Source organism: Olsenella sp. SW781, assembly GCF_012027725.1.
Taxonomy (GTDB): Bacteria; Actinomycetota; Coriobacteriia; order Coriobacteriales; family Atopobiaceae; genus Thermophilibacter.
In genome coordinates, this window is sequence record NZ_SJOU01000007.1 from 57,287 (window position 1) to 142,983 (window position 85,697).

Here is an 85,697-nt window from a genome sequence, read left to right on the forward strand (position 1 = left end):
GACGCCAGAGGCCGCGCACGCCCGCCGAGACGACGTCGAAGAAGTTGAGCGAGCGCACGACCTTCTCGTTGCCCACGTGGTCGCGGATGGCGCGCAGCGTGGCGTGGTTGTTGCGCGTGGAGAACGCGTAGTGGCCGTTCTGCTTGGTGAAGATCGCGAAGCGCGGGATGAGCCGGCCGCCGAACATCACCGAGGCGGCCACGTGGTCGATCTGGTCCCAGGGGATCTGGATGTAGTCCTCGACGTTCTTCTCGTTGTAGTACTCGAACGCGCGGTCCCCCACCATGACGTTGCCATAGGAGGAGAGACCCGAGAAGGACGACGCGGGCGTCGTGAGCTCGACCTTGGTGTTCTGAGACTGGGCCATCGTGGAAGCTCCTCTCGGTGGTACAAGAGCGGGGCCGCGCCCCGGAAGGTCATTGTGACACTTCCTGCGGGACGCGGCCCCGAGAAGTCGGGCCTGGGCCTGAGGCTTAGAGCAGGCCGATGAGGTGACCCACGATGCCGATGGCGAACATGCCGATGATGATGGCGATCGGGGAGACCTTCTTCTTGAGGAGCCAGCAGCACAGCAGCGTCACGCCCACGGCGGCGAGGCCGGGGATGAGGCTGTCGAGGTTGGCCTGGAGCGTGGTGACCTTCTCGACCTCGAGGCCGGTGGCGCCGAGCGAGCTGAAGCTGCTCAGGGCGTCGTGAATGGCCTGGGCAACGCCCGAGGAGTCGGCCGTGGCCTGGATGGCCGTCCAGTCGATGTAGGCGCCCTCGGACTGCGTGACGGTGGAGACCGTCGGCGCGAAGGAGATGGACACCCAGCGCTGGACGAGGCCGCCGATGACGAACATGCCGAGGATGGAGGCGCCCTCGGTGATCTTGCCCATCAGGCCGCCGGAGAGGTCCTTGGTGATGGAGGTGCCGAGCTGGTAGCCGAACTCCTGGGTGTACCACATGAACGCCAGGCGCATGATGTTCCACACCACGAAGAAGAGGATCGGGCCGAGGATGGAGCCGCCCATCGCGAGCGAGGCGCCGAGGGCGCCGAGCAGCGGGCGGGCGGTAAACCAGAAGACGGGGTCGCCGACGCCGGCGAGCGGGCCCATCATGCCGACCTTCACGCCCTGGATGGCGGTGTCGTCGACGGGCGCGCCGTTGGCGCGGTCCTCCTCGAGGGCGAGCGTGACGCCGATGACGGGGGACGACACGTACGGGTGCGTGTTGTAGAACTCCATGTGGCGCTTGAGCGCCGCGACCTGGTCATCCTTGTTGGTGTAGAGCTTCTTGATGGCCGGGATCATGGAGTAGCACCAGCCGCCGTTCTGCATGCGCTCGTAGTTCCAGGAGCCCTGGAGGAACTGGTGGCGCCACCAGACGGAGATGCGGTCCTTCTGGGACAGCTTGATCTTGTTCTCTGCCATGTGTACTCTCCTCCCTTCCTACTCGTAGTCGTCCAGGATGTCGCCGAGCGGGTCGCCCGAGCCGACGGCGCCGGCACCGGACTTGGCGACGTCCTTGAGGCCCAGGTAGATGAGGGCCAGGGAGACGCCGATGACGCCGAGGGCGATGAGGGTGAGCTGGGAGATGGCGGCGAGGCAGAAGCCGAGCGCGAAGAACGGCCAGACCTCGTTGGTCGCCATCATGTTGATGACCATGGCGTAGCCGACCGCGGCGACCATGCCGCCGCCGATCGTCATGCCCTCGTTGAGCCAGGCGGGCATCATGTTGAGGGCGCCCATGACGGCGTCTGAGGGGATGAAGCAGAGGGCCGCGGCCGGGATGGCGATGCGGACGCCCTGCATGCAGATGGCGATGATCTGCCAGATCTCGATGGCGGCGAAGTTGCCCTGCGCGGCGGCGCCGTCCTGGATGTGGACGACGGGGATGGCGAGGGTACGGACGATCATCGTCAGGAACAGGCCGGCCACGGACAGCGGCACGGCGACGGCGATGGCCGTGGAGATGGCCGTGGCCTGGTCGGAGCCGCCGTTGATGGCGATGACCATGAGGATGGCGGAGGCCACCGACGCGAGGGCCGCGTCAGGGGCGACGGCGGCGCCGACGTTGGCCCAGCCGAGGGCCATCATCTGCAGGGTGCCGCCGAGGATGATGCCAGCCTCGAGGTGGCCGCTCACCAGACCGATGAGCGTGCAGGCCACGAGCGGCTGGTGGAACTGCCACTGGTCAAGGACGCCTTCCATGCCGGCGAGGAAGGCAACGATGACAATCAGAATGATTGTGAATACCGACATGTTTCCCTCCTTCTTATGCCTGTGCGGCCAGCTCGGACTTGGCCTTGTTCATCATGCTGTCGAAGTTCTCGGGCGAGTCCGCCGGGACCTTGCGGACGTCGAACTTGATGCCCTTGGCAGCGAGCTTCTCGATGGTGTCGTAGTCGTTCTGGTCCATGGCGATGGCCTGGGTGACGACGACCTTGCCGACGGAGTGGGCCATCGAGCCGAGGTTGACCTCCTTGATGTCCACGCCTCCCTCGACGCACGCGAGAAGGTCCTGCGGGTTCTCGAAGAGCAGCATCGCCTTGGTGGCGCCGAAGCGCGGGTCCTTGGCGACCTCGATCATCTTCTTGATCGGGATGACGTGGGCCTTGACTCCCGGAGGCGCGGCCTGCTGGATCATCGTCTTGCGCAGCTCGTCGTGGGCGACGCCGTCGGAGACGACGATGATGCGGTCGGGGTTGGTCTGCTTGGTCCACGTGGTGGCAACCTGGCCGTGGAGCAGGCGGGTGTCGACGCGGCACATGACGAACTTGATGTGCCCGTCGCCGAGGACGGTGCCCTCGGGGATGGCTCCGGTCGGGGCGGACGCCGGGGCGGCAGCGGCCGCGGGCGCGGCCTCCGCGGGGGCGAGCTCCTCGGGCTTGATGCAGACGCCGGCCTTGGCCTCGGGATAGATGGCCTTGGCGACGTCCGCGGCGGTCTCGGCGCCCATGCGCTCGCCGTAGGCCGAGATGAGCATCGGCAGGTTCATCCCGCCGACGGCGACCCAGGTCGGGTGCTCCTCGAGGAGCAGGGAGACCTGGTTCCAGGGCGTGCCGCCCTGGAGGTCGACCAGGAACAGGACCTGATCCTGGTCGTCGAAGCCGGAGACAGCTTCGAGGATCTTCGCCCTGAGGTCATCTGGCCCCATGTCGGGCGTGAGCGTCACGGCGGCGACGTTCTCCTGAGGGCCGAAGATCATCTGGCCGGACATCTTGATGCCCTCGGCGAACGAGCCGTGACTGGCTAGAACAATGCTAACCACCGCTTACCTCCTTTTCCCAAACGCGGACTCTTACCGAACGGACAGTGCGTGCAGCATCGGGTTCCCCCCTGCACAGTTTCTCCCCCGTTGCTCCACGTACCGTCCATATTCTAGCAACTTGTGTGCATGCCGTGAAGATGTTTCGTTGACATTTCCTCGGCTAACGCGAGGGATGGCTCGTAGGCCGACGCCTATTGGGGGACAGGCCCCTTTTAGGCAAGTCTTTCAAAGACTTGCCTAAAAGGGGCCTGTCCCCCAATAGGCGCCCCAATAGGCGTCCCAAGGGCAGGTTCTTCTCGGCGGCTAGCCGACCACGACGAGGTCGTGGGTGGACTGGGTGAAGGGCTCGAAGCCGCCCTCGGTCACGAGGCCGAAGTCCTCGAGGCGGATGCCAAAGCGCCCGGGCAGGTAGATGCCCGGCTCGATGGTCACGACCGAGCCCGCGGGTACCGGGCGGTCCCAGAGGCGGTTGAAGTTGGGGCGCTCGTGGATCTGGAGGCCCACCCCGTGGCCGAGGCCGTGGCCGAAGAACTCGCCATAGCCCGCCTCGGAGATGACGTCGACGGCCACCTGGTGGACGTCGCGGCCGATCACGCCCGCGTGGACGGCGGCGGCGCAGGCCTCGTGGGCGCGACGCACGACGTCGTAGACGCGGCGCTGCTCGTCGGAGGGCTCCCCCACGCACACGGTGCGTGTCATGTCGGAATGGTAGTCGCAGGTGGCCGCGCCGTAGTCCATCACGATGAGGTCGCCGCGCTGGACGACGTAGGGGCCCGGCTGCGCGTGCGGGTTCGCGCCGTTTGCGCCCGCGGCGATGATCGTGCCGAAGGAGAGCGCGTCGGCGCCGTGGCTGAGCATGTAGTTCTCGAGCTCGACGCGAATCTCCTGCTCGGTCTGGCCGGCATGGATGAAGCCGCAGATGTGGTCGAAGGCGGCGTCGGTCACCCGCTGCGCGCGGCGCATGAGCTCGACCTCCTCGGCGTCCTTCACCATCCTGAGGTCGCAGATGTCGCCGTGCAGGCGCGGGGTGAGGCAGGCGACGGACGCGGCTGCGCAGGCGGCGTTGAACGCGTCGAAGAACGCGAGGTCGCAGGTGTCCTCCACGGCCACGACCCGGGCGCGGGCCTCGACGACGCGCGCGGCGGCCCAGGCGGCGGGGGCGACGGCCTTCTGGTCGATCTCCCACGCGCACCCCTCCCCGAGCCGCTCGCGGAACGTGTTGTAGTAGCGGGAGTCCGTGTGGAGCCAGAGGCGCCCTGCGGTGACGACGGCCGTGTGGGCCACCTCGTCGTCGAAGGTGCGCTCGGCCCCGGTGAGCCAGCGCAGGTCGGGGTTGTTGCGCAGGATGACCGCGTCGTAGCCGCGCTCCGCCATGAGGGAGCGGAGGCGCTCCACGCGTGCGGCGCATGCCGTGCTGTCTGCCATGTTCTTCTCCTTACGTGTTGTCGTTCGTGCCGCGCGGGGCGCGGCGGGAGGTGCCGAGAGGAGCGCGGGCGCGCCCCGGGGCCGTCAGACGGGACGCGAGGCGCACCAGGCGGCCACGTGCTCGGCGAGAAGGTCGTCGGGCACCATGGAGAGGCGCACCCGACCGAGCGAGCGGGGCAGCGCGAGCATGAAGCGGTTGGTGCGGCGGTAGCGCTCCTCGCGCATGGCGGCGAGAAGGGCGTCCGGGTCCACGGGCGCCTCGACGGTGCCGAGCCCGAGGCGCTCGAGCAGCTCGTCCTGCGTGAACATGTCGTCGATCGAGAGCTGGTCCTGCGCGGCGGAGAGGCGCGCGGCGAAGCGCATCCCGTCCGCGATCAGGGTCGAGCCGGGAACCTCGGGGCCGAGGAGGGCGCGCAGCGGGCGGGCGAGGTCCATCGCGTACGCGATGGACTGGCGGGTGGAGACCGCCGTGGACGAGACGACCCTGCCCCGGCTCTTGACCGAGTCGAGGAGCTGCGTGAGCGTTGCGGCCACATCCCCTGCGACGAGGTCGTCCGTGGCGTCCCACAGCCGCTCGAAGGCCTTGTTCGAGTCGCACGTCGCCGTCTGCGCCATGAGGGCGAAGGAGAGGCGGGCGGGCTCGCCGGCGGGGTCGAGGTCGAAGAGGCCGATGTCGACGATGGAGAAGCGCGCCGAGCCGTCCTGGGTCACCATGCGCGGGAGGCCGGGCAGGTCGAGCGCGCGGGGCGTCGCCCCGGCGACGATGGCGCTCGCGGCGTCGAGCGGGACCTCGGCGAGCGACGTGCCCCCGCACCACGACGAGCACGCGAAGGACGCCACGGAGAGCGCCTCGTAGCCGCCCACGGCGACGACAAGGTCGTCGGAGGTGATGCGCTCCTCGGCGAGAAGGGCGTCGAGCGCCTGCACGCGCGCGAGGTCGCACGCTCCGGCGGGCATCTCGAGCCGTCGCACCGAGAAGCCCTCGTCGGAGAGGTCGCGGTGGAGCCCCTCGAGGAGGGCCGCCGGCGCGCCCGGCTCGCTGACGAGCGCGCAGGAGTGGGGCTTCCCGACGACCGAGCGCAGGTCGTGCGCGACGCTCGATGAGATGCCGAGGCCCCCTCGCACGTCCATCGAGCCCCCGCGCAGCGTCACCCACTGGCGCTGACGGCGAATCTCAGGCGCCGCCTCCGCGGCCTCGGGCGCGGCTGCGGCCTCGGCCTCGGGCGTCTCCGCCGCTGCGGCCTCGGGCGTCTCCGCCGCTGCGGCCTGGTTCTCGCTCATAAGAGCCCCCTCTCCCAGAGCAGCTGCGCCGCGGCATGGGCGACCTGCTCGAAGGTCCTGTTCCTGATGTCGATGGTGACGTCCGCCGCGGCCTCGTAGAGCGGCCGGCGGTGGCGATACACCAGCTCGGCATGCTCGGCCGAGCCGAGGTCCGGACGGCGCTCGGGGCAGCGAATCTGCCTGAGCGAGTCGGCGAGGTCGCCGTCAAGGTACACGACGACCCCCATCTCGCGCATGAGCGAGCAGTTCTCCTGCCGCTCGACGATGCCTCCGCCGCAGCTCACGAGCAGCGACTTCCTGCCCGCGAGCCGACGCAGCTCGGTGGTCTCCGCGTCACGGAACGCCTCCTCGCCCTCCTGATCGAAGATTTCCGCGACCGACCTGCCGAGCCTGCGCTCGACGAGACGGTCGGTGTCGACGTACGGGCGGTGGAAGAGCGCGCCGAGGTTGCGGGCGAGGGTCGACTTGCCCGCGCCGAGAAACCCGACGAAGAAGATGTGGTCGCAACCCTCGTGAACGACGTATCCCCCACCCTGTGCCAGCACCGAACCTCCCTTGCATAACGTGCCGCCCTCGATTCTAGCAGGAGCCGCGAGACGCCCGCCAGGTTTCCTGACGAGCACGCGCACTCAGATGCGGAACTGAGTACGGTGCGGCACGCAAATCCGGAACTGAGTGCCCTCCGGCTCCGGGTCGGCGCTCAAATGCGGAACTGAGTGCGGGCCGGCGTCGTGGTTGGCACGCAGAGCGGGAACCGGGTACGGGCAAGTGCGCAAATCCGGAACTGAGTGTCGGCAGCGTGACCGGCGTCACTCCCCCTCGAAGGTGACGCCGCGCAGGGCGAGTCGCTCGAAGATGCGGAAGACGTGCGTGTACCAGAGGTCGCTGCGCGACTGCGGGCGCACAAGGACGGTGCGGACGCCGGCGAGGTTGCCGGCGGCGACGTCGGTGAACACCTGGTCGCCGATCATCACGGTCTCCTCGGGCGAGGCGCCCATGAGCCGCATCGCGCGACGCAGGGCGAAGGGCGCCGGCTTCATGGCGTGGTCGACCACCTCGACGCCGAGCTCGCGGGCCGTGCGGCCCACCTGGCTCGAGTGGAAGTTGTTGGAGACGAGGCAGAGCCCGATCCCCGCCGCGCGGGCAGCGTCGAGCCAGGCCACGACCTCGGGCGGCGCCGAGGAGGCGTCGCGCGGCACGCAGGTGTTGTCGCGGTCGAGCAGGACGAGCCGCACGTTCTTCTCGGCAAGCTCCCCCACGTCGACGAGGGGGAGCGACGCCACGTAGCGCCAGGCGCGGAACAGACCCATCGGACGCGCCCTACGAGTTGTTGGCAATGGCCTGCAGGTGCTCGTCGTAGGTCCTGCTGAAGGCGTACTCGGTCTCCCCGGCGTCATTGGTCCAGAAGAAGAAGTAGAAGTAGCCCTCGTTGATGTAGTCCATGTCGGGCGAGCAGACCGCCTGCAGCGACTCGAGGCCCGGGCTGCAGATCGGGGTCGGCGGCAGGCCCTGGTGGGCGTAGGTGCTGTAGGGGTCAGACTCGTCGTGGACCTCCTCGGCGGAGGGGTCGTGGCCCACCGAGTAGGCGGTCGTGGCGTCTGACTGCAGGAAGCCGTAGTTGGGGTCGCCCATGTTGTCCAGGCGGTTGTAGAAGACGGAGGCGACCTGGGCGCGCGTGCTCGGCGTGGACTCCTTCTCGACGATGGAGGCGAGGTTGACCATCTGCGCCACCGAGAGGCCGTCGGAGGTGGGGTAGCTCAGGTCGAGCGTGGCGAGCTCGGTCTCGAACTGGTCGAGCATCGTGCGGATGACCTCGTCGGCCGTGACCTCGGTGCTGGAGAAGCTGTAGGTCTTGGGGAAGAGGAATCCCTCGAGCGAGTCGTTCTCCACGCCCTCGAGGAACGAGTAGTCGGCGACGTAGTTCGAGGCCTTGGCCTGGGCGAGGAACTCGTCGGACGTGATGGGCAGCACCTCCTGGACCGCCGCCGCGATGCGCGCGAGCGTGTAGCCCTCGGGGATGGTGAGCGAGATCTCGGCGTTGGGGCCGGTCGTCAGCTGGTTGATGATCGAGGGGAGGTCGGAGCCGGCGGTGAAGGAGTAGCTGCCGCTCTTGATGCTCTGCTCGGCGTTCATCTGGCGCGCCTGGTTGAGGAACTCGCTCTTGTTGGAGATAAGGCCGGCGTCGTAGAGCAGGTCGGCCACGACGGAGGCGCCCGAGCCCTCGGGGACGCTCACGGAGACGACGGTGCCCTCGGCGACGGCCTGGGACTCGCCCCGGGTCTCCTGCGAGCCGAGGCTCGGCAGGATCACGAAGACCACCGCGAGCACGGCCGCCACGGCCACGAGGCCCAGAACGATGAAGGGCGCCCTGCTCCTGCGGCGGCTCCTGCCGCCGTGGTGTACGTTGTGGCTGCCGGCGCGTCGGGTGGCGGCGGCGGTGCGGCTCGAGACGCGCGTGCCCGAGAGGGCGGCGCGCGGCGCCGTCGCACCCTGGGACGGGACGCCCGCCTGGGCGCGCGGCCTGCGCTGCCGGCTCACGGGCTGCGACGCGGGAGCGGACTGGGGCACCTGCGCCCGGTTGCTCGTTCCGAAGTGAGACCCGCCATGCCGCGGGGTCGGGTTGGTGGGTGTTGCCATCGTGCCCTCTCAGTTATGTCTGGCGTCGAGCCAGGCTTGCAGAAACAGGCTCGCGGCCACCATGTCGACCTTGCCGCGCATGGCACGCTCGCTGAGCCCCTGTTCCCTCAGGATACGCTTAGCCTCGGCTGAGGACAAACGTTCGTCCTCAAACTCCAGCGGAAGACCGCACGCCGTCGCGATTCGCTCGGCCTGCTCCCGCACGCGCGCCGCCTGGGGGCCCTCCTCGCCCGCGAGCGTCATCGGCCTGCCGCAGACGAGAAGCTCGGGCTCCCAGTCCTCGAGCACGCGCCGGAAGGTGACCGCGTGCGCGAGCACCTCCTGCGCGGGAAGGACGCAGACCGGCGAGGCCACGCGGCCGGCAGGGTCGCTCACGGCGACGCCGACGCGGACCTCGCCGATGTCGAGCGCGAGGACCCTCACGGCCGCTAGATCCCGAGCGCGGCGCGCGCGGCGTCGAGCGCGGCGTCGATGCCGGAGGCGTCGGAGCCGCCGGCCTGCGCCATGTTGGGGCGCCCGCCGCCGCGGCCGCCCACGAGGCCGGCGATGTCCTTGATGATGGCGCCCGCGGCAAAGCCGGCGGAGACCGCGCCGTCCGTGCCGCCGGCGAGAAGGGCGACCTTGCCGTCGGGCGTGGCGGAGGCGATGACGCAGGCCACGGCCTCGCCGTTCGCGGCGTCGCGGATGCCGTCCCAGGCGGAGCGCATCTCCTTGCCGGTGAGGCCGTCAATGCGGGCGACCACGGCCTTGTAGCCGTCGAGCTGGACGGCGGCCTTGTAGGCGTCGGCGACCTTCGAGGCGCCGGCGCCGGTCGTCGCGGCCTCGAGGGCCTTCCTGGTCTCGCGCAGCTCGTGCTCGAGCGCGGCCACGCGCTCGGCGACGGCGTCCGGGCGGCACTTGAGCTCGCGGGCCACGTCGTCGAGGGCGAGCAGGCGCTCGTCGACGTACTCGATGGCGCCCATCGAGGTCACGGCCTCGATGCGGCGGGCGTTGGAGCCGACGGACCCCTCGGAGACGATCTTGAAGAGGCCGAGGTCGGCGGTGTTGCGCGCGTGCGTGCCGCCGCAGAGCTCGCGCGAGAAGGGCGCCTCGGACTCGCCGGTGGAGACGACGCGCACCACATCGCCGTACTTCTCGCCGAAGAGGGCGACGGCGCCGGAGGCCTTGGCCTCCTCGATGCCCATGACGCGGGTGACGATGGGCTCGGCGGCGAAGATCTGTGCGTTGACCATGCCCTCCACGCGGGCGAGCTGGTCGGCAGTCATGGCCTCGAAGTGGGTGAAGTCGAAGCGCAGGCGGTCGGGCGCAACGAGCGAGCCGGCCTGGGAGACGTGGTCGCCCAGGACCTTCTTGAGCGCCGCGTCGAGCAGGTGCGTAGCGGTGTGGTTGCGTCGGATGAGCTCGCGGCGGCCCGCGTCGATCGAGGCCGTGACCTCGTCACCCACGGAGAGCGCGCCCTCCTCGACCTCGACGGCGTGAGCGTAGAGGCCGTTCTTGACCTTGGTGTCGGTGACGCGCAGGCGCGCGCCGGCGGCCGTCGTGATGGAGCCGGTGTCGCCCACCTGGCCGCCCATCTCGGCGTAGAACGGCGTGACGTCGAGGACGACCTCGACCTCCTGGCCCGCCTCGGCGCGCTCGGCCTCGACGCCGTCCGCCACGATGGCGAGCACGCGCGCGGTGGCCTCGTTCTTGTCATAGCCGCAGAACTCGGTGTCGGCCAGGCGGTCGGAGAGCGCGGTCCAGACGTCGTTGAAGGTGCCCCAGGCGTCGCGGTTGGCGTTGGCGCGGGCGCGCTCGCGCTGCTCGGTCATGCAGGCGTCAAAGGCGTCCATGTCCACGTCATGGCCGGAGGCGGCGCAGATCTCGCGCGTGAGGTCGATGGGGAACCCGTAGGTGTCGTGCAGCTTGAAGGCCACGTCGCCGGGAAGCGTGGCGCCCTCGGCGAGGCGCTCGAGCTCGCCCGCGAGCAGCTCCTCGCCGGCGTCGAGCGTGGCGCCGAAGCGCTCCTCCTCGGCCGCGACGATACCGTCGATGAGCGAGCGGCTCTCCACGATGGCGGGGTAGTTGTCGCCCATGAGGCGGCAGATCTCCTCGACGTAGGAGCCGAGGAACGCGCCCTTGATGCCCGCGAGGCGGCCGTGGTAGACCGCGCGGCGCAGGAGGCGCCGCAGCACGTAGCTCCTGCCCTCGTTGCCCGGCAGGATGCCGTCGCCGATCATGAACGTGACGGCGCGGGCGTGGTCGGCCACGATGCGCAGGCTGCGGTCGCGCGCGGCGTCGGTGCCGTAGGCGTGCCCGGAGAGGCGCTCGCCCACGCCGATGAGCGTGCTCAGCAGGTCGCCGTCGTAGTTGGTGCCCTTGTGCTGCATGATGGCGGCGATGCGCTCGAGGCCCATGCCGGTGTCGATGTTGCGGTGCGGGAGCTCGGGGAGCGAGCCGTCCTCCTGGCGGTCGTACTGCGTGAAGACGAGGTTCCAGAACTCGAGGAAGCGGTCGCAGTCGTCGCAGCCGGGGCCGCAATCGGGGCCGCCGCAGCCGAACTCCTCGCCCTGGTCGAAGTAGATCTCCGAGCACGGGCCGCAGGGGCCGGTGGGGCCGGCGGCCCAGAAGTTGTCCTTCTCGCCGAGGCGCGAGATGTGGTCGTAGGGGACGCCCTGCTCGTGCCAGAGCTCGATGGCCTCGTCGTCGTTCTCGAAGACCGTCATGTAGAGGCGCTCGGGCGGAAGGCCCAGGTGCTCGGGGCTCGTGATGAAGTCGTAGGCCCAGGCGATGGCGTCGGCCTTGGAGTAGCCGCCGAAGGAGAAGTTGCCGAGCATCTCGAAGAACGAGAGGTGCGTGGCGTCGCCGATGTTCTCGATGTCGTTGGTGCGCAGGCACTTCTGGCAGGAGCAGGCGCCGATCTCGGGCATGGTCTTGATGCCCTGGTAGTACTCCTTGAACTGGTTCATGCCCGCGTTGGTGAGCAAGAGCGACGGGTCGTCGGGCACAAGCGACGACGAGGGATACAGCTTGCAGCCCTTGCTCTCGAAGAACCGGAGGAAGTCCTCGCGGATCTCGGCGGTGGTCATGGTCTTGTAGTCGGCGGTGCTCATATCGCTCCCCTGCGGTCGGGTCCTGGTGCGCATACAACCTTGTCAGTATAGCGCGAGCAGCCCTTCCGCGTGGTACGTCACGCAATCGCCGGGTTTTTCAGCTGGGCGCCGCGCGGCACCGGGGGGGGCGGTGAGGCGAGAAGGGCGCGAGAAGGACGGGGGCTCCCCTACTTCTCGCCCTTCTCGCCCTCGCGAAGGCGCTCGACGAGGCGCTCGACCGGGTGCTTGGGGCGCGGGGCGGCCGTGGCGGACTCGTGCTCGCGCGTCGCCGGAAGGATCTCGGACTCGGCGAAGCGCTCCTCGCCGAGGGCGTCGCTCGCGGGGACGGGGTTGCCGGAGGCGTCGTGGAAGGGCGTGCCCTTGAAGAGCGCGCCGTCGTAGGACACGATCTGCTCGCCCGTGCGCGTCTCGAAGTAGAAGACAAAGAGCCCCTTGGCGATGGCGCAGAGCGGTATGGCCACGACCATGCCGAGCGGCCCCAGGAGCGCCGAGCCGATCATGATGGCGAGCAGCGACAGCACGGGGTGAATCTGCATCGTGGACTGGTTGATGCGCGGCACGATGAGGTTGTCCGTGACGTTTTGCGCCACCATGGCCGCGATCATCGTCCAGAACGCCATGACGGGGCTGTAGAAGAGCGCCACGCCGGTGGCCACGATCGCCGAAATCGACGGGCCGACCACCGGGATGAAGTTCAGCACGCCGGAGAGCACGCCCATGAGCCCCGCATAGGGGTGGCCGGCGAGCATGAAGCCCACGCACGCGAGGCTGCCCTGGATGATGGAGTCGATGAGGGTGGAGCGCAGGTAGCCGCCCACGGAGCGCGAGACGACGGCGAGCGTGACGCGGTAGTTCTCCGAGCGGCGGGGTCCGAGCACGAGGCAAATCTCGTCGTTGATGCGCGGGTAGTCGCAGACGAGCCAGAACGCGAAGACGAGGCCGAGAAACACGGTGAAGACCGCCGACGCGATGTTGCTCACGGCGGGGACGAGCCCGTTGCTGATGGCGCCGAGCAGCGCGGAGACGAGGCCCGAGAGGATGCTCTGGAGTGAGCTGATGAGCGAGCCCGTGTCCACGTACTCGCCGATCTGCTTGAGGATGTCGTGCTGGCGCTCGAGGTCGGCGAGCCACGACCCCATCTCGGAGATGCGGGCCGGCAGGTCGCGCAGCAGGTCGGTCATCTGGGCGAAGAACAGCGGGATGATGAGCGAGAAGAGCAGCACCACCGCGAGGGCGACCACGATGACGCCCAGGATCGAGGCGACGCCGCGCGGCACGCGATGACGCGCGAGCCAGTTGACGAGCGGCGAGGCCACGTACGCGATGAGGCAGCCCGTCGCGAGGAACAGAAGCACGCTCGAGAGGCGCCCCAGCACCATGAGCACGACGGCCGCCACGAGGATCGCCCCCACGACAGTCCACACCCTGAGGCAGGCAAGGCGCACCCGCGCCGCCCTCTGATCCATGTCTCTCCTCCCGTTGCCCGTTCGGGTGCCTATTTGCCTATTTGGGGACAGGCCCCTTTTAGGCAAGTTTTCATCCCTGCAAACTTGCCTAAAAGGGGCCTGTCCCCAAATAGGCAACTAGGCAGATCAGGCCAGCCGGCCCTCCGGGTCGATCTTGTCCTGAATGCGGCGCAGCGTGCGGCGCAGGAGGCGCGAGACCTGGACCTGCGAGACGCCCAGGCGCTCCGCGATCTCCACCTGGGTGAGCCCGTCCTCGAAGCGCATCTTGACGACCTCCCGCTCGCGCGGGGAGAAGTCGGCGACGGCCTGCTCGAGCACGATGCGGTCGTCGGTGGCGGCGAGGTCGGCGTCCTCGGTCGCGTAGTGGTCGATGACCGAGGGGGCCTCCTCGTCGTCGGAGGACCCGCCGCCCTCGAGCGGCACCGAGCTGTAGGCGCTCGAGGACTCCATCGCCTCGAGCACCTCGTCGACCGAGGCGCCCAGGTAGTCGGCGATCTCGGCCACCGAGGGGCTGCGCTGCAGCTGGTTGACGAGCTCGTCGGTGGCCTGGTTGACCTTGGCGGAAAGCTCCTGCAGGCGGCGCGGGACGCGCACCGACCAGCCCTTGTCGCGGAAGTGGCGCTTGATCTCGCCCATGATCGTGGGCGTGGCGTAGGTCGTGAACTCCAGGCCGCGCTCCGGGTCGAAGCGGTCAATCGCCTTGATGAGGCCGATCGTGCCCACCTGGACGAGGTCCTCGAGGGACTCGCCGCGGTTCTTGAACTTGGACGCGAGGAAGCGGACGAGGTTGAGGTGGCTCACGATGAGCTGGTCGCGCGCCTCGGCGTCCCCCTCCTGCTTGTAGCGGCGGAAGAGCTCGCGGGTGCGGTCCTTGTCCCAGGCGGCGCGGCCCGCGCGCGACCCCGCCCGGGCGCCACGTCGCCCGGAGAGGTCCCTACTCTCCATGGGCGTCCCCCGCCCGCTTGACGAGGTGCAGGACGCGCCCGTCCTCAGAGACCGAGAACACGTCGCACACGGCGGAGAGCAGCACCTCGACGAGGTCTATCGACTCGTCGTCGGGCTCCTCCTCGCCAAGCGAGAAGTCCATGGTCACGGCGTCCGGCGCAAGCGAGAAGGACACGTCGACGGCGTCCGGGGACGTCGCGCACGCGTAGACGAAGCCCTCCTCCGCGACCATGCGCACGTCCTCCACGTCGTCGACGCTCATGTCGCAGCAGACGGCCAGGGTCGAGGCCGTCATGCGGACGGAGCGGGCAAATCCGGCCTCCGCGGGGACGCAGAGGCGCACGTTCTTCTCGGTCATCACTACTCCTGCTCGGTGTCCTCGGCGGCGGGGGCGTCGGCGGCGGACACCTCGCCGTAGTCGACGTAGCGGACGGGGGCGCGGTCCGGGCGCTCGGCGCGCTCGGACTCGGGGGCCTCTTCGAGCTGGGCGGCGTGCTCGGCGGGACCGGACCCGGTGATCCGGGACATGACGCTCGCCACCCCCGAGGCGGCGCTCTCGGCGACGCGGTTGACCGCGCCGGTGACGCTCGAGGCGGTCCCGGAGACGGCGGAGACGTCCGCCAGGATGCCGTTCAGGCGCTCCACGGAGACGTTGGCCGCGGCGATGGTGGTCTCGGCGCTCTCGGCGAGCGGGGCCATGTGCTTGGCGGCGGGCTCGAGCTCGTCGACCACGCCGTCGAGCTTGGCCACGACCGGCTGGACCTGCTCGATGAGGTCGTTGGCCGAGGTGGTGACCTTCTCGATGTCGCGGCGGGCGCTGCGCACGGTGAGGGCGATCTCGACGACGGCCCACACCCCGACGACGACCAGCACGAGCAGAGCGATTTGCAGGTAGTCCATAGCGCCCTCCTTAGAGCGTCCGTCTCGGGGAGATGATGCCCCGAACCCTCATTCTACCCAAGTGAGCCGGCGTCATGCCCGCTCTTCTCGGCGTCCGCGACATCCCTGCCGATCGCCTCCTGCCGCCAGGCCTCCCAGCCGCGCGGGCTCGCCTGGTAGAAGCACCCGCGCTCGAGCCCCTCGGGCAGGTAGCGCTGGGGGACCCAGCCGCCCGGGTAGTTGTGCGGGTAGAGGTAGGGGCCGTACTCGTCGGAGCCGGGGCGGTGCCGGTCGCGCAGGTGGCTCGGGACCTCGCGGCGGGGACCCCGGCGGACCTCCTCGAGCGCGGCGTCGATGCCCGCCTCCGCGGCGTTGGACTTGGGCGCGAGGGCGAGGTAGGTGGCCGCCTGGGCCAGGTTGATGCGGCACTCGGGCATGCCGATGACCTCGGTGGCCCGGAAGGCGGCGTGCGCCACGAGCAGGGCCTGCGGGTCGGCGTTGCCGATGTCCTCCGAGGCGCAGATCATGATGCGCCGGGCGATGAACTTGGGGTCCTCCCCCGCGTCGAGCATGCGGGCGAGCCAGTAGAGGACGGCGTCGGGGTCGCTGCCGCGCATGGACTTGATGAAGGCGGAGATGACGTCGTAGTGCATGTCGCCGGACTTGTCGTAGGGCAGGCCACGGCGGGGGTTGGCCTCGACGACGTGCTCGCGCGTGATGACGAGCGGGGCGGGGCCGCCCTTCTCGCCCGCGGCGGCGCCGTCCCCCGGGGCGTCCACCATCTGGGAGGCGAGCTCGAGCGAGGTGAGGGCCGCCCGGCCGTCGCCGCCGGCCAGCGTCACGATCTCGTCCTCCGCCTCGGGCGAGAGCTCGAAGCGCCCGGCCAGGCCCTCCGGGGCCGCCACGGCGCGGCGCACGAGCTCGCGGACCGACGCGTCGTCGAGCGCGGTGAGCTCCACGACGCGGCTGCGGCTAATCAGGGCCGAGTTGACCTCGAAGTAGGGGTTCTCCGTGGTGGCGCCCACGAGGACCACGATGCGGTCCTCGACGGCATGCAGCAGCGCGTCCTGCTGGCTGCGGTTGAAGCGGTGGATCTCGTCCACGAAGAGGATGGTGCGCCGGCCGAGCGTGAGCAACCGGGACTCGGCCGCCTCGATCTCGCGCCGGAGATCCTTCACCGTTCCCGTGATGGCGCTGACCTCGACGAACTCCGCGTGCGTGGAGTTGGCGATGATGCGCGCGAGCGTGGTCTTGCCCGTGCCGGCGGGGCCGTACAGGATGACCGAGGAGAGCGTGTCGTGCTCGATGGCGCGCCGGAGCCACGAGCCCGGGCCCACGGCCTGCGCCTGGCCGACATAGCCGTCGAGCGTGGCGGGCCGCATGCGCGCGGCGAGCGGGGCGTTGTCGTTTTTGCGCGCGGTCTCGACGCGCGTGAACAAGGTATCCATGGGAACGATTGTACGCCATCGCGCGCGGGGCCGCCGACCACGCCCGCGATATGGTGGAATTGGGTATACTTGCCGTACACGGCAAAGCCCGTCGTGTAAATGCCTCTACGGGCGGCGCTGTGATTCGGTTAAGGGGCTAGCTGCAACTAGCCCCTATCCCTCTTCTCGCGTTCCATCCGCCATCGCCTATACCGGTCGCGAATGCCGAGCGCGCGCTCGGCCACGAGGAGCGCCGTTGAGACGGCACTCAGTATGTGCTGAAGCAGCTCAAAGAACTGTTCCATGGGCAACCTCCCTTCCGGGTCTGTGGACCCATCCCGGAGCGCCACCCGCGCGCGGACTTTACCGTGAAGTCCTATACTAGCGTATTTTGTATCTTATTTATTGTTATAGTTTGTATACTAAAACCAATAATGTTACTCCAAACTGACAGGAAACTGACCGCGAGCTGCGGCCGTGGTCGTATCCACGCGTTAAAACCGCGCGGTGGACCTTTGGCAATCAGAACGCGTGAGGCGCGTCTAGGACAGGTGCTTCCTCACGAAGGCGTCAACCGTGGACCAGTAGAGCTCGGGGTCGGTGCTCGCGGAGAGGCCGTGGCCGGCGCCGGGGACGACGAGCTTCTCCTTCTGCTCGCTCGCGCATGCCTCGTAGCACTCGTCGAGCATCGAGAAGGGCACGAAGTCGTCCTCGTCGCCGTGGATGAAGAGCATGGGGACGCTCGCCTGGCGAAGGCTCTCCACCGCCGAGGCGGTCTCGAAGGTGTAGCCCGCGCGAAGCAGGCACGCCGCGTCCGCCACGTTCAGGATCGGGAAGCTCGGCAGGCCGAAGACGTTGTCGAGCTGGACCACGAACTCGTCCCACACGCTCGTGTACCCGCAGTCCTCCACGATCAGGCGCACGCTCTCGGGGAGGCCGTCCAGCCCGGAGGCGGCCATGACCTCGAAGCCGCCCATGGAGGCGCCGAAGAGCATGATGCGGGCCTCGGGGTCGGCGGCGACGATGTCCTCGATCCAGCCGATAAGGTCGTGCGCGTCCTGCCAGCCCATCTGGATGAGGCCCGTGTCGACGTTGCGCTCGTGCCCGCGCGCCGCCGGCATGAGCACGCTCATCCCCATCTGCGCGAAGTGGTAGGCGTACTTCGCCATGTCGGCGGGCTCGCCCACGTAGCCGTGGCAGACCACGGCCCAGGCGTGCCCGTCGGAGTACGCGGCTCCGTCATCGCCGTCGAGCCGCCAACCGAGAAGGACCGTGCCGTCCTCGGCCTGGTGGGAGACGCTCTCGCGCGTGGCGTCGAACCACGCCGCGGCCTGATCGGCGTAGGCGTCGTCGGCCTTCGCCTCCCGGTGCCCCTCGAGCCCGTCCACCTTGCCGGAGCCCATCGAGCGGGCCATCGAGACCTCCGCGTGCGGGTTGAGCGCGAAGTCCACGAGGAAGTTCCCCACGAAGCCCAGGCCGATAAGCGCGAGCGCGACGAGCGCACCCGCCACCGCGGCCACAATCCTCTTGGTCCTTCTCGCGAGCGCCATGCATCCTCCCCTGTCCGGCTCCGAGCGGGACATTATAACAGTCTGTATTGTTTCACTCTCGCGTTGAGGGAGGGCGCTGCGCCCGACCTGACAGAGCGCCCCGGCGACTCTGCCAGGCTACGCGCGGACGCCGGCCGAGAAGTACCCGCGCTGCGGGAAGAGCTCGGCCGCGTGGGGGAAGAGCGCCTCGCAGGTGGCGATGAAGTAGTCGTCGGTCATCGAGGAGATGAAGTCCACGACGGTCTGGTCGGGGTCGGACTCCCAGTCGTAGGTGCGGCCGTAGTGCGCGAGGCGGCGCTCGGTGGGTGCCACGTGGTGCGCGAAGACCGCCGCGGACTCGTCGCCGGCCGCAAGGGCCGCGAGCTCGTGCTCGTAGAGCGCCGAGAAGAGCTCGCGCACCTCGGCGGAGAAGTCTCCGTTGACCTCGCCCGCGCCGTAGATCTTCTCGTAGTTCTCGCGCTTGGCGCGACGCATCTCGGCAAAGCCCTCCGGGCTCATCTCGATGCGGTCGCGGCCCACGCTGTGCTCCACGACGTCGGCGACGAACGAGGAGAGCGCCCAGGCGTTGTAGGCGCCGCCGAGGCCGTCGTCGAAGGTGTCCTCCGAGCAGAGGCCGGCGCGGATGGCGTCCTGGCGGTCCTTGCCCACGTAGGCGATGATGTCGGAGACGCGCACGACGCAGCCCTCGAGCGTCATCGGGCGCAGGTGGGAGATGGTCTCGTCGCCGCACTCCCAGCAGGAGGCGACCACGCGGTCGAAGGTGTCGAACTCCGCGAGGCCGCTCGTCTCGAAGACCTGCTGCTCGAACTCGCCGTTGTGGCAGAGGGCGCCGTCGAGGGTCTGCAGGCTCACGTTGCGCCCGGCGAGCACGTCGACCACGCGGACGCTCTGGACGTTGTGGAAGAACCAGCGCCCCGTGCGGGCGTGATAGACGTCGTTCAGGAAGCGCTCGCCGGCGTGGCCGAAGGGCGTGTGCCCGAGGTCGTGCGCGAGCGCGATGGCCTCGATGAGGTCGAGGTTGAGCCCGAGCGCGCGGCCGATGTCGCGCGCCACGCGGGCCACGAGCTGCACGTGCAGGCCGCGCCGCGCGAGGTCGTCGTTCGCGCGGAACGAGAAGACCTGCGTCTTTCCCGCCATGCGGTTGTACGCCGGGAGGTGCACGACCTTCTCGGCGTCGCGCACGAAGGCGGGGCGGACGCAGGTGTCGCGGTCGCGCTCGCAGGAGTCGCGGCGGATGGCGGAGGCGTCGCGGCACGCGAAGGGCGAGAGCTCGCCGGACGCGAGCCGCTCCCTGACGGCCGTGGCCGCCTCCTCGGAGAGCCGCCCCGTGAGCCCGGGCGCGAGCCTGTTCTCGCCTTCCGCCATATCAGCCCTCCTACTCGTTGACGACGAGGCAGCCCATGTCGAGGCGGTGGCCCCACTCGCCCATGACGCCCTCGTAGGCGCAGCGGGCGTAGACGCCGCCGAACTTGCCGCGGAAGAGGAAGAGGCCGAGGAGGTTGTTGGCCTCGACGGGCTCGGCCGGGTCGGAGCCGTCCGGGCGCGGGGTGGCGCCGCCCACGATGACGGGCGTGCGGTAGGCCGGGTCGAGGCGCTCGACCGTGGCGCCCTCCTCGCACGCGGCGAGAAGGACGCGCCACCACTCGTCGCGGTCCATGCGGTCGACGCCGGCGACGGCCTCCGGGGCGCGATAGGCGCCCGCGGGGCGGACGAGCCAGTCGTCCTGCTCGGAGAGGTAGCGGTTGACGTCGCTGTCGCGCGTGAGGACGTGGGCCTCGGGGACGTGGGCGCGCACGAAGGCGAGCTCGATCGGGTCGAGGATGGACTCGACGGCCTCGGAGTGCAGGACGGCGAAGAGCGAGTTCACGGACGCCGGCCAGGTGCGGAAGCCGCCGATGACGCAGGCGAGGCCGCGGCGGGCCGCCTCGACGAGCGCGTCGACGCCCTCGCAGGGCTTCTCGATCATCTCGCCGACGAGCGCGCGGCGGTAGACGCAGGCGATGGGGCCCTGGGAGTCGACGAGGCGACGGGTGCCCGCGGCCTCCTCGATGCGCAGGTCGCGGATGTCAACGAAGCGCGCGAAGACGCCCTCGTCCGCCATGCGCTCGATGAGGTCGGCGAACTCGCCCTCCGAGGCGCTCTCGGCGTAGTCGACGATGCCCACGACGGGGCGCTCGGGGTGGTGGGTGCCAGCATCGGCGTTGGCCCAGGAGTAGTAGGTCTCGCGCAGCGCCGCGATCATGCCGTCGGAGATGTCGAAGGTCTCGATCGAGCGGTGGCGCTCGGCGAAGCGGCGATAGGACTCGGTGCGCTGGATGGCGCGGGTCACGTCGACGGCGACGGTGGTGCCCACGGCGCTGTCGGTGGACACGCCGGCGAAGGTGAAGTCGCCGGTCTCCTCGTTGAAGAGGACGTCAAGACGGGCGAAGGGGATGATCTGCTCGTAGCCCGTGGGGATGAGCGTCAGCTCCTCGGCACGGGGGTCAAGCCCGAAGAGGGCCCTCAGGTCGGGGTCGACGAGGTAGCGCTTGGTGACCTTCTCGAGGATGCGGCCCATGGTCTCGGCCGCCTCGGTCAGGATCTCGATCTCAGCGGTGCCGAGGACCTTGGGCGTGAGCGCCCACGTGGACGTGCCGTCGTGCTCGACGATCGGGTGCGAGGCCTCGAGGTAGGCGTCGCCGGCGGCGCGACCCTCCGCGTCACCGCCCAGCTCCCTCACGATGTCGCAGAACTCGTCCTCGAGCGCACGGCCCCTCAGCTTGCTCATATATGCTCCAAACGGTCAGACAGTTGCTCACGCGTGCGGGTCCCGACCCGTCACGCGGCGAGCATTGTAAGCGTTACCAGCGAAAAGCACAAATTTCACGACTTTTTTACGCGAAGAATTTATCGATTTGTGGACCCTTGGTGGAGCGGGGGCGCAAAACCTGCTACCGGCCCGTGGCGCGGCGCCTACGAGACGAACCAGAGCGCCTCGGCCGGGCGGACCTCGAACCCCATGGACCGCTCGAGCGCGAGCGAGGCCTCGTTGTCCGGCCAGACCTCCGCCCACGGGAGCTCTCCGGCGGCAAGGTGCGCGGAGACCTTTGCCGCGGCGAGAGCCGTCCCCCAGCCCTCGCGCCGGTGCCCCTCGAAGACCTCGAGCATCCCCATCGAGCCCTCCTCGTGCTCGCCCACGAAGCCCACGATCCTGCCCGCCTCGAAGCCGCCGAGGAACTTCCCCGCCTCGAGCGCGGCCTCGAGCTCGCCCGGGGCGAGGTACTCCGGGTGCGCGTAGCGCTCGCGCACCACGCCGGCATAGGCCGGGGTGAGCACGCGGATGTCGCGGGCGGGGTCGGTCGGGGGCACGCCCTCGCGCCACACCACCACGTGGCAGGCTCGCTCCCGGCCCCCGAAGGCGCGGGCCACCTCGCGAGCGAGCGCGCGCTTGCCGCAGACGCAGGTGGTCCCTCCCGCGGCGCCGAGGCAGGTGAGCGCCCGGCGCACGAGGCGGCGGCTCGGGCCGGCCACAATCCTCATGCCTCCCGAGAGGCCCACCACGACGGCGCCCTTCTCGGCGAGAAGGACCTCGCCCGCGCCCCGGCGCAGGCACTCGGCGAGGGGCAGCGCGTCGTCGCCATACCCCTCCACGATCCGGAGCGCGCGCTCGCGGCGCGCGGCGGGGTCGTCGCGCGTCGCGTCGACGACGAAGGAGAGTCGCTCCGCCATCATCTCCTGGCCGAGGGGGCCGGGGTGGTCGGAGCCGTCGGCGAGCAGCTCCGGAAGGCGGTCCGCGTCGAGCAGCGGCGCGGCCTCCACGAGGCGCATCTGCGTGTGGGCCCCCGCGGCGGCGCGGACGATCGCGTCCACCTCCGCGGCGCAGCTCCTCGGGTGCGTGGGGTAGACGTCCTCGGTGTGCGACGGGCAGGTGAGGACCCAGATCGGCGCGTCCGGGAACGCCTCGGCCAGCTCGTAGAGGTAGGTTCGCACGTCGCGCTCGACGCGCGCGGCCTGGCAGGGCTCGTAGCGGTAGTTCTCGCCGAACTCCACGACGACGCCCGCCGCGTCCACGCGCTCGGAGAGGCCGACGAGCGAGCCGGGCTGGAAGACCTGGCCGCCCAGGCCCTGGTTGACGAGGTCGAGCCCCAGGTGCTCGGCGAGAAGCGCGCACCAGGAGCGCGAGGGGTCGCGCGCGACGAAGCCCTGGGCGATGGAGTCTCCGAGCACGACGAGCTGGCGGCGCGCGGCCACGGGCTCGAGGTAGGTCCCGTCGCAGGTGACGGTGCGCACGGCGCAGGAGGTGAGGCACGGCAGCCAGACCCGGACGTGATGGGGCTCGCCCATGCCGGGGAGGTGCTGGAGGCCGGGCTCGGGGCCGGCCGCGGGGTCGTCGAGGAGCCACGTGACGAGGTTCTTCTCGTCAGGCAGGGCGAGCGGGAGGCGCCGGCCGTCGACGACGGCGGATATGCCGTCGAAGGGCGGGCGAGGGCCGTGCGGGTGGCGCTCGACGTCCGCGAGCACGGAGGCCGCGCCGCGCGGGGTGGGGTCCACGCGAGCCTCGAGCGTGAGGCGGGTGGCGTCGGTCTCCATCTCGAGGCAGACGCCCGCCGTGGCCACCGCGAGCTGGCGGTAGAGCCCGGGATGCCAGGCGCGGACGCTCCCCACGGCGCGCAGCTGCTCCGGCGCGAAGCGCGCCGGACGGACCCAGCCGTCCTTATCGGTTGTGAATCCGAGCGCGCCGTGGAGGAAACCCGACGCGCCGGCGCTCATCTCAAGGCCCATGCTCCCTCTCGAAGTTGCCTAAAAGGGGCCTGTCCCCTTTTAGGCAAGTATTGTGTCACAAGCTGGCGGCTACTCGCCCTCCAGGACCGGCTCGTAGAACTCCTCCTCGTCGTCGAGCCTGAGGACGAGCACCTGGCCCAGGCCCGCGCCCGCCGCGGCGGCGCTGTCCACGTCCCAGCGGTCCGCGCCCACGCGCACCATCCGGGCGAGCCCGTCCTCCCCCACGGCCGGGCGGTCCACCTCGTGGGCCATGCGCTCGAGATAGGGGGTCGGGGTGTGGCCCGCCACGATGACGGGGCCGCGCGCGTCCCCGCCCGAGAGCCCCTCGGCGGCCCCCCAGAAGTCCTCCCTGATCCACGTGAGGTCCTCGGGGTCCTGCGCCGAGAAGAACGTCTCCACGGCGGCATCCCCCCACGCCTCCTGCGTGACGCGGCCGAGCCGCACGCCGGCGTGCACGAAGAGGAAGAGCCGCCCCGCCACGCGCGCGCTCGACCAGCGCGGCAGGCCGGCGACCCAACCGAGCAGCTCGTTCGCCTCGTCGTCCTCGATCTCGGAGAGGCCGGCGGAGGTCATGGCTCCGCCGTTGAGCCCCCAGTTCATGGCGGCGAGGCCGTCCCCGGGGCTGTTCACGCAGTCGATCATGAGGTCCTCGTGGTTGCCCATGAGGACGGTCACGTTGGGCAGCCCCCGCACGACCCGCAGGACGCCCACCGGGTCGGGCCCGCGGTCGATCATGTCGCCCAGGCAGAAGAAGCGGTCGTCCTCGGAGGGGGACACGCGGTCGAGGGCGCGCTCGAGCGCGGCGCGGTGACCGTGCACGTCCGAGAACACGTATGTTGCCATCTCGGGCCCTCCCTGACCGAATCCTGCGCGGGGCGCATCATCCCTCCCGCTAGCCTACACCCTCGCCGTCTCGGCCGGGCCCCGCGGGCGGGCGAGCGGTCGGGGCGTAACCTAGGAGCGTCGCGTTTTGCGGCGCGAGCGGCGCATCCTGAGCACCCAGGCGGGCGCGGAGCCGACCTCTATGACGCGGGCGGGAAGATGTCCCTCCCCCGCCGCGCGCACCACCGCGACCACCTCGCGCATGGTCGACTCGAGGCGGGCGCCCTTGAGGCGGCACTCCCACACCACCACGACGGTCCAGCCCGCCTCCACGAGACGGGCGCTGTCGCGCGCGTCGCGGGCGCGGTTGCGCGCGAACTTGTCCTGCCAGAAGGCCGAGTGCGTCTTGGGGCGCGAGGGGGAGCAGTGCGGGCAGCGGTGCCAGAAGCACCCGTGCACGAAGATGGCCACGCGCCGCCCGGGGAAGCACACGTCGGGGTGGCCCGGCGCCTTCTTCCAGTGGAGCCGATAGCCCGTGAGCCCCGCCTCCCGCAGCGCGGCGCGCACCTTGAGCTCGGGCTTGGTGTCCTTGCTCCGGTTGGCCTGCATGACGTGGCGGGTTGCCTCCGAGGAGGCGGGCGGGGTGTCCGGGCGCGGGCGTGCGGCGCGCGCTACCACGTGAAGGGCGCGTCCGGCGCCGAGGGAGCCCCCTCGAAGCTGAGGTCGCCCGTGAGCTCGCGCGCGGCGTCGAGGTCGAGGTCCGGAGAGCAGAGCCCCGAGATCACCTCTCCCACCCGGCCGCGGGCCCTATCCCAGAGGTCCCAGAAGCCGTCCTCGCTGACCTCGCCCGTGAAGGGGTTCTCCCAGGCGACGTGCTCGCGGTTGTCGAAGGCGGAGCGGGCGTCGGCGCGGTCGCGGTGCGACATCGCGCAGACGAGCGAGAAGGGCGTGCGGCCGAACGCCCGCTCGAGGGTGCCGATGACCGCGCGCTTGCGGCCGCCCGGCGAGTCGAAGATGCGCTGCACGAGGCGGAACTCGATCGCGGCGGTGGAGAAGGTCCTCGGGTCGATGGCCTTTCCGTAGACCCACAGGGCCACGTAGAAGTACACCTTGTCCACGGCGGCCAGGACCTCATGGCTCGCGGCGAGCGCGTGGGCGTGCGGGCGATACGTCGAGACCGTCTGGCCGGTGAGCGAGAAGAGCACCGCCTCGTCGAGGTCGCGCTCGATCTCCGCGTGGACCTTCGAGGCGGCGCGCTCGTCGAGCCCCTCCACGCCCGCGTCGCAGATGCCGTTCTGCCAGTGGTAGACGAGGGGGTGCACGGTGGAGTCGAGAAGCCAGTGGCAGGCGAAGCCGGCCACGTAGGCCCGGGCGAGGGTGCGCTCGCGGCCCTCGAGGCCGGCGGCGGCCTCGCGCATGGCGAGCAGCAGCAGCGCCGGGCGCGCCGCGTGCATGGCGTTGCCGAGCGGGGACCACTTGCGCATGAGCGGGTCGATCACCAGGTAGAAGAGGGGGTCCGGCCCCTGGTTGCCCAGGAGGAACGCGGCGGTCTCGTCATCTGTCCTGAAGCCGAGCAGGTCCCGTACCTCGTCGAGGGACTCCCGGCCAAAGAGGTCGTGCGTGAGGATCGCGGGCATGGCGCGCCTTTCGTCGTGTGTGCTCCCCCGATTATGCCACGGCGTCGGGCTCGTGCCACCGTGCCACTGGCGTCAGGTTTGTTTGGCACGCGAGTCGCGTGCCAAACAAACCTGACGCCAGTGGCACACCGTGGCACACGCGGTCTTTTACGCACTTCTTACCGCACGCGTGCCCCGTGCTCGACTACCATGGAAACGTTGCGTCGCCACAACGGGAGGGGCCTCATGGCTAGCCAGAAGATGACCAAGGCAGAGAAGAGCTGGATCGTCTACGACGTGGGCAACTCAGCCCTCGTTCTTCTCGCCACGAGCGTGATCCCGATCTACTTCTCCTTCCTCTCCCCCGACGGCGGGGTCGTGGTGGCGTGGAGCTATGCCGAGACGGTGGCGTCACTCATCATCGCGCTGCTCATGCCCGTGCTGGGGTCGATTGCGGACATGCAGGGCATGAAGAAGAGGTTCATCGTCGGCTGCGTGGGCACGGGCGTGGTGGCCACGGTGGCGCTCGGCTTTGTGACCGCGGCCATGGCGTTTCTGATCATCTACGTCATCTCCTCGGTGGCGCTGAACTCCTCGATGGTCTTCTACGACGCGCTGCTGGTCGACACCACGACCGACGACCGCATGGACGAGATTTCCTCCCAGGGCTACGCCTGGGGCTATATCGGCAGCTGCGTCCCCTTCATCGCGTGCCTGGGCGTGGTCCTGGGCTACGAGGCGCTGGGCATCACCCTGCAGACCGCCATGCAGATTGCGTTCATCATCACCGGCGCGTGGTGGGCCGTCTTCACCGTCCCGCTGCTCAAGAACGTCCAGCAGAGGCACTTCAAGCCGCGCGAGCCGCACGCCGTCTCCCGCGCCATCCGCGGCCTCGCGGGGACGCTGCGCGAGATCTGGGCCAACCGCGCCATCCGCTACTACATGATCGCGTACTTCTTCTACATCGACGGCGTGCACACCATCATCAAGCTCTCGACGAGCTACGGAACCGAGCTGGGGATCGACTCCACGCAGCTCGTGCTCGCGCTTCTCGTCACGCAGTTCGTGGCCTTCCCGAGCGCCATCATCTACGGCCGCCTCTCGTCGAAGTACGGCACGCGCCGCATGCTGCTGATCGCCATCGCGGCCTACTTTGGCATCACCCTCTTTGCCGCGTTCTTCCTGCGCTCGGCCGCCGAGTTCTGGTTCCTGGCCATCCTCGTGGGCATGTTCCAGGGCGGCATCCAGGCGCTCAGCCGCTCCGAGTTTGGCAAGCTGGCCCCTAAGGAGCGCGCCAACGAGTACTTCGGCTTCTTCGACATCTTCGGCAAGTACGCCGCCATCCTGGGCACGTTCCTGGTGGGCACGTTCACGGCGCTCACCGGCAACTCCAGCCTCGGCGTGCTCTCGATTGCGGTGCTCTTTGTCGTGGGCTTCCTCGTGATGCTGCGCGTCCCAGAGCGCACGGCGTAGGCCTGGCCAGCAGCGGTACGGTTCCACGGGCACGCGTAGCCTCGCTTTTTCAGCAATCCCCGTTTCCGCGTTCTCCCAAGGATGCGTAAACGGGGATTTTTCGTACATCGGCATACTTTTTCGAGATTGCGCGTCAACTAGTTTGAGTTTTATCACGCGTAACCCGCGATGTGCGAAAACCGCCGTCTGCGCATCCTCATGAGGGGGGCAGCCGCATCAACGCCGCCAGCAAACGTGTAGTTCCAGAGAATCCGAAAGCCCTCGCGCAAACGCACGACACGGCCTCATTTTTTTCTTGCGGACGCCCGACCTCGCGCCAAGCAGTCCGCACGCCCCTCGCGGAAAGCCCGACGCACGCCCAGAAGAATGGAATCGTCAGCTTCGTGAAAGTCCCGTCTGCTAGCCTCCCGTCACCACGAAGAGAGGAGGCCCATGGACATCTTCCTTGCGCACGAGGACTCCCTGAAGGTACTGCGCCACGCCCGAAGAACAGGGGACCTTGCGCTGATCCCCGCAGACAGGGAGGCGATCCAGCGCGACCATGGCCGGATCGACGCCTCGAGCCTGGTCTCGGCTCTTCCCGGAGACGTCCTCGCCCCCACGCGCGCGCAGCCCGTCTCCCTGCGCTTTGCGGACGATGCGTCACGCAGCCAATGCGGTATCGTCCGGGCGGTCCCCAACCTCGCGCGCCTGCCCGACGGCTCGTACCTGGAACTCATCAGCTCGTCAGGAGGTCCGCTCCCTGCCGCGGCGGGAGAGCCCGTCCACGTGTTTGTTGAGGCGGCCGGGCTCTCGCTCCTCAGCGCGGCCCAATCCCTTGGCGAGCTGGTTCGCAGGGAGCGGCTCACGAGAAATGCCGCGCTCGTTCGCCTCAGCGGTTTTATCATGGAGCTCTGCGGCTCATACGCGCGCGACCCCCTCTCCCCCTCCGCAGGAGAGGTCGCCTATGACCTCCCCCCGGTCTCGTCAGTCGCCGAGGCAACGTCATTCCTCGAGTCGGTGAGCGGTCTTCACGGTCACACGCTCGCCAACATGGCGGCAGGCTATGCCAACGACGGCTCGGGCTCCACCATGGAGACGCTGTGGTATCACGCGTTCTGCCTTCCGCCGCGCCTCGGCGGCATGCACCTTCAAAGGCCCCTCCAGAACGCTCCTCTGGAATGGCCTGACGAGGTCAGTAATCTCGTCAGCCACCAGACCATGCGGCCCGACTTCTACTGGGCGCTCTACCACGCGGCATGCGAGCACCAGGGGAAAGACCATGCGAGCGAGGAGGCGCTCGCCGAGGACTGCGATCGGGCACGAGACTACGAGCTGTGCGGAATCGACTACTTCCCCGTGACCAAGAAGGACGCGCGCAGCGAAAAGGCCGTCCGGGCGTTTCTCGCCCAGCTCGTTGAGAAGTTTGCGCCATACGAGGGCCCGTCCTTCAAGCGAAGGATGCGGCAGCGCCTCGATGACCCTGACGTCGTTCTGGCACGAAGCGTCCTTCTCTCCCAGCTGAGGCCGGCGTCACAGCGCTGGCAGGACGAGGATGCGTAAATCCCGATTGGCGGACATTGGAGTTTCCGCGTCCTTCTCGGCACGCGCATTCTGGGATTCGTGGCCAAACGGAGCCCGCATTCCAAGTTGCGCATGGGATAGTTCAAGGTTTTGCACGCGTAAACCGAGATGTGCGGAAATCCCGGAATACGCGTGGCGAGAAGGACGGGCGGGGGCAGGCAGACTAGCGAGAAGGACGGGCGGGGCACAGGCGCCCTAGGGGACGTCCGGGCCCCGCCCGAAATGGCAGCGGCTCTAGATGGAAGCCTACGCCAGGCGCGCGATGATCTTCTCGAGGCGGTCGCAGGCGTCGTCGACCTCGGCGCGCGTGATCACGAGCGGCGGGAGGAAGCGCAGGATGGAGTCGCCGATGTGGTTGAGCACCAGGCCGTCGGCGAGGCCCTCCTCCACCACGCGGGCGGCGACCGGCGCGTCGAGCTCGGCCCCGCGCATGAGGCCGTGGCCGCGCACCTCCACCACGTGGTCCATGGCGGTGAGGCGGTGGCGCAGGTGCCGGCCGACGGACAGGACGTGCTCGCCGATGCCCAGGTTGGTGAGGGCGCTCACGCAGGCGAGGCCCGCCGCGCAGGCAAGCGGGTTGCCGCCGAACGTGGAGCCGTGGTCCCCGGGGCCCATGAGGTCGGCCACCTTGGCGCGGGCGGCGACGGCTCCCATGGGGAACCCGTCCGCGATGCCCTTGGCCATGCTCACCACGTCGGGCTCGATCTCCGAGCGCTGGTAGCAGAACGGGGAGCCGCAGCGATAGAAGCCCGTCTGCACCTCGTCGATGACGAGCAGGATGCCCTTCTCGGTGCAGAGGTCACGCACGTCGCGAAGGTAGTCGTAGTTGGCGTTCCAGACGCCGCCCTCGCCCTGCACGCACTCGAGCATGACGGCGCAGACGCCGCCGCGCTCCACGCGCTCGCGCAGTGCGTAGATGTCGTTCAGGGCCACGGTGACGAAGCCCTCGGGCAGCGGGCGGAAGCTGCGGTGGAACTTGTCCTGGCCCGTGGCGGCAAGCGTGGCGAGCGTGCGACCGTGGAAGCTCTTTCGCGCGGTCACGATGGTGCTCGCGCCGCCCAGCTTGACCTCGCCCCAGCGGCGAGCGAGCTTGATGGCGCCCTCGTTGGCCTCGGCGCCGGAGTTGGCGAAGAAGGTACGCCAGCGCGTGCCGGTGGAGCCGACCACGTGGCCGCCCTCGTCGGTGGTGGTGGAGAGCATCGTGGAGAGCGCCGCGGCCAGGCGGGTGCGCTTCTCATCGTAGAAGTAGTTGCCCGTCTGCCAGACGCGCCCGAGCTGGTCGCGGATGGCATCGGCGACGGTGGGGTTGCAGTGGCCGAGGCTCGCGCAGCCGATGCCGCCGAGCAGGTCGAGGTACTCCTTGCCCGTGGAGTCCACGAGCGTGGCGTCGTGCCCCGAGACGAACTCCACGGGGTAGCGGCCGTAGGTGTGCATGACGTAGTCGGCGTCCGCCTTCATGACCCGCTCCTCGACGGTCGAGAAGGTCGGCGCGTCGTGCTTCTCGTCAGCTGGCATGGGACATCCTTTCCCCTAGGCATTGTCCTGCGTGAACATGGTACCGCAGCCCGCGTCGGTGAAGATCTCCAATAGCAGCGAATGCGGGAAGGTTCCGTTGAGAATGACGACCTCGGAGACGCCCGCGTCGAGGGCCTCGGCGATGGAGCGGATCTTGGGCAGCATGCCGCCGTCGAGCGTTCCGGAGTCGAGCAGCTCGTGGGTCTCGGCGCGCGTGAGGCTCTGAATCAGGGAGTCCTCGTCGGAGACGTCGCCGTAGAGGCCATCGACGTCGGTGAGGTAGATGAGCTTGTCGGCGCCCATGGCCTCGGCGATCTTTCCTGCCGCCACGTCCGCGTTGATGTTGAAGAAGCCGTCCGGCGCGCACCCCACCGTGGCGACCACGGGGATGTAGCCGTCCTCGAGGATGGTCTCGATGAGGCTCGGGTCCACCTCGCGGATGCGGCCCACGCGGCCGAGCTCGGGGTCGATCTGCTCGGCCTTCAGGGTCTTGCCGTCCGCGCCGGAGATGCCCACGGCGTTGTGCCCGTACTCGTTGAGCGCCCAGACGAGGTCCTGGTTGACCTTGCCCACAAGCACCTCGCGCACGGCCTCCATCGTGGCGTCGTCGGTCACGCGCAGGCCGCCCTTGAACTGCACGGGAAGGCCCAGCGCCTTCACGTGCGCGCTGATGGCCTTGCCGCCGCCGTGGACGAGCACGATGCGGATGCCCAAGAGCTTGAGCATCTCGATGTCAGCCACCACCTGGCGGCAGAGCTCGGGGTTCTCCATGGCCGACCCGCCGTACTTGATGACGAAGGTCTTGCCTGCCATGCGATGGATCCACGGCAGGGCCTCGTTCAGGACGTCGACCTTCGAGGAGGCGCGCTCGCGCTCCTGCCTGTCGCGCTGCTTCATGGTTGCTCCTTAGATACGCTGGCGAGAAGAACGTGGGGACGGAGGGGCCGCCTCGGCCCCGTGCCCACGCTACGTGCGGTAGTCGCCGTTGATCGTGACGTAGTCGTGGGTGAGGTCGCAGGTCCAGACGCGGGTTGACGCCTCGCCCATGCCGAGATTAACGGTGATGGGGATCTCCGGCGCCTCAAAGCGGCGCAGCATGTCCTCCTCGTCCATGGGAACGGTGAGCCCCGCGCGGCAGACCGGAACGCCCAGAAAGTCGATGTCCACGGCGTACTGGTCGAAGGGCACGCCGCACTTGCCGGCGGCGGCCGCCACGCGACCCCAGTTGGCATCATGGCCGAAGATCGCGGTCTTCACGAGCGGCGAGTTGGCGATCGCGCGGGCCACGGTGTCCGCGTCCTTCTCGCTGGCGGCGCCCGTGACGGTCACGGTCACGAGCTTCGTGGAGCCCTCCCCGTCCGCGGCGATCTTGCGGGCGAGCTCCACGCACGCGGCTCGCACCGCCGCCGCCACGGCCGGGTACGCGGGGTGCGCGAGGTCGATCTTCTCGCCGCCCGCCGCGCCGGTGGCGAGCAGGATGCAGGTGTCGTTGGTGGAGGTGTCCGAGTCAACGGTCACCTTGTTGAAGCTCTGTCCCACGGCGGCGGAGAGGGCCTCGCGCGCGGCCTCGGCCGTGAGCGGGGCGTCCGTGGCGAGCACGGCGAGCATCGTGGCCATGTTGGGCTGGATCATGCCCGAGCCCTTGACGAAGCCGCCCACGTGCACGGTCACGGTGCCGCCGCCCGCCTGCGGGACCTCGCCCGCGATGGAGACCTCCTTGGGCACGGTGTCCGTGGTCATGACGGCGCAGGCGGCGTCATGCGCCCCGGTGGCGCTCGGCGCGAGCGCGGCCACGGCGGCCGGCACGCCCTCCTCGTAGGGCCCCCACGGCAGCGGCACGCCGATCACGCCCGTGGAGCACACGAGCACGTCCTCGGCGGCACAGCCCAGCTCGGCGGCCACGCGCTCGCAGGCGCGCTCGGCGCAGGCCAGGCCTGGCTCACCGGTGGCCGCGTTGGCGTTGCCGGAGTTGAGCACCACGGCACGGGCGCGGCCGTCCGCCACGTGGGCGCGACTCACCGTGACGGGCGCCGCGCAGAAGCGGTTGGTCGTGAACGTGGCCGCGGCGACGCAGGGCCCGTCCGCGACGACGAGCGCGAGGTCCAGGCGGTTGGGGTTCTTGCGAAAGCCCGCCGACACGCCGGCGGCGCTGATGCCGGAGGCGGCGCAGACGCCGCCCTCGCAGGGCGAGAAGCCGCAGGCCTCGGGCGTGTCCGGCGCCACGGGGACCGCGAGCGGTGAAAGGTCAGACATGTGTTCTTCTCCCTTGGAAGCCCGGGAGCGCCGCTCCCGGGTGCTAGATGAGGGGCGCCGGGGCAAGAAGCCCCGTGGTCTCGGGAAGCCCCAGCACGACGTTGGCGCACTGGACGGCCTGGGCGGCCGCGCCCTTCCCGAGGTTGTCGATCGCGCAGGACGCGACGATCGTGCGTCGTCGTCGGGCGTCGAGCGCCACGCCCACCTGGGCGCGCGCGGTGGCGGCGACGGACGCGGTGGCGGGCATGCTTCCCGCGGGAAGCATCGTGACCAGCGGCTCGTCCGCATAGGCGCGCTCGTAGGCGGCCTGCACGTCCTCGGCGGTGACATCGGGGGCCGCCTCGAGGTAGACCGTGGAGAGGAGGCCGCGCGTGAGCGGCGCCAGGTGCGGCGTGAAGACCACGGACATCTCGCGGCCCGCCATCTCGGAGAGCGTCTGCTCGATCTCCGGCGTGTGGCGGTGCTTGGCCACGCCGTATGCCTCGACGGACTCGTTGGCGTGGCAGAAGTGGGTGCGCGCGTTGCAGCCGCGGCCGGCGCCGGAGACGCCGGAGATGGCGTCGGCGATCACGAGGTCGCCGGTCGCGATGCCGGCGGAGAGGGCGGGCGCGGCGGCGAGCGCCGTGGCCGTGGGATAGCAGCCCGGCACGGCCACGAGCACGGCCTCCCCGGCGGCGCGGCGCTCGGCGAGCGCGGACACGCCGGCGCGGAAGAGCTCCGGCAGGCCGTAGACGGTCTGGCCGAGAAGCTCGGGGCTCGTGTGCGGGGTGGCGTACCAGGCCTCGTAGACGGCCGGGTCATGCAGGCGGTAGTCCGCGGAGAGGTCGATCACGTGCACGCCGCGGGCGAGCAGCTCCGGGGTGAGCGCGAGGCTCGCGGTGTGCGGCACGGCGAGGAACGCCACGTCGGCCGCCGCGGCGATGGCGTCGGGCTCCGGAAGCGAGAGCACCACGTCGCACGCGCCCGCGAGCGACGGGTAGACGGCGTCCAGGCGCGTGCCGGCCTCCTTGCGGTCCGTGGTCATGGCCAGCTCGAGCTCGGGGTGACCGAGGACCAGACGACAGACCTCGACGCCCGCGTATCCCGTCGCCCCCACCACGCATGCCCTGATGCCCATGACGCAATCCCCCACGTTCTTCTCGCCTGCTGCACTACGCACAAGTTATGCGGGGCGTCGCCGGGTGTCAACGACGCAGGGGCATTCGGACACCGGACGGATACACTTCCGCGGGGGTCTCCGAGTTGGGGGCCGTCCCCGACTCACAGGCCGCGCTCGCGGAGGCGCGCGTCGATCTCCTTGAGCGTGATGCGCGCGGCGAAGAGCTGCCGGTAGGTGGCCGACTTCACCCTGCCGGCCGCCGCCAGCTCGTCCATGCGGGCCTTCGTGGCCTCGAGCTCGTCGCGCACGCCGGCCGCGAACTCGTCGTAGGCGGCAAGGCGCGCCGCGTCGTTCTTCTCGCCCAAACCCTTCTCGCCCATCAGAAGTTGGCGCCGTTCCAGCCGAAGCTCGGCGTCCATCCGTAGCGGATGTAGACCCGGGCGGGGCCCACGCCCAGCTCGCGGCAGATCGCGGGCGTCGCCTCCTCGGTGAAGCGCTCCCATGCGGACGCGGGCACCTCGGAGCGCGCGAACACGCTCACGTCGACGAGGGCGCACGGTTCGGAGTCGTCCCCCGCGAAGTAGATGTGGGCGTCGTCCTCGAAGAGACACATGAGCCAGGACTCGGACTTGCCGGGGATGGCCTCGATCGCGCGGCCGTAGGCGGACTTGAGGGCCTCGCGGGCCGCGGGCGCGATGGGCGCGGAGCAGTAGGTGTGGACGACGGGCATGGCGGCTCCTCTCTGTCGGATGCACCCAGCATAGCGCAGCGTGGTCCATCCGCGAGGCTCTAGCGCGCGAGCTCGTCGAGCGTGCGACCGCCGTCGTCGCGCAGCACGCGCCAGCTGTTGGTCCCCGCGAAGTAGAGCAGGTGACCGACCTCGTTCACGCTCCTGAGCACGATGTCCTCCGTCGTGCGCGCGCCCGAGATGGCGTCCGCGTGCTCCTCGCGAAGCCGAAGCGCGAAGCGCGCGGCAAACCCGAGGCTCCCGTCGCGGTTGAGCGGCGGATCGGGACGGAGCGCCGCCCCGGCGAGGACCCTCAGGCGGTCGCGCGCCTCCCAGACCACCGTGGCCTCGCTCCCCTCGTGGCGGACGCGGAGCGGGAGCTCGGCGAGCTCGGGGCGCCACCGGTGCCGGGCCTTGCCCGCAGGGCGTCCCCTTGAGGACCCGGGGGCCTCGCCCGGAAAGATGCCCAGGGCGCGAAGGGCAAGGAGGGCGGGGCCGGGCTCGCCGGCACGCCCGGGACCGGGCTCGGAGGACGACGCGACCGCCCGGCGCAGCTCCGCCGCGGACACGCCCGCCGCGCGCACCGTCACCAGACGCCGGGCGCCGGCAGGAAGTTCCCCCTCGACCACGCGCGCCGTCCCATCGGGAAGCACGGCGAGCTGGCAGGAGCCCTCGTCCGGCACCCCCGGCGCGGGCACGACCTCGACCGTGACGGCACCGTCCGGAGTCTTCGCGCAAACGCGCTCCCCGCCCGGTGCGTCCTCGACGCTGACAAGCAGCTGCATGTTCCCTCCCTCGTAGCGGCCCCCGCGCAGACGGACGTCCGCGGGGCATGTCGTCCGGCACGATCTTGGGTATCCTACCCGCAGGGGCGAAAGGAGAATCGGATGGGCTTCCTTGGAAAGTGGTTCGTGACGGCCATCGCGTGCGCGGTGGCCATCTGGCTCGTGCCCGGGATCGTGCCGGTCGGGGGCACCTGGATGGGGCCGATCGTCTGCGCGCTCGTGCTCGCGCTGCTCAACGCCACCGTCAAGCCGGTGATGCAGGCGCTCGCCATACCCTTCACCATCGCCACGCTCGGCATCTTCTACCTTGTGGTCAACGCGTTCGTGCTCGAGCTCGCGAGCTGGCTCTCGCGCAACATCTTCCACGCCGGCATCGCCATAGACTCGCTCTTCTCGGCAATCCTCGGCTCGATCGTGATCTCGCTCGTAAGCATGTTCGTGGCCGGCGTCGTCGGGGCAGACGACTAGGGGCCAAAATTAATCCGCCCTGTGGGCGCGACGGCTTTTTCTCAACTGGGAAAACGCTCCGGAGGGACCCCACAGGGCGGATTAATTTTCCGCCTCCCCCTGAGCCCTCGGCGCGCCGACGAGTCCGGCGACCCGGCGGGCGACCCGCGTCGCCGCGTCTGCGGCGGCATCCGTGATCGCCTCTCCCGCGGCCGCCGCCCCCGCCCCCACGAGCTCCCCGAGGAGGCCGCGCATCATGTCGCGCGTGCGCGGGTCGACCTCCCTCAGCGAGGCGACGACCTTCTGGACGGCCGTCGGCGTGGCGAAGAGGTCCTCGAAGGTGGTGGCGCCGCCGGCCGAGAGCGCGTCGAAGAGCTCGTCGGTGAGCAGGCGGCGATCCTCGGGGTCGAGCCGCGCGAGCCACGCCGAGAACGAGCGAGCCACGACGAGGCACTCCGGGTCAGGCCCGTCCGCCTCCACGAACCCCGCGGGGCCCACCTGCCAGGAGAGCGGGTCGTGCTGAAGGCTGCGATCCGCGGAGCTCCTCACGATGGTGGCGGGGGCGTCGTCAGAGAAGAACCGTCCCACGACGCTGTACGCGGGGATGACGCGGGTGTAGCGCTCCCCCATCACGTCATGGCAGCTCACGGGCATCACGGAGCGGTCCATGCCGGGGCCGTCGTTGCTGTAGACGCGCTCGATCGCGCCGGAGAGAAGGACGGGCGCGCTCGCGGCGGCATAGGCGGCGAGATTCCCGCCCTTCGAGTGCCCGCCCACGCGCACGCGACGCCCCCGCGCGGCGGCACGCTCGAGCTCGCGGGCGAGGTAGTCGGCGGCGGCGCGCTGCGCCTGCGTGACGGCGAAGCTCAGGACGAAGTTCTCGCGCCAGCCCACCAGCGTGGTGTCAGTGCCTCGGAAGGCGACGTAGGTCTCGCCGTTGTCGAGGTCGGCGGTGACGGCGGAGAACTGCATCACGCGCTCGTCGTCGCGCACGTCGACGTAGTCGCGCAGGAGGGCGTCGCCGAACCGTGCCGAACCGCCGGCTGCCACCACGAAGCGCTCGTCGATCGTCGCGAGCGAGCGCACGCGCGCGGCCACGTCCCCGCCCGAGCGGGCGAGCAGCTCGCCGCATGCGTCCGTGAGGCGTGCTCCCGGCTCGCCGTGACCGCCGACGATGCCCGTGAAGTCGAGGTAGGAGAGCGTCGCCAGCACGAGGTTGTCCACGTCGTTGAACGGCCGCTCGGCGAGCGTGATGTCCCCGCGCAGCTCCAGATAGTCCCGAACGTCCGCCACAGCCCCTCCGTCCTTATTGCCACGCTGCTCTTATTCCCCGTCAAGCGGTCCCGAAACGGAGGGCGCCGCCCCTCTCGCCACGCGCGAGGCAAGGCCCTTTCCCGGCGGTAAAGGAGCCCCGAGACAACGGGGCCCGGCACCTCGCTAAGCAAACTTTCTGAGCGCAAAGCGCGAAGCACCATTCTTTCCCAGCGGTAAAGCAGCCCCGAAACGGCGGGCCCCGCCCTTCTCGCAAAGCAAGCTTCCTGAGCGCAAAGCGCGAAGCAGCTTGCTTGCGAGAAGGGCGGGGCGCCCCAGCGACGGTAAGGACGCTACGCCATCACCTTGCGGAACAGCTCCACGACGGCGGCGTGGTCGGCCTCGCGCGGGTTGCCCGGGAAGCAGGCGTCGGCGATGGCGTCGTCGGCCAGCTGGTCGAGGTCGGCCTCAACCAGGCCGTCGCACGTCGGCTTGATGTTGACGTCGGCGGAGAGCTGGCGCACGGCGGCGATGGCGGCATCGGCGGCCTCGTCGTCGGTCATGCCGGTGGTGTCGACGCCCATGGCCACGGCGACCTCGGCAAGGCGCTTGGTCACGACGGGCTTGTTGTACTCCATGGCAACCGGGAGCAGCATGGCGCAGGCAACGCCGTGCGGGGTGTCGTAGTGCGCGGAGAGCGTGTGCGCCATGGCGTGGTCGATGCCCAGGCCCACGTTGGAGAAGCCCATGCCGGCGATGTACTGGGCGAGCGCCATGCCCTCGCGGCCGGAGCCCGGCTGCCCGCTCTTGGCCTCGGCCACGGCGTCGCGCAGGTGCTGGGAGATGAGCTGGATAGCCTTGTAGTGGAACATGTCGGAGAGCTCCCAGGCGCCCTGGGTGGTGTAGCCCTCGATGGCGTGCGTGAGCGCGTCCATGCCGGTGGCGGCGGTGAGGCCGGCGGGCATGGAGGCCATCATGTCGGGGTCAACCACGGCGACGTCGGGGATGTCGTTGACATCGACGCAGACGAACTTGCGGACCTTCTCGGGGTCGGTGATCACGTAGTTGATCGTGACCTCGGCCGCGGTGCCGGCGGTGGTGGGCACGGCGATGGTGAAGACGGCGTGCTTCTTGGTGGGGGCCACGCCCTCGAGGGAGACGACGTCGGCGAACTCGGGGTTGGCGACGATGATGCCGATGCCCTTGGCGGTGTCCATCGAGGAGCCGCCGCCGATGGCGACGATGCAGTCGGCGCCCGAGGCCTGGTAGGCGGCCACGCCGTCCTGGACGTTCTTGATCGTGGGGTTGGGCTTGATCTCGGAGTAGAGCTCCCAGGCGATGCCCGCCTCGTCGAGAAGGTCGGTCACCTTGGCCACAACGCCAAACTTCACGAGGTCGGGGTCGGAGCAGACGAAGGCCTTCTTGTAGCCGCGGCGCTCAAGCTCGCCGGGAATCTCCTTGATCGCGCCGGAGCCGTGGTAGGAGATGTTGTTCAGGACGAAGCGGTTGACTGCCATGTTGTGATTCCCCCTTGGGTTGCAGCGTGCCGGAAGGCCGGCCGTCCGCAGGGTAGTATGCGCCCAAAGCGTTATGTTGGCGGAGGCCGACTCCGCAGGCGGCGCGTTCTTCTCGGCAAACCACGACAGAGGTTGACAAAGCTGACGGGGTCAACTGTCATGAGAGAATAGTGTGACAATTGACCCTGTCCACTCTGTCATGAGACGCGCCAGGAGCCATCGTGAACGAGAAGATCAAGCAGCTTGCCACCGCCTACGCCGACGAGTGCCACAAGGAGGAGCTCGAGCTGCTCCGCACGCTCGCGCAGATCCCCGCCCCCTCCGGTCACGAGGAGCGCCGCGCCGAGTTCATCCGCGACTGGCTGCTCGCGCAAGGCGCGCCCGTGGGGTCCGTGCGCATCGACGACGCGAAAAACGTGATCTTCTCGCTGCCCGCCGGCCCCCGCGCGACCGACGACGGAATCGCCGTCTTCGCCGCCCACACCGACGTCGTCTTCCCCGACACCGAGCCGCTGCCGCTCGCCGAGAGCGCGACGCGCCTGCTCGCGCCCGGCGTGGGAGACGACACCGCCAACCTCGTGGGACTGCTCCTCGCGGCCCGCTACCTCATGCGCAACCGCGTCGCCCTCGACCGGCCGCTGCTCGTCGTGGCAAACTCCTGCGAGGAGGGGCTCGGCAACCTCGCCGGCACGCGGGAGCTCTTCCGCCAGTACGCCGGCCGCGTGCGCGAGTTCACCTCGTTCGACCTCTATCTGGGCATGCACGTGGTGTCGGCCGTCGGCTCGCATCGCTGGCGGGTCATGTGCCACACGCAGGGCGGCCACTCGTGGGAGAACTTCGGGCGCGACAACGCCATCGAGGAGCTCTGCTCCATCATCGAGGACCTCTACGCGATGGAGCTCCCCACCGCCGCCAAGACCACCATCAACGTCGGTCGGTTCGAGGGCGGCACCACCGTGAACTCCATAGCCGAGGACGCGAGCGTGCTCGTCGAGTACCGCTCCGCGTCCGAGGAGTGCCTTGAGCTGATGTACGGGAAGTTCGTGGGGCTCGTGGAGGAGCACCTTCGGAAGGGCTCGCGCATCGACGTCAAGCTCATCGGCCGGCGCCCCGCGTCCGGCGAGCACGTGCCCGCGGGGCAGGGCGAGCTCATCGCCCGAACCGACGAGGTGCTGCGCGAGCTCGGCGGCGTGACGCCCACCCACCAGGAGTCCTCGACGGACGCAAACATACCGCTCTCGCTGGGAATCTGCGCCCACACCGTGGGCACCGTGGAGGGGGACCTCCTCCACACGCGCGAGGAGTGGGTCGAGAAGGACAGCCTCCGGCGCGGCCTCGCCGTCATCCTCGCGCTCATGCTCGCGCACGCGACCGACGTCGAGCGCCACTGACGCCACCCCACAGGCACGCCACTGACGTCAGGTTTATTTGGCACGTCCGGCACATCCCGACCTCGCGGCAAAAAAATGGAGCCCGCAGGCTCCGCTCGACCTCTCGTATGGGCGCTGGCGCTACGCCGCGCGGACGCACTTGACGAGCAGGTGCGAGTCAGCGTGGTTCTGCTCGTGAGCGGAGAACCACTGGTCAACGTCGTTGAACAGCATCCTAGGGCTGTCAGCCCAGAAACGACGCTCGTGGCCGTCGAAGAACGCGCGATACTCGCCGCTCATGAACCAGCCGTTGTGGCACGCCCTCAGCACCTTGCGCTGACGGGAGCCCATGTTCTTGACCTTGGTCATGTTCTTCCCTCCTTTCCTCTCTTCTCGTTACCTCGTTCGTTATACCCAATTATTCCGTCCGTCGAAAGCGTCTTGACAGAATCATAACAATTGACTACTCAAGGACGAGGGCAGCGTCAGGGTTTTGGCCGAGACGCGTCATGGGGCGGCGGGTCGGCGCGGCATTGCGGAAAGTGGGGTCGTGGCAGCTGGCCGCGGGCGCGACCTCGCGTTCTTCTCGCCCCTGTTGCGACGTCGGGGGTCATGGCAGCCGCGGGACCGCCAGAACCCCCGAAACCGCTGCGCGAATCGCCCCCCGGGCTGCCACACCCCTCGCCCTTGCAGCGCGCTCGTGGGGGCGCCGCGCGCGAGCGATACAATCTTTCTATACCGCATGGCCTCAAGGGAGGAAGCGTGAATCTCAAGCAGCTCGAGTACTTCGTCGCGATCGTCGAGGAGGGGCAGGTCACGGCCGCGGCGAGGCGCCTTCACATCTCTCAGCCGCCGCTCTCCTACGAGCTCGCGCAGCTCGAGCGAGAGCTCGGCTGCGAGCTCGTCCGCCGAGGGCCGCGCGGCGTCACCCCCACCGACGCGGGCAGGCTCCTCTACGAGCGCGCCGGGCGCATCCTCGCCATGGCCACCGCCACGGCGCGCGAGGTCTCGAGCGTGGGGAAGGGCCTCACGGGCACCGCGTGCCTCGCGGCCTGCGCGGGGGCGTCCGGGCTCGTGCCCAGCGCGCGGCTCCGGGAGCTTGCCGGCGGCGAGGGCGTGTCGTTCGAGGTCCGCGAGGGGAGCGTCCCCGCAGTGATCGAACTCGTGACGAGCGGCATCGCCGAGGTCGGCGTGGTGCGAACGCCCTTCGCCAGCGCCGGGCTGCGCTGCCGCTACGCGCCCGCCGAGCCCCTCGTCGCCGTGATGCCACCGTCGATGGAGACGGGCGGCGAGCTTGAGGTCTCGCTCGAGGAGCTCGCCTCGAGCCCGCTCGTCTGCGACCGTCGGCTCTCCGAGCGGGTGGGCCACGCCCTCGCGACGCGCCACCTCGAGCCGCGCCTTTCCTGCGTCACCGAGGACGAGCGCACCACCTGCGCGTGGGCGGCGGCGGGCATGGGCGTGGGGCTCGTCCCCCGCTCGATGCTGAGGGTGTGCGACACCGGGGACCAGTTCATCAAGACCGTGACCGAGAAGGACCTCGAGACGCGCGCGGCGGTCATCTGGAAGGCTGACCGCGCGCTCACGACGCTCGCGGAGCGCGTCGTGGCACTTCTCGGCGAGCTGGACTAGGGTCGGTCGCGCGGGCGAGAAGGACGCGCAGACTGTCGCATCTCCCCCGCACGCCCACAGCGCGGGGGCTTCGCGACGTTTCTCGGCCCAGAAGTGTCGCCTCGGCCCCGCACAGGCTCCGCGCGGGGCCGAGGCGACAGATCGTCCCGACATGAGGGCGCCCCCGGGCGGGAAGGAGGTCCCGGGGACGCAGGGTCAGCCTGAAGACGCGCTATCGGAGGTCGTCGTCCTTCTCGGCGTCCGAAGCCTCGATGGGAGAGACGGCGGGCTCGGAGGAGGGGCTCGAGTCGCCGGAGCCCTCCTCCATGCCCTCGCGCACGTTCTTGACGGTCTTCCCGATGGCCGAGCCGATCTTGGGCAGGTTCTTCGGCCCGAAGATCACGAGGACGATGACGAGAATGACGGCCAGCTCGGGCACGCCCATGCCAAGAATCATGCGGCACCTCCAATGACGCGGTTCTTCTCGTCACATCGTAGGGCTCCATGAGCCCACGGTAAAATACATAAGAGAAGGGGATGCCATACAAGCAATGTATGGCATCCCCAACCTGTCCCATAATCTCTGAGAGAAAAAACACGTCCCCCTTTTGCTACTCGATCTCATCTTGGTCGAAGACGTGGAAGCCGGCCTTCTCGATGGCCCAGCTCGCCTCCGCGGCGCTCGCGGGGTCGGCGATCTTGAGCGCCAGGACCGCAAGGTCGTCGGTCGTCGAGAAGCAGTAGAAGTACTCGATGTCCACGTCGAGGTCGTCGAGCTTCTCGAGCAGGTCCGCGGCGCCGCCCGGGTGGTGCGGCACGGCGATGGCCATGACCTTGGTCTTGATGGCGCGGTAGCCGCCGGCGTCGAGCGCGGCGATCGCGGCGTCGGTGTCGCTGCAGATGATGCGCACGATGCCGTACTCGGTGGTGTCGGCAACGGAGAGCGCTGCCATGTTGATGTTGGCGTCACCGAGGGTGCGGCACAGAGACGCGATGCGGCCGCGCTTGTTCTCGAGGAAAACCGTAATCTGATCGATCATTACTTGATCCCCTTTCGCAGGTCGACGATGCGCTTGGCCTTGCCCTCGCTGCGCGCGATGGTCTTGGGCTCGACGAGCTTGACCTTGACGCCCACGGAAAGGGCCGTCTTGAGGCGCGCAGAGATCTCCTTCTGCAGGCGCTCGACCGCGGCGACGGAGTCGAAGGCGAAGTCGGGGTTGACCTCGGCCTTGAGCGTGACCATGTCGAGCGAGCGGTGGTCGGTGTCGACCTCGATCTGGTACCAAGAGGAGACCTGGTCGAAGGTCTTCATGACGTCCTCGATCTGGCTCGGGAAGACGTTGACGCCGCGGATGATGAGCATGTCGTCGGTGCGGCCGTGGATGCGGTCGATGCGGCGGTGCGTGCAGCCGCAGGCGCACTCGCCAGGCAGGATGCGCGTGATGTCGCGCGTGCGGTAGCGCACGACCGGGGACGCCTCGCGGTCGATCGTGGTGAGCACGAGCTCGCCCCACTCGCCGTCGGGCAGGACCTCGCCGGTGTTGGGGTCGATGATCTCCGCGTAGAAGTGGTCCTCGGCCAGGTGCAGGCCGTTCTGCTCCCAGCACTCGATGGCAACGCCCGGGCCCATGGTCTCGGTGAGGCCGTAGACGTCGAGCACGTGGTAATTGAGCTTGCGCTCGAGGTCGCGGCGGAAGTTGTCCGAGAAGGGCTCGGCGCCGTGGATGCCCGCGCGCAGGTGGAAGTCGCGCGCCGGGTCGATGCCCATCTCGAGCGCGGTGTCGGCGATGTGCATGGCGTAGCTCGGCGTGCAGCAGATGATTGTGGAGCCCATCTCCTTGAGCACGCGAATCTGACGCTCGGTGTTGCCCGCGGACATGGGGATCGTAGTGGCGCCGGAGTAGAGGCCGCCGTAGTGCGCGCCGAGGCCGCCGGTGAAGAGGCCGTAGCCGTAGCAGACGTGCACGACGTCGTCCTTGCCGCCGTTTGCGTACTCGATGCCGCGCGCGAAGCACTCGCCCCAGATGTCGAGGTCGTGCTGGGTGTAGCCGCCCACCGTCGCCACGCCCGTGGTGCCGGAGGACATGTGGATCTCCTTCACCTCGGAGAGCGGGGTGGCAAACATACCGTAGGGGTAGTTGTCGCGCAGGTCCTGCTTGGTGACGAACGGCGCCTTCTGCAGGTCGTCGAGGTCCTTCACGGCGTACGGGTCAAAGCCGGCCTCGTCGAAGCTCTGCTTGTAGAACGGCACGTTCTCGTAGCACGCGATCACGGTCTTCTTGATGCCCTCGAGCTGGATCTCCTCGATCTGCTCGTGGGGCGCGTGGAGAATCTCCTGCATCTGCCCTACCCTTTCTGGAACCCAAAACCACAGATGGGGAGATTTTATGGCGAGAAGGGCGGTCGTGCCTCAGGCGTTCGCAAACTGAAACGCGTGCCGCCGGTACCAGGCCCGCGCCAATGGCGTCAGGTTCGTTTGGCACGCGGACTCACGCGTGCCAAACGAACCTGACGCCATTGGCACGCTCACCGCAGCGCCTCGAGGCGGCGGAGCACCGTCCTGGTGGCCTTGATCGCCGCCTGCACGTTCTCCTCGGCGTCATCGATGCGCTTCTGCACGTAGAGGTCGACGAAGGGGTTGTCCACGAGGATGTCGAGCGCGGAGGCGAGGCCGCCCACGTTCACGCGGAGCTCCTCGATGCCGCGCACGTCCGAGACCTCGCGCGTGAACGCGTAGAGGTCAGCGCGGGCGCACTCGAGCGCCTCCTCGGCATCGTCGAGCCGCGAGCGCTTGACCAGGCTCGAGATGATGCCGCCCGCGAGGATGTCGAAGAGGCCCCAGTTGCTCGCACTGCTGAGGGCGTCCGCCGCCGTCTCGAGCGAGGTGAGCGCGCGACGTCCCGCCGCCACGGCCTCGGCCACCTCTCGCCTCTCGTCCGGTGTCATGGTTCCTCCTCGGCTCGACGTTCTTCTCGCCATGGTAGCAGTCGTGGCAGGGGGACGGGACGGCAACGGCTCGCTCATCCCCCTGCCGCGCTGGGAACGATACCGCTCGCGGAGAATATTCCGCATCCCGCCGAGCGAGGTGCATACTTTGACTATCTGTGAGCACGAGGGGAAGGATGCACCATGCTTCGAGTCGGTCTTCTCACGAGCGGCGGCGACTGCCAGGCGCTCAACGCCACCATGCGCGGCATCGTCAAGACGCTCTACCGCCAGTCCAAGGAGCCCGTCGAGGTCTACGGCTTCGAGGACGGCTACCAGGGCCTCATCTACGAGCGCTACCACATGATGGACAATCGCGACTTCTCCGGCCTGCTCACCCGCGGCGGGACCGTCCTCGGCACGAGCCGCACCCCCTTCAAGCTGCTCGACACGCCCGAGGCCGACGGCGTCAACAAGGTCCAGGCCATGAAGGACACCTACAAGAAGCTCAAGCTGGACTGCCTGTTCATGCTCGGCGGCAACGGCTCCACCAAGACCGCCAACCGCCTCTCCCAGGAGGGCCTGAACGTCATCGCGCTGCCCAAGACCATCGACAACGACACCTACGGCACCGACATGACCTTCGGCTTCACGAGCTCCGTCGAGGTGGCCACCCGCTGCATCGACGAGATCCACACCACCGCCTCGAGCCACGGCCGCGTCTTCGTGATCGAGATCATGGGCCACAAGGTCGGCTGGATCCCGCTGTACGCGGGCGTGGCCGGCGGCGCCGACGTCATCCTCATCCCCGAGATCCCCTACGACATCGAGAACGTCATCCGCGTCATCGAGGACCGCGACAAGGCCGGCTCGCGCTTCACCATCGTCGTGGTGGCGGAGGGCGCCATCTCCAAGGAGGAGGCCGCTCTCTCGAAGAAGGAGTACAAGAAGCTCGTGGCCGAGCGCACGAGCCCGTCGGTCGCCTACGACATCGCGGCGGAGATCGACAAGCGCACCGGCCGCGAGATCCGCATCGCCATCCCCGGCCACACCCAGCGCGGCGGCACCCCCGACGCCCAGGACCGCATCTTCGCCACGCAGTGCGGCGCCGAGGCTGCGCTCGCCTGCCTCAAGGGCAAGTTCGGCGTCATGATCGCGCAGGTCAACGGCAAGATGTGCCGCGTGCCGCTCGAGGACGTGGCCGGCAAGCTCAAGTACGTCGACCCCAAGGGCGACCTCGTCAAGGAGGCCAAGGCGCTCGGCATCAGCTTCGGCGACGAGTAGGGCGCACCCAACGGCACGAAGGCGGGCGCGGGGTCCTCGACGGGCCCCGCGCCCTTTTGTGCCCCGACACGGGTGGCGAAACTCGCCTAAAAGGGGCCTGGCCCCTTTTAGGCAAGCTCCACCGAGTCGGCGCCGTCGATGCGGAGGTCGGCCTCGTAGAACGCCGTCAGCGCGGCGATGCCGAGCGCCGTGTCGCGCGCGCCCGCCGTCTCAAAGACGGAGTGCATGGCCAGCTGCGGCAGCCCCACGTCCACGGCGTGCACGCTCACCTGGGTGTTGGAGAGGTTGCCGAGCGTGGAGCCGCCGGGCACGTCGGAGCGGTTGGCGAAGGTCTGGTACGGCACGCCCGCGCGCTCGAGCACGGCGACGAGGGCGGCGCGGCTGAAGGCGTCCGTGCAGTAGCGCTGGTTGGCCGCCTCCTTGATGACGAGGCCGCCGTTGAGCCGGCAGCGGTTCGCCGCGTCGTACTTCTCGGGGTGGGCCGGATGGACGGCGTGCGCGTTGTCGCAGCTCACAAGCATGGAGCCGGCAAGCGCGCGCAGGTGCTCCTCAGGCGTGCGGCCGAGCGCAGCGCTCGTGCGGGAGAGCGTGTCGGCGAGCAGCGTCGAGAGCGCCCCCTGCTTGGTGCCCGAGCCCACCTCCTCGTTGTCAAAGCACGCGTAGACGCTCACGTCATGCGGGTTCTCCGCCGCGAGGAAGGCCTCGAGCGCCACGTAGGCGCACTGGAGGTCGTCGAGATGGCCGGCGGAGACGAACTCACCGGCGCGACCCCAGACGCGCGGCTCCTCGTGGGCAACGAGGAAGAGGTCGCGCGCGAGGACGTCCGCCGGCTCGCAGCCCGCGGCCTCGGCCACCATCTCGTCGAAGGCCCCCGCGGAAAGCTCCCCCGCCGAGAAGAGCGGGCAGAGGTCAACCGCGCGGTTGAGCTCGGGCGAGAGCCCGCTCGTGCGGTCGAGGTGGATGGCGAGGCTCGGGATGAGGCAGACGTCGTCGGCGATGTCCACGAGGCGGCTCTCCACGCGCGCGCCGTCGCGCACGAGCACGCGGCCCGCAAGTCCGAGCGGGCGGTCCAGCCACGTGTGGTCGAGCATGCCTCCGTAGGCCTCGACGTCGAGGCGGAGATACCCCTCCGGCCCCTCGAGCGCGGGCGCCGCCTTCACCTTGTAGGTGGGCGAGTCGCCGTGGGCGGCGGCCAGCTGGAAGTGGTGGCCGCCCTCGGGGAGCTCGGCCCCGACCTTCCACGCCACGACGCTCGAGTTGTTGCGGACGGTGTAGTAGCGCCCACCCGCCTCCATGGCCCACGCCCCGCCCTCGGGAAGGTAGGCGAACCCGGCGGCGTCGAGGCGCGCGCGGATGGCGGCGACGGTGTGGAACACGCTCGGGCACGCACGGACAAACTCGACGAGCCCGGCGGCGACGTCCTTCTCGCTCATAGGTCTCCTTCGGTCGGCTGTGATGCGACCGTCCAGCCTAGCACTTCTCGGCGCAGCGGGCGCCTCCGGACACACGCCCTCCCGGGTACGTACACCTCGCCTCCCGACGCACGCCCTCCCGGGTACGTACACGCCGCCTCCGGATGCGTACGCAATTTGATAATTAATTCGGTACCATGCGATTAAAACCCGCAGGTGGGAAAGGTGGCGAGAAGAACATCAATCATCGAATCGCGTACGTACCCGGAACAGGCGTGTACGTACCCGAGGAAGGCGCCCCGGGCGTCAGGCAAGCATGTTGCGGGCCGTGAACTCCGCCTGGACGGTGGCGAGCATGAGCTCCACGTCGTCGAGGCCGAGGTGGCGCTCCGACTCCCCCGCCTTGAGCGTGCCGCGGCGGCGCGCCCAGCTCTCGAGCGACGCCGGCCGCTGCTCGTGCGGCAGGATGCGCGTCTCGGGGTCCACGCGCCGGCAGATGTCGCGCGAGTCCACGACCACCACGCGACCGGCCTTGCGGGCCTCGGCGTAGCCGTCGATGTGCAGCATGAACCAGGAGTCCTCGAAGGCGGCGTTGTGCGCCATGAACGGATAGGCGGTGAGCGCGGCGAGAAGGGCCTTCTGCACCTGCTTGTCCTCGCGGAAGGGGGTCTTCCCGTCGAGGTCGGACCACTGGATCTTGTGGATGTCCGCCAGCGGCACGCCCTTCTCGGCGTACATCTCGGGCAGGCCGAAGTAGCCGGCAAAGGGGTCGTGCGGCCTGGCCTTGGGGCCGATGGTCATGAACTCGAGGCCCACGTTGATGATGTAGCCGCGCGCGGGGTCGCGGTCGGTGGTCTCGATGTCAATCCCCACGACCATGCCGGAGACCGGCGCGTCCACCCAGGCCACGTTGAGGTCGCGCGCGTCCGGGCCGGCAAGCGCCGTCACCTGCGCGTCGGTACGATGCTGGAGCACGGCGACGGCATGGATGAGGTCGGCCGCGGAGAGGCCGCGCGCGAGGCTCGAGGGAGAGAGGTCGCGCAGCTTCTCGATGCCAAAGCGGTCGCAGACGTCGCGGTTGCGGTCCGCGAGGGAGAGGATGAGGTCGTACGAGAACGGCTCGCGGCCGGCAGGCGCCTCCGCCCAGGCGGCGCGCAGGACCCCGAGCGCCTCCTCGTTCTTGGCGCGCTCCGCGGAGAGCGAGGCGTCATCCGTGAGGAACCCGGGGAACACAAAGGCGCTTGCGCACTCTATGGCTTGGCTGAGGTCCACGTTGCTCACTCCCGTCCACGAAAAAAGACGCCGAGAAGAACCCGGCGCCTTCCTAGGCTAACAGAACGCGCGGCCGCCTCGGCCTACTCCGCGTAAAACACGCGACCGTCTCTTCTCGGCTTGGGCTCCGGCGTCTCGGCCGGGTATCCCAGGATGCAGTGGCCGATGCCCTCGTAGTCGCCCTCGACGCCAAGCTCGGAGAGGATGGCCTTGCCCTCGGGGGTGTCGAACTCCTCGCGGGCGCGGTGGATCCAGCAGCTGCCGAGCCCCAGCGCGTGCGTGGCGAGCATGAGGTTGCCCATGACGAGGCTGCCGTCGTAGACGCGGTTGCGCTCGTCGCGCGGGGCGAGCACCACGAGGACCACCGGCGCGCTGTAGAACGGGTCGCGGCTGGGGTCGCCGATTATCTCGGCGTTCATGGCGGAGAGGCGGTCGCGCAGCTCGCGGTTCGTGACGGCCACGATGATGGGGCCCTGGCGGTTCATGCCGCTCGCGGCCCAGAGGCCGGCCTCGATGACCTGGTCGATCAGCTCCCGGCTGGGCACCTCGTCGGTGTACGCGCGCACGCTCCTGCGCTCGAGCATTCCCTGGATGATGTCGCTCATGGCTCCTCCTCGCCTCGATTGCCGCCTGAGGCTGTTATACCCCAATGCGCGGCGACGCGGCCCGTCCCCGTCCGCGTTTGCACGAGCAAACTCCGCGGGCGGGGGCGTCGGGATGGCGCTCGATTGCGTTTGCACAGGTAGATGGGCCGCACGGTTCTTCTCGCCCAGGCGTCGGGCGCGTTTGCTCGTGCAAACGCGGAAAGGGGGCATGCGGCGGCGCGGGGCAGAAGGACGTGCGCTACTCCCCGACCTCGCGCAGGAGGTCGGCGGGATCCACCCCATAGAGGTGCGCGAACTTCACGAGATTCGAGGTGGACGGCTCCGAGGCGCCCTGCTCCCACTTCGAGACGGCCTGCCGCGAGACGCCGACCTTCTCGGCCACGAGCTCCTGCGTCATCTTGCACCGCTCCCGATGCGCCCGCAGCACCTCGGCGAGCGAGCGGCGCACCGCCACGGCCTCGGGGTCCTTGGAGACGCGCTCCTGTCGCAGGAACCACCGGATGGCGAGCACCAGCAGCACGACGAACAGGACCCAGGGCACCACCCTGGCAAGGAGAATCGGAATCAGAATCATGAGCTCCGTCGGCCCCAGTCCCATAATCATGACGCCCTCCTTTCACGCGCTTTGCCCCACTGTAGCTGAGCAGGGCGGTTGCGCCCAGCAACTATCGCGCAACGTTCGGTTGCGGCCGGGATCGGTCGGACCCAAGGCGGCGCGGGGCGAGAAGGACGGGATCGGCGGCCGCCGCCCTGGGGCCACGTGCTGTGGGGGAACGTTCCCAGCCCTTGTTGCCTACGTCTACGGAATCGTTCTCACCTCTGGGCGGGGGCGCCGCTACAATGCGTCCGGGAGCATACGGAGAGCGAAAGGAACCGCCATGACGGAGAAGGCCAGCAGGAAGAGCCCCGCCAAGAAGACCGCCGCGAGAAGGACGCGGAAGGCCGTCGCCGCGCCACGCGTCGGCGGGGCGGAGCGCGTGAGGGCCGACGCCGTCTTCCAGGAGCGCCTGGCCCGCTACCATGACGAGCTCCGCTGGCTCTACATGGAGCTCTACGACAACGGCGACATGTTCGCCGAGCTGCTCGACCAGATGCGGGCCTACTACGACGCACGCTCCGAGCGGCTGCGCGCCCTCGACGCCGAGCGCGAGGCCGCCGGCGAGTGGTACCGCAGCCGCGACATGCTCGGCATGCAGATGTACATCGACAACTTCGCCGGCAACATCAAGGGCGTGGAGGACCGCCTGGACTACCTCGAGCGCGTGGGCGTGAACTACCTCCACCTCATGCCGTTCCTCGACACGCCCGCGGACAGGAGCCGCTCCGACGGCGGCTACGCCGTCAAGGACTTCCGCCGCGTCAAGCCCGAGCTCGGCACGATGGAGGACCTCGCCCACCTCGCCGGGAAGTGCCACGAGCGCGGCATCAGCCTCTGCATGGACTTCGTCATGAACCACACGTCGGAGGATCACGAGTGGGCGCGGCGGGCGCGTGCCGGCGAGGGCGAGTACATGAGCCGGTACTTCTTCGAGAGCAACCAGGCGGTGATCGACCAGTACACCCGCGAGGTGCCGCAGGTCTTCCCCACCACGGCGCCCGGCCACTTCACCTACCTACCGGAGCTGGGCCAGTCCGTGATGACACAGTTCTACCCCTACCAGTGGGACCTCAACTACAGGAACCCGCGCGTCTTCAACGAGATGATGTACAACTTCCTCTACCTGGCAAACCAGGGCATGGACATCATCCGCATCGACGCCGTGCCCTACATCTGGAAGCAGCTCGGCACCAACTGCCGCAACCTCCCCCAGGTCCACACCATCGTGCGCATGATGCGCATGATCGGCGAGGTCGTGTGCCCCGGCATCGTGCTTCTGGGCGAGGTGGTCATGGCGCCGGTGGAGGTGGTCCCCTACTTCGGGACCGTGGAGAAGCCCGAGTGCCACATGCTCTACAACGTCACGACGATGGCCACCACCTGGAACTCCGTGGCCTGCCGCGACACGCGCCTGCTGCGCTCGCAGCTCGACGCCGTGTGCGGGCTGCCCAGCCAGTACACCTTCCTCAACTACCTGCGCTGCCACGACGACATCGGCTGGGGCCTCGACTACGCCACGCTCAGCACCTGGGGCATGGAGGAGGTCCCGCACAAGCGCTACCTCAACGACTACTTCCAGGGCCGCGTGCCGGGCAGCGCCTCGCGCGGCGAGCTCTACAACGCCGACCCGGCGACCGGCGACGCGCGCTTCTGCGCCACCACGGCCTCCATGTGCGGCATCGAGGCCGCGGGCTTCGAGGGCGACGAGGAGGCGATGGAGGTCGCCATCCGCAAGGACGTCATGCTCCACGCCTACCTGCTCGCGCAGTCCGGCCTGCCGATCATCTACAGCGGGGACGAGGTCGGCCAGGTGAACGACTACACCTACAAGGACGACCCCGAGAAGGCCGACGACTCGCGCTACATCCATCGCGGCCGCTTCGACTGGGCGCTCGTCGACCGCGTTGACGAGAAGGGCAGCGTCCAGGAGCGCATCTTCGACGCGCTCGGCGAGCTGGAGGCCATCCGTCGCCGCGAGGACGTCTTCGACGCCGACGCCGAGGTGGGGATTGTCGACTACAGCGACCCGGCCATCCTCTGGATCCGCCGGAGCGCCGGCAGCCGCACGCTCAACGCGGTCTTCAACTTCTGCGACGCCGAGAAGACCGCCTGGATGCCGGCCTGCGCCGAGTACACCAACCTGCTCACGGGCGAGACCATGGGCTTCGAGACCTTCCAGCTGCCCGCCTGGGGCTTCGTCTGGTACCTCGCGTAGGGCAAGACGGCCGTCGCCCCCGGGCGGCGGCCGAGGCGGCTACTCGACGCCGATGCGCTCGGCGGAGTCCTCGCTCACCCAGAGCGTGTCCTTGTCGCGCGAGACGAACTCGCGGCTCTCGTCCTCGAGGACGTGGACCTCGGTGGAGTCCATGGGGAGCTCGTAGAGGTCGTCCTCGAAGTCGACGACCTCATAGTTGGACCCGCTCAGCGTGACGCTGCGCACCTCGCTCGCGTCCGTCTCCACGCCGTCCGGGTAGTTGCCGTCGCACCCGCCGAAGCCGAGCGCCCATCCCGCTGCCAGGGCGCACACGAGCAGGCCGCCGGCAATCACGCGCATCTTTGAACCCGCCATGGGGCATCCTCTCTCTAAGAATCACTCTTTTATATCATGGGCGCAACGGACGGCCCAGGGGAATCTCCAGCGCCAGACGAGGGCGACGGGGCAAGGGCAGCTAGGAGAGGCTAGGAGAGGATCTTCATCTTGGAGAGGGCGTGGCTGAGCTCGAGGTAGCTGAAGCTCGCCCCCTCGAGCGAGGAGAGGCAGATGGGGATCGCAAGCCGGTCCTTCTGCGCGATCGGCCTCATGACGCAGCCGTCGAAGGGGCCGATGAACTCTCCTCCCACGATGAGCGAGAGGCCGTTTCTGTGCTCCATCAGGTCGCCGTACGACTCGAGCGTGGGAATCTCGACGAGCTCCGAGGTCATGCCGTGCGCCGCGTAGGCGCGGCAGACGGACTCGTTGAAGTGGTCGAACTCCGGCGCGAGGGCGACGGGGCACGCGTTGATGTCCTCGAGCGTGAGCTCGCTCTTCTTGGCGAGCGGGTTGGACCCCGCCATAACCACGTAGGGGGACATCGTGCCGAGGCTCCCCGTGACGACGCCCCGCTCCTTCAGCGATCCGACCGTCACGAGGGCGTCGAAGCGCCCCTCCCTGAGCTCGTCGATGCAGGCCGAGCAGGTCGTGAGCACGACGTCGACCTCGCATCCGAGGGCGCGGCCGGCCACGACGCTGATCATCGTGCAGATGCGCTCGATGCCAGGGAACCTGGGCACGCAGAGACCGAGGCGCAGGGCGCGCGAGACGCCGGCCTCGCGAGCGCTTGACCGGGCGAAGCTTACGAGCGCGTCGTACTCCGCGAGCACCCGCTTGGCACGGGCGCCGAAGGCGCGGCCGAGTGGCGTGGGCGTCACCCCGGAGCTCGCGCGGTTGAAGAGCGGGGCGCCCGTCCTCCCCTCGAGCTCGGACATGGCCTTGGAGACTGCCTGGACGGAGACGCCCTCACGCTCGGCAGCGGCAGAGAAGCTCCCCGTGGCGAGGATCGCCACGACGTATCTGAGCTGCTTTATGTTCACGAACGGGCCTCCCCGGAGAATGCGCTGCCGAGAGCTGGTGATATATCAGCGATATATGGCTAGTTTGTCACAGGAGCATTTCGGACGGAGAACATGCGCCCCCCTCCTCAAAGTGGAGTTGACGTAACGCCATCTCCCTCCGCTCGGAAGGCCACCCCCATTTGCGCGGGTTTTCTCGCCACGCGCCGAAAGCCCCTCTCCCTCGGCGAGGGTTGAGGGCTATCGTGTGGGGGCAAGGCGGCCCGTTTCCCCCGCCCCCCCCGAGAGGACGCCCCATGCACGAGATACCCTGCGACATCACAGACCCGCTGGGCCTGCACATCCAGCTCGCCGTCCTGCTGGCAAGCGAGGCCGAGCGCTGGAGGAGCGACGTCACCCTGGAGCACGCGGGGCGCGTCGTGGACGCCAAGCAGCTCATGCAGCTCCTGATGCTCGGCGTGCGCACGGGCGAGCACGTGGTCGTGACCGTGAGCGGGCCGGACGAGGACACCGCCGCCGGGGCCATCCGGCAGATCACGCGGACGTTCTAGCGCGGGGAGTCGGGCGCCCGGCGTTCTTGTCGCCTTGGCCCCGCACGGCAGGTCTGCGGGGCCAAGGCGACAAACCCGCGCCCCGGAGCGTCGTCAAGGCCCCGCAGACCCGCTGCGCGGGGCCAAGGCGACAAGAACGTCCGGCCGTCAGCCCAGCAGCCCGTCGAGCTCCTCTCTCCACCGCGCGACGAGCCGGTCGAGCGACCACGCCGCGTTGGCGGGGCTCGTGGACGGCAGCACCCGCGCCGAGAGGCCGCACGCGGGCTCCAGCCAGCGACGATAGAGCCGCCCCGCCGTGCCGCCGTTGCAGAGCACGGCCTCGACGGGCGCCGCGCGCAGGACGCGGGGGACGTCGGCCGGGACCACGTTCTTGATGGAGGCGTCCGACGACCCGCGGATGTCGCAGCTCTCGATGACGTCCCAGAGCGCGATGCCGTGGCGCAGCAGCAGCGAGCGCTTGGCCGCGACGTCACCGTCCGCCGGGACGGGCTCGCCCGCGCACGCGGCGACGACGCGCCAGAAGCGGTTGCGCGGGTTGCCGTAGTAGAAGCGGTTCTCGCGCGAGAGCGCCGAGGGAAGCGAGCCCAGCACGAGCACGCGGGAGCGCTCGTCGAAGACTGGGTCGAACTCGTGGACTATGTGCTCGTAGTCTGCCATGCCACGAGCATAGCGCCCCGAGGCGCCACCTGCGGCCTCAACCTGCCCTTTCATGGGTGTTTGGTGAGAAGGGTCCCACCCGCGCTACACTCGTTACGTTGAAGGGAGTCCCCCAGGATGGACATCAACCAGATTGCCCAGATGGCAGGCGTCTCGCGGGCGACGGTCTCGCGCTATCTCAACGACGGCTACGTCAGCCAGGAGAAGCGCGCCGCCATCCGCCGCGTCATCGAGAAGACCGGCTACGTGCCCTCTCAGCACGCCAAGACCCTGCGCACGGGCAAGACCAACGTCGTGGGGATCATCATCCCCAAGATCAACTCGGCCTCGGTGAGCCGGATGGTCGCGGGCATCACGCCCGTGCTCAACGCCGCCGGCTACCAGGTGCTGCTGGCCAACACGGACAACAACGCCTCCCGCGAGGTGGACTTCCTGCGCCTCTTCTCAGAGAAGAACCAGGTGGACGGCGTCATCCTCATTGCCACCGTCATCACCGAGGAGCACCGCGAGGCCATCTCCTCCCTGCCCGTTCCCATCGTGGTGCTCGACCAGGACGTGGACTTCCGCTCCTGCGTCTTCCAGAACGACTACGAGGGCATGCGCGAGGTCGCCTCGATCGCGCTGCGCACCGCCAAGCGGCCGGCCTACATCGGCGTCTTCGAGGAGGACGTCGCCGTCGGACAGATGCGCCGCCAGGGCTTTCTCGCCGCGTGCGCCGAGGCCGGCGTGGAGGTCCCCGAGCGGGCGATGCGCATCGCCGAGTTCACCGTGGACTCCGGCTACGAGCAGGCGGAGGCCCTGCTCGAGTCCCACCCCGAGCTCGACGGCATCGTGTGCGCCACCGACTCGATCGCCTACGGCGCCCTCACCTGCCTGCGCGAGTACGGGCGGCGCGTCCCCGAGGACGTGGTGGTGACGGGCATGGACGACTCCGAGATCTCCCAGATCGTCACGCCGACGCTGACCACGGTCCACCTCCACTACAAGTCCTCCGGCGCGCAGACCGCCCGGATGCTCGTCGGCTTCATGACCGGCGAGGAGTACGTGGCGCGCAAGGTCAAGATGGACTACGAGGTCGTGGCGAGGAACTCCACGCGCTAGGTCGCGCGCCGGCGCCGCGTTGGACGTGCGGGGCGTTGCCGTTTTTGGGTTGTGGCAGCGGCGGCGCGCGGAGCGTTGCGAGGAACGGGGTCATGGCAGAAATGGCGCTGCCACGACCCCACTTTGCGCAACAGGGGCGAGAAGAACCGCAGGTCGTTCTTCTCGCCGATTGCCACAAGCCCCATCCACGCAACGCGCGGACGCGCCAGATTGCCATGACCCCGCTTTCCGCAGCGGCCCGCCACCCCGAGCGCCCCGCGATCAGGGCGAGAAGAACGTGCGACCGAGCATGCCCCCGCGCACGGACTGCGGCCCCGCCGGCGGAAATCCGTGCGCGGGGGCATGCTCGACCAGACCACCGCTCGCCGACAAAACCCCGCCGTCTGCGGCAACTCCCCTCCAGCACGTTCTTCTCGCCGTATTGTGAGAACGATTCCATATGGGAACGTTCTCACATGGTATGATGAGGCGGAGAGAAAGGTGGGCACATGGCACTCGACTATCGGCAGGCGGCTCAGGAGATTCTGGACGCCATCGGCGGTCCGGGCAACGTGGTCTCGGCGGCGCACTGCGCCACGCGCCTGAGGCTCGTGCTCGCGGACGACGCCAAGGTGGACCAGGCGGCCGTTGACAACGCGACTGGCGCCAAGGGCAACTTCAAGGCGTCCGGGCAGATGCAGGTCATCTACGGCACGGGCACGGTGAACAAGGTCTACGACGAGTTCATCGCCCTCGGCCACATCACGGCCGCCACCAAGGCGGAGGTGAAGGAGGCCGCCGCCCAGCAGCAGACCAACCCCTTCATGCGCGCGATCAAGCTGCTGGGGGACGTCTTCGTGCCCATCATCCCGGCGATCGTGGCCTCCGGCCTGCTCCTGGGCATCATGAGCGCGCTCTCCTTCATGGATTCCAACGGCTTCATCGCGCTCGACACCAACAACGCCTGGTACCAGATCCTGAACCTCGTCTCCAACACGGCGTTCACGTTCCTGCAGATCCTCATCGGCTTCTCCGCGGCCAAGGCCTTCGGCGCCAACCCCTACCTCGGAGCGGTCGTGGGCATGCTGCTCATCAACCCGGGCCTGCAGAACGCCAACACCGTGGCAACCGAGGGCGTGCTCCAGACCTACCCCGTCATCCCCGGCCTCTACTCCATCGAGTGGACCGGCTACCAGGGCCACGTCATCCCCATCGTCATCGCCTGCGGCATTCTCGCGTTCATCGAGAGGCGCCTGCACAGGGTGGTCCCCGAGGCCTTCGACCTCTTCGTGACGCCGCTCGTCTCCGTAGCCGTCACGGCCTACGTCACCATGCTCGCCGTCGGGCCCGTCTTCGTCTGGGCGGAAAACGCCATCCTCGGCGGCATCCAGTTCCTGCTCACGCTGCCGCTCGGCCTGGGCTCGCTCATCATGGGCGCCCTCTACGCCCCCACCGTGGTCACCGGCATCCACCAGATGTACACCACGATCGACCTCGGCCAGATAGCCACGTACGGCGTGACCTACTGGCTGCCGCTCGCCAGCGCCGCCAACATCGGCCAGGCCGGCGCGGCGCTCGCCGTGGCGCTCAAGACCAAGGACGTCAAGGTCCGCTCGCTCGCCCTCCCCTCCTCGCTCTCCGCGTTCATGGGCATCACCGAGCCCGCCATCTTCGGCGTGAACCTCCGCTTCTTCAAGCCCTTCGTGGCCGGCTGCATCGGCGGTGGCCTGGGCGCCATGTTCGCCTCCATCGTGGGGCTCGCCGCGGCGGGCACCGGCGTCACCGGCATCTTTGGCATCCTGCTCTGCCTCAGCCAGCCCGTGCAGTACGTGATCATGTTCGCCATCTCCGGAGTCGTGGCCTTCGCCATCTCCTACGCGCTCTACAAGGACCCCGAGGCCGCGACCCCCGCCGAGAAGCCCGTCGTCCAGGCCTCCGTCTCCGCGCCCGCCACTGACGCCGCCAACGCCGCGGCCCTCTCCGCCGCCGCTGCCGACGCCGCCGTCGCAACCGTAACCGACGCCGCACCCGCCGCGCAGGCCGAGGTCCTTCTCGCTCCGATGGCGGGCACCGCCATCAAGATGACCGAGGTCCCCGACCCCGTCTTCGCGAGCGAGGCCATGGGCCCCGGAGCCGCCGTCCGCCCCACCGAGGGCAGGCTCTGCGCGCCCGCCGCGGGCACCGTCACCGTGCTCGCCGAGACCGGCCACGCCCTCGGCATGACCACCGACGCGGGCGCCGAGGTCCTCATGCACATCGGCATCGACACCGTGACCCTCGAGGGCAGGCCCTTCACCGCGCACGTCAAGGTGGGCGACCACGTTAAGGCCGGCCAGCTCCTCATGGACGTCGACCTCGACGCCATCCGCGCCGCGGGACTCGACCCGGTGACCCCGGTCATCGTGACCAATGCCGAGGCCTACGCTAGGGTCACACCGCATGCTGGCACGACCGTGCGCACCGGCGAGAGCCTCGTCGAGCTCTCCTGACCGTCCCTCCTCGCACAGGGGCGGCCCGCGCCGGACGGGCCGCCCCGCCTCACACTCGGGAGCCATCATGTCACACGATCCCTGGAGAATGGGCTTTCACCTCATGCCGCCCGTCGGCTGGCTCAACGACCCCAACGGCCTCTGCCAGCTGGGCGGCACCTATCACGTGTTCCACCAGTACAGCCCCGACTGGCCCGCGCCCGACGCGCCGCGCGGGTGGGGCCACTTCTGGAGCCGCGACCTCGTCCACTGGAGGTCCGGCGGGCGCGCGTTTGCCATCGCGCCGGACACCCCCGACGAGGCATCGGGCGCCTACTCGGGCTGTGCCGTGCCCTTCGAGGGTGGCGTGCGCCTCTACTACACCGGCAACGTCAAGGAGCCGGGAGACTTCGACTACGTGCGCGCGGGACGGCGCGCGGCCCAAATCCTCGTCGAGGCCGCACCAGACCCCGCCGCGTCCGGAGGCCTTGCGCTCGGCGAGAAGGACGTGCTGCTGAGAAACGCCGACTACCCCGCGTTCTGCTCGTGCCACGTGCGCGACCCCAAGGTCTGGCGCGAGGGGGGCGCGTGGTGGATGCTCCTCGGCGCGCGCGACCTCGACGACCGGGGGCTCGCGCTCGTGCTGCGCTCGAATGACGGCCGGGCGTGGGAGAGCGCCGGGGCCGTCCGCCCGACGTCCCCCTTCGGCTACATGTGGGAGTGCCCGGACCGCATCGAGCTCGGCGGGCGCGAGTGGCTCTCGTTCTGCCCGCAGGGCATGGCCGAGCGCCCCTGGGCCGACGGCGTGGACGACCAGTCCGGCTACGTCCCGCTCCCCGCAGGCGAGCGCCTGGCGGCGGACGCCGAGGTCGACCCCCGGGCGTTCCGGCGCTGGGACCACGGCTTTGACTTCTACGCGCCGCAGAGCTTCGTGGACGAGTCCGGCCGCGCCATCCTGATCGGCTGGATGGGCATGCCCGACGCCGACTTCGCGGGGGCGCCCGACGGCATGACGTGGTGCCACTGCCTCACGGTACCGCGCGAGGTTACGGCCGGCGCGGACGGGGCGCTGCTCCAGCGGCCGGTGCGCGAGCTCGAGGCGCTGCGCGGCACGCGGCACGAGCTGGCCGGCGGCGGGTCGCTCACGCTGGGGGAGCATCGCGCCGACGTCCTTCTCGCCCGCCCCGAGGGGCCGCTCGAGCTCTGGCTGGACGACGCGCTCGCGATTACCTGGGACGGCGCGGAGCTTGCGCTGCGCTTTGCGGACGACGCCGTCGGGTGCGGGCGGACCGGGAGGGCCGTGGCGTGCGACGACCTTCGCGACCTACGCGTTCTTGTCGACAGCTCAGCCGTCGAGGTCTTTGCCAACGACGGCGAGCTCGCCTTTGCCACCCGCTGGTTCCCCCGCTCCCCCACCCTCACGCTCGTGCAAAAGGGACAGGCACTTTTGCACGCCTGGGAGATGGGCGACGGCGTGGCGGGCACGTACGAGTAGCCGCACGGACCGCTTGCCGAGAAGAGCGGCGCGCTCGGCCGCATCACGGCATAATGGGTGTGGAATCGATTCCGCACACAAGCGAAAGGACACCGCGATGTTCTCCGTCTCCGCACTGGGCGAGCTCCTCATCGACTTCACCGACGCCGGCACCTCTGCTGGAGGCCAGCGGCTCTTCGAGCGCAACGCCGGCGGCGCGCCGGCCAACGTCCTCGTGGCGCTGGAGAAGCTCGGCCACAAGACCGCCTTCCTGGGCAAGGTGGGCTGCGACATGCACGGCGAGTTCCTGCGCGCCACCCTCGAGGAGCAGGGCATCGACACCACGGGGCTGATCAGCGACCCGGACGCGTTCACGACGCTGGCCTTCGTTGCCCTCTCGCCTGACGGCGAGCGCGAGTTCTCCTTCGCGCGCAAGCCCGGAGCGGACACGCGCATCACGGAGGATGAGCTCGCGCGCGACGTGATCGCCGCGTCCAGGGTCTTCCACGTGGGCTCGCTCTCGCTCACCGACGAGCCCGCCCGCTCGGCCACGCTCGCCGCGCTCTCCTGCGCGCGCGAGGCCGGCTGCACCCTCTCCTACGACCCCAACTACCGCGCGAACCTCTGGCCGTCCATCGAGGCCGCCGTGGAGCAGATGCGCGCCGTGGTGCCGCAGATGGACCTCATGAAGCTCTCCGACGAGGAGTGCGCGCTCCTCACGGGCGAGAAGGACCCGGAGGCCGCTGCGGCGGCGCTCCTGGCGCAGGGCCCCAAGGTCGTGGCCGTAACGCTCGGCGCGGGCGGCGCGTACGTCCGCTGCGCCGACGGGGACGCCACGGTGCCGGGCTTCCCCGCTGACGCCGTGGACGCCACGGGCGCGGGCGACTCCTTCTGGGGCGGCTTCCTCGCAGGCTTCTGCGAGAGCGGCAAGGCGCCGGCGGAGGTGACCGTCGAGGACGCCGCCGGCTTCGCACGCCTGGGCAACGCCGTCGCGTCCCTCTGCGTCCGCAAGCGCGGCGCCATCCCCGCGATGCCGGAGCGCGCCGACGTGGAGGCCCTCCTCGCCGAGTAGCCTGACGCGGCCGACTTGCGGCGCGCCCGATTTGTGGCGCGGCCGACTCGGTGACGCGGCCGGCTCAGTGACGCGCCCAATCAGTGGCGCGCCCGACTCAGTGACGGGTTCTGGACGAATGCGGCCTCTGGACCGGGGCCATCCGTTCAGGACCCGTCACTCTGCCAAAAGCAGATTGAAGCCAGAAGATTGAAGCCAGACCCCGTCGCCCCCGTCAGGTCACGGGCGGGCGAGGGCCTCGAAGCGGCGATAGAGCAGCCCTCCCGCCGCGGCGAGCGCCACCGCCACGACGACGGCCATGGCGGCGATCCCGTAGTCTCCGCTCCCGAAGGCCGAGGCGGCGACCGTGGACGTCACGATGGAGGGGATGCGGCCGAGCGTGGTGATGGCCAGCACCGCCCCGAAGCGCATGTCCGTGAGCCCGGCAAAGTACGTGAGGAAGTCCTTGGGCGTCCCCGGAATGAGAAAGACGACGAGCATCACGAGCTCGAGCCGCCGGGCGTCGTGCAGCCACGAGAAGCGGTCGAGATGTGAGCGGTCAAAGAAGACGCCCACGAGCGACCAGCCCCAGCGACGCACCGCCCAGAAGATGGCGCTCGACGCCACGGCGCTCGCGGCCATGCACACGAGCGTGCCCTCGAGGAAGCCGAAGGCGTACCCGCTCGCCAGCTCGACGGGCTCCCCGGGGAGAAAGGCGAGCGCGATCTGCAGCGCGTTGACGCCGCCGATGACGAGCCGCGAGAGGATCGCGTGCTCAGCGACGAAGGACCGCACCGCAACGGGGTCGCTCGCCCAGGCGTAGGCCTCGGGCGCCCAGCGCAGGCAGATGGCCGCGAGCGCGACCCCCACCGCCACAAGCGCGCAGATGACGAGCGCCCTTCTTGCCCTCAGGTCGCGATCCGCGACGTCATGCCGGTTCTTCTCGCCCATGCGCACCCCCTCCCATCCATCTTGCCATCCGGGGCACTACCGGGCGGCCCTCCGCGGGAACCCTTGCCGGATGCTTGCACCGCCCTTACACAGCCAGCCGGGAGCAGGCACGCTCCGAGGCCGGCGAGACGGGCCTAGAGCGTCGCCGCGTGAACGAGCATCGCGAGCGCGAGGCTGCCCAGAAGCGTCGAGGTTGCCAGGCAGCCGAGAAGAACGGCCTTCTCGGACATTCTCTTGATCATGGTGCCTCCCTTCCTCGTTGCCGTCCCTCCCCCAGGGACCGGGCACGCCGAGTCGCCTGCGTGCCCGCTCCTGGGAGGGTGACTCCATTCTTGCAGCTCAGAAGGATGGAACCAATCGATTGGACTTACTGCCGGGTGACGCTTTGGTAAGATTCCCGCCTCCCCCGCGCCGCGTCCCGCCGCGCGGGGAGGGCCTAGCGCCGCAGCTCGGAGAGGGCCACGCGGACGGCCTCGTCCTCGTCGTCGGTCACGACCACGAGCTCGGGGTCGAGCGGCGAGATGTTGCCCGACTCACGGACGGTCCCCTCGAGCCAGTCCATGAGGCCGCCCCAGTACTCGGAGCCGAAGAGCACCACGGGGACGCGCGCTACCTTGTGCGTCTGGACGAGCGTGAGCAGCTCAAAGGCCTCGTCGAGCGTGCCGAAGCCGCCCGGGAAGATGATCGCGCCGCTCGAGTACTTGACGAACATCGTCTTGCGCACAAAGAAGTAGCGGAAGGTCATGCCCAGGTTGACCCACTTGTTGATGCCCTGCTCGTGCGGCAGCTCGATGCCCAGCCCCACCGACTTTCCGCCGGCCTTGGCCGCCCCGCTGTTGGCGGCCTCCATGATGCCCGGGCCTCCGCCGGTGATCACGGCCACGCCCGCCTCGGCGAGCTTTCTGCCCACGTGGCGCGCGGCACGATACATCGGGTCGGTGCGCGGCGTGCGCGCCGAGCCAAAGACGGTAACGGCGGGCCCCAGCTCCGCGAGCGCGCCGAAGCCGTCGACGAACTCGGCCTGGATGCGCAGGACGCGCCACGGGTCCATGTGCAGCCAGTCCGTGGAGGCCTCGGGCGCGAGGAGGTTGCCCGTGGTGGTGTCGGCCGGGATCATGGGCCCGCGCATGATCACGGGACCGCGGTGGTAGGTCTGCCCGAGGGGCTCCTCGGGGGTGGGGCGCTGGTCGAGGTTCTTCTCGTCTGCCATGATGCCTCCTTCTCCTGACGGGGCCCTACGGTACGTCCGCCCCGTCAGCGGCGGGTAAGCCGCGCGACATGTCGCGATACGCTTTGTGTACCCGTTTTTGCCGCCGGCGCTGGCGTGCCACCGGCGTCAGGCTTATTTGGCGCATGCCGCTGGCGTCGGGTTTATTTGGCACGCGCATCCGTGCCAAATAAACCCGACGCCAGCGGCATGCGCCAAATAAGCCTGACGCCGGTGGCACGGCGGCTACGCCAGGCCGAGGGCCATCCCCGCGAGGCGCACGGCGAGCGCCACGACCCACGCCACGCCGCACTGCATGGCGACAACGGCCCACATCATGCGCGTCCCCAGCTCGGCCTTCACCGCGGACACCGCCGCCACGCACGGCGTGTACAGCAGCGTGAACGTGAGGAACGCAAACGCCGTGAGCGGCGAGAAGAGCTCGGGCAGGCCCGCCGTGCTCCCGCCCATGAGGACAGTCAAAGTTGCCACCACGTTCTCCTTGGCGCCGAAGCCAGCCGCCAGGGCCGCCGCCGCGCGCCAGTTGCCAAAGCCGAGCGGGGCGAAGAGCGGCGCCAGCAGCGCGCCGAGCGCGGCGAGCATGCTCTGGGACTGGTCGGACACCACGTTGAGGCGCACGTCGAAGGTCTGCAGGAACCAGATCACCACGCTCGCCACGAAGATGATCGTGAACGCCTTGGTTGCAAAGCCCTTGGCCTTGTCCCAGGCCAGGCGCGCCACGGTGCGCGGCGCGGGCATGCGGTAGTTGGGAAGCTCCATCACAAACGGCACCGGGTCGCCCTTGAAGGCCGTCCCCTTGAGCACGAGCGCGACGAGGATTCCCACCACGATGCCCATGAGGTAGAGCGCGATCATCACGAGCGGCGCGCACTCCGGGAAGAACGCGGCCGAGAAGAGCGCGTAGACCGGCACCTTTGCCGAGCAGCTCATGAACGGCGTGAGCATGACCGTCATCTTGCGGTCGTGCTCGGAGGGCAGGGTGCGCGTCGCCATGATGGCGGGAACCGAGCAGCCAAAGCCGATGAGCATGGGCACGAAGCTGCGTCCGGAGAGGCCCAGGCGCCGCAGCAGCTTGTCCATCACAAAGGCCACGCGCGCCATGTAGCCGGAGTCCTCGAGGATCGAGAGCAGGATGAAGAGCACCACGATGATCGGCAGGAAGGAGAGAACCGAGCCCACGCCGGCAAAGACGCCGTCGATCACGAGGCTGTGCACCACCGGGTTGAGCCCAAAGGCCGTGAGCGCGGCGTCCGCCTGGGCTGTCACCCAGTCGATTCCGGCGGCGAGAAGGTCGGAGAGCCGCTGACCCACCACATCAAAAGTGAGCCAGAAGACGAGCGCCATGATCCCAACGAACACCGGGATGGCCGTGTACTTGCCCGTGAGGATGCGGTCGGCCGCCACCGAGCGCGCGTGCTCGCGGCTCTCGTGCGGCTTGACCACGCACTCGGCGCAGACGCCCTCGATGAACGAGAAGCGCATGTCGGCGAGCGCCGCCATGCGGTCGCGGCCGGACTCGCCCTCCATCTGGCTGATGATGTGCTCCACGGCGTCGAGCTCGTTCTGGTCCAGCCCCAGGGCGCGCATCACGAGCTGGTCGCCCTCGATGAGCTTGGTCGCGGCAAAGCGCACGGGAAGGCTGGCCGCGGCAGCGTGGTCCTCGATGATGTGGCAGATGCCGTGGATGCAGCGGTGCAGGGCGCCGTGGTCGGGGCCGTCCGGCGAGCAGAAGTCCACGCGGCCCGGGTGCTCGCGGAAGCGCGCCACGTGCAGCACGTGCTCCACGAGCTCGGAGATGCCCTCCTCGCGCGCGGCGGAGATGGGAACCACGGGGATGCCGAGCGCGGCCTCCAGGCGGTTCACGCTCACCGTGCCACCGTTGGCCGTGAGCTCGTCCATCATGTTGAGGGCGAGCACCATCGGCCGGTCGAGCTCCATGAGCTGGAGCGTCAGGTAGAGATTGCGCTCGATGTTGGTGGCGTCCACGATGTCGATGATCGCGTCGGGGTCGTCCTCCAGGATGAAGCGACGGCTCACCACCTCCTCGCTCGTGTAGGGGCTGAGCGAGTAGATGCCCGGCAGGTCCGTGACCGTGGCCTCGGGATGGCCCTTGATCTGGCCGTCCTTGCGGTCCACGGTCACGCCCGGGAAGTTGCCCACGTGCTGGTTCGCGCCCGTGAGCGCGTTGAAGAGCGTGGTCTTGCCGCAGTTCTGGTTGCCGGCCAGCGCCAGCTTGAGCGGACGGCCCTCCGGGATGGCCTTGCCGGCCGCGCGCGGCGCGTACTTCTCGCCAATGGCGGGGTGGACGGCCGCCTCCAGGCGCTCGCGGCCGCGCGGGGCGTCGTGCATGTCGTGCACCTGCGTGAGCGCGATGTGAGCGGCGTCGTCCCGGCGCAGGGTGAGCTCGTAGCCGCGCAGGCGGATCTCGAGCGGGTCCCCCATGGGGGCGCGCTTCATGAGCGTGACCTCCACGCCCGGCGTGAGGCCCATGTCCAGGATGTGCTGGCGCAGCGACGGCTCGTCGCAGTCCACCGACGCCACCACGGCGTCCTTGCCGATCTCCAGCTCGTCCAGGTTCATGCGCGCTTCTCCCCTCGCAGCTCCACTCGCACGCCATTGTAGCGTGTGCGCTCGCCCCGGCGCGGCCCCCTTCGCGTTTGCTCGTGCAAACTCGAGGCGAGCTCCGGGAACAGCACAATCGAGCAAGCCTCTGAGCTGCGCAAATGCCAGCAGCCTTGTAATTTGGCGTGAACGTGGCGCGGCGTTTGCTCGTGCAAACTCGGTGGGGGCGCCGCGCGGCGGGAAGGCGCCCGAGGAGCCCGTGGCGTTTGCTCGTGCAAACTCGAGGGGAGCCAGCACCCCATGGCCTAGAATGGCGAGAAGAACCGAGAAGGACGTGCGCCCGCGGCGCCGAGGCGAGAGGAGCCCCATGAACGTGCTCGTGCTGCTGCCCGTGGATGACGCCCAGCGCGCCCGGCTCGAGGCCGCCGCGCCCGGGGCGCGCTTCTCCTATGCCACGACGTCCGACGCACCCGCGGACGCCGTCGAGCGGGCGGACGTCATCGTGGGCAACCTCCCGCCCGAGCGGCTCGGCGAGGCGGCGCGCCTGCGCCTGCTGCAGCTCAACTCCGCCGGGTACGACAACTACGCCGCCGCCGGGACGCTTCCCGAGGGGGCGATGCTCGCCTCGGCCTCGGGCGCCTACGGCCAGGCCGTCTCCGAGCACATGCTCGCGATGCTGCTCTCGCTGATGAAGCGCCTCCCCGCCTACCGCGACGACCAGCGCGCCCACCGCTGGGCGGACGAGGGCGTCGTGACCACCCTGCGCGGCGCGCGGGTGCTCGTGCTCGGCGCGGGCGACATCGGGACGCACTTCGCCTCGCTCTGCGCGGCGCTCGGGGCGCGCGTCGCGGGCGTCCGGCGCTCGTCCCGGCCGGCCGAGCCGCCCTTCGAGGCCGTGTCCCCGATGGCGTGCCTCCCGGAGCTCCTGCCTCAGGCGGACGTGGTCGCGTCGTTCCTGCCGAGCACGCCCGAGACGAGGGGGCTCGCCGACGCATGGTTCTTCTCGGCGATGCGGCGGGGGTCGTACTTCGTCAACGGCGGGCGCGGGGACCTCGTGGTGACGGACGACCTTATCGCGGCGCTTGAGGCGGGCCAGATTGCCGGGGCGGCGCTCGACGTCATGGACCCCGAGCCGCTGCCCGCGGACCACCCGCTCTGGGACGCGCCCGGCGCGCTCGTGACGCCGCACGTCTCGGGCTGGTACCACCTGCCCGCCACGCTGGACAACATCGTGGGGATCGCGACGGAGAACCTGGGGCGGCTCGCGCGCGGCGAGCGGCCGCGCAACCTCGTGGAGCTCGGCTAGGCCCACCGGGGTGGGGGCCCGCCGGTCGGTGGCCGCCGGGGCTACGCCCGCGCCCTCACGGCAAACGCCACGCCGAGGGCGCCGGGACCGCAGTGCGACGTGATGACGTCACCGGTCTCGTACCACTCGACCTCGGCGAAGCCCAGCTCGCGGGCGTGCGCGCTCACGAGCTCGCGCACCTGGTCGGGAAGGCCCGGCGACTTCACGAAGACGATGCGGGCGGGGTCGAAGTCCTCGCGCAGCACGAGGTAGTCGACGAGGCGGACGGACGCCGCCGCCATGGAGCCGCGCAGCTTCTTGGTGGCCACGAGCTTGCCCTCGAGCAGCTCGACGACGGGCTTGATCTTAAGGAGGGTGGCGCCCAGGAACGCCACGTTGGAGAGGCGGCCGCCGGCGCGCAGGTAGCCGAGGTCGCCGGGGAGAAACGCCATGCGCACGCGCGCGGAGAGGTCCTCGACGTAGGCGCGCGCCTCGTCGACGCCCGCCTCGGGGTGCTCGCGCACCCAGCGGGCCGCCTCGCGCACGACGAGCCCCTGGCCGATGGTCACGTGGCGGGTGTCGACGGCGGTCACGTAGGCGCGCGTCTCGGCCGCCGCGAGGGCGGACTCGAGCGAGCACGTCGTGGCGGCCGAGTAGGCGACGTGCAGGATCTGCGCGTCGGGACGCTCGGCATGGATGCGGTCGAAGGCCACCTCGAAGTCGTGCGGGGTGCAGCCGCTCGTCTTGGGGAGCACGCCGAGCTGGCGGCACTGCTCCAGCATCTCGGCCGGGGAGATCTCCCCGTCATCGATGGTCCGGCTCCCCACGGTGACGTGCATGGGAACGAGCTCGACCCCCAGCTCGGCCGCCTCGGCGGCGGGGACGTCGCAGCCCGTCTCGGCGGTGATGACGATGTGTGCCATGGCAAGCTCCCGTCTCGGCGCAGTAGTATGCACATTTTAGTCGTTTGGGCACGTCGGGGCCAAGGGCCGCGAAAACCCTCCCGTCCCGCAGTTTTCCGCAGGCGCGACACAACTCTGGCATCAAAATGTGAGAACCTAGAAATCTCTGGCACGGTCGAACGCGGATGGGAGGGGGCATCATGTATCTTGAGCGCATCGGCTCCCCCGAGGACCTGCGCGCCCTGCCCGCCGAGGCGCTCGGCCCCCTCTGCGAAGAGATCCGCTCCGCCATCCTGGAGAGCTCCGCCGTGGTGGGCGGGCACGTGGGGCCGAACCTCTCGGTCGTCGAGCTCACCGTGGCGCTGCACCGCGTCTTCGAGAGCCCGCGCGACAAGATCGTCTTCGACGTCTCGCACCAGACCTACCCGCACAAGATGCTCACCGGACGCGCCGCCGCGTTTCTCGACCCGGCGCGCTACGAGGACGTCTCGGGCTTCTCGAGCCCCGGGGAGTCCGAGCACGACCTGTTTGCGATGGGGCACACCTCGACCTCGGTGAGCCTCGCCTGCGGCCTCGTCTCCGCGCGCGAGCTCGCTGGCGAGAAGTACGCGGTGGTGGCGGTCATCGGCGACGGCTCGCTCTCCGGCGGGCTCGCCTTCGAGGGGCTCGACAACGCCGCCTCCCTCACGAGCGGCCTCATCATCGTCGTGAACGACAACGAGTGGTCGATCGCGCCCAACCACGGCGGCGTCTACGGCGCGCTCGCCGAGCTGCGCGCCACGGGCGGCGCCTCGCCGCGCAACCCCTTCACCGCGCTCGGGCTGGACTACCGCTACCTCGAGGACGGCCACGACGAGCAGGCGCTCGAGGCGGCGCTCGCCGAGCTCGCGGACGTCGACCACCCCGTCGTGCTGCACGTCCACACCGAGAAGGGCCACGGCTACGCCCCCGCCCTCGAGGACCCCGAGGGCTGGCACCACGCCGCCCCGTTCGACCTCTCCTCGGGCTCCCCGCTGGGCCAGGGAGGCGGCCCGGACTACGCCCAGATCACGGCCTCCTTCCTCATGGGGCGCATGGCGGGCGACCCGGGCCTCGTCGCCGTGAACGCGGCGACCCCCTACATCATGGGCTTCACGCCCGAGCTGCGCGCCCAGGCCGGCCGCCAGTTCGTGGACGTGGGGATTGCCGAGGAGCACGCAGTGACGTACGTGACGGGGCTCGCCCGCGCGGGCGCCACCCCCGTGCTCGGCATCTACTCGACCTTCCTGCAGCGCGCCTATGACGAGCTGTGGCACGACCTCTGCCTCAACGCGGCGCGCGCCGTCATCCTCGTCTTCGGCGCGTCCGCCTTCGGCACCACCGACGCCACGCACCTCGGCTTCTTCGACATCCCCATGCTCGGCGCCATGCCGGGCCTGCCCTACCTCGCGCCCACCTGCCCCGAGGAGTACCTCGACATGCTCTCATGGGCGCTCGACCGCGCGGAGGGCCCCGTCGCCATCCGCGTCCCGGTGACGGGCGCGACGTCGCGCCCGGGCTTCTCGCGCCCCGCGGGGGGCTACGCGCGTGGCGCCGAGGTCGTGCGGAGGGGCTCGGGCGTCGCGCTGCTCGCCCTCGGGGACCTCTTCCCCCTCGGCGAGCAGGTCGCCGACATGCTCGCGGCATGCGGCATAGGCGCCACCCTCGTCAACCCCCGCCTCGCCACGACGATCGACGAGGAGCTGCTGGGACGGCTCGCGGCCGGCCACGACGTCGTCGTCACGATCGAGGACGGCATCCTCGACGGCGGCTTCGGCGAGCGCGTGGCACGCGCCCTCTCCTGCGACGACGTGCGCGTGCGCTGCTACGGGCTGCCGCGCGCCTTCGCGGACCGCTACGACCCCGCCACGCTGCTCGAGAGCTGCGGGATGACCGCGGAGGGCATCGCCGCGGACGTGCGCGCCCTCCTCGGCGCGTAGGCGTCCCCGTAACCCCTACTGGACCACGCCCTCGTTTCTCAGCTCCGTGCGCAGGCGCGAGAGCGTCACGGGCGTCATGCCGAGCAGCGACGCCACGAAGCGGTTGGGGATCTTGCCCACGATGCCGGGATAGCGCCTGAGGAACCACAGGTAGCGGTCGCGCGAGCGGAGCTGCGACACCACGCGCCGCGTCTCCCAGTGCATGTGCCACGCCTCGCAGACGATGCGGATGAAGAGGTGGTTCGCCGGCAGGCTGGTCTCGAGGAGCCCCTTGATGAGGGCGATGTCCAGGCAGACCACCTCGCCGTCCGAGAGCATCTCGACGGTCGCGGACGAGGGCCCCTCGAGCTCCACGCTCGGCACGAGCACGGACCCCGGCATGAACAGGATGCAGTCGGTGATGTCGTGGCCGTCCGCGTCGACGGAGAAGCTTCTCACAATGCCGCGAACGAGAAACCCGACCTCGGTCTGCAGCTCCCCGGAGCGGACCACGCAGTCCCCCTTGAAGAGCTCGCGGTGCGTGGCGTTATGCGACAGGACGTCGAGGAGCTCCTCGTCGCTCACCTTGACGACGTCCCTGAAAAAGGCTCGGCAATCCATCCCCTGGCCTCCTCCCCAGGTTGAGTCTATGAGCTTTCAGTTTACTCCACGTCGTCCGGCTCGACGGCCTCGGATGCCGCCCCTCCCTGCTCAGCGGCCGAATCGGCCGCCCGTGCGTCAGCCTCCTCCCGGGCGGCGCGGGCCTCGTTGAACTTCTCGCGCATCGTCGGGTTCTTGAAGGTGAGCTTGCGGATGGTCAGCGCCTCCGCCTTGTCGTTGGCGTAGCGCAGCTGCCGCTCCGAGGAGGTCAGGTCCTCCTTAACCTTCTGGAGGCGCGCGATGGCCTTGTCGATCTCCTCGATGGCGTCCCCGAACTTCTTGCTCGCCGTCGCGTAGTTCTTGCCAAAGCCGTCCTTGAACTTCTCGAGCGCGTTCTCGAAGTTGGTGACGTCGATGTTCTGCTGGCGCACCTCGGCGAGCTCGCGCCGGTAGGCGTGCGCGTTCTCCGCCGCGTTTCTCAGCAGCGTGATCATGGGGATGAAGAACTGCGGGCGGATGACGTACATCTTCTCGTACTCGTAGGACACGTCCACGATGCCGGAGTTGTAGAGCTCGCTCTCGGGCTCGAGCATCGAGACGAGCACCGCGTACTCGCAGTTCTTGTTGCGTCGGTCCTGGTCGAGCTTCTTGAAGAAGTCGGAGTTCCTGTGACGGCTCGTGGCGGCCGAGGCGTCGTCCTCGTTCTTCATCTCGAACATGATGGAGACGACCTCGACGCCCTCGTCGTCGACCTCGCGGAAGACGTAGTCTCCCTTCGAGCCGCCCACGACCTCGTTGTCCTTGTGGAACTCCGCGCCGCGAAAGCCCAGCGAGCGCCAGCGGTTGAACTCCATCTCGCAGTGCTGCTCGAGCGTCTCGCCGATGAGCTTGGTGGACAGGCGCGCACGCTGGTTGCGCAGGCGCTCGATCTCGTCCTCGCGGTCGCGGATCGTCTGGTCCTTGAACCGCTCCTGCTCGGCCATCTGCTGGCGCAGCGACGCCTCGACCTGCTCGCGCTCGAGCTTGGCCGCCCGCAGGTCGCCCTCGAGGGCGGCAAGGCGCTCGCCCTGCTCGCCGGTGGCCTGCGTGACGGCGAGGGCCTTCTCCGTCACGAAGGCGGACTCGCGGGCCTTGATCTGGGCCTCGAGCTCGGAGACGCGGCGCTCCTGCTCGAGCCTGGCCGCGCGCAGGTCGCCCTCGAGCTCGGCGATGCGCTTCTCCTGGGCGTCCGTGGCGTCGCTCACCGCAAGTGCCTTCTCGGTGGCAAAGGCGGACTCGCGGGCCTTGAGCTGCGCCTCGAGCTCGGCGACGCGACGGTCGCGCTCGGCGAGCTCCGAGGCGCCCTTCGTGGCCGCCTCGCTGAGGGCCCGCTCCTGCGCCGCGCTGGCCTCGAGCAGGGCGCGCTCCTGCTCGGCGATCTTCTGGTCCCGCTCGGCGATCGCCTGGGTGAGCTCGCGCTCCACCGCCGCGCGGGCGAGCGCGACGGCATCCGCGCCCTTCTCTATCTCGGCGCGCAGGCGGACGAGCTCCTCGTCCTTCTTGGCCGAGGCGTCGCGCGCCCCGGCAAGCTCCTCGGCGAGCCTCCCCTGCAGCTCCTCGCGCTCGCGCGCGGCGAGCTCCCGCGCCTCCTGGCGCGCCTGGGCGGCGGCGGCCTCCACGGCGCTCGCGCGCTCGCGCTCCGCCATCTGCTCGCGAGCCCTGAGCTCGCGCGTGAACTCCGCGTCTCGCACCTGGCGCACGATCTGCGCGTACTCGGTCTCGTCGACCTGGAACACCTCGCCGCAGTGCGGGCATCTGATCTCTGCCATGGTCCCTCCCGTTCTTCTCCTGCTCCCTAGGGTACCCGTACCGCCGGACAGAAATGGCCGTGGATGGAAAAGCGAGAAGAACGGGGGCCCGCGACGCGCGCCGCGGGCCCCCGAAAGCCTGTCAGTCGACCCTGTCCCCCCGTCAGGCTACCTGCCGCCGAAGGGGCTCATCTGCTGCTCCTGCTGGTACTGCTGATAGAGGTCGATGAGGTCGTCGATCGTGACCTCCTGGCCGTTGACGTTGACGGTCTGGTCGCCCTGCTCCTCCTGCTCCTGCTGGAGGGACTCGTCGGATCCGAGCGTCACGTCGAGGGTCAGCTCCTCGCTGCCGCGCATGACGGTAACCTTGACGGTCTCGCCGATGCTGTGGGAGCGCACGGCGAGGATGGCGGCGTCCGCGGACGAGATGGCGTCGTCGCCGATCTTGGTGATGACGTCGCCCTCCTGGATGCCCGCCGCCTCGGCCGGGCCGCCCGCCGCGACCTCGACCACGTAGGCGCCCTGGTTGACCGCGAGGTTGTTCCTAAAGGCGTTCTGGGCGTTCACGGTCTGCATGGAGAGGCCGATGTAGGCGTGCGTCACGGTCTCCCCCGCGATGATCTTGTCGGCCACCTCCGTGGCGTAGTCGCTCGGGATGGCGTAGCCGATGCCGGCGAAGCTCTGCGTGTCGGAAGAGTAGAGCGTGCAGATGCCCACGAGCTGGCCCTCGGCGTTCACGAGCGCGCCGCCGGAGTTGCCCGGGTTGATCGTGGCGTCGGTCTGGATGAGGTTGGTGTAGAGCGTGTTGCCGGAGGCGCCCTCCATGAGGGTGCTGCGCGAGAGCGCCGAGACGATGCCCTGAGAGACGGAGTTCTCAAGGCCGAAGGGGCTGCCCACGCTCATCACCCAGTCGCCGACCTGGAGCTCCGAGGAGTCGCCGATCTCCATCGGCGTGACCTCGGTGTCGCCGAAGTCCACGTGCAGGACCGCGAGGTCGCTCGAGGCGTCGGTGCCCACGAGGGTGGCGTCGTAGCTCTGGCCGTTGAGGGTGACGCTGATGGACTCGGCGTCCTCGATGACGTGGTTGTTGGTGATGACGTTGCCGTTGGTGTCGTAGATGACGCCCGAGCCCATGCCCTCGCCGTTGGCGTAGGTGCTGTAGACGGTCACCACGGAGGGCAGGGTCTTCGCCGCGACCGCGTTGGCGACGGTGGCGTCCTCGTCGGAGGGGTCGATGGTGATGGACTGCGAGGTCCCGGCCGAGGCGGTCCCGCCGCCCGTTCCCACCACGCCCGTGCCCACGAGCACGCCCGTGAGCGCCGCCGCGCCAAGGACGCCGCCGAGAAGGCCGGCGAGCACCGCCCTCAGGCCGGGACGCTGCCTCTTCTCTGCCCCGAACTCGGGCGCCGCGGGCGGCTGGGGCGCGCTCGGCTCGGGCTGGGGCGGCGTCTGGCGCTGCGTCTGCCCGGGCTGCGCCTGGTACTGCGCCCCCTGTGAGGAGGCGCCCTGCGCGCTGTGGGCGCCCGGGAAGGGCGGCCGCTGCTGGGTGGGCTGGGCCTGCGTGGGCTGCTGGTCGGCGGGCTGCTGGTAGGGGTTCTGCGGGGTCTGCGGGTTCTGCGCGCCATACGGATAGTCGCTCATGTCTTCCCTCTCTCGTCTGGCCCCGTGCGTTCGGGGCGCGTCTTTGTGTCCGCTGTCGAATGTACCCCGCCGAAGGGGGCGCATACACCGCCCGGGCGCGCATCATCGGGGCGGCATGATGCTTTCCGCTTCCTGAAAACGCAGGTCACAAGGCAGCGAGAAGAACGACGGGTGCGAGGGGACCGCCGAGTCGCAGGTCCTTCTCGCGCCGCTCGCGTCCTTCTCGCCGAGGGGCCGACGGGCCCGGGAGGGCTCTAGATACGGAAGAGGTAGCCCACGCCGCGGATGGTGACGATGTGGCTCGCCACCTGCGGGCCCACCTTGGAGCGGACGCGGCGGATGTGGACGTCGACGGTGCGCGTGCCGCCGCAGTACTCGAAGCCCCAGACGCGGTGCAGCAGGGTCTCGCGCGAGTAGGCGCGCGAGGGATGCGTGGCCAGGAAGGACAGCAGCGAGTACTCCATGAGGGTGAGGTCGACGGGCTTGTCGTCGATGTAGACCTGGTAGGTGGCGAGGTTGATCGTCATGTTGTCCACGGTGACGATGTCGGCCGGCGCGGACTCCTCGCCGGGCCAGAGCAGCAGGGTGCAGCGGACCTCGAGCTCGGCGACGCCGGCGGTGGAGAGGATGAAGTCGTTCTTCCCCTGCATGGGCATGCGCAGCGTGGCGAGCTTGTCGGGGTCCTGGACGAGGAGCATCGGGATGAAGCCGTTCTCCGCAACGAAGGCGTCCACGGCGTTCAGGATGTCCTGGCTCATGCCCTCGCCGTCCAGGATGACGAGGTCGAACTCGTGGCCGGACGAGACCGCCTGCGAGAAGGTCTCCTCGCTCGCGAGGGCGATGGAGACGTCGATGGCGTGGGAGAGCTCGCGCATGCGGTCGTGCAGCCGCGTGGTTGCAGATACGAGCAGGATGTTCTTGTGGTGCATCCTCAGGCCTCCCGAAATTGAGCACATGTATTTGAAAAGGTTAGCACATCGCCCCCGCGTTCGACGGGGGCGATGTCAGAACTTCGTAAACGCGCCGCAGCTCAGTGACCATCTGGAAACGTCACTTAACGAGCCGGAAACGCTATGTTTCAAACGAGCCGCAGCTAGTTGATGCTGCCGAGGAACTCGGCCGTGCGGGCGTTCTCGGGGTGGTCGAAGACCTTCTCGGGCAGGCCCTGCTCGACCACGTAGCCGTCCTCCATAAATACCACGCGGTCGGCCACGTCGCGCGCGAAGCCCATCTCGTGCGTGACCACGATCATCGTCATGCCGGAGTTCTCCGCGAGGTCGCGCATGACGTCGAGGACGCCGCGGACGAGCTCGGGGTCGAGCGCCGAGGTGGGCTCGTCGAAGAGGAGCACGTTGGGGTGCATGGCCACGGCGCGCGCGATGGCGACGCGCTGCTGCTGGCCGCCGGAGAGCTGCGTGGGCTTGAAGTCCGCGCGGTCGGCGAGCCCGACGGCGGCGAGCTGCTTGAGCGCCTCGGCCTCGGCCTCCTCCTTGCTCTTCTTGAGCACCTTCGTCTGGCCGATCATGACGTTCTCCTTGGCCGTGAGGTGCGGGAAGAGGTTGAACTGCTGGAAGACCATGCCCACGTCGCGGCGCAGGCGGTTGACCTCGGCCGTGCTCTTGTTGGTGATCTCCTCGTCCTCGATGAGGATGTGGCCCGCGCTCGGGCGCTCGAGGAGGTTGATGCAGCGCAGCATCGTGGACTTGCCCGAGCCCGAGGGGCCGAGCACCACGACGACCTCGCCGGGCCAGACGTTGAGGTTCACGTCCTTCAGGACGAGCGTGTCGTCGAAGCTCTTGTTGAGGTGCTCGATGCGCACGATGGGGTGCTCGCCGGGCGTGAAGTGGTGGCTCGTGAGGCCCTGGTCGTGATCGTAGGCGATGCGCGCGGCCTCGTCTGCCGGCAGCGCGGGCGGGACGTCGATGGCCACGCGGCGGTGGTGCTTAGCAGGCATTCGCGGCCTCCTTGATCTGGGCGGCGGGGGCGGAGGGGGCGTCCTTCTCGACGTCCTTCTCGACGCTCTTCTCCACGAGCTCGTCGGCGTTGTCGGCCACGTCGGCGCGGCGCTTGGGGCGCGGGCCGCCGCCACGCTCGGAGCGGGCGATGTTCTCCTCGACGATGCCCACGACCTTGATCAGCGGCAGCGTGACGATGAGGTAGAAGATGCCGGCGGCCACGTACGGCGTGATGTTGCCCGTGACGGTGGTGAGGTTCTTGGAGAACATCATGAGCTCCATGACGCCCACCGAGGAGAGCAGCGAGGTGTCCTTGAAGGCGGTGATGAAGTCGCTCGTCACCGTGGGGATCACGCGGCGCACGGTCTGCGGCAGGATGATGGAGAACATCGTCTGCACGTAGTTCATGCCGAGCGAGCTCGCGGCCTCGTACTGGCCCTGCGGGATGGACTGGATGCCCGCGCGGAAGATCTCGGCGAGGTAGGCCGAGGAGTTGATGGCCATGACGATGATGCCCAGCAGGTTGTTGTCGATGTTGATGTTGAGCATCGGCAGGCCGAAGAACATGATGTAGATCTGCAGGAAGAGCGGCGTGCCGCGCAGCACGTTGATGTAGACCACGGCGATGGCGCGCAGGATCCGCCACTTGGAGATCTTGAGCATGGCGAAGAGCAGGCCGAGCGCGATGGCAAACGGGTAGGCGGCCACCACGATGCCCAGGCAGAGCAGCCAGCCCGGCGCAAGGGACGAGAAGGACGTCACGAGCAGCTGGGGCTTGAGGAACATGCCGAGGAACTGGTTGGAGTTCCAGGCCTCCACCCAGGGCTGCTCGTCGAGCCAGTTGACGAGGCTCTGGAGCGGGGTGTTGGCGATCGTGGCGATGGGGGCGGAGTCCGCGAGCCCGTGCGTGGCGCCGGCGCTCTCGTAGGTGCCCGAGACGACGCACTCCCCGCCCTCGGCGGGGAACTGCATGTTGGTGATCTCGAGGCGCAGGAGCGACCCCTCGGGAATGGCCTGGTCGAAGTTCACCGTGATGGAGCTGCCGGACGGGACGGCCTCGCCGGTCACGTCCATGCGCGTGAGGCCCTCGAGGGCGGTGATGCGCGTCGTGGAGCCGTCGAACGTCGCGCCCTCGGGGAGGGTCAGCGTGACCGAGGTGACCTCCTCGCCGGGCTCGACCGTGCCCTCCCAGGTGAGGCGCGTGTCCATGCCGCCGATGACGCCGTCGCCGCCGTCCTCGTTGGGGCGCGCGGTGGCCTTCTCGGTGGTGAGCGCCTGAGCGGGCTGCGGTGCCGCCGTCGCGAAGACGCCCGTGAGCGCCAGGGCGAGGGCAACGAGAAGCGCCCCCCGTCTATGCTGCATGCTTCCTCCGTTTCCAGGCGTGCAAAGGGGACAGTCACTTTTGCACGGTGTCGCTGCGGCGACCGTGCAAAAGTGACTGTCCCCTTTGCACGGCCGCCGCAGGTTCTTCTCGCTTAGATCTCGGTGGTGCCGAACCACTTCTGCTTGATCTCGTCCATCGTGCCGTCCTCCTCGATGGCCGCGAGGGCGTCGTTGATGGCCGCGAGCAGGCCGGGGTTGTCCTTGGAGACGGCGATGCCGTACTGCTCGCCGGTGGGGATCTCCTCGACGACCTCGAGGTCGGAGAAGGACTCGGCGATCATGTTCTGGGCGACGGGCAGGTCGATGACCATGGCGTTGTAGAGGCCCGTGGAGATGCCCATGAGGGCGGCCGTGACGTCGGCAAGCGGCACCTTGGTGGCGTTGGGCAGGTTCTCGGAGATCCACTCGTCACCGGTGGTGCCGGTCTGGCAGGCGACCTGCATGCCCTCGGCGTTGAGGCTCTCGGAGTTGAGGTCGGAGCCGGCGGCGGCCACGATGCCCTGGTTGGAGTTCAGATAGGGGTCGGAGAAGTCGACCTGCTCGAGGCGCTCGTCGCTGATCGTCATGCCGGCGATGGAGATGTCGGCCTTGCCGCCCTGCTTGATGGTGGGGACGAGCGTGTCGAAGGCCTGGTTGGGCAGCCACTCGCAGGTGAGGCCCATCTTCTCGGCGATGGCGTTGGAGAGGTCCACGTCAAAGCCCACGGTCGTGCCCTCGTCGTCGATGTACTCGAACGGGGCGAAGCCGAGCTCGGCCACGTTGGTGAGCACGCCCTCCTTCACGAGGGTGTAGGAGGCCTCGTCAGTGGTCTGGGTGTCGTCAGTGCTCTCGGCGGGCTGGCCGGAGCCGTTGCAGCCGGCGAGGGCGAGGGCGCCGGCGGCGCCGATGGTTGCGAAGAAGTTGCGGCGGGTCATGCTGGACATTTCATTTCCTCCCATTGTGATGTGCAAAAGTGCCTGTTGCGGTGCAAAGCGTGCAAAAGTGCCTGTCCCTTTTGCACGCTTACTGCTAGAGCTCGGCGCCGAGCCACTTGACCTCGAGCTCGGAGATGTAGCCCTCCTCCTCGAGCTCGGCCAGGGCGCCGTTGATGGCCTCGGTGAGGCCGGGGTTGTCCTTGTTGACGGCGATGCCGTACTGCTCGCCGGTGGGGATCTCGATGGCCACCTGGCAGTCGGTGAACGAGTTGGAGCAGAGGTAGGTCATCACGGGCAGGTCCGCCACGGCGGCGGCGTAGAGCCCGGTTTGCACGCCCGTCACGGCCACGACCGGGTCGTCGAGCGCCACGACCTCGGCGTTGGGCAGGTTCTCCTCGGCCCAGGAGGCTCCGGTCGTGCCGGCCTGGACGGCGATCTTGGTGCCCTCGACGTTGAGGGACTCCTCGGTCACGTCGCCCGCGCTCGCGAGCGTCACAAGACCCTGGTTGGAGTCCATGTAGGAGTCGGTGAAGTCGACCTGCTCCCAGCGCTCGTCCGTGATCGTGATGTTGGAGACGCCCACGTCGGCCTTGCCGCCCTGCTCGATGAGCGGGACGATGGTGTCGAACTTCATGGCGGGCAGGACCTCGCACTCGAGGCCGAGCTTGTCGGCGACGGCGTTGATGAGGTCGATCTCAAAGCCCTGGGCCTCGCCGGTCTTCTCGTCGACGAAGTCGAGCGGCGCGTTGGCGAGGTCGGACGCGACGATGATCTTGCCGTCCTCGACGAGGGTGTAGGCGGCGGCGTCCGCGGAGTCATCTGCTGGGGTGCTGGTCTGCCCTCCCCCGCTGCATCCCGCGATAGTCACGGCTAACGCGCAGGCAACCGCGAGGCCGCCCGCAATCCGGCTGGAGAGCTTCATGGTGGGTTTCCTTCCCCCAATGCTTCGGCGCGTGGTCACGCCCTTTCCCGACGGTGGCACGGGTCTTCCCGTGTCAGGGCGCATGCCCCGTCCGTCGCCAAAGACTCAGTTTGGTTCAACTCGCCTGAAGAGGTCCTTCTCACCAGGTTTCTTAACAAGATTGACACGTATGGGGATAGCTGCGGCGCAAGGGGTGGCGAGAAGGACGGCGCCGCCCGGAGATCCCCGGACGGCGCCGCGCGTCGTCGTTCTTCTCGCCGGCCCCTCGTCGCGAGCCTAGAATCCGCCGTAGTAGTGCTCGCGCTCCCAGTCGGTGACGGCGGTGCAGTACTCGTACCACTCGGCGCGCTTCTCGCGGACCAGGTAGTCGAAGATGTGGTCGCCGAGCACGGTGCGCATGAGCTCGGAGGACTCGAAGCGGTCGACGGCCTCGCCGAGCGTGCGCGGCAGGCGGGCAATCCCGCGGGCGGCGAGCTCGCGGTCCGAGAGGGCGAGCGTCTCGCTCGTGGCCTCCTCGGGGAGCGGCAGCCCCTCCTCGATGCCCTTGAGGCCGGCGGCGATGGTCACCGCGAGGGCCAGGTAGGGGTTCGCCGTGGGGTCGGGGCTGCGCAGCTCGACGCGGGTGGCGATGTGCTTGCCCGGCTTGTGCGTGGGCACGCGCACGAGCGCGGCGCGGTTCTTGCGGCCCCACGTGGCGTGCGTGGGCACCTCGCCCGTGGAGATGAAGCGCTTGTAGGAGTTCACCGTGGGGTTGGTGACCAGCGTGAACTCGGGCGCGTACTTGAGGATGCCGGCGATGTAGTGCTGGGCGACCTCGGAGAGGTGCGCCTCGTGGAACTCCTTGGGGCCCCAGAAGAGGTTCTCGCCGTCGTGGTCGAGCAGCGACTGGTAGAGGAACATCGCGGAGCCGGGAACGTTGGTGATGGGCTTGGGCATGAACGAGGCGTACATGCCCTGGGCGGAGGCCTCCTGCTTGATGACGAGGCGCGCCGTCATGATGTTGTCCGCGCAGCTCACGGCCTCGGTGAAGCGCAGCTCCACGCCGTTTTGGGACGGGCCGGCGGCGTGATAGGAGTACTGCACCGGGATGGACATCTTCTCGAGCGTCAGCGTGGTCTGGCGGCGCAGGTCGTTGGCCGTGTCCATGGGAGTGAGGTCGAAGTAGCCCGCGTTGTCGAGCGGCACCGGGTCGAGGTCGTTGTCAAAGTAGAAGTACTCCATCTTGGGGCCGACGTTGGGCACGTAGCCCCGCTCCTCGGCCGCCTGGAAGACCTTCTTGAGGCAACGGCGCGGGTCGCCCTCGAAGGGCTCGCGCGACGGGGTGTACACGTCGCAGAAGACGCGCGCGACGCCGGACTCCGAGGGGCGCCACGGCAGAAGGGCGAAGGTGTCCGGGTCGGGGAAGGCGAGCATGTCCGACTCCTCGAGCGAGGCGAAGCCGTCGACGGCCGACCCGTCGAAGCCGATGCCCTCCTCGAAGGCCTCCTCGAGCTCCTCGGGGGAGATCGCGAACGATTTAAGGTTGCCGAGCACGTCGGCGAACCACAGCCTCACGAAGCGGATGTCGCGCTTCTCGACGGTCCGGAGAACGAAGTCGATGTCCTTCTCGCTGCTCATGCGGTTTCCTTTCCGGTTGACCGGCAGGGCTACTCATTATTCAGCGATAGGTTCTCACACGCGTGTTTCGCGCCTGTTAATGCCGCAGGCGTCGTGCCGCTGGCGGCACGGCTACTTGTCGAGGTTCTTCTCGACGTTCCTGAGCATGTCCTGGGCGGCCGGGCAGGGCGCGCCCGTGGCGTGCGCGGAGCACGAGCCCCTGCTGCCGCAGCTCGAGCACTCGCCACCCGACCTTCTGATGGACCGCAGCGCCAGGGCGAGAAGGACCGCGATCGCGGCGATGATGACGACGTCGACGAGCCCCATGCGACCAACCTCCGAAAAGAGGAGAAAAGTTTGTTGTTAACCAAAGGCAACTATACCCATCTGCGTCATACTAGAGGGGCAAGGCGGCCGCGGTCGCACAAACTTTGCATCAGAAGGGACGTGTCTCCAATGAACGACGATCAGACCATGCAGCTCGTCATCGTCCGCCACGGCGAGTCCGAGTGGAACAAGCTCAACCTCTTCACCGGCTGGACCGACGTTGACCTCACCGACACCGGTCGCGAGGAGGCCCACGCGGGCGGCAAGGCCCTCAAGGAGGCCGGCTACGACTTCGACGTCTGCTACACGTCGCTGCTCAAGCGCGCGATCCACACGCTCAACTGCGTGCTCGACGAGCTCGACCGCAACTGGCTTCCCGTCCACAAGGCCTGGCAGCTCAACGAGCGCCACTACGGCGCCCTCCAGGGCCTGAACAAGGCCGACGCCGCCGCCGAGCACGGCGAGGACCAGGTCAAGATCTGGCGTCGCTCCTTCGACGTCTGCCCGCCCGCCCTCGAGCCCGGCGACGAGCGCGACCCCCACGTCCTCGAGATGTTCCGCGACGTGCCCAAGGAGGACCTCCCCTACACCGAGTGCCTCAAGGACACCATCGCCCGCGCCTGGCCGTACTTTGAGGCCGAGATCAAGCCGCAGATGGAGGCCGGCAAGCGCGTGCTGATCGCCGCCCACGGCAACAGCCTGCGCGCCCTCGTCATGCAGTTCGAGAAGCTGACCCCCGAGGAGATCCTCGAGGTCAACATCCCGACCGGCGTGCCGTGCGCCTACACCTTCGACAAGGACTGGAACGTCGTCGACAAGCACTACATCGGCGACCCCGCCACCATCGAGGCCAAGATCAACGCTGTCGCCAACCAGGGCAAGGCCAAGAAGTAAGTAGCGTTCGCCCTCACGGAAAGGCCCCGTCCCTTGCACGCAGAGCTGCGCTTCGCGGAAGGCTCTGCTCCGCAAGGGGCGGGGCCTTTTCGTGAGGACGCGGGTCACAGACCGGCAGGGAAAGAGTGGCTCGATTAACGCGCACTCGTGCGGGCCTTTTTCGCGTTTTCCCAGTTGACGTTTTGAAAACCGCGCGCGAGTGCGCGTTAATCACGGCGGCGAGGGGGTGCCGGACCCCGGAGCGCAAAGGCGCCACCTGCCATAGAGGGGGTTGGCAGGTGGCGCGTAGGCTGGCCTCTGCGGCGGGGAGAGGATCCGCCGCTCGGGCAGGGTTAAACACGCTGGCGCCGATGTGAGTCGCTGTTCTTCTCGGCGCATGGTTAGAATAAGTTAACTCAGTCTAATTCCCATTGTAGACCGGGCAATATCACAGGTTCTCCATAAGTAAGCCTTGGTTTACTATTAGCTACCCCAGCGCGACGTCGAGCACCATCATCAGGACGAAGCCCACGATGAAGCCAAGCGTGCCCACGTTGGAGTGCTCGCCGAGATGCGACTCGGGGATGAGCTCCTCCACCACCACGTAGATCATCGCGCCGGCGGCAAACGCCAGGAGCCACGGCATGTACGGGCTGATCCAGCCGCTCGCGAGCACCACGAGCACGCCGAAGATCGGCTCGACGATGCCGGAGAGGCTGCCCATCACGAAGGCGCGCCCGCGGCTCATGCCCTCCCGGGCCAGGGGCAGCGAGATGGCCGCGCCCTCCGGGAAGTTCTGCAGGCCGATGCCGATGGCGAGCGCCATGGCCATGCCGAGGTAGGCCTCCCCCGCCGCGCCGGCGGTCTGCGCCGCCATGGCAAAGAGCAGGCCCACGGACATCCCCTCGGGGATGTTGTGGAGCGTCACCGCGGACACGAGCAGCGTCGTGCGCTTCCAGTCCGAACGTATGCCCTCCGGCTCGTCGGAGTCCGCGTGGAGGTGCGGCAGGAAGGTGTCGAGCGCCATGAGGAAGGCCACGCCCAAAAGGAAGCCGCCCGCGGCCGGAAGCCAGCCGGGGACGCCGAGCCCCTCCGCCTGCTCGATCGCCGGGTTGAGAAGCGACCACACGCTTGCCGCCACCATGACGCCGGCGGCAAAGCCGAGGAAGATGTGGTGCATGTTCTTGCGGTCGGAGCGGAAGAAGAACACGACGGCGGACCCGACCGTGGTCATGAGCCAAGTGAAGCCGCAGCCGAGCGCCGCCCATGCGAGCGCCTGAGGTATGTTGTCGACCATATGTGCCTCCTCGAGCCCACCCTGGGGGGCAGGCGAGCCGATTGTCTGTGCTTTTACAGGATACCCCTAAGTACTACTAAACTAGTACCATTTATTTACCAGCAGTTATCCAGTTCGGGCAAGGCCGATACTCGCATGGTAGCCCAAAAACCACCGACAATCGGCTCGCACGCGGCCCAGTGAGCCTCCGCGGGACGCAAAACGGGCGCGCCGCCGGCGAGAAGAGCCGGCGGCGCGCCAACATGTGCAAAAGTGCCTGTCCCCTTTGCACGCTACGCGAGCTGGGCGAGGACCTTCTCGTCAGGCTGCTCGTCGCGCGGCATCGGGCGCACGATCTGGAAGATCATGCCCGCGAGCAGCGCGAACGCGACCACCGTCCACACGCCGAAGTTCCCCAGCGCGAAGAGCTCCCAGAGCTGGTTGATGATCAGGCCCACGACCCAGGCGAAGACGCACTGATAGCCGATCGCGAACCAGAACCACTTCGGCGAGTCCATCTGCCTGCGGATGGTGCCGATGGCGGCGAAGCACGGGGCGTCGAGCATGTTGAACGCCACGAACGCGCACATGGCGCCGACGTGCAGGATGCCCGAGGCGTCGGTGAACATGCCGGCGAAGCCGCTCCACATGGTCACGGAGTTCTCGGTGGCGTCGCCGATGCCGTAGATCACGCCGAAGGTGGAGACGAGGTTCTCCTTGGCGATGAGGGCGTTGATCGACGCCGCCGCGGCCTGCCAGGTGTCGGCGCCGAGCGGGGCGAAGATCCAGGCGACGGCATTGCCCACGATCGCGAGCAGGGAGTAGTCGGTGTAGTACTCGGGCGCGCCCTCCATGAGCGACATGAAGCCGAAGGCCCCGTTGCCGCCCTCCCAGTTGGCAAAGCCGAACTCGAGCAGGAACCACACCACCACGGACGCGGCGAAGATGATCGTCGTGGCCTTCTTGAGGTACGCGGAGATGCGCTCCCACACGTGCAGCCACCAGCTCTTGAGGGTGGGCAGGTGATAGTCGGGGAGCTCCATCACAAACGGCGCGGGGTCACCCGCGAACATGCGCGTCTTCTTCAGCATGAGCGCGGAGACGACAATCGCGGCAAGGCCGAGGAAGTAGAACATCGGCGCCACCCACCAGGCGTCGGAGCCGCCGATAAGGACGCCCATCACGAGGGCAATGATCGGAGTCTTGGCGCCGCACGGGATCATGGTGGTGAGCATCGCCGTCATGCGACGGTCCTTCTCGTTCTCGATGGTCTTGGTGGCCATGACGCCGGGGACGCCGCAGCCGGACGAGATGAGCATGGGGATGAAGCTCTTGCCGGAGAGGCCGAAGCGCCGGAACACGCGGTCCATGACGAAGGCCACGCGGCTCATGTAGCCGCAGTCCTCGAGGAAGCACAGCATGACGAAGAGCACGAGCATCTGCGGGATGAACCCGAGCACCGCGCCCACGCCGGCGACGATGCCGTCGAGGACGAGCGCCTGCACGAAGTCGGAGGCGCCGGCCGCCACGAGCCAGCCCCCGATGACGGAGGGGATCGACGGCACGAAGCTGCCGTAGTCCTCCATGGCCGGGGCCTCGCCCTGCGCGAGCGCGGCCTCCTCGAAGTCGGCGGCGCTCACGGAGTCGATGACGGCCAGCTCCTGGCCCTCGGCGAGGACGGGGTTGCCCTCCGCGTCGATGCGCGTGACCACCTCGTCGTCCGCGTCGATGAAGTTGCCGTCGCCGTCGTGCATCGGCACGTCGACGGCCGTGACGCCCGCAGCCTCGGCCTCGGCGGCGAAGGCGCTCACCGCGGCCTGAGCGTCGGCGTCCCCCGGGTCCTCGGCCAGGGTCTCGACGGCGGCGCTCACGTCGGCGGTGTCAAGGCCGTCGGCCTCGGCGGCGGCCAGGAAGCCGTCGATCTTGTCGCCATAGTAGTTGGCGTCGTACTCCTCCGTCGCCTCCTCGTAGGCGGCCTGGTCGGACGGGTTCCAGAGCCAGCCGTCGCCGAAGACGCCGTCGTTGGCCCAGTCGGTGCCCCACGTTCCCACCGTGGACACCGCGATGAAGTACACGACGAACATCACGGCCACGAAGATCGGCAGGCCAAGCACGCGGTTGGTGACCACGCGGTCGATCTTCTCGGACATGCTGAGCCGCTTGGGCGCCTTCTTGACGCACGCGCCCATGACGTCCGCGATCCAGTCGTAGCGGTCGGAGGTGATGATGGACTCCGCGTCGTCGTCGCGGGACGTCTCCACGGCCTTGATGGCCCGCTCGGCCTGGCCGAGCTGTGCGGGCGAGAGGTGCAGGGCCTTCACCGCCTCGGCGTCGCGCTCGAAGACCTTGATCGAGTACCAGCGCACGAGGTTGGCGTCGCAGCTGCCGGAGACGATGGTGGCGATCTGCGCCAGCGCCTCCTCGACCTCGGGGGAGAAGCAGCGCGCCCCGGGCTGGACCTTGCCCGCGCGCCCGGCGGCCACGGCCTTGCCCACCAGCTCGTCGAGGTTGGTGTTGCGCAGCGCGGAGACCTCCACGACCGGCGCGCCCAGGCGCTCCGAGAGCGCGGCGGCGTCGATGACGTCGCCCTTCTCCTTGAGCAGGTCGCACATGTTGAGACCCACCACGACGGGGCGCCCCGCCTCCAGGAGCTGCGTGGTGAGATAGAGGTTGCGCTCGAGGTTGGTGGCGTCGACGAGGTCGATCACGGCGTCCGGCCGCTCGTTCACCAGGTAGTCGCGCGAGACGACCTCCTCGGGCGTGTACGGGGAGAGCGAGTAGATGCCGGGCAGGTCGACGAAAGTGACGTCGCGGTCCGCGCGCCAGGTCGCCTGCTTCTTCTCAACGGTGACGCCGGGCCAGTTGCCCACGTACCCGTTGGAGCCGGTGAGCTCGTTGAACAGCGTGGTCTTGCCGCAGTTTGGGTTGCCTGCGAGACCGATCGTGATCTCAGCCATGTCCTGCCTTTCAGAGTTACCTATCTGCTACTTGCACGGTGACAATTGTTAGACTCTGTTAACTTGCTGGGCGAGAAAAACGGCCGCTCCCGGCCGTGCCACTGGCGTCAGGTTTATTTGGCACGCGACGCCCTACTCGCCCTTCTCGCCCTTCTCGCCCTTCTCGCCCTACTCGCCCTGCGAGACCTCAGAGACCTCGACGCTCGCTGCCTCGTCCTTGCGGATCGAGAGCTCGTAGCCGCGCACCGTGAGCTCAAGCGGGTCGCCGAGCGGCGCCACCTTGCGCACGTGGACCCGCGTCCCCTTGGTGAGCCCCATGTCCATGATGCGTCGCTTGAGGGCCCCGGCGCCCGTGAGCCTGGTCACCGTCGCGCTCTCCCCCACCTTCACGTCCTTCAGAGTTGCCATCTACCTTCCTTTCTCCCCAATGACGAAGCGGGACGGTCCCCCTCGTCACAGTGTCACGGTGATGCGGCTCGCCATCGAGCGGTTGAGCGCAAGACGCGCGCCCTTCACGGACACGATGACGTCGCCCGCGGCGCGCGAGATGACCTTGACCTCGGAGCCCTCGACAAACCCGAGCTCCGCCAGATGCTGCCGCAGGTCCGCGCCGCCGCGCACGCCTGCCACGCGGGCCCTCTCGTCCGGACCGACCATGGCCAGCGGAAGCTGAGATGCCGCCATCTTGCCCCCTAAGTTAGCTCTAGTAAACAGGACATGAGTAATATACGTCTAACTCGCGGTGGCGCAACCACCGTTCACCGATTGAGTTACACAACGGTGACTTTTTCGGGGGGCGCCTCCCCGAGTGACCCGTTTCGGCCAAACGGCCCCGCCCGCCCCGGCCGGGTGACCCGTTTCGGCCAAACGAGGCGGCCCGCCCCGGCCGAGTGACACGTTTCGGCCAAACGAGG

The 85,697-nt window shown here is 69.0% G+C and carries 78 protein-coding genes (1 of these 78 cut by a window edge); 15 read left to right on the forward strand and 63 right to left on the reverse strand.

Features of this window, described 5'->3' with window-relative positions:
* The 24 genes from E0L17_RS05645 to E0L17_RS05760 form a co-directional block, all read right to left on the reverse strand.
* Positions 1 to 367 carry the 5' portion of a DUF956 family protein gene (locus E0L17_RS05645; RefSeq protein ID WP_167930278.1) on the reverse strand. It extends 20 nt beyond the left edge of the window, so the window shows 367 of its 387 coding nt (coding positions 1-367); it begins with the start codon at positions 365 to 367; its stop codon lies beyond the left edge, outside the window.
* Between the two features lie 106 nt (positions 368 to 473).
* Positions 474 to 1,412 carry a PTS system mannose/fructose/sorbose family transporter subunit IID gene (locus tag E0L17_RS05650; protein ID WP_167930279.1) on the reverse strand — a complete coding sequence of 313 codons (939 nt, stop codon included), beginning with the start codon at positions 1,410 to 1,412 and terminating at the stop codon, positions 474 to 476.
* Between the two features lie 18 nt (positions 1,413 to 1,430).
* Entirely contained in the window at positions 1,431 to 2,243 is an 813-nt protein-coding gene (locus tag E0L17_RS05655; RefSeq protein ID WP_167930280.1) for a PTS mannose/fructose/sorbose transporter subunit IIC, read from the reverse strand.
* Positions 2,244 to 2,256: 13 nt separating this feature from the next.
* Positions 2,257 to 3,252, reverse strand: coding sequence for a PTS sugar transporter subunit IIB (locus E0L17_RS05660; RefSeq protein WP_167930281.1), 996 nt, complete (start codon positions 3,250 to 3,252; stop codon positions 2,257 to 2,259).
* A gap of 303 nt (positions 3,253 to 3,555) precedes the next feature.
* Entirely contained in the window at positions 3,556 to 4,677 is a 1,122-nt protein-coding gene (locus E0L17_RS05665) for a M24 family metallopeptidase (RefSeq protein ID WP_167930282.1), read from the reverse strand.
* A gap of 84 nt (positions 4,678 to 4,761) precedes the next feature.
* Positions 4,762 to 5,958: a 3-dehydroquinate synthase gene (locus tag E0L17_RS05670; RefSeq protein WP_167930283.1), complete on the reverse strand. Its 1,197-nt coding sequence runs from the start codon at positions 5,956 to 5,958 to the stop codon at positions 4,762 to 4,764.
* Entirely contained in the window at positions 5,955 to 6,500 is a 546-nt protein-coding gene (locus E0L17_RS05675; RefSeq protein ID WP_167930354.1) for a shikimate kinase, read from the reverse strand. The genes E0L17_RS05670 and E0L17_RS05675 overlap by 4 nt, the downstream gene beginning before the upstream one ends.
* A 267-nt stretch (positions 6,501 to 6,767) precedes the next feature.
* The gene (locus tag E0L17_RS05680; protein WP_167930284.1) at positions 6,768 to 7,268 is read right to left on the reverse strand and encodes a YqeG family HAD IIIA-type phosphatase; all 501 of its coding nucleotides are present in this window, start codon (positions 7,266 to 7,268) and stop codon (positions 6,768 to 6,770) included.
* 10 nt (positions 7,269 to 7,278) lie between these two features.
* Positions 7,279 to 8,526, reverse strand: a complete 1,248-nt coding sequence (gene mltG / locus E0L17_RS05685; RefSeq protein WP_167930285.1) for an endolytic transglycosylase MltG — start codon at positions 8,524 to 8,526, stop codon at positions 7,279 to 7,281.
* Between the two features lie 78 nt (positions 8,527 to 8,604).
* Positions 8,605 to 9,018, reverse strand: a complete 414-nt coding sequence (gene ruvX, locus E0L17_RS05690; RefSeq protein ID WP_167930286.1) for a Holliday junction resolvase RuvX — start codon at positions 9,016 to 9,018, stop codon at positions 8,605 to 8,607.
* Positions 9,019 to 9,023: 5 nt separating this feature from the next.
* Entirely contained in the window at positions 9,024 to 11,687 is a 2,664-nt protein-coding gene (gene alaS / locus E0L17_RS05695; protein ID WP_167930287.1) for an alanine--tRNA ligase, read from the reverse strand.
* Positions 11,688 to 11,854: 167 nt separating this feature from the next.
* Positions 11,855 to 13,153, reverse strand: coding sequence for an AI-2E family transporter (locus tag E0L17_RS05700; RefSeq protein WP_167930288.1), 1,299 nt, complete (start codon positions 13,151 to 13,153; stop codon positions 11,855 to 11,857).
* 126 nt (positions 13,154 to 13,279) lie between these two features.
* On the reverse strand, positions 13,280 to 14,098 hold the full coding sequence (locus tag E0L17_RS05705; RefSeq protein ID WP_167930289.1) for a SigB/SigF/SigG family RNA polymerase sigma factor: 819 nt from the start codon (positions 14,096 to 14,098) through the stop codon (positions 13,280 to 13,282).
* Positions 14,088 to 14,456 carry an ATP-binding protein gene (locus E0L17_RS05710; protein ID WP_167930290.1) on the reverse strand — a complete coding sequence of 123 codons (369 nt, stop codon included), beginning with the start codon at positions 14,454 to 14,456 and terminating at the stop codon, positions 14,088 to 14,090. The genes E0L17_RS05705 and E0L17_RS05710 overlap by 11 nt, the downstream gene beginning before the upstream one ends.
* A gap of 2 nt (positions 14,457 to 14,458) precedes the next feature.
* The gene (locus E0L17_RS05715; RefSeq protein ID WP_167930291.1) at positions 14,459 to 14,998 is read right to left on the reverse strand and encodes a hypothetical protein; all 540 of its coding nucleotides are present in this window, start codon (positions 14,996 to 14,998) and stop codon (positions 14,459 to 14,461) included.
* 53 nt (positions 14,999 to 15,051) lie between these two features.
* A complete protein-coding gene (locus E0L17_RS05720; protein ID WP_167930292.1) occupies positions 15,052 to 16,425 on the reverse strand; it encodes a replication-associated recombination protein A in 1,374 nt (457 codons plus the stop codon).
* Positions 16,426 to 16,571: 146 nt separating this feature from the next.
* Positions 16,572 to 16,709 (reverse strand): hypothetical protein, encoded by a 138-nt coding sequence (locus tag E0L17_RS05725; protein ID WP_167930293.1) that lies wholly within the window; start codon positions 16,707 to 16,709, stop codon positions 16,572 to 16,574.
* Between the two features lie 237 nt (positions 16,710 to 16,946).
* Positions 16,947 to 17,954 (reverse strand): alpha/beta hydrolase, encoded by a 1,008-nt coding sequence (locus E0L17_RS05730; RefSeq protein WP_167930294.1) that lies wholly within the window; start codon positions 17,952 to 17,954, stop codon positions 16,947 to 16,949.
* A 117-nt stretch (positions 17,955 to 18,071) separates the two neighbouring features.
* Entirely contained in the window at positions 18,072 to 19,319 is a 1,248-nt protein-coding gene (locus E0L17_RS05735; RefSeq protein ID WP_167930295.1) for a deoxyguanosinetriphosphate triphosphohydrolase family protein, read from the reverse strand.
* Positions 19,320 to 19,329: 10 nt separating this feature from the next.
* Positions 19,330 to 20,721: a hypothetical protein gene (locus tag E0L17_RS05740; protein WP_167930296.1), complete on the reverse strand. Its 1,392-nt coding sequence runs from the start codon at positions 20,719 to 20,721 to the stop codon at positions 19,330 to 19,332.
* Positions 20,722 to 20,906: 185 nt separating this feature from the next.
* Complete coding sequence (locus E0L17_RS05745) at positions 20,907 to 22,715, reverse strand: GNAT family N-acetyltransferase (protein ID WP_167930297.1); 1,809 nt, start codon at positions 22,713 to 22,715, stop codon at positions 20,907 to 20,909.
* A 69-nt stretch (positions 22,716 to 22,784) separates the two neighbouring features.
* The gene (locus tag E0L17_RS05750; RefSeq protein ID WP_167930298.1) at positions 22,785 to 23,558 is read right to left on the reverse strand and encodes a metallophosphoesterase family protein; all 774 of its coding nucleotides are present in this window, start codon (positions 23,556 to 23,558) and stop codon (positions 22,785 to 22,787) included.
* Between the two features lie 111 nt (positions 23,559 to 23,669).
* Positions 23,670 to 24,215 carry a very short patch repair endonuclease gene (locus E0L17_RS05755; RefSeq protein WP_353652956.1) on the reverse strand — a complete coding sequence of 182 codons (546 nt, stop codon included), beginning with the start codon at positions 24,213 to 24,215 and terminating at the stop codon, positions 23,670 to 23,672.
* Positions 24,209 to 25,174, reverse strand: coding sequence for a hypothetical protein (locus E0L17_RS05760; protein ID WP_167930299.1), 966 nt, complete (start codon positions 25,172 to 25,174; stop codon positions 24,209 to 24,211). Before E0L17_RS05760 ends, E0L17_RS05755 begins: the two co-directional genes overlap by 7 nt.
* A 225-nt stretch (positions 25,175 to 25,399) precedes the next feature.
* Between E0L17_RS05760 and E0L17_RS05765 the strand changes: the two genes are divergently transcribed.
* The gene (locus E0L17_RS05765) at positions 25,400 to 26,626 is read left to right on the forward strand and encodes an MFS transporter (protein WP_167930300.1); all 1,227 of its coding nucleotides are present in this window, start codon (positions 25,400 to 25,402) and stop codon (positions 26,624 to 26,626) included.
* Between the two features lie 432 nt (positions 26,627 to 27,058).
* Positions 27,059 to 28,168: a hypothetical protein gene (locus E0L17_RS05770; RefSeq protein ID WP_167930301.1), complete on the forward strand. Its 1,110-nt coding sequence runs from the start codon at positions 27,059 to 27,061 to the stop codon at positions 28,166 to 28,168.
* A gap of 267 nt (positions 28,169 to 28,435) precedes the next feature.
* Here E0L17_RS05770 and E0L17_RS05775 read toward each other — a convergent pair whose 3' ends face one another.
* The 7 genes from E0L17_RS05775 to E0L17_RS05805 all read right to left on the reverse strand — a co-directional run bounded on the left by E0L17_RS05775 (position 28,436) and on the right by E0L17_RS05805 (position 34,568).
* Positions 28,436 to 29,704: an aspartate aminotransferase family protein gene (locus E0L17_RS05775; protein WP_286163315.1), complete on the reverse strand. Its 1,269-nt coding sequence runs from the start codon at positions 29,702 to 29,704 to the stop codon at positions 28,436 to 28,438.
* Between the two features lie 15 nt (positions 29,705 to 29,719).
* A complete protein-coding gene (gene argB / locus E0L17_RS05780) occupies positions 29,720 to 30,601 on the reverse strand; it encodes an acetylglutamate kinase (RefSeq protein WP_167930302.1) in 882 nt (293 codons plus the stop codon).
* 69 nt (positions 30,602 to 30,670) lie between these two features.
* Complete coding sequence (argJ, locus tag E0L17_RS05785; protein ID WP_167930303.1) at positions 30,671 to 31,957, reverse strand: bifunctional glutamate N-acetyltransferase/amino-acid acetyltransferase ArgJ; 1,287 nt, start codon at positions 31,955 to 31,957, stop codon at positions 30,671 to 30,673.
* A gap of 43 nt (positions 31,958 to 32,000) precedes the next feature.
* Positions 32,001 to 33,074, reverse strand: coding sequence for an N-acetyl-gamma-glutamyl-phosphate reductase (gene argC / locus E0L17_RS05790; RefSeq protein ID WP_167930304.1), 1,074 nt, complete (start codon positions 33,072 to 33,074; stop codon positions 32,001 to 32,003).
* Between the two features lie 143 nt (positions 33,075 to 33,217).
* Positions 33,218 to 33,436 carry a hypothetical protein gene (locus E0L17_RS05795; RefSeq protein WP_167930305.1) on the reverse strand — a complete coding sequence of 73 codons (219 nt, stop codon included), beginning with the start codon at positions 33,434 to 33,436 and terminating at the stop codon, positions 33,218 to 33,220.
* Positions 33,436 to 33,786, reverse strand: a complete 351-nt coding sequence (locus tag E0L17_RS05800; RefSeq protein WP_167930306.1) for a tautomerase family protein — start codon at positions 33,784 to 33,786, stop codon at positions 33,436 to 33,438. The genes E0L17_RS05795 and E0L17_RS05800 overlap by 1 nt, the downstream gene beginning before the upstream one ends.
* A gap of 59 nt (positions 33,787 to 33,845) precedes the next feature.
* Positions 33,846 to 34,568: a hypothetical protein gene (locus E0L17_RS05805; protein ID WP_167930307.1), complete on the reverse strand. Its 723-nt coding sequence runs from the start codon at positions 34,566 to 34,568 to the stop codon at positions 33,846 to 33,848.
* Positions 34,569 to 34,670: 102 nt separating this feature from the next.
* Between E0L17_RS05805 and E0L17_RS05810 the strand changes: the two genes are divergently transcribed.
* Entirely contained in the window at positions 34,671 to 35,036 is a 366-nt protein-coding gene (locus E0L17_RS05810) for a phage holin family protein (protein ID WP_167930308.1), read from the forward strand.
* Positions 35,037 to 35,117: 81 nt separating this feature from the next.
* On the opposite strand, the gene E0L17_RS05815 is transcribed toward E0L17_RS05810, so the two are convergent.
* Positions 35,118 to 36,308 (reverse strand): Mbeg1-like protein, encoded by a 1,191-nt coding sequence (locus tag E0L17_RS05815; RefSeq protein ID WP_167930309.1) that lies wholly within the window; start codon positions 36,306 to 36,308, stop codon positions 35,118 to 35,120.
* Positions 36,309 to 36,619: 311 nt separating this feature from the next.
* Positions 36,620 to 37,783, reverse strand: coding sequence for a lactaldehyde reductase (fucO, locus tag E0L17_RS05820; protein ID WP_167930310.1), 1,164 nt, complete (start codon positions 37,781 to 37,783; stop codon positions 36,620 to 36,622).
* 221 nt (positions 37,784 to 38,004) lie between these two features.
* On the opposite strand from fucO, the gene E0L17_RS05825 reads away from it, so the two are divergent.
* Positions 38,005 to 39,174 carry a M20/M25/M40 family metallo-hydrolase gene (locus tag E0L17_RS05825; RefSeq protein ID WP_167930311.1) on the forward strand — a complete coding sequence of 390 codons (1,170 nt, stop codon included), beginning with the start codon at positions 38,005 to 38,007 and terminating at the stop codon, positions 39,172 to 39,174.
* Between the two features lie 120 nt (positions 39,175 to 39,294).
* On the opposite strand, the gene E0L17_RS05830 is transcribed toward E0L17_RS05825, so the two are convergent.
* Positions 39,295 to 39,522 carry a hypothetical protein gene (locus tag E0L17_RS05830; RefSeq protein ID WP_167930312.1) on the reverse strand — a complete coding sequence of 76 codons (228 nt, stop codon included), beginning with the start codon at positions 39,520 to 39,522 and terminating at the stop codon, positions 39,295 to 39,297.
* A gap of 393 nt (positions 39,523 to 39,915) precedes the next feature.
* Between E0L17_RS05830 and E0L17_RS05835 the strand changes: the two genes are divergently transcribed.
* The gene (locus E0L17_RS05835) at positions 39,916 to 40,782 is read left to right on the forward strand and encodes a LysR family transcriptional regulator (protein WP_167930313.1); all 867 of its coding nucleotides are present in this window, start codon (positions 39,916 to 39,918) and stop codon (positions 40,780 to 40,782) included.
* A 211-nt stretch (positions 40,783 to 40,993) separates the two neighbouring features.
* Here E0L17_RS05835 and tatA read toward each other — a convergent pair whose 3' ends face one another.
* The 4 genes from tatA to E0L17_RS05855 form a co-directional block, all read right to left on the reverse strand.
* Positions 40,994 to 41,218, reverse strand: coding sequence for a twin-arginine translocase TatA/TatE family subunit (gene tatA, locus E0L17_RS05840; protein WP_167930314.1), 225 nt, complete (start codon positions 41,216 to 41,218; stop codon positions 40,994 to 40,996).
* 154 nt (positions 41,219 to 41,372) lie between these two features.
* On the reverse strand, positions 41,373 to 41,801 hold the full coding sequence (locus tag E0L17_RS05845) for an ACT domain-containing protein (RefSeq protein ID WP_167930315.1): 429 nt from the start codon (positions 41,799 to 41,801) through the stop codon (positions 41,373 to 41,375).
* On the reverse strand, positions 41,801 to 43,102 hold the full coding sequence (locus tag E0L17_RS05850) for a phenylacetate--CoA ligase family protein (RefSeq protein WP_167930316.1): 1,302 nt from the start codon (positions 43,100 to 43,102) through the stop codon (positions 41,801 to 41,803). Before E0L17_RS05850 ends, E0L17_RS05845 begins: the two co-directional genes overlap by 1 nt.
* Positions 43,103 to 43,287: 185 nt before the next feature.
* Complete coding sequence (locus tag E0L17_RS05855; protein WP_167930317.1) at positions 43,288 to 43,707, reverse strand: hypothetical protein; 420 nt, start codon at positions 43,705 to 43,707, stop codon at positions 43,288 to 43,290.
* Between the two features lie 183 nt (positions 43,708 to 43,890).
* Here E0L17_RS05855 and E0L17_RS05860 point away from each other — a divergent pair, with 183 nt between their 5' ends.
* Positions 43,891 to 44,970, forward strand: coding sequence for a 6-phosphofructokinase (locus E0L17_RS05860; protein ID WP_167930318.1), 1,080 nt, complete (start codon positions 43,891 to 43,893; stop codon positions 44,968 to 44,970).
* A gap of 107 nt (positions 44,971 to 45,077) precedes the next feature.
* Here the strand turns inward: E0L17_RS05860 and E0L17_RS05865 are convergent, their stop codons facing one another.
* The 4 genes from E0L17_RS05865 to E0L17_RS05880 form a co-directional block, all read right to left on the reverse strand.
* Positions 45,078 to 46,403 carry a M18 family aminopeptidase gene (locus E0L17_RS05865; RefSeq protein ID WP_167930319.1) on the reverse strand — a complete coding sequence of 442 codons (1,326 nt, stop codon included), beginning with the start codon at positions 46,401 to 46,403 and terminating at the stop codon, positions 45,078 to 45,080.
* A 285-nt stretch (positions 46,404 to 46,688) separates the two neighbouring features.
* Positions 46,689 to 47,654 (reverse strand): 3'-5' exonuclease, encoded by a 966-nt coding sequence (locus tag E0L17_RS05870; RefSeq protein ID WP_167930320.1) that lies wholly within the window; start codon positions 47,652 to 47,654, stop codon positions 46,689 to 46,691.
* Between the two features lie 83 nt (positions 47,655 to 47,737).
* A complete protein-coding gene (locus tag E0L17_RS05875) occupies positions 47,738 to 48,259 on the reverse strand; it encodes a nitroreductase family protein (protein ID WP_167930321.1) in 522 nt (173 codons plus the stop codon).
* 238 nt (positions 48,260 to 48,497) lie between these two features.
* Positions 48,498 to 48,863 (reverse strand): helix-turn-helix domain-containing protein, encoded by a 366-nt coding sequence (locus E0L17_RS05880; RefSeq protein ID WP_286163317.1) that lies wholly within the window; start codon positions 48,861 to 48,863, stop codon positions 48,498 to 48,500.
* A gap of 274 nt (positions 48,864 to 49,137) precedes the next feature.
* Between E0L17_RS05880 and E0L17_RS05885 the strand changes: the two genes are divergently transcribed.
* Complete coding sequence (locus E0L17_RS05885; RefSeq protein ID WP_167930322.1) at positions 49,138 to 51,072, forward strand: alpha-amylase family protein; 1,935 nt, start codon at positions 49,138 to 49,140, stop codon at positions 51,070 to 51,072.
* A 39-nt stretch (positions 51,073 to 51,111) separates the two neighbouring features.
* Here E0L17_RS05885 and E0L17_RS05890 read toward each other — a convergent pair whose 3' ends face one another.
* Both E0L17_RS05890 and E0L17_RS05895 read right to left on the reverse strand, forming a co-directional pair.
* Positions 51,112 to 51,426, reverse strand: coding sequence for a hypothetical protein (locus tag E0L17_RS05890; protein WP_167930323.1), 315 nt, complete (start codon positions 51,424 to 51,426; stop codon positions 51,112 to 51,114).
* 110 nt (positions 51,427 to 51,536) lie between these two features.
* Positions 51,537 to 52,427: a LysR family transcriptional regulator gene (locus tag E0L17_RS05895; RefSeq protein ID WP_167930324.1), complete on the reverse strand. Its 891-nt coding sequence runs from the start codon at positions 52,425 to 52,427 to the stop codon at positions 51,537 to 51,539.
* Between the two features lie 275 nt (positions 52,428 to 52,702).
* On the opposite strand from E0L17_RS05895, the gene E0L17_RS05900 reads away from it, so the two are divergent.
* On the forward strand, positions 52,703 to 52,957 hold the full coding sequence (locus tag E0L17_RS05900) for an HPr family phosphocarrier protein (RefSeq protein ID WP_075280601.1): 255 nt from the start codon (positions 52,703 to 52,705) through the stop codon (positions 52,955 to 52,957).
* 147 nt (positions 52,958 to 53,104) lie between these two features.
* Here E0L17_RS05900 and E0L17_RS05905 read toward each other — a convergent pair whose 3' ends face one another.
* Positions 53,105 to 53,614, reverse strand: coding sequence for a DNA-deoxyinosine glycosylase (locus E0L17_RS05905; protein ID WP_167930325.1), 510 nt, complete (start codon positions 53,612 to 53,614; stop codon positions 53,105 to 53,107).
* Between the two features lie 117 nt (positions 53,615 to 53,731).
* On the opposite strand from E0L17_RS05905, the gene E0L17_RS05910 reads away from it, so the two are divergent.
* From E0L17_RS05910 to E0L17_RS05925, 4 genes are all read left to right on the forward strand, one after another.
* On the forward strand, positions 53,732 to 54,715 hold the full coding sequence (locus tag E0L17_RS05910) for a LacI family DNA-binding transcriptional regulator (RefSeq protein WP_167930326.1): 984 nt from the start codon (positions 53,732 to 53,734) through the stop codon (positions 54,713 to 54,715).
* Between the two features lie 488 nt (positions 54,716 to 55,203).
* Positions 55,204 to 57,183 (forward strand): PTS sucrose transporter subunit IIABC, encoded by a 1,980-nt coding sequence (locus tag E0L17_RS05915; RefSeq protein WP_167930327.1) that lies wholly within the window; start codon positions 55,204 to 55,206, stop codon positions 57,181 to 57,183.
* 67 nt (positions 57,184 to 57,250) lie between these two features.
* Positions 57,251 to 58,657: a glycoside hydrolase family 32 protein gene (locus E0L17_RS05920; RefSeq protein WP_167930328.1), complete on the forward strand. Its 1,407-nt coding sequence runs from the start codon at positions 57,251 to 57,253 to the stop codon at positions 58,655 to 58,657.
* 97 nt (positions 58,658 to 58,754) lie between these two features.
* The gene (locus tag E0L17_RS05925; RefSeq protein ID WP_167930329.1) at positions 58,755 to 59,708 is read left to right on the forward strand and encodes a carbohydrate kinase family protein; all 954 of its coding nucleotides are present in this window, start codon (positions 58,755 to 58,757) and stop codon (positions 59,706 to 59,708) included.
* A 219-nt stretch (positions 59,709 to 59,927) separates the two neighbouring features.
* Here E0L17_RS05925 and E0L17_RS05930 read toward each other — a convergent pair whose 3' ends face one another.
* From E0L17_RS05930 to feoB (E0L17_RS05940), 3 genes are all read right to left on the reverse strand, one after another.
* A complete protein-coding gene (locus tag E0L17_RS05930; RefSeq protein WP_167930330.1) occupies positions 59,928 to 60,638 on the reverse strand; it encodes a TVP38/TMEM64 family protein in 711 nt (236 codons plus the stop codon).
* Positions 60,639 to 61,074: 436 nt separating this feature from the next.
* The gene (locus E0L17_RS05935) at positions 61,075 to 61,848 is read right to left on the reverse strand and encodes an LOG family protein (protein WP_167930331.1); all 774 of its coding nucleotides are present in this window, start codon (positions 61,846 to 61,848) and stop codon (positions 61,075 to 61,077) included.
* 243 nt (positions 61,849 to 62,091) lie between these two features.
* Complete coding sequence (feoB, locus tag E0L17_RS05940) at positions 62,092 to 64,446, reverse strand: ferrous iron transport protein B (protein ID WP_167930332.1); 2,355 nt, start codon at positions 64,444 to 64,446, stop codon at positions 62,092 to 62,094.
* A 292-nt stretch (positions 64,447 to 64,738) separates the two neighbouring features.
* On the opposite strand from feoB (E0L17_RS05940), the gene E0L17_RS05945 reads away from it, so the two are divergent.
* Entirely contained in the window at positions 64,739 to 65,734 is a 996-nt protein-coding gene (locus E0L17_RS05945) for a D-2-hydroxyacid dehydrogenase (RefSeq protein ID WP_286163318.1), read from the forward strand.
* A gap of 41 nt (positions 65,735 to 65,775) precedes the next feature.
* On the opposite strand, the gene E0L17_RS05950 is transcribed toward E0L17_RS05945, so the two are convergent.
* A complete protein-coding gene (locus tag E0L17_RS05950) occupies positions 65,776 to 66,636 on the reverse strand; it encodes a DegV family protein (RefSeq protein WP_167930333.1) in 861 nt (286 codons plus the stop codon).
* A gap of 179 nt (positions 66,637 to 66,815) precedes the next feature.
* On the opposite strand from E0L17_RS05950, the gene E0L17_RS05955 reads away from it, so the two are divergent.
* The gene (locus tag E0L17_RS05955; RefSeq protein ID WP_167930334.1) at positions 66,816 to 68,573 is read left to right on the forward strand and encodes a 1-deoxy-D-xylulose-5-phosphate synthase; all 1,758 of its coding nucleotides are present in this window, start codon (positions 66,816 to 66,818) and stop codon (positions 68,571 to 68,573) included.
* A gap of 15 nt (positions 68,574 to 68,588) precedes the next feature.
* Here E0L17_RS05955 and E0L17_RS05960 read toward each other — a convergent pair whose 3' ends face one another.
* The 10 genes from E0L17_RS05960 to E0L17_RS06005 form a co-directional block, all read right to left on the reverse strand.
* Positions 68,589 to 69,173: a Crp/Fnr family transcriptional regulator gene (locus E0L17_RS05960; RefSeq protein ID WP_167930335.1), complete on the reverse strand. Its 585-nt coding sequence runs from the start codon at positions 69,171 to 69,173 to the stop codon at positions 68,589 to 68,591.
* A 41-nt stretch (positions 69,174 to 69,214) separates the two neighbouring features.
* Positions 69,215 to 70,960: a DUF2130 domain-containing protein gene (locus tag E0L17_RS05965; RefSeq protein WP_167930336.1), complete on the reverse strand. Its 1,746-nt coding sequence runs from the start codon at positions 70,958 to 70,960 to the stop codon at positions 69,215 to 69,217.
* 147 nt (positions 70,961 to 71,107) lie between these two features.
* The gene (locus E0L17_RS05970) at positions 71,108 to 72,580 is read right to left on the reverse strand and encodes a S1C family serine protease (protein ID WP_167930337.1); all 1,473 of its coding nucleotides are present in this window, start codon (positions 72,578 to 72,580) and stop codon (positions 71,108 to 71,110) included.
* Between the two features lie 254 nt (positions 72,581 to 72,834).
* Positions 72,835 to 73,509, reverse strand: coding sequence for a response regulator transcription factor (locus E0L17_RS05975; protein WP_167930338.1), 675 nt, complete (start codon positions 73,507 to 73,509; stop codon positions 72,835 to 72,837).
* A gap of 164 nt (positions 73,510 to 73,673) precedes the next feature.
* Entirely contained in the window at positions 73,674 to 74,534 is an 861-nt protein-coding gene (locus tag E0L17_RS05980) for an amino acid ABC transporter ATP-binding protein (protein ID WP_206109024.1), read from the reverse strand.
* Entirely contained in the window at positions 74,524 to 75,897 is a 1,374-nt protein-coding gene (locus E0L17_RS05985) for an ABC transporter permease subunit (RefSeq protein ID WP_167930339.1), read from the reverse strand. Before E0L17_RS05985 ends, E0L17_RS05980 begins: the two co-directional genes overlap by 11 nt.
* 113 nt (positions 75,898 to 76,010) lie before the next feature.
* Positions 76,011 to 76,841: an ABC transporter substrate-binding protein gene (locus E0L17_RS05990; RefSeq protein ID WP_167930340.1), complete on the reverse strand. Its 831-nt coding sequence runs from the start codon at positions 76,839 to 76,841 to the stop codon at positions 76,011 to 76,013.
* A gap of 85 nt (positions 76,842 to 76,926) precedes the next feature.
* Positions 76,927 to 77,754 (reverse strand): ABC transporter substrate-binding protein, encoded by an 828-nt coding sequence (locus E0L17_RS05995; RefSeq protein WP_167930341.1) that lies wholly within the window; start codon positions 77,752 to 77,754, stop codon positions 76,927 to 76,929.
* Positions 77,755 to 78,030: 276 nt separating this feature from the next.
* Positions 78,031 to 79,371 carry a glutamine synthetase family protein gene (locus E0L17_RS06000; RefSeq protein WP_167930342.1) on the reverse strand — a complete coding sequence of 447 codons (1,341 nt, stop codon included), beginning with the start codon at positions 79,369 to 79,371 and terminating at the stop codon, positions 78,031 to 78,033.
* Positions 79,372 to 79,482: 111 nt separating this feature from the next.
* Positions 79,483 to 79,677, reverse strand: a complete 195-nt coding sequence (locus E0L17_RS06005; RefSeq protein WP_167930343.1) for a FeoB-associated Cys-rich membrane protein — start codon at positions 79,675 to 79,677, stop codon at positions 79,483 to 79,485.
* A 129-nt stretch (positions 79,678 to 79,806) separates the two neighbouring features.
* Between E0L17_RS06005 and gpmA the strand changes: the two genes are divergently transcribed.
* Positions 79,807 to 80,571, forward strand: a complete 765-nt coding sequence (gene gpmA, locus E0L17_RS06010; RefSeq protein WP_075280621.1) for a 2,3-diphosphoglycerate-dependent phosphoglycerate mutase — start codon at positions 79,807 to 79,809, stop codon at positions 80,569 to 80,571.
* Positions 80,572 to 81,037: 466 nt separating this feature from the next.
* On the opposite strand, the gene E0L17_RS06015 is transcribed toward gpmA, so the two are convergent.
* The 4 genes from E0L17_RS06015 to E0L17_RS06030 all read right to left on the reverse strand — a co-directional run bounded on the left by E0L17_RS06015 (position 81,038) and on the right by E0L17_RS06030 (position 85,467).
* Positions 81,038 to 81,847, reverse strand: a complete 810-nt coding sequence (locus tag E0L17_RS06015; protein WP_167930344.1) for a ZIP family metal transporter — start codon at positions 81,845 to 81,847, stop codon at positions 81,038 to 81,040.
* A gap of 272 nt (positions 81,848 to 82,119) precedes the next feature.
* Entirely contained in the window at positions 82,120 to 84,783 is a 2,664-nt protein-coding gene (gene feoB, locus E0L17_RS06020; RefSeq protein WP_167930345.1) for a ferrous iron transporter B, read from the reverse strand.
* A 168-nt stretch (positions 84,784 to 84,951) separates the two neighbouring features.
* Entirely contained in the window at positions 84,952 to 85,191 is a 240-nt protein-coding gene (locus E0L17_RS06025; RefSeq protein ID WP_167930346.1) for a FeoA family protein, read from the reverse strand.
* Positions 85,192 to 85,236: 45 nt separating this feature from the next.
* Positions 85,237 to 85,467 (reverse strand): FeoA family protein, encoded by a 231-nt coding sequence (locus E0L17_RS06030; protein ID WP_167930347.1) that lies wholly within the window; start codon positions 85,465 to 85,467, stop codon positions 85,237 to 85,239.
* Positions 85,468 to 85,697: the final 230 nt, after the last annotated feature.

What these genes read in the sequence shown, in the direction of transcription:
- E0L17_RS05650 (WP_167930279.1), bottom strand. Translation starts at nt 1,412, where the DNA reads ATGGCAGAGAACAAGATCAAGCTGTCCCAGAAGGACCGCATCTCCGTC.
- E0L17_RS05655 (WP_167930280.1), bottom strand. Translation starts at nt 2,243, where the DNA reads ATGTCGGTATTCACAATCATTCTGATTGTCATCGTTGCCTTCCTCGCC.
- E0L17_RS05665 (WP_167930282.1), bottom strand. Translation starts at nt 4,677, where the DNA reads ATGGCAGACAGCACGGCATGCGCCGCACGCGTGGAGCGCCTCCGCTCC.
- E0L17_RS05670 (WP_167930283.1), bottom strand. Translation starts at nt 5,958, where the DNA reads ATGAGCGAGAACCAGGCCGCAGCGGCGGAGACGCCCGAGGCCGCAGCG.
- E0L17_RS05680 (WP_167930284.1), bottom strand. Translation starts at nt 7,268, where the DNA reads ATGGGTCTGTTCCGCGCCTGGCGCTACGTGGCGTCGCTCCCCCTCGTC.
- alaS (WP_167930287.1), bottom strand. Translation starts at nt 11,687, where the DNA reads ATGAGCACCGCCGACTACAAGACCATGACCACCGCCGAGATCCGCGAG.
- E0L17_RS05700 (WP_167930288.1), bottom strand. Translation starts at nt 13,153, where the DNA reads ATGGATCAGAGGGCGGCGCGGGTGCGCCTTGCCTGCCTCAGGGTGTGG.
- E0L17_RS05705 (WP_167930289.1), bottom strand. Translation starts at nt 14,098, where the DNA reads ATGGAGAGTAGGGACCTCTCCGGGCGACGTGGCGCCCGGGCGGGGTCG.
- E0L17_RS05710 (WP_167930290.1), bottom strand. Translation starts at nt 14,456, where the DNA reads ATGACCGAGAAGAACGTGCGCCTCTGCGTCCCCGCGGAGGCCGGATTT.
- E0L17_RS05715 (WP_167930291.1), bottom strand. Translation starts at nt 14,998, where the DNA reads ATGGACTACCTGCAAATCGCTCTGCTCGTGCTGGTCGTCGTCGGGGTG.
- E0L17_RS05720 (WP_167930292.1), bottom strand. Translation starts at nt 16,425, where the DNA reads ATGGATACCTTGTTCACGCGCGTCGAGACCGCGCGCAAAAACGACAAC.
- E0L17_RS05725 (WP_167930293.1), bottom strand. Translation starts at nt 16,709, where the DNA reads ATGGAACAGTTCTTTGAGCTGCTTCAGCACATACTGAGTGCCGTCTCA.
- E0L17_RS05730 (WP_167930294.1), bottom strand. Translation starts at nt 17,954, where the DNA reads ATGGCGCTCGCGAGAAGGACCAAGAGGATTGTGGCCGCGGTGGCGGGT.
- E0L17_RS05735 (WP_167930295.1), bottom strand. Translation starts at nt 19,319, where the DNA reads ATGGCGGAAGGCGAGAACAGGCTCGCGCCCGGGCTCACGGGGCGGCTC.
- E0L17_RS05740 (WP_167930296.1), bottom strand. Translation starts at nt 20,721, where the DNA reads ATGAGCAAGCTGAGGGGCCGTGCGCTCGAGGACGAGTTCTGCGACATC.
- E0L17_RS05745 (WP_167930297.1), bottom strand. Translation starts at nt 22,715, where the DNA reads ATGGGCCTTGAGATGAGCGCCGGCGCGTCGGGTTTCCTCCACGGCGCG.
- E0L17_RS05750 (WP_167930298.1), bottom strand. Translation starts at nt 23,558, where the DNA reads ATGGCAACATACGTGTTCTCGGACGTGCACGGTCACCGCGCCGCGCTC.
- E0L17_RS05760 (WP_167930299.1), bottom strand. Translation starts at nt 25,174, where the DNA reads ATGCCCGCGATCCTCACGCACGACCTCTTTGGCCGGGAGTCCCTCGAC.
- E0L17_RS05765 (WP_167930300.1), top strand. Translation starts at nt 25,400, where the DNA reads ATGGCTAGCCAGAAGATGACCAAGGCAGAGAAGAGCTGGATCGTCTAC.
- E0L17_RS05770 (WP_167930301.1), top strand. Translation starts at nt 27,059, where the DNA reads ATGGACATCTTCCTTGCGCACGAGGACTCCCTGAAGGTACTGCGCCAC.
- E0L17_RS05775 (WP_286163315.1), bottom strand. Translation starts at nt 29,704, where the DNA reads ATGCCAGCTGACGAGAAGCACGACGCGCCGACCTTCTCGACCGTCGAG.
- argB (WP_167930302.1), bottom strand. Translation starts at nt 30,601, where the DNA reads ATGAAGCAGCGCGACAGGCAGGAGCGCGAGCGCGCCTCCTCGAAGGTC.
- argJ (WP_167930303.1), bottom strand. Translation starts at nt 31,957, where the DNA reads ATGTCTGACCTTTCACCGCTCGCGGTCCCCGTGGCGCCGGACACGCCC.
- argC (WP_167930304.1), bottom strand. Translation starts at nt 33,074, where the DNA reads ATGGGCATCAGGGCATGCGTGGTGGGGGCGACGGGATACGCGGGCGTC.
- E0L17_RS05795 (WP_167930305.1), bottom strand. Translation starts at nt 33,436, where the DNA reads ATGGGCGAGAAGGGTTTGGGCGAGAAGAACGACGCGGCGCGCCTTGCC.
- E0L17_RS05800 (WP_167930306.1), bottom strand. Translation starts at nt 33,786, where the DNA reads ATGCCCGTCGTCCACACCTACTGCTCCGCGCCCATCGCGCCCGCGGCC.
- E0L17_RS05805 (WP_167930307.1), bottom strand. Translation starts at nt 34,568, where the DNA reads ATGCAGCTGCTTGTCAGCGTCGAGGACGCACCGGGCGGGGAGCGCGTT.
- E0L17_RS05810 (WP_167930308.1), top strand. Translation starts at nt 34,671, where the DNA reads ATGGGCTTCCTTGGAAAGTGGTTCGTGACGGCCATCGCGTGCGCGGTG.
- fucO (WP_167930310.1), bottom strand. Translation starts at nt 37,783, where the DNA reads ATGGCAGTCAACCGCTTCGTCCTGAACAACATCTCCTACCACGGCTCC.
- E0L17_RS05830 (WP_167930312.1), bottom strand. Translation starts at nt 39,522, where the DNA reads ATGACCAAGGTCAAGAACATGGGCTCCCGTCAGCGCAAGGTGCTGAGG.
- tatA (WP_167930314.1), bottom strand. Translation starts at nt 41,218, where the DNA reads ATGATTCTTGGCATGGGCGTGCCCGAGCTGGCCGTCATTCTCGTCATC.
- E0L17_RS05845 (WP_167930315.1), bottom strand. Translation starts at nt 41,801, where the DNA reads ATGATCGATCAGATTACGGTTTTCCTCGAGAACAAGCGCGGCCGCATC.
- E0L17_RS05850 (WP_167930316.1), bottom strand. Translation starts at nt 43,102, where the DNA reads ATGCAGGAGATTCTCCACGCGCCCCACGAGCAGATCGAGGAGATCCAG.
- E0L17_RS05855 (WP_167930317.1), bottom strand. Translation starts at nt 43,707, where the DNA reads ATGACACCGGACGAGAGGCGAGAGGTGGCCGAGGCCGTGGCGGCGGGA.
- E0L17_RS05860 (WP_167930318.1), top strand. Translation starts at nt 43,891, where the DNA reads ATGCTTCGAGTCGGTCTTCTCACGAGCGGCGGCGACTGCCAGGCGCTC.
- E0L17_RS05865 (WP_167930319.1), bottom strand. Translation starts at nt 46,403, where the DNA reads ATGAGCGAGAAGGACGTCGCCGCCGGGCTCGTCGAGTTTGTCCGTGCG.
- E0L17_RS05875 (WP_167930321.1), bottom strand. Translation starts at nt 48,259, where the DNA reads ATGAGCGACATCATCCAGGGAATGCTCGAGCGCAGGAGCGTGCGCGCG.
- E0L17_RS05880 (WP_286163317.1), bottom strand. Translation starts at nt 48,863, where the DNA reads ATGATTATGGGACTGGGGCCGACGGAGCTCATGATTCTGATTCCGATT.
- E0L17_RS05885 (WP_167930322.1), top strand. Translation starts at nt 49,138, where the DNA reads ATGACGGAGAAGGCCAGCAGGAAGAGCCCCGCCAAGAAGACCGCCGCG.
- E0L17_RS05890 (WP_167930323.1), bottom strand. Translation starts at nt 51,426, where the DNA reads ATGGCGGGTTCAAAGATGCGCGTGATTGCCGGCGGCCTGCTCGTGTGC.
- E0L17_RS05900 (WP_075280601.1), top strand. Translation starts at nt 52,703, where the DNA reads ATGCACGAGATACCCTGCGACATCACAGACCCGCTGGGCCTGCACATC.
- E0L17_RS05905 (WP_167930325.1), bottom strand. Translation starts at nt 53,614, where the DNA reads ATGGCAGACTACGAGCACATAGTCCACGAGTTCGACCCAGTCTTCGAC.
- E0L17_RS05910 (WP_167930326.1), top strand. Translation starts at nt 53,732, where the DNA reads ATGGACATCAACCAGATTGCCCAGATGGCAGGCGTCTCGCGGGCGACG.
- E0L17_RS05915 (WP_167930327.1), top strand. Translation starts at nt 55,204, where the DNA reads ATGGCACTCGACTATCGGCAGGCGGCTCAGGAGATTCTGGACGCCATC.
- E0L17_RS05920 (WP_167930328.1), top strand. Translation starts at nt 57,251, where the DNA reads ATGTCACACGATCCCTGGAGAATGGGCTTTCACCTCATGCCGCCCGTC.
- E0L17_RS05925 (WP_167930329.1), top strand. Translation starts at nt 58,755, where the DNA reads ATGTTCTCCGTCTCCGCACTGGGCGAGCTCCTCATCGACTTCACCGAC.
- E0L17_RS05930 (WP_167930330.1), bottom strand. Translation starts at nt 60,638, where the DNA reads ATGGGCGAGAAGAACCGGCATGACGTCGCGGATCGCGACCTGAGGGCA.
- E0L17_RS05935 (WP_167930331.1), bottom strand. Translation starts at nt 61,848, where the DNA reads ATGGCAGACGAGAAGAACCTCGACCAGCGCCCCACCCCCGAGGAGCCC.
- feoB (WP_167930332.1), bottom strand. Translation starts at nt 64,446, where the DNA reads ATGAACCTGGACGAGCTGGAGATCGGCAAGGACGCCGTGGTGGCGTCG.
- E0L17_RS05945 (WP_286163318.1), top strand. Translation starts at nt 64,739, where the DNA reads ATGGCGAGAAGAACCGAGAAGGACGTGCGCCCGCGGCGCCGAGGCGAG.
- E0L17_RS05950 (WP_167930333.1), bottom strand. Translation starts at nt 66,636, where the DNA reads ATGGCACACATCGTCATCACCGCCGAGACGGGCTGCGACGTCCCCGCC.
- E0L17_RS05955 (WP_167930334.1), top strand. Translation starts at nt 66,816, where the DNA reads ATGTATCTTGAGCGCATCGGCTCCCCCGAGGACCTGCGCGCCCTGCCC.
- E0L17_RS05960 (WP_167930335.1), bottom strand. Translation starts at nt 69,173, where the DNA reads ATGGATTGCCGAGCCTTTTTCAGGGACGTCGTCAAGGTGAGCGACGAG.
- E0L17_RS05965 (WP_167930336.1), bottom strand. Translation starts at nt 70,960, where the DNA reads ATGGCAGAGATCAGATGCCCGCACTGCGGCGAGGTGTTCCAGGTCGAC.
- E0L17_RS05970 (WP_167930337.1), bottom strand. Translation starts at nt 72,580, where the DNA reads ATGAGCGACTATCCGTATGGCGCGCAGAACCCGCAGACCCCGCAGAAC.
- E0L17_RS05975 (WP_167930338.1), bottom strand. Translation starts at nt 73,509, where the DNA reads ATGCACCACAAGAACATCCTGCTCGTATCTGCAACCACGCGGCTGCAC.
- E0L17_RS05980 (WP_206109024.1), bottom strand. Translation starts at nt 74,534, where the DNA reads ATGCCTGCTAAGCACCACCGCCGCGTGGCCATCGACGTCCCGCCCGCG.
- E0L17_RS05985 (WP_167930339.1), bottom strand. Translation starts at nt 75,897, where the DNA reads ATGCAGCATAGACGGGGGGCGCTTCTCGTTGCCCTCGCCCTGGCGCTC.
- E0L17_RS05990 (WP_167930340.1), bottom strand. Translation starts at nt 76,841, where the DNA reads ATGTCCAGCATGACCCGCCGCAACTTCTTCGCAACCATCGGCGCCGCC.
- E0L17_RS05995 (WP_167930341.1), bottom strand. Translation starts at nt 77,754, where the DNA reads ATGAAGCTCTCCAGCCGGATTGCGGGCGGCCTCGCGGTTGCCTGCGCG.
- E0L17_RS06000 (WP_167930342.1), bottom strand. Translation starts at nt 79,371, where the DNA reads ATGAGCAGCGAGAAGGACATCGACTTCGTTCTCCGGACCGTCGAGAAG.
- E0L17_RS06005 (WP_167930343.1), bottom strand. Translation starts at nt 79,677, where the DNA reads ATGGGGCTCGTCGACGTCGTCATCATCGCCGCGATCGCGGTCCTTCTC.
- gpmA (WP_075280621.1), top strand. Translation starts at nt 79,807, where the DNA reads ATGAACGACGATCAGACCATGCAGCTCGTCATCGTCCGCCACGGCGAG.
- E0L17_RS06015 (WP_167930344.1), bottom strand. Translation starts at nt 81,847, where the DNA reads ATGGTCGACAACATACCTCAGGCGCTCGCATGGGCGGCGCTCGGCTGC.
- feoB (WP_167930345.1), bottom strand. Translation starts at nt 84,783, where the DNA reads ATGGCTGAGATCACGATCGGTCTCGCAGGCAACCCAAACTGCGGCAAG.
- E0L17_RS06025 (WP_167930346.1), bottom strand. Translation starts at nt 85,191, where the DNA reads ATGGCAACTCTGAAGGACGTGAAGGTGGGGGAGAGCGCGACGGTGACC.
- E0L17_RS06030 (WP_167930347.1), bottom strand. Translation starts at nt 85,467, where the DNA reads ATGGCGGCATCTCAGCTTCCGCTGGCCATGGTCGGTCCGGACGAGAGG.